The following is a 114,240-nucleotide window of genomic DNA, read 5'->3' as shown; positions in this document are numbered from 1 at the left end:
CCAGAGAAGCCCATTTCGCCGAAAGTCGATGTCACGATTTGCGTGAAGCCTAGCGTAGAATTCGAGGCCATAGCGCTCGAGTTCGGCTTCCTCGGCCTGTTGTGTAGGAGCAGAAACGGCCCAGATTGAAATCAATCCTGCCGCCGCTGCACTGGTTCCGCGGAACATGTTATCCCGCTCGATGATGCGAACACTCTTCACGCCTTGTTCACGGAGGTGCCATGCTATCGATGAGCCAATAATGCCACCTCCAACGATCACGACGTCGCTGGTATCTCCCATGGGTCACCCAATTCTTCGCGTTCTCAACGTACACGTACCTGATCCGCAACGGATTGAAGCTCTTGAAGGCAACCAGCGGGCGGAGGCCGACCGTTGCGCCCAGATGGTAAAGCATATTTTTATTTTCATATCAATAGATGGTTTTTTTCATCATATCAGTGCCGGCATGAGATGCGTATCCTATGGTGGGCGTGCCACCAGTTTCGAGGTTTAATGGTGTCCACTTGCACCCGAATGAGGAGTGCTGGCTGGGGGAGACGATCGGCAACAATCTCGGATCGTAGCGTCTGTTCACGACGGATCTCTGTCACAGCCGCGTCTTCGGCGCAGGGACATCATGGCGGCGCGCGACCGCGACAGGACAACCCAGCCCAGCCCAGTTCTCATCGATCCCCTCCAGAAGAAGCCCGGCTTGAATTTCGGCCTGCTTGCGAAGCGCAGCAAAACCGTATCCAAGGGCGCAACCTCGACGTCCACCGTCGTGCAGGGCCGAGCCTCAGCAGATGTTCGGCCAGCGCCTCGTAAAGGGCTTAAGCGTCGTGTGCTTGCGCATAGCCGAGCCAACGGTTAGCATCGCTCGTCATTCGCTGACGATCGCTTGGTTGGCACTCCGAATAGGAAAGGCCACTCGATGGCAAATACTTGAAAACCATCAGTCATACCCAGCCAAGATCATCACTCTAGCACGTCACGATCTCGTCCTCGGAGAGGCTCGGCTCAGTTACCTGCGAACTACCCTAGACTAAAAGTATGACCTGGCGGTCTGAAGCGCCAAAGGGAGGCTTCGCCGAAGGCGGTGTTGGCAGCGACCGAAGTCTTGTTAAGCCTTTCGTACCGCTATGATTCGCGAGGGTTGAGGGATCTTCAGGTATTTTTGTGCCCCTTCAGACACTCGGCGATGCACTCGCTCAACAGAGCCATTGAAGGCATAAGCCTTGCCGATCCAGGTTCCGGCCAGGGGCCTGCGGAGCTAAGTAAGAGCACCTCATGAGCAACCTCAGAGACCGCCGATTTGTCACGCGTCGTTATTGCAAGCGTATGCGCTCCTCTGTCGCGGGCAGTTTTGAGAAAGGCAACGGTCTCCTCGCTCATACCTTCATAGGAGATGCCGATTGCAAAAGCCGACGCATCCAGCCCGTGAGCCAGACCGCGAGCGATGTTCACAGTCCCGGTTGAATGCATCGGGATCCCCAGCCAGATCAGGCGATGTGATAATAACTCAGCGCAGATTGCGGAGACGCCCATACCAAAAGCTTCAACACGCGTGGCACTCTGTAGTCGCTCCGTCAGCCGCTCGATCTGGGCGTAGTCGAGAAGGCGAGCCGAAGCCGCAACCGAATGTTGGAGGGCCGCGCTCAGGTTGGCAATTTCCGGCCTTACATGCGTATCTTCAGTGGTGAGGTACTGTGTTAGTCGCCGGGCTTTATCGCGCTCAATCTCCCCGGTGAACGCCATCCTGAACTCGCGGAAGCCGGAGAAGCCAAGTGTCCGGCAAAATCGCACAATCGACGCTTCTCCGCTGTTTGCCTGACGAGCGAGTTTGGAGATGGATATATCCCCAAGAAGTTCGGGGTTTTGGGCAATGAAATGCGCGATCCTGGATTGTGAGCTGGGTCCGCTCTTGACCAGATCATATACAGCATCCCGCACCAAGGTTGATGACCTGTCCGCGTTCTTCATTGCACTGTCCGTTGGTATGTGGTGAATTCCGGATGTGCCCCATTGCATCACCGCTCTCGCATGGGCGCGGGCGTAACTCGCCGACGCCGCTGCCAATCTTCTACATCGGGCAAAGCAAGCCTTTAAGCTCCTCCAAGTTCAGCAACAATGCCTCGGGCTCAAAGGTTCGGAGATCATTCCTCAGCTGACTGGAATGGTGGCGGGCGCCCCCGAACGCGCAGTAGCGCATATTTGCATTTCGCGCGGCATTAAGGCCGATGACGCTATCCTCAATGACAAGGCACTCGCCCGTAGACACGCCCATGACTTCCGCCGCCAACAGCAGCACGGAAGGATCCGGTTTGCGGATACCGATGTCGTCGGAGGAGAAGAACCGTGAGCCTACAAGCCCCAAAAGATTAGCGGCTCTCATGCGGTGGATCAGTTCGAAACGAGATGTGTTGGATGCGACACAGAATGGAATGGTAAGCCACTGGAGCAGTTCAATCGCGCCAGGTGTCGCCGATAGGCTCGCAGAGGCGGCCAGCTGGATCTCAACCCCGACCGTTTCCATGAAGTTCTTAGGCAGGCTTACACCGAAAAAGCTTTCCAGACGCAGTTGTTGATCGTTCCGCTCAAAACCGGAGAGCGTTGCCGTGATTTCATCCGGATGCACCTGGACACCTTCCGCGGCGAGTTTTGTCGAAATCACCTCCGATGCTATGATTTCCGTCTCCGCAAGGGTGCCGTCAAAATCGAAGATGATCAGTCGAGGCCGAGGCCGATCGGAAGTCGTGATTGAGGTTGCAGCCGTCATTTCGGGTCACCGGGACGAATGACAGGCAGTTGATCAAGTCCCTCGTGACGATGGACGACGACATCCGATCCGTCCAACATGACGACATCGTATGAGGGCGCAGCGGCCACGAATATGGGCTTGCCATATTGTTCCCAGTCCAGAACGATATGCTGCGCCGTGCCACGGCTGGCAGTGAACGATATGCCCGACAAACTGCCTGCCGCAGCAACATGCCGATGACCAAAGAGCATGTGGCGGACCGATGCGTTTTTCCGAACGATGGAAAAGAACCGATCAGTCTCCTTCATGTCGCTCGTCTTAAAGCAAGGCACATGCAAGTCCGCTGGCGTATGGTGCATAGCAACCAAGACTGGCCGGCCGGCGGCACGGACAAGCTGGTCTTGTAGCCATTCAAACCGGCCACCGTTGAGACAACCGAAATGACTAATGTCGTCCTTCGTGTCGAGCAAGACGACGAGCCAGTCGTGCAGGTCGACAACCGCCTGAACGAAGCCTTCCCCGCCGAAGACCCCTCGAAATGCGCAACGGTCATCGTGGTTGCCGATCGTCAAATAGACGGGCAGCCGGACCTCCGACAAGATCTCGCGCAAGAGCACGTAAGCGGCAGGATCGCCTGTATCAGCAAGATCGCCGGTAATAAGGATGAGTTTCGCATCTGCGTGTACGCGCGAGACGTGGTCCAAGGTGTCGCGGAATCTCTGCGCCGGATCGATGCCGTAAAGCGTCTTGCCAGGGGCGACAAAATGGGGGTCTGTTATATGAATGATTTTTTGCATTGCTCCACACTTATATAGGCCCGACTCCGGGAGGAAGTGGGGCGAGAAACAGGTGTTCCGTTGGGTCACCTGATGGGGCCGTTCGTTGTGGTGACCATTTATATCAGGCCTTCCTCGGCCGAGAGAGCGACCCGTGAGCAGTGCGGAGCTCGATCTTCTCCGCCACATCCAGCTGGATCGAGCCAGTTGACCGACGGCTGGCCAATTAATGTCGCGACTTCTAAATGCGTTGGGGTCGCATAAAGGGCCTTGGGGCTGGCATATTGCAGCACCCGGCCATGCTTCATCAATGCGACGCGAGCTGACATCGTCATCGCTTTGATCATGAGTGACATAGAGCATCCTCGCATTGAGCCGCTTGTTAAGCGCCACCAGCTTCGCATCGCTACCCTCAACTTTGCATCGAGGTTCGGCGTTGGTTCGTCCATCAGGAACAAGCTTGCGCGAGCCATGGCCCGCGCCAGTGTGACACGCTGCCGTTGCCCTCCCGAACGTTGCGAAAGGCGTCTTTTCAGTAGATGATCAATATCCACGATCGCCGTAGCTTCGCGAACTTTCGATGCGATTTCGGTCATCTTGGCTCGCCGCGCGACACGAAAGGCCCTACCATCGGCAATCTCTGCACCGCGCTACGGCTCTCCATCACAAGCGGCAGCGTGATGTTTTCCTCGACCGTCATAGGCGGATACAGTCATAGCTCTGAAAAACCATTGCCGGGTTGCGCGCTCGCGGAGCCAAGTGGTTCACCAACTCGTCCGCCAATCGAAACAGTACCGCGGGCTTGCGCCTCGAAGCCGGCGAACATCCGCAATAGCGTTGATTTCCCGCACCCTCACTGGCCGTGGTGAACACGAATGCTCCTACTTGACCGTCGATAGCAATTTGTTTGAGCACCTCGGCCGAGCCGAATGCTTTCGAAACACCGTCATCAGTGAGCGTCGCTCCCATGTCGTTATCCCGCGTGTCAGACGTCGTAGATATCGAATATAGGGAGCTTTTTTTCGGATTTATGTCAAGTGGAGGAAATTGCCGTGCGGTCGCTAGAGGAGGAGATTTTTTTGTGCGGTTGAGCGGATCGGGAAGTTGCTGCTACTCTAGCGCAGTTCACCTCGAGAGAGGCGAGGCTTCTGACCCCATCATGCGGGCGCGCACCGACGGCCATCGATGCGGTGGCAAAGAACCTGACAAGCCTGTCGACCTTGTTTCGAGTTGCTCGCGGCTGGACCATTGGATTGGTTGGTCGCCGGCAAGGATGCTGTTGTGGCGCCCTCGCAAGATTTGGCAATTTGCTGACCGCCTATCTGCGCGTGGCGGGCGATCGGACCACGTCAAAGCTCCATCGCGACCTTCCAGCTCAGCGAGCCTGAGATCGGCGACCGGGTCCTCTACTCGCCAGGACGACGTCAGCGGCATCATCGCGGCCAACCGAAAACCCCGGCATGACGTCGCCGGCCAGCAGCTTGCCCTTCGACAGCAGCCCGGCATCCTCGAGCGCCTCGAAGTCCGGCAGGTCGCGCAGCGTGTCGAGACCGAACTCGAGCAGGAATTCTTTGGTCGTGACATACGTGTAAGGCGCGCCCGGCGGCCGCGCAGTTCTTCGCGGATGTCGTCGATCAAAAGATCGATGCTGCAGCTCTTGCCGACGATGCGCGCCAGCATTTCGCGGCTGACCGGTTCACTGGCGGCGAAGATTGCCGCCTCGACGCGATGCATCCATTCGCGCCAGCGCGCCTCCGGTGGCAGGTGATCCAACTCGCGATCGACCAGCATTCGCTGGACGTCTCTTTTTCTCGTGTGCGTCGTGTCGCTTCCACCATTTGTCTTCTAAAGTCCGTAGATGCGGAAGGTCGATCGCCCCGACAATTCGCGGACGGCGCCGAGTTCGACCAGCCGGTCGAACAAGCGGCGCAGCCCACGGTCGCTCAGCGAGCCCCGGCGGCCTCCAACTCATCCAGAGTCCAAGCCGGATCGGAGAAGAGTAAGGCCACCGTTGCAAGAGAAGACTCCCTCTCCTGCAGGCGCTTGAGGGTTCTGGGCAGGTCTTTGATCGGCGCTGCAAGTTTCCTCATACCCGTTCTCCGGTTGTTTGCCTGCCTTATGGACCAGGGTCTCGGCTGCGGGAGAAAGGGCGGCATCCTCGGCAAAAATGCCGAGCCCGTCCTTGGTTCGCTTGCTACGGCAACTAGCCGGCGCGAGCGCCAGCTCTGGTTTGCCCCTTCATTGATGACTATGCAGATGTCTTCCGCTTGCGCTTCGGCATCTGCGCTCTCGCTTTCAAGGACATGTCGCGCATCACCTTCGCGGACTTGAGGGCCTTGGCGGAAATCTCGGGCCGTCCGACCGCGTCAGCGGCTTCGACAAGCTGGGCTGGATGAGCTCATAGCCAACCTTCATCGCCTCGGCTTCCTGCTTCTTCGGCGTCAAGGTTGCGGCCGGGAAAAAGCACGCGAAGTTAAGTTCGCTGGCCCTGTCGCTCAATCGTTTCAGAGCGGCGGCGAATTCGTCTGTCTGCTTGGTCTGGCCGATCGATGCAATGTTCTCCTTCTCGTATCCCTTATGGATGATGCCCTTCAAGAACGGTAAATGGACACGCGGAAATTTGGGGGGCCTTACATCGCGGTGCGATTGCGTCCACTACCTGCCTCTATAGTTGCCGGACGCGGAGGTGGGAGTGTTACCCCAGTTCATTCTCTGCGTGATTGGCTACGCAGGCATTCCACCGCTGCCGTTATCGCAGCGACATCTGGCTTAACCGAGCCCCATTCGGTCCAAAAATCGCGCGTCGCGCTGTCCGGCCTGATCTTTGGAACGTCAAGCCGAATTCGGGTGGGTAACAGTACTGCGTCCCCGAGCAAAAGCGCCTCCCCCACGTCAAGCAAGGGAAGGATGCTCGTGAGGCCAGCTAACGAATCCGGCATGAGACGCTTGATCACACCTTGGTCAGTCTCATTGGTAAGCCGCAACGCAAGAAAATTGTTGCACTGACTGAGGATCGTTCGACTTACGTCCGAGGGTCGCTGGCTCACCACCAGCAGAGAGAAGCCGTACTTTCGTCCCTCCTTTGCTATGCGCTCGAAAGAACCCAGCGCCTGTCGTTGCACGGCATCGGCATCGTCGCGAACAGGAAGGTACAGATGCGCCTCGTCGCACTGGCGTGCGCGCTTTCCCACCCATCCAGAACTGGACATCATACAGGAGCCGAGCGAGCGTGCCAGTTACGACAGGTAGCACATCCGCAGGTACCTCCGAAAAGTCGATGATCTTGATTCCAGATCCATCTCCGGCACTCAGAAGCTTCAGCGCCTGTTTTGCAAGCCACTCGTAACTAGAGGCTGCTTCTGAGGGCGCGAACATGAATCCGTAGCGTCGATCATCTAATTTCGCTTCCAGACGTGAAAGGAAGCGGGTCAGCTTATCCTCCCATTCACCCTTAATAGGACCCGTCTTCCCCATTCCCTTGGTGCTGTTGTCAGCATCTAATAATCCGAATAATTCTCTTACGTTGTATGGGATAGGCGAATCCACGGTGAAAGTTTTCTTCACGCTGGCTTTGCCCTCGTTATCCAACGTTCGCCCTTTCAGATTGCGAACGTGTAGCGTGAACCGTGAAGCCTGATTTGGCGCATTCTGATCGCTGCGATCGAGTATCATCGACAACATTTCGTCGCGGTTTAGCAGCCAGTAGGGCAGAAATAGGACATCATCCCCGGGTTTCTCAAGATCGCCTGGACCAGCAATGCGGAAACGCTCGGCGAATCCGCCAGCGGCTTTGTCCGCTAAAGGTGCGTATTCCCCATGCATGTCGAATACGATTATATTTGGGAATTTGAGCTTGGCTGCGCGTTCAAGGATCAGTGCGACGGCCCAACTCTTTCCTGACCCTGTACTGCCGAGGATTGCGGCATGGCGCTGGAAAAACTTATCGCCGCTGGCAATGGCATCGGCCGAACGATCAGCAACGAAGACACCTAGCTTTAGCCTTTCGTCTTCGGAGAATCCCGCCCCCAAGATTCCCATAAACCTTTGTAGGTTTAGGCTTTCGATCACGTAGCATTCACGATCAATCTGCGGGAAGCTGTCGGCACCTCGTTTGAATGTATTGATCTTCGCCCCTTCGACAGTTCGGAATGTGCCTATAAGGACACCTTGCAGAATGTCGGTCGGCACTGCGGCGAGAAGTGCGCCAGTCTCGTCGTCACTGCCCTGCGCAGGCAGTTCCTCGCGTATGCTGCGCGTAACCCGCTCTGTCATCGCAATCAGGTACTCCCTCTCAGTCGCCCCCCGAATGGCAACGAGTTGGCCTATGCCAATGCGGGTGAGCAGGACCGAATTGGTGACGTCGACTGCAACACGGCTGGTATCGACGGAGGCGACACGCCCAATTCGGTCGCCATCGGAAAACTGCAATGCGGCTTCGGTCATGGTTCAAGCACCTCAGAAATGAAGGAGTTCAGTTCCCAAAGGGCGAGGTCCGGTACCTGCATTTCCGCCCTATCCACAAACACCGATGAACCTTGACTGCCTCCGACCACGGCGTGCTGAATCGCTACTACGTTCGGACACTCTTCAACGAGTTTCATCGCGTTCGGAGACAACCCGCGCGTCAGTAACAGCGTCGGAACACCGCTACGAATACGAGGCGTGAGGTGAGTCTCGAGGTGATCGTCGTTGAACCCGTAGCCAATGACCAGAAAACGGCTAGCGCGATCGATTGCAGAATTCGCCCTCTCTCGATGCCGATCAAAAGGGCTCTCGTAGCCATTGCGGAACTTATTCAATCCAGGAGTTATGATCAGACGTGGCGATGTCAAATCGCCAGCATAGCGCACTGGCCGACCGTCTCGATGGTACCAATCGAGACTGCCATGCGGCTTAAACACATTCACCCGCTGGCGGTATCTCCATTGAACCTGCTTTCCGCGGAGGCTCACTTCGCGACAAAAGCCGAGACGACTTTCATGTTCATTGAGGATGCCTGCAAACTGGCCGACAAACATCGTATCCACGCCAAGTCCTGCTTCTTCGGCGGCAATCTCGATCAATCGGTCGTAATTCGTGGTTATGATTGGGGTGCCGCTATCCGGCTTAAGGAGATGCGCCAACAGTCGCGTGAACCGCAGCGTTCTGGACTTTGCAAAAACCTCCTCGACGATTTTGCGCTCCCGATTTGCGATAAACTGCCCCGTCCGCGCAACGATTGCCGTTTCCAGTGCTGGAGTTGGGGCCACTTCCAATAAAGCGGCCTCCAGTCCCTTGTCAGCGATGAGTGGGCTAAGAACCGCCCATTGTTCTGCATCGAAGGGGGTGAGATCGTCTACTATTACAGCCTGAAGATGTTGCGCGATTTCGGCCATGCCTGGCAGACCCTCAGCGCAAGACAAGCCTGACCCGACGATGGTCACAAGCCCATCGCTGAAATGCCGCTGCAACAGCGACTTTAGGTCGTGCAGATCCAAGATCTCCCCCCGAGATACTTGTTAAGATTGACTTGGGCTCTACACCGCCCTCATCGATAACGAAACGCCATATCCAGCTTTTCCAAGGGTAAATTGGGCACTGTCCAATACTTTATTTCTTGAGAAATCGAACGATTTTTGCCGCGCAGTGACGCTCGGACATATCAAGGCCTGTCCTATATACGTGTGGCTGAAGCAGACCGATGGCTGCGCGTCGAAGTCGAAGCCGTCGAGTTCGCGCACGAACGGGAACTGCGCGATCTTGTTCGACATGGAGATGCGTCGCTCGTCGCGCCGTGCGATCTCGCTCGACGCCAGGAAAGCCAAGGCCTCACGCAAGGTCATCTTTGAACGGGCCGCCTCGTCCAGCAGCGTATCGAGCTGGTCGCGGATCGCCGTCAACTTCAGCCGATCCAGGATTGCGATCAGCAGGTCATGATCTAGGGTCGTCATCACTAGCCCCCTCCGACCACCGCTTCGTACTCGGCGAGTGGCCGCAGCAAGGTGGCCGGGGTGATCTGGATGCGCTCGGCGCGCACCGGCCCTTCGAAGCCGGCAACGCCGACAAAATGCATTCGGTCCACGATGCGCTGTCGTCGCCCTCGGCACAGGGCGTGGTCGGCCACTACCTGGCCGGCATAACGGACAATCACGCGGCCTGCCAGCACCACGACCTGGACGCTTTCACCGATCAGGCTCCAAGGGACCGAGTAGCTGTTCGTATCCAGGTCGATTGCAGGCCTTGCGGACTAGATCCCGCAGCTGGGCGCGGCGACACAACTGGTCGCTCGCAAGGCCGGAATGGGCGGGGATGTACCATCCGGAAGGCTGTGAACTTTATCTGCATGCCGATGCGTCGAAGGGATATTCGCTTGATGGGCTTCTCAAGGCGCTTTGCAAGGCTCCTTCACCGATCGTGCCCGCGAATTGTGACAGGGTCGCCATCGAGGATCACGTTCCTTTTGTGACTCCGGGAGAGAAGGCTGAGGCCGAGGCGAAGCTCGCGAGAAACGTTCAACGAAAAGCTACCGCGCCACGCGGTCGCGATACCACTGTCGAGTACCGGCTGCCGCTCAGCGGCAAGCGGCGCCGGCGTCCGAAAGCGGCGATGCCGGTGGACGCGCATGCCAGGATTAGGCACCCTGCTGAAGGGTGTGCTGACCGAGATGCGAGTGCGCGCGGGCGTGTACAAGCGCGTTGATGCAGTCCGAAGCGAGCTTGATGACTGGGTTCAATGCGAACACGATCGGGCGGCCATGCCCGATGCGGTGTTTTTCCACCTCTACTACGGAGAGAATTCCGCGGGAGGAACGTCAAAAGCGGGTGAACAGCACATCGAGGACCTCCGCCTCGCACAGTCCATCCTGATGCAACATTATCCGGATTGTGCGCCGTTGAGGTACCTCGTGGGAAAAATCGATCTTGCCGTCATATCGCTTGAGAAGTTGCGGTGACGATGGCGGTCGTCCGGCCAGGCACAGGCGTTCTATTCGTCGGCGTCGGCATCACTCTCGCCGGGGGCGAAAAACCCCGGCATGATGTCGCCCGCCAGAAGCTTTTCCTTCGACAGCAGCCCCGCATCCTCGAGCGCCTCGAAGTCGGGAAGGTCGCGCAAGGTTTCAAGCCCGAATTCCAGCAGGAACTGTTTCGTCGTCACATAGGTATAGGGGGCGCCGGGCGTCGGGCTTCGCGGGCCTGAGGCGATCAGGCTGAAGGAGCGCAAATTGCCGATCAGGTCGCGGCTGATCTCCTTGCCGAAGAATGACGAGAGTTCGGCGCGCGTGATCGGCTGAAAGAAGGCAATGCACATCAAGACCAGCACTTCGGATTGCGTGAGGTCGACGGCGCGTTCGTTAGAGCCTACGGCCGTACGGATGGCGTCGGCATAGGCCGGCCGCGTAAGGTGCTTCCAGCCGCTGGCGACCGCGACCAGATCGTAAGGCCGGCCCCGCAGCTCCTCGCGGATGTCGTCGATCAAAAGGTCGATGCTGCAGGTCTTGCCGACGATGCGGGTAAGCACCTCGCGGCTGACCGGTTCGCTGGCGGCGAAGATGGTTGCTTCGACGCGGTTCATCCATTCGCGCCAACGTACTTCTGGCGGCAGGTGATCCAGTTCGCGGTCGAACAGGTGATCATCTGATCGCTCCTTCGCCCTTCTCCCCCTCGCCTGCTCCATGGTCTCACAGCCCGTAGATGCGGAAGGTCGGACGGCCGGACAGCTCGCGCACGGCGCCAAGGTCGATCAGCCGGTCGAACAGGCGGCGCAGGCCGCGGTCGCTCATGCCGGCGATCTTTTCGGATGCGACGATCGCGTCGTCGGACAGCAGCTTTTCGACGACGTTGTCCGCCCCTTTCGCCCGCAGTTTTGGGACGACAGCCAGCAGGCGGTCGGCGCGGCGGCCGCGCGCGGCCGCAAGATCCATCGCCTGCAGCGCCGCCTGCGCATAAGCCGCCCAAATGCGTTGCCGGGACGCCTGCCCGGATTGCCGTTCGGCATGTGGTAACCGACGACCGCCCGCCACCGGGTGCAAGCCGGACAGGGGCAGCGCATGCGCCCACCCTAGCCGGTCGGCCAGAACAGCGTCGGCAAGCCATGGTCCAAGCTCACGCGCGGCGCGACTGTCATGACGCTCGAGCACGGCGATCGCGGCGATCGCGCCAGCGACTGCATTACCGACCGTGCCAGCTATCGCCTGGATTTCGTCACCGATTTGGCCGGCCGCCGCCTCGTCAAGCGCGCTCCCCAGATCCGCCGCGACATCGACTAACACCGCCTCGCTGACCAACGTCGCGACCGGACGCGATGCCAGCGTTCGCCAGGCAAGCAGCATACGGCCGGCGGGTCCAACGTCGTCGCCGGGACGGGTGAGCAGCAGCGCGTCGCGCAGCGCCGCCTCGTCCTCGACCCGGCCGGCGCGTTTGGCCGTTGCCGCCGCCGCCGCGAGTGCCAGGCGCCGCCGCCAGGCGCCGGCCCATCGCTCCTGCCGGTGCACCACCGCGTCGAGGGCGGTCAGCGCCGCGGCCGCGGCAAATGCAGCGTCTTCAATCGAGTCCGGACCGGCCGCCGCGGCGCGCAGCCAGGTCGGCACGGGAGTGGCCAGCGCAGCCGGGGCTGCACCGGTGACGACCACAGGTCCATGGCGAAGCAGTTTCGGGCGCAGAATCATCGTCGACAGCATGAATCATCGCGGCGCTTCTGGCAACGAAAATGGCCGAAAGCCGCCGTGCCCGTCGACAGTTAAAAACGAACGATAAACCGTAGCCTTTCGTTTTGATCTTTTTAGAGGAGATGCTCTCTCTCGTCGATCAAAACCCGGAAATGCGCGTTGGGCAAGAGCAAGCATACCGCGACGGCAACAAACACGCCGCCCCGCCTCAGAAGAGGCGGCGCTGCCGGATGATCTGACCTGGGACGCTCGACCGCAACAGCGACGCGGCGTGAGCCTCGATTCTTCCTTGCAAAACAGGAGTTGCACTCCACGATTACAAGGATGATTGGGCGCCGCTTCGCGGCCGAACTTACGGAATCGCTGGACACCGTGTCGCTGCGCGGACCGCGTCAGGTTTGGCAAGACCAGCCTAGCGCTGGAAAGAGCCGGAGAGCGTCCTTCCATCCGAATCCGACGCCGACCGCCTATCTCGAAATGTATCATTTCGACTGTCTCGACGTTGGCGCCGTCAAACCGATCCACGCCCAGTCCCCGTCAAGCCGCAACCGCTGTTTGACCGCGGCCGGGATCTCAATGGCATCATCGGGATCGGACGGTGGTGTACGGGTGATCGGCAGGACGCGGACGACGGGGCAGCCGTCCTCCTACATGGCGACCAGCGCCAGCACCAGGCATGGCCGGTCCTTGTGTCGGCTTCCTCGCGCCCCTCGCGGTGTTGCCAATGCCAGAGATACGACTGGCGGAAGACGTGACCGACCTTGATTTCAGCCGGCAGCCTTTTTTGCTGTCAGACCTTTGCCGGAGGAAGCTCGCCGATGAGATGGTCAAGGCCCGGCTCCATTTCGACGGCTTCGACAGCGGCGATTTCTTCGGCGCTGAGTTCCGCGGTCAGATCGACCCGCCGGTCGCGCTTTGACAGCCGGACAAAATCCTCGTAAGCCAGCAGCACGGTGCGAGGCCGGCCGTTATTGGTGATGATGACAGGGTCGTGAACCGCGGCATCCTGATAGGCGCCGAAGTTTTTCGAGACGGCGGCGGCGGTGACGGTGGTGGTCATCGGCTGAACTCTTTTCTTCCGGAAGATACGGCTTTTCCGGGCTTCCACAGGTATCAGCCGGCCATCGTAGTTCGCGCTTGAGCTGGGCGCAAAGCGATAAGCTGCGGGATTGGCGATCATCCTCCCGTCATCCTTGCTGTGGCGCCGTTGGCCTTGAGCGCCGCCATCAGCATCGGCCCGACCGAAAAAGTCCCCGCCTTGGCCTTATCAGTCAGCGCCCGAAGGTAGCCGCCGGCGGAATTGATGTGCTGAGCACGTTGCAGGATACAGGCGATCACCATCGCCGCAGTCTCCTGACCCATCGCATGGCAGGCTTCCTCATACGCTGACGGCGAAACACCCAGATATCCCCGCACCTGGGCGGCGGTTATCATGAGATCGCGCCAATTGCCGATCCCGTCGACGGCATAATCCGCAATTTCGGGGCAGGCCTTCAGCACCATCCCCAGCGGATAGGTTTTCGGCGCCTCTGCGGTCCTCGTCCTGGGCTCGGCCGTCGCCCCGCTTTTCTCTAAAGCAGGTTCAAATTCAAAAGTAGAGTCGGTATTTGAATCAGATTGCTGCCGCTCGTTTTGAGAGTCATTGCCGTTCGGATTCGTGGATTTCATATGAGTTTCCAGCAGCTTATCCACATCGTCATGCAATACGGCCAGATCGCCCACGATCGGCTCAAGCTCAATGATGGAGGCTCGGCGCGGAATTGCCTCCACGATGCCGCGGAAACGCTTCCACAGGCCTCCCCAGTCGCCCGGCACATCTTCGTCAACCGCCGCCTCGATCAGCTTGTGGATGTCACGGCGGTGCAAGGTAATCCGCTCCCGCATAAGCCTGAGCGCCCGGCTGTCGGCGCGAACACGCTCAGCCACCGCCTCGAACTCGTGAGCACGCGCCAGCAGTGGCGCCAGGGAGAAGCCAAACGCTTCCTGAATCTCCCCTCCCCTGCCCTTGCGGGCGTAGCGCTTACCGTTCGGGCTATCTCGACGGATGATCAGCCCGCAGTCAACAAGAGCCGCCAGGTGTCGTCTGACCGTGGGTTCGGGCATTCCATGAGCTCTAAGGGACAGCTGTGCGTTCGAGGGAAACACGATGAGGCTGTTTTCCTCACTCAGTTCGCTGTCAGGATAGAATGATAGCAACGCATTCAGGACGGCCAGAGCGCGATCGCCGATGCCGACGATGCTCTTGCCCTCGCAGAGGTTGCGATAGACCTGCCATTTGTCGACGACCCTGCCCTTGGGGATCTCACGTGACTCGTTTTGCGCTGCCAGCATGGCAAGCGACATCGGCCGCCGCCCAAAGGGCGTCGTTGCAATACCCGTCTCCATTTGTTCCTTCGCCTTCAATTGGGCAAAAGAAATCCGTCCGCCGAATCGACGCTTAAAACTCTTGACACTGATTCGCGGAAATGAGATTCTCGAATTGTCCAGAGACGAGAAGGGCTTCCGCTACGGTGACGTTCGGGGGCCTTTTTCTTTTGCGGGTTTAGTCTCCTGTTGCCTTCGACGATCTGAATGCCTCGTAAAGGCTGTCCAGGTTCTCCGAAATGTATTCGCCGAACTCGGCCGCGTCTTTCGCTTTCAGCGCCAGACTGAAGGCCTTTCCATTGTTTCTAATCGTCGCGGCGACCGATTTGTCAGCCGGTGCCCAGGTTCTGTCGTTTCGCGGAGCGAGCCCTTTCCTGATTGCCTTGTTGGATTTCGCTCCATTCAGAAAATCAAAGAGCAGGTTGAAACGCTCGTCAGAATCCGCGGCCGCGAAATCTTCGCTGGCCACATAGATCTTGGCAATTGGCGTATTCTTGGGGTTCTCGACGAGTTTCCGAAGATCCAACCACCGGTCGCGTCCAATCCCTTTGGCCGGCCCAATCGCATCAATGACGACCGCGGGGATAGCTTTCGGAATCGTCAGCATCTTAGAGAGGGTCTGGTAGTCGACCGACAGAGCAGATTGGATGGTTTCGCGGCTGAAACCAAGCCCGTCCAGTTGCTGGGCGAACAGAACACGCTCAATAAACGTAAGATTGGCGCGGGCGGAGTTTTCCTGCCCCTGTGCGACAACGTGGTCGATGTCTGCCAGCGTCTTCACCACGGCGCGGACAGGCCTCCCGAGTTGTTTGGCAACTCTCACCCGTCGGTGTCCGAAAACGGCCATGTAGCGGCCTTCGGTGCTGGGATGGGGTCTTACAAGGATTGGGGTATCCTGTCCCCTCTCCCTGACTGCCTCCAGCAGTTCGTGGTATGCTTCGTCCTGATCAAGGCTCATGCGGTCGGGCACAAATGACCTGTCGACAAGGTCGGGATCAATTTCAATAACCGTTTCGCCTTCGGCGAGTTTGGAGGCCTGCCTGGCCAGTTCATCGATCGACGATGAGATGGACCTCGCTGCTCCGAATTTGCGAAACCCGGAAGCTGGCTCTTCATCTTCTGCCGTTTCGGGCGCGGATTCCCGCATCAAATTGTCGAAAACGTTCTTTCTTACCATTTCAGCGTCCCGAAATTTGGGTCATTCAACTGATTTCATTGCAATAAAACCTGACTTAGACGGCCGTCTATTTCGTACGTCCCCAAGCCCCGTGAATCAGATCTCTGATTTCGGCGTTAACCGCTTCCATCGACTCCATGGCACGGTCGTATGTTGCCCTAATCATCCCGGATTTCTCGACCTCATAAAGCGTCTGCTTCGTTAACCCAGCATCCGAAATCGCGGTCGATTTCAACATCGGCGTCTTGAGCATTTGCGACGCGAGCATTGACTGCATGAATCCGACCATCTGGGCTTGCGGGACGTCGGTCGGTTCGTATCGAGTGATCAAATATCTGAACCAATCTAAATCTACGTCGCCGCCCGCCTGGCGAATTGTCTTCAGGATGTCGCCGAGCATCAGAAGGAACTGCGACATGGACATCAGGTCGAGCATCTGCGGATGTACAGTAATCAGGACCGAAGTCGCCGCCGACAAAGCAGTCAGCGTCAAATAGCCGAGCTGGGGCGGGCAGTCGATTACAACCACGTCGTATCGGTCATCGACCTCTCGCAATACTTTTTCGATGCGATTCCAAAACGTCTTCCCGGCAACGGAATTCTTGTCCTGCATCGCCAGTGGAGTGTCATACTCATATTCCTGCAATTCTAGCGACGCAGGGATAAGTTCCAGGCTTGGAAAGTTTGTCGGCAAGATCACGTCGGTGATGGGCTTCCGCCCGTCGTCGTAACGGATCGCCTCGTAGATCGACGGATTCTTGTCGAGTTCGGGTTGGATGCCGTACAGGGCCGATAGCGAAGCCTGTGGGTCGAGGTCGATGGCCAATACACGGTGCCCCGTTAGCGCCATATGTTGCGCAAGGTGTGCGGCCGTCGTTGTCTTTCCGCTGCCCCCCTTGAAATTAACAACGGCAACGACCTGCAGCTTCTCGTCCCTGCGGCGGTGAGGAACGTATTTCTTCACATCGGCTCGGCCGTGGCGGTCGAGCCATTGACGCAGCTCCATGATCTGCTCGGCGGAATATGTCCGGCGACCTCCGGCATGTATGGTTGGCTCGACACCCTTGCCTTCAAGGTGCAGCTTCTTGAGGTTGCTAGTCGAGACCCCGAGAAAATACGCCGCTTCCCCGAGTGAAAATTGCCGCAAGGTCTTCCTGGCGTTCGGTGGGAAGGTCTCGAAACGAAGCTGGTTCAGCTTCCTGGAAATCTCGCGGCCTTGTGCCAGAATGGTGTCGTCGAAGAGGGGTTTCGACACGGGCGCTAAAACGTTCATGCTTTCCGGAACCTCAAGTGACGGCATTTCGCCAAAATTCTTTCGAATGCCGTCATTATGTCCGATTCGTTTGTCCCGACAAGAAATTTTAAGTTAACAAAAGGTTAACGCTAACTGGCGGTAGAAGGTCATACGGAACTGGTCTATTTCAGTTTGACCCTCGGCGCGGTCCACGCGTCTGTCCCGGGCAGATGCGAAATGCGATCCAACGGTTTTCGATAAGGTTCCTCAAATCGCACCGCCTACCCGCTCGCCGCTTCACCCCGCTCGATCCCTGATGTCTTCGGCGCGATGTGCGCCAAGCCCAAAGTCGCCCGGTTTCAAAGCTGGGAGACCTTCACCGAAGATGGCGGAGGCGCATTCCTGGCATCGACGCGCTGCGCAATCCAGGCAATCCGGGATGGTTTCAGTTTGCTGTTGAGCGCAATATAGATCGAAGGATTGTCGGCGATTGCGGTCTCACGACATTCGAGACTGACAGTCGCTGGCGGATATCGGGTCTACTACAGGCAAGTTAAAAACGGCCGTAGTTTGATCGAATGCGCCTTTCCACAGTCACCGCATCATTGCGTCCTGTCCACCGGCGCTGTCCGCGTTCTCGAAGATTCCGGCCTCGTGGAAGCGACTCATTCCGGGCTATTTGAGTGGTCCAAAGGCGCGTGGACAGACGACGCGATCCATCGCCGTTGTCCGCTGGAGCAGGCTTCCGGCAGCGCTCTGAATATCGAACTGAGACGCTTCCGGTCTTGTTGACCCCTTTGGACCTAGCAGTCCGATTGTTTTCACTAAGTTTTTTTGCAATTTAGACGGCAGTCTATTAGATGCGACGTGGTGGCAAAGTTCAACGCGCCGGGCTGTGGCACGACCTTTTTCGTTGACCATTTGCGCGGCGGTCTCGGCCAGTTCGACAGCCGCCGGCGAACCGTCGATGGCGCCTGCGGCCCGTCGCTGCGCAAAAGCCCCCTTCGGGATTTCAGCGTCGCCCAGACGTCGGCCGGCATGCGGTGATGGGCGACGAACTTGACCAGGCCTCCGGTGCCGGCCAAGGCAGGGCTGCCTAAGGCGGCCTGGCACCACGCTTCGAGATAGCCGAGGTCTACGCAAGCGCCTTTTTCGATTTCTCGCCAATACCTCTTTTAACAGATGGCGCAGCGTTTCGACGCCGCCGTCGGACAAGACGCCGGCCAGAAACGCGCGGCGGTCGATCGACACCACCGAATCCAATTGCGTCGAGCGCCTCGGCGCGCCGCAGTTTTGCGTCAAATGGAGATTTCGGGAGCCGGGAGTCCATAGTGCTCGCTTAAAACACATACGGCTTGTCCGCTCAGGCAAGCAGCACGGCGGCGTCGAGGTCTCGTAATCGTCTGTGGCAAAGACTGTGCGCGTTTGATAACCTCCGAAAGCTCGCCTTTGCCCGAGCGACGCTCCGGGTGGTATCCTCTTTAGACGCAGATTGCATCTCGACCTCCCACGATTGAGCACGCGCCATAGGGGAGGGGAGGGTATTTCTTCGCTACAGCCCGGAAGCCTTGGTGAGGTTGAGCCGGAACCGGTCGCATCGATGCTGGTATTTGCGGCTCATCTTGGAGGGATGGCCAAGCTGTTTCTGAACATAGCTCGTCGACCTCGTCCGAGGAGGCCCTTCCTCCTCTACCGGCCGAGGCTGGATGGATCTGTGAGCCCGCCTGCCGGCCGCCGTTTCCATCATCACAGCAGTCATGTGTCTCACGGCTCATTCGTCGCCTGCGAGGCCATCAAACGCCTCAAGCAGCGCATCGACGATCGCCTGGCCGAGCGCCTGTGCCGTCGCGCCGATTTGGGCTTCGTTTCCGTGGCGGGCGACGGTGGCGAGTTCCTAACCCTGATCCGTCAGGATCGCATTGGTCCGATCAATCGCCCATTGAGCGAAATCGTCCCGGCTGTCGATGATCCTGGTTTCCATCAATACGCGCTCCCGCGTTTACGTTCTGTTGGGCCTACTTGGGCCAAGATCAAGGTGCGCGATGGGTACTGCGTTCGCGCTACAATACGTTTCGTATCCTTGCAACGTCAGGCCTCGCTGAGGCAAGTTCCCTGGCACCCGCGAAGCGCAATTTTTGCGGCTCAGCGGCCATCTGCAGCGCAGTGGGATCGTTTGAGCCGAACAGCGCGGCCGGGACCAGTGAGCCTGAGGCCGGGTAGACGATCAGCCGCGCGGCGCGACCCAATTGGCGCTCGGCGTCGTTGTAATAGCGCGATGCCTGTTGCACGGAGCGGTGCTGCGATTGCTGCATTGCTTCGGACAGCGGAATGCCGCAGCGGGCGGTTTCAGTGAGGTAGCCGGAGCGCAGGCCGTGGCGGAGAACGCTGCCGGGTCGAGCCCGGCCTCGGCGATGCGCCGCTTCAGGATCAAGTTGACCGCCTGAGGCGTTAGGGCGCGTTTTTCGAGATTGCCCCAGCGGTCGATGCCGCGAAAAACGGCGCTTTCGCTTATTCCGGCGCGCTCCAGCCACGCTCGCAGCACCGTTACCGGTCGGCCAACCAGCAGCACGAAAGCGTCGCTGTCGGCCTGTGTCGTCTTGGTTCGGCCGAGCCGGATCGACAAGCACGGCAGTTTGTCGCCATCGGGAGCCCTGGGATCGGCCGGCACCGGGTCTTCCTCGACCAGCTGCTCGACGCGCAGAGCAGAAATTCGCTGTGTGGCGGCGGCCGCCGGACGCGAAGGCGGTGATGAGCAGGGTGCGGTCGCGCACGTCGACGAGACGGTCACAGGCGCAGGTGTTGAGCAGGGCGGACAAAATATCGGCGGTCACGGCTTTCTTGCTCTTGCGGCCGCGCGGACGGGCGCTGGCGCGCACCGCCAGCTTTATCGCGCTGTGCAGCCCAGGGGCCGAAAAATCACCGCGCACACCGCGCCATTTGGTCAGCGTCGACCAACTTGACAGACGCCGGCGCACGGTGGCGGCCGCATGCGGTCCGTCGCCGCGCAAAAGCCCCCGGGATTTCAACGTTGCCGCAACGTCGGCGGGCATGCCATGCGCCGGATCGGTTTCGCGTTTCGCAAAATCCCACAGGTGGTGCGCGACGAATTTGATCAGCAGCGCCTCCGGCGCCGGCCAAGGGAGCGAAAAACCGGTCGCGGCCAGGCACCAGACCTCGAGGTAGCCGAGGTCGGAGGCCAGCGCCCGCAATGAATTCTCGCCGATGCCTTCGTTGGCCAGGTGCCGCAGGGTTTCAACGTCATCGTCGGTGAGCAGTTCGGCCAACTGCTCCCTGCGCTCGAACGGCAGCACTGAATCGAGCGCGTCGAGCGCTTCCGCGCGCCGGATCCTTGGGTCGGAGGTAGAGGGCTTTGGCAGGCGAAGGTCCATGACGACGGCTCAGAACAGATATTTTCTGTCTGCCCATTCGAGCAGAACGGCCGCATCGCGGTCAGGCAGGCGCACGCGCCCGGCGCGCAGTCCGTCGGCGATGGTGTGGCCGACATCCGAGATCGACCCAGTAGCCGTGGCTCATCAGAAAAAACCAGGCGAAGGGCAGGCCCATTTCGGCGTCGATCGCCTCGATGCGCTCCATCAGCCGATGCACGGACACGCTCTCGCCGGCGAGCACCCTCTCGGTGGGCATTTTCAGTGGCCGCGGGATAAAACCGATCTCGCGTTTTTGTTCGCGCACCTCGAGGTCGTGGATATCGAAGGCCCAGTGGTCAAAGATGCGGTGGCCGCAAGCGCTCGAACGCTCCCAGTCGGCAAAAAAGCGGTTCTCGCGCGGCACGAAATCCGCTGCGTCTCAGCAGCGAAATCGCGAGAAACCCAGGTCGGCTCGAAGAGATGGTCGACGCTGTTGGGACGGTGGTGGGGATCAACGACGGGGCCGGCCAGGACCTCGAACTCGCTGCCGAGCGAGAGTTGCACGAAGTCGGCGACGCCCAGCCCGGTCGGCGCAAAGGCGAAGGCGCTGGCGCCGCGCCATTCGGCGAATTTTTCTCCGCTCTCGCGATGCCGGTTCCAGAAGGCGGTGAGGTCGCCGCCGACATCGGCCAGTGCGCGCTCGACCTAGGCGCGATGGTCGCCGAGGCGGGTGCCGTCGGCAGCGACGACAGCATGAGGGTTGCGCCAAAAGGGATCGTCGATCGTCACGACGGTGAAGGCAAAACCTGAAAAGTCCCTGTGGAGGGCAGAAGCGAGTTCGGCGTCGGCCGATTGCGTGACTTATCGATAATGAACCTTTAGAAGTTGCGAATTGATTTCATGGATTGACATTCGTGAAATCGAAACGTAAATAGCACCAGGAGCACGAAGATGAGCGAGAACGTCGTCTACCTGCACGGCCAGCCGAAACCCGTTGGTCACTTTTTGCGCGTCGGAACAAGCGGTCACCGGCAGCTCGAGACCCTGCTGGGCTCGGGAAGGATGATGGTTGATAGGGTCGTCGTGGAAGCGTCAGCGGCGCTGAGGCAACATGATCTCCTGACGGCCCTCACCGACGTCGGCGGCGAACTGATCTTGGACACCAATGTCGCCGAGCTTTCGTCGATTGGCCGGTTTAGTGGAGCGGCCAAGTCGGCGCCCTGGGCAAACCCTGAGAGCGTTCTGACGCCGGATGATCTCCGGCCGAACGCGAACCGGGACGTCATCGGGCAGATAGCCCGTTTTGCGGTGAAACAGGGTTTCCATGCCGTGCAAGCACCCGCGCACATTCTTGAGGGCTCGACGGACCAGCTTTTCGCCCTGGATTGCGAGGCTACCACCGCGCTACGCCGGGCGCTCGATGCGGAAGGAGGGAAGCACATCGGCATCGACTACTCGTTGATGATCAAGAATGCCTCCCTTCGAGATCCTGCTCAGCGACGGGCTTTCATCTCCGCGCTGAAGAACGTACCGTTTGACAGTCTGTGGTTCAGGGTCTCCGGCTTTGGTGCCGATGCCACACCGATGGGACTGCGGCGGTACATTGCTGCAATGATGGACTTTTACAGACTGGACGTCCCCGTTGTCGCTGATGGGGTCGGTGGCCTTGTTGGTGTCGCTATTGCCGCTTTCGGCGCTGCCGGCGGAATTTGTCATGGCGTTGCCGAAAAGGAACGCTTCGATGCCAGCGATTGGTCGAAGCCGCCTCAGACCGGCGGCGGAGGACGCGAGAAGCGGGTTCTGATTGGTGGTTTGGATCGCCTCCTTAGCGTGAAGCAGGTCGACGCGTTGATGGCTGCACAAGGAGCCAAACCTCTGCTGAGCTGCCACGATCGGTCATGTTGTCCGAATGGCCTGAGCGACACGTTGAAGGATCCGAAGGCGCACTATCTGCGCCAGCGCGCTCGCCAGATACGAGAACTCTCAGCGGTACCCGACGGGCGACGTTCGCAGCATTTTCTTGAAACGGAGCTGGCTGCCGCAGAACGGATCGCGCGGTCGGCCGCGAAGCTCAAATTATCAGATGAAGGCTTATCCGAGTTGCTGCAACGCAGTAGCGACCGATTGGAAAAGATGCATGCGGTGCTGGAGTCCTTGAATGGCACAATTGCCGGCCAGCCAAGGGCACCCGTTCCACCGCGGCGGCAGGGGAGGGGTGCGAGCGTTGCTTCGCACCGCAGGTAACACAATATGAGCACAGCTGTAGCACGAATTCTGGACGATCTTCGGTCTCGGGGAGGCCTGCAGGGCAAGGACATCGCCAACATCGTCGATGTGTCGACCGCAACTGTGTCGCGGTGGTCGCACGGCAATGGCTCTCCAAATCTTCGAACCCAGACGGTCATTGCCGATCTGCGGTACGTTGTTGACCGACTATCTGATTTCTACACGGCGGACGAGACAAGACTTTGGCTGCATTCGCGCCATCCCCTTCTCAATAACGAGCGCGCGATTGATCTCATCAATGCGGATCGTACCCAGGAAGTCCTGGCGGTGATCGAACGCCTCGATGCCGGCGCCTACATCTGAGGCGACACGTGGAGCGGCGAGCGCGAGACCTCGAACTCCTTGACCTGCTTGATACGCATAAGGGCGTGTCATTCGAGGGAGATGTCTGGCGCATTGTCCGCGAGGAGCGCGAGCCGCTGCTTGGCTATCCAGCTGGAGCCCGTTGGGATCCGGGTTCGTTCGATGTACTTTACACGTCGCTGGAGCGGGAAGGATCGCTTGAGGAGATTCACTTTCATTTAAGCCGCCAGCCCGTCTTCCCGTCCAAAATTCGATCGGTCCTTCATCGGATCTCGGTTCGCACCCAACGGACGCTCCGGATTGCCAATCTAACCGAATTGAAGGCCCTCGGCGTAACGCCGGAAACGTATGGATCTCTCTCCTACCAGCGTACGCAAGAGATCGGGGATGCAGCCGCCTTCCTCGGGTTCGATGGCATTCTGGCGCCGAGCGCGCGATGGCCGTGTCAGAACCTCATTCTCTTTACCGAGCACTTCACGCCGGCAGATCTCAATGTCGCCAGCTCAGAGTCTGTCGATTGGGACGACTGGAGAAAGCGAAGAGACGCCGAACGACGACAACGCGGCGGCAAATCTTGATCCTAGTAAGGCAGGGGAGGGGCTTTTTCTACAGCCCCGACGCCTTGGTGAGGTTGACCCGGAACCGATCGCGCCGGCGCTGGTATCGACGGGTCATCTCGGCGCTGGTGTGGCCGAGTTGCTTCTGCACATAGCGCTCGTCGACCTCGGCCGAAGAGGCGAGGCCAGCACGCAGCGAATGGCCGGAAAACTTCTGGCCGCGTTCGCCTTCCGACAGGTCACCGCGGACGCCGGCGGCGAGCGCCGCCCGCTTGACGAGGCGGGCGACCTCCTGGTCGTTCAGCCGCTCGGCGCCGACGGCTTTGCCTTGCCCGGTGACGCGTCGAAACAACGGCCCATGCGCGATGCGGGCGAGTTTCAACCAGGTTTGCAGGGCGACCACTGGGCAGGTGGTATCCGACGAGCCGCGACCGATCTCAACCTCGCGCCAGCCGGTTTTTCCCCGCAGTGTCACCAAAACACCCTTGTCGGGGAAAATCTCGACCCAACCGCGGCCATCCTCGGTCTGGTCACGCCCGAGATCGAGGCCGACGATTTCCGAGCGCCGCAAGCCGCCAGCGAAGCCAATCAGCAGCATGGCGCGATCACGCAGGCCGCGCAGCGTGCCGCGATCGAGCGTTTCCAGCATGGCGATCAAATCCTCGGGCAGAATGGCTTCCTTCTGCAGGGGAGGGGAGGCGTGGGTGTTGCGGATACCGGCGAGCACGGTGGCGATGTGGCGGTCTTTCCTGTCCAGTGGTTGGCCACGTTGAGTATAATTCCAAGACAGCGAAGAAAGGCGGCGCTCGATCGTCGCCACCGATTTTTTGTCCCGACCAGATCCCGAGGCTTGCGCGGCGATGTAAAGGCCGACAGTCTGAGGATCGGGCGGCAACACCTCGATGTTCTGGCGGCGCGCCCAGGCGCAAAAATGCTTCCAGTCGGCGGCGTAGGCACGCCGGGTGTTGGCGGAGCTAGCCGCCTCAACGTAGTCGCGGGCGCGATCGGCGAGTTTTCCCAGATGCGCCGGCAGGCGAAACGTTGACTCCAAACCGGACGCCGGCAGCGGGGCAGGGGACTTTTCGCCGTTCTCGAGATCGTCCGCAGTTTGCCTCATGGCGAGCACGACATCGACAATATCAGGCAGGTCGTCGGCCGGCGTCTGCGCCGCGGGTTGATCGGCATCGGCCCCCGTGCTGCGGGACGATGCGGAGCCCTGCTGAGGGTGATTTTTGGGCTTGTGCTCAACGAAAACGGCCATTTCCTCTATAGAGAGCAAAACGCGCGATAAGGCAACATTATCGTTCGTTGTAGACGGCCGACAGGCGCGGCGGTTGTTCGGTATTTCGGTTGCGAGAAGCGCCGCCATGATTCATCGTGCCTGCGATGATTCTGCGTCCGAAACCCTCTCCGCGCCACTACGCCACGCATGCCGGTTCCCCTTCGACCTTGCCGATGGCAACGGTGCCGACGTGGCTGCGCCGCGCCATCCCGGATGCGCAAAGTCTTGCTGGAAAAGAAGTTGAGGACGTCGCACTCGCCGCGGGCGCCATCATCGGCGCGCTCGATGCGGTGGTCCGCCGGCAGGAGCGGTGGGCCGGCGCCTGGCGGCAGCGCCTGGCGCTTTCGGCCGCCGCGGCAACGGCAAAGCAGGCTGGCCGCGTCGAGGATGAAGCAGCACTTCGCGACGCCGTGCTGCTCACGCGACCGGGCGATATTTTGTCAGGGTCTACGACCCTCGGCCCCGCCGGGCTTTTACTGCTCGCCTGGCGTCGGTTGACATCTCGGCCTGCGGAAGAACTGCTGACGGAAAAGAACCTTGCCGCAGCGTTGGAAGAATTCGGCTACGCCCGCGACGACGAGAGCGTGAGCGACCTGACGGAAGATCTTCGGCAGCTCGCCGCCGGTGACAGAACGTTGGCAATGATGACGGGCGCCATCGCGATCGCCGAACGCTACGGCTTTGCGCGCGCCCTTCGAGCCTGGCTCACCGACGCCCTGCTGGCGCAACTGGGCTGGGCACACGCGATGCCGCTGCTAGGCGCCGATGCGGCTTTGGGCACAAGCCCCCGCCCGCGTCGATGGCAGATCCCGAGCGTGCGAAAGGTCTGCTTGCCGCGCAGGCACGCGCTGCGCTGCGCGTGATTGTTCTTTCCGCTGAGCTCGAGCGCCGCGCGGACCGGCTGCTTGCGGTCGCGCCAAAACTCCGGGCCAAGGCGGCGGACATTGTCGTCGAAAAGCTGCTGTCCAACGACGCGATCGTCGCTTCGGCACCGATCGCCGGTATGAGCGATCGCGGGCTGCGCCGCCTGTTCGACCGGCTGGTCGAGCTCGGCGCCGTGCGTGAGCTTTCCGGCCGCACCGCATTCCGCATCTACGGGCTGTAACGATTATGGTGGAGGCAACCCGCAGGCGGCCTTCCGCGCCCGCAGCAAATAGGTCAGCCGCTCAGAAGTCCGGGGCGCGGCGATGGTCCGCCATCGTACCCTCCACCTTGTAAAGCGCAGCGTCAAAATCGCGCTGCTAACTTCCTCGCTGAGCGGCCAGGAAAGCCCCGCCGTTTCCGCACGCCGCAGCGTCTTGCGCACCGTCGGGGGACACCGCAACGACAAGCTCTCAAGGCTTCCGCCCTGCCTCCCATATCAAAGAAACGGGACGGTCTGAAGGAGGCTTTGGCTAAGCGCCATGCTTCGGGCCGGCGGCGCCTGTGCGATCAGGCCGGCACCGCGCAGATGACCAATAAGATCGCGGCTGATCTCCTTGCCAAAGAAAGACGACAGTTCGGCGCGGGTGATCGGCTGGAAGTAGCCGATGCACATCAGCATGAGCACCTCTGACTGCGTGAGGTCTGCCGCGCGCTCGTTACCGCCAAATGCACTGCGGATGGCGGCATAGGCCGGCCGGGTCAGGTGTTTCCAGCCGTCGGCGACGGCGACCAGGTCATAGGGGCGACCGCGCAATTCCTCGCGGATGTCGTCGATCAGCAGCTCAATGCTGCAGCTCTTTCCCACAATGCGGCCAAGCGTTTCGCGAGTGACAGGCTCGCTGGCTGCGAAAATCGTGGCCTCGACGCGGTTCATCCACTCGCGCCAACGCGCTTCCGGCGTCAGGTAAGCCAGCTCCCGGTCAAACAACTGGTCAGCTGATCGACGGTCATCTGACCGGCTCCTCCTCGCCGGGCTGTCATCGCTGGCCTCTGCCGCCGGCCCATGACGACGCTATACTTGAGCGGCTGCTGTCGGGCCGTGCGGTCGTCCGCCGAAAGACCTAAGCGAACCGGATTTTGCGCTGATCGCCAGGGGAGCTGAAGCGCAACGGGGTGACGCTAACGCTGTTGTGGCAGGAGTATCGCGACGCCCATCCCGACGGCTACGGCTATCTGGTTTTGCGAGCACTTCGCCGCTTTCGAGCGCCGGACGAGCGCGACATTCCGCAATCGGCGGGCGCGGTGATGCAGACAGACCATGCCGAGCAGACGGTGCCGCTGATCGATCCGCCCGGCATCATATACCTGACGCAGATTTTTGTCGCGGTGCTGCGCGCCTCCAATCTGACGTTCGCCTTTGCCAGCTCCAGCCAGAGGCTGCCGGACCGATTGAGACCAAGTAGGAGCGCTCGCCTTCTTGGCGGTCACCAAGGATCGTCTTGAGGCAATCTTGGCTTTGCCTGGCCCCGATGCCGATGAGCTATCTCTCAGTATCGGGTGGACATTAAGGAACGCCATGCTAATTGGAACAGAAGTCTAATAAGGACAGGGTTAATGTGGCGACTGTTTCCCGCGAGCGATATCGGCTACTGCGGCCTTGTTAACGTTCCCTATCATGCGCATTTCACACCGGCGGTTGAGATCGCCTGGAGGTTGCATCCTGATTGCTGGGGGCGTGGATATGCGACCGAAGCCGCCGTCACTGCGCTTACCTTCGGTTTCCGAGCTGCGCTTGGGCATACCGGAATCGGTGAGCAGTGGCGTCACCGAGGCAATGGCCGAGCCCGCGACGCTTGAGCTCGGGCCACGCACTTCGCACGGCTCGAGCTGGATCATCCCGGTGCTTTAAAGCAGCTCCAGGGAGCGAACCAGCCGATAAGGACCAACCGCTCGATTCTTGATCAGTGAGATGCCCGAATTTGTGGCTTGTGAAAAGTGAGCAACTTTGTGCGCGTGAAAGTCACTTTCTGTCGTACTGTTGCCTCAGGGGCCAGAGCTCAGCGAGTTTGGCAGCCGTTGTTAAAATCGATGATCCCACATCTCCATGCCGATCTGCGGTTAGGCGCGAACTCGGACCTGCGACGCTGACCGTGCCGACCGTCTGGCCATCCGCCAATTTGATCGGGGCAGCAATCGCAACGATACCGGCCTCAGCCTCCTCGTCCGAAATCGCCCACCCTCTTTTCCGAGTCAGCTCCAATTCCTCAATGAAATCCTCTACTGAGGCCAACGATTGCCTTTCTCTTTCATTGGCACCGTCGTTGATAGCTATGCGAATAGCGTCTGTCTTACCTAGTGTCGACAGATAAGCCCTCCCGTTGGCCGTAGTCGCTAAGCGAACTCTCGCTACCATTTCGGGCTGATATTTCAAGCCGTTGCGAGCGCCTTGAACTTGTGCGATCCAAGTCAATGTCTCGCCCTGTACTACTGCCATACGAACAAGCTCGGCGCTTGCGGCGGCCAACTCTTCTAACACGGGCTGGCAGACGTCCGTGAGATGTGTGGCGCTCAGAAAGCGCTGTCCCAGAATGGCAAGTCTGAGGGTGAGCTTGTAAAAGCCCGTGACAGGCTCCTGCTCCACCCAGCCGATCTCGCACAAGACGTTGAGCATCCGGTGGGCAGCGCTTTTTTGCAGGTCCAGCTTTTCGGCGATCTCGCCGAGCCGCATTGAAGAAGCCTCATTGGCCAGCAGCTCAACGACGGCAAAACATCGCTCCACAAGAGAGTTGACAACCCGCACGCAATCTCTCCAGAATGTTATTCTAGCAGGAAAACCATTCTTCTAGGATTGGTTTGCCCATCGGTCAAGCGTTTTCGAGCGGTACCTGCGAAAACACTTTCGGTAAGAAAGCAGAGAGACGCCGACCCCCTGTTCGAGATCGAGCAGCACACCATCGACCAAGTCTATCATAGTAGCAATTGCAGCGCGGCGTTTGGGTCGATCATGGGATCCCCGTATTTGTCAACCGCCCATCCCTGGGCCGCGTCCTTTTGCAGCGCGTCGATGCAGCTCGGTCTCCTCACGGGCGACAAAAGATAGGGGAGAAATCAAAGACGACTGGATTTCCGTTACGTGGCTAGCAAGGCAAACTTACTGGTTCCGAGAACCGGACGACCTCCGCGGCCAGCAATCTCCTCAATGAAGCTTTGGCGTCAGGCGCTCGTTGCTGCTCCTCGACCGGCTAGTCTTCCTGATGTAAAGGCCCACCCTAGGTGGTGTCCGTGGCCTTCTAGGATGATTCCGCCCTGACCGGTTGCACCGGCAGCATACAGACCGGGAATGATCTCGCCGTCGTTGCCTAGTACTTGCATGGATGCATTGATTCTCAACCCACCCTCGGTGAGAACCCAGCTGCGGACCGGGCCTAAGGCTATGAATGGAGCGCGTACAAGGCCCGGGGTGCCTTCCCGCAGCTTCTGGTTATAGGCAGCAACGGCTTTTTCAAGCGCCGAACCGGGGACTCCGATCTTGGCCGCTAGCCCGCCGATTGTGTTGGCCTGATAGAAAATATCTTTCCTGTTTCGCCTATAATCCGGCAGATAGGCGTAGGCGACTCCCGGAGCAGTGGAAATGTAGTAGGGCCACTTGCTGAACTTCTCCGCCAGAGCACCATCTAGCAGGATAAATGCCTCGCGATCCTGCTGGAATGGCACGCTGAACTGGGGCCTGTCGCATTCGTCAGTGAACCGCTCGCCCGCGCGATTGATCAGGATCGCGCCACACTCGTAGAGCTTTCTCTGCGGCTCGAGGACGGTAGTGAGGAACATCATGATGAAGGGCCGGATGAGCGCTGGTGGAAGCTGCGTCATCGACCACTTCATGATGAGAGCAAGGAACCGGTTTGGCGGTAGCTTGGTCATGAGGTTGTTGCGGGGAGGTATGAAGCGCAGCTGCGGGCCGCTGACGAGATCGCCGTTGACGATCTCTCCTCCGGCCTCCAAACCCATCCGGATGGCGTCACCCGTGCTAGTGGTTACGAGAGCGTCCGCGTGGGCCACGCTTTCTCCCGCAAATTCCTGTTTCATTTCCCGATTCGCGCTAAAATCACCTCCGGCAAGGACCACCCCCCGAGTCGCGAAGTATCGATGTATGACACCTCCGTGCTCAGCCGCCACGCCGGAAATCCGACCCTTCTCCTTGATGAGACGGATAGCGCGGTGATTTAGGCGGACGTCAACTCCTAGACTGCGTGCCCTGCGATAGAGTGCATGTCCATAGGACCGCGAGTTGGGTAGCACGTTGTGCATTCTGGGCACACGATGGGGCGGTTCGGGCATTGGCCCGAAAAAGACGACGCCCATGTCGAGGAGTTTTTTGAGCGTCTGCGGAACGTTGTCGACGAAAGCACGCCGGAGCTCTGGATTGTCCCTCGCGAGCAGCGGGCCATGAAACAGTGCCATGTCTTCGAAATGAGCATCGGGGACGTCGTCGATTCCGATCGCCTTCTGCATTGGCGACGCGCTCGAAGAAAGTGATCCGATCGCCCAACTCGTCATACCTCCCGGCCGGGGGTTCTTTTCGAGGACAAGGACGCGACGGCCTAGCTCTGCCGCCTCCACCGCAGCGAAGAGCCCTGACCCTCCGCCTCCGACAACGATGACGTCAAATGTAGCGTCCGCTTGAGCCACGACATTACTCCCTTGATCGGCCGGAATCCCCGGCTCGGGAGGGAAATACAGCGCCGCTGTCATTTTCCCAGATACCCTGTTGACCCCAGCGAGAAGACCGCATAGGGTCGCTGTAGAACGACATTCCAATTAGTATATCATGTCACACAGCGCAAGCGAGCACATTCATTATCTTTCCGAAGGTCTCTTGGCCGCATACCGCGGGCAGGGCCGCCTTGTCGTCGATGACGCGGTACTGCGCGATGTAAGCCGGTCGGCCGCCTTGGAAATCCAGCGGCGCGTTATCCAAGGGCTGGCTACACCCGTTGTCGCCTGGAAGGCTGCGCTGCTCGCTGACGGCGATCTGGTGTCGGCACCGATCGTGGCAGAACGGCTGTTCACGAGCCCTTGCCATCTGCAGCAGCAGTTGTACGGACGGGGCGGCGTTGAATGCGAGATTGCGTTCCGCTTTTCCCGCGCGCCAACGGGAGGCTACAGCTTCACGCAAACTGATATTCTCGATGCGCTCGACGGAGCGTGCGCCGCGATCGAAGTGGTAGATAGCCGCTGGGGCGGCCCGTCTCCGGCTCCTCGCAATGCCATGGTCGCCGACCTCCTGGCGAATGGCGCACTCGTCTGCAGCGCGTTGAATGAGGTGTGGCAAGGCGTTTCGTTTGCGACGCAGCAGGTGAAACTGAGGATCAACGGCACTCTGGTGCACCAGAGTGTAGGAGGACATCCCGACAGCGATCTCATCGGCCTGCTCGTCAAATTTGCGGGCGACCTCCGCTCCCGGGGCGTTCCCATCGAGCCGGGCACTATCGTGACGACCGGGAGTTTCACTGGGCTGTTCACTGCCAATCCGGGCGATGTGATCTCGGCCGAGTTTGAAGGGTTCGAGCCTGTTTCCGTAACGTTTGAAACGGGCAACACATAAGGAGTGGAAGATGCTTAGCGGCAACGGGGTGGTGGCAATCTGGAATGGCATCGCGAATGAGGGAAGGCTCGATTTCTACCAGTGGCACATCCACGAGCACATGCCCGAAAGGACAGACATTCCGGGATTCCTGCGGGGCCGCCGGTATAGAGCGGCGGATACGAACACACACCCGGAATTTTTCACGCTTTATGAGGTGGAAGGGTTCGAAGTCCTGACCGGTCCCGAATACGCCAAACGCCTTAACGCGCCGACACCCTGGACACGGCGGGCCACGTCCCATTTTCTCAATACGTCGCGAGGACTGGCTCGCGTGTTGTACTCAGGAGGACCGGGTCCTGGTGGAGCCGTCGCGACTGTGCGTTTTGAACTTTCCGCCGATGCGCCGGACAACCCGGAAGAGGAATTGGCCGAGCTCCTAGCCGGCCTGACACAGGCGCCGTTTCTGACAGGAGCGCACCTCTGTAACGCCGATGGTGAGGCGACGCAGGTCAAAACAGCGGAAACCCGGAAAGAGAGCGACTACGACGCGCCCCCTGTGTGGATCATCATCTTGGAAGGGTGCAACGCGGAGGCTTTGTGGTCGCCAACGCAAACGATCCTGCAGCACCCCTACGTGAGCCGGCCCAGGGCCGGTCGCTACCAACTGGAATACACGCGGCTGAAAACCGAAATGGCGGCGGGCTGAGGTCGATCATGAAACTTTTGAGATACGGCGCCGTCGGTGCAGAACGACCTGGCGTACTTGATAACGAAGGGACCATTCGCGACCTCGGTGAGATTATTAGCGATATCGGGCCCAGCACGCTTTCCAGGCAGAGGCTGGACGAGTTGCGTTCACTGGACATCAGTTCCCTGCCTGTGGTCAGCGCGGATGTGCGCCTAGGGCCTCCCGTGGCAGATGTCCGTCATTTCATTGCGGTTGGCCTGAACTACATAGATCATGCCACGGAGACAAATACGCCTGTTCCCGAAGAACCGGTCGTCTTTTCGAAGGCTCCCTCCTCTATATCAGGGCCTTATGACGTCATACCGATGCCGCCGGGCTCGAAGATGCTGGACTGGGAAGCCGAAATTGCCGTGGTCATCGGTGAAAAAGCCTATCAGGTCGCCGAGAACGATGCGCTTTCTGTTGTCGCCGGTTACCTGCTTTGCCACGATGTCTCTGAGCGGCGTGACCAGATTCACCGTGGCGGCCAATGGATGAAAGGTAAGTCACGTCCGGGATTTGGCCCTCTTGGACCTTGGCTCGTGACGGTCGACGAAGTGGCTGATCCGCAGAATCTTGAGATCTGGCTCAAAGTTAACGGCGCAACTCGGCAGTCCGGAACCACGGCGAAAATGATATTCCCGTTTGCCCATCTGATCTCATACATCTCTCACTTTATGGCTTTGGAACCAGGCGATGTCATTACTACGGGGACGCCGCACGGCGTCGGGCTCGGCATGAAGCCTCCGCAATTCCTAAAAGAGGGTGACATTGTGGAGTTGGGCGCGAGCGGGCTGGGCACACAGCGACAGCTTGTCGTCGCATCTGGAGGTTGCATTGCGCGTGATGCTCAGGTCGATGAACCTGCGAACAAAGGATCACCCTTCTAAATCCCGGTCCTTTCGATGTCGTCAGGTTCGGGCGAGCGACGTCGATTGCCTGGCCATAGCCCTTGGCGAGCGAGCGTTTGGCCGGGGAAGTCGGAAATCCCACCAGGCGTTTCTGGGTGCCGCCACGCTTTTCAATAGCCCCGTCCAACTACGCTTCCACATCCTCCCGAGGCTGTTGGCGGGGGCCAAATGGGCTCCGCGTTCCTGATTTGCGCGAGGCTCGATCTGCCATTTCGTTCCCGAAGGAGCCAATTGATGACTGACAGCAATGAAAACATCCTTGTGCCTGTGAGATTGTCGCACACGCCCGTTCGGAGCATGTCGCAAGGCATGTTGCTCAAGGGGAGTGGAGTATATGTCACCAGCGGAATCCTGGGTCTGGATGGGGCAGGGAACTTGGTCAATGAATCATTTGAGGCCGAGGTCGAAGCACTCTTTGAGGAGCTTGGCCGCACCTTGGCCGCGGCGGGCTTGGGGTATGAGCATATTGCCAGGATCACCTATTTCATTGTCGGACTCGAACCCTCGCTTGTCGACACCCTTCGTAACGTTCGGACTCGCTACCTTAACGGCGATGCTCCCCCGGCCTCCACCCTGGTAGGCGTGGCGGCACTTCATGGCGGGCCGCGCATTGAGGTGGAAGTCATCGCGGCCGTGCCTTGAGCGGAGGCACACTCGTGAGCGTCTGGCCGTCTCGACATGAGTAGCTAAGCCCGGCAAGCTCTAGTCGGTGCGCGGCAGCGCCTATCGAGCAGACTGTGTAGCGCGCCGACGTGTGCAAATAGAGGATGCAAATGAAAAAGAAATCAGAAAAAAACCAGGAACCTCGAACGGCAGCTGAATCTTGGCCGTTTAAGATCATTTCAGCAAGTGGGGCGGCTTGGAACAGCTCATGGGTGGAGGTGCCTGATCGATATGGCCTTCCTGCCGCATGGTGCTACAGCAACAAAATTAGCTACTCGCCTGGGGAACCGGTCAACCTGTTTATCTCGTCGACTGTGCCAAAGCTCGATATAGCAATACAGAAGGACGGATTGATTCCTGTCAGGTTAACAAGCTGGACGGGCGTAAGTGTGGACTTTCAAAAGATAGCTGCTCAGTCCTACATGAACGGCTGCGGTTGGCAGGAAACCATCAGTCTTGAGCTGCCCGAGGACGTTGCCGCAGGCGCATACATAGTCGAAATGCGTGATCCCAGCCGAGAAAGCAATGAGCCGGCGTTGGGCCATCACATTTTCTTTGTTCGCTCGAACAAAGGTAGGTCGGACAAAACAGTTCTGCTCGTGGCTTCCACATGTACTTGGGCAGCTTACAACGATTGGGGCGGCGCATCTCATTACATTGGCCTCCATCCAGGTTATCCAGACGGGTTTTCACCAATCTTGTCTTCACAACGCCCTTGGGCAAGAGGTCAAGTATGGCTGCCTTCGGCCGCGCCTCGCAACGTTCCCAAAACTCGGCCGCGTAGGCCCGAGCAACCCTATTGGGGCTCGAAAGAGTGGGCATTTGCGAACGGCTACTCACGCTATTACGCCTCGGCGGGCTGGGCAACGTATGAGCGCCCATTCCTGAGATGGGCTGAGCAAGCGGGTTACGATGTGCATGTCATTGCTCAGGAGGACTTGGAACTTAAGCCAGAATATGTCGAAGCGTACCCATGTATGGCATTCGTCGGACATTGTGAATATTGGTCGGCTCCAATGCGTCGCGCCGTCGACGCATTCGTGGACCGGGGCGGCAAGGTTGCCAGGTTCGCAGGAAACTTCTTTTGGCAAATCAGGCTCCGTGAAGGAATATCCGGCCAAGTATGTTATAAATCTCAGGCGCGAGACCATGATCCGATGCGCCATGAGAACCCTGAGCTAATGACTAGCCTTTGGGAGGATCCGTTGATTGGTTATCCTGGCGCCCAAACATTCGGTGTAAATGGAACGCGAGGCATCTACGCTGCCACGTTTGGCATAGCACAACGATCCACGCGGGGTTTCAACGTATTCAGGCATAAGCATTGGTCGTTGGAGGGGACGGGTCTTGGGTATGCTGATACATTTGGCGATGAGGCAAGCATCTTCGCCTATGAGGTAGATGGCTTGGACTATACATTTGTTGATGGTCTTCCGGTGCCGACCGGAAAAGGGGGCACTCCCGAGGGACTCGAGATCGTTGCAATGAATTGGGCAAGTAATTCTGAATACGGATTGCCCGAGCATTCCTATCATCTTCAACGTGGCGATACTGAAGCTCGCTTTATCGCATCTATTTTGGACACGACTCCAGGTCCCTCCGCCGAGGCGACTGACAAATACTCTCGCGGCAGCGGCATGATGGTCTCTTTTAAGAGAGGGAGCGGCGAGGTCTTTTGCGCAGCAACGTGTGAGTGGGTAAGAGGTTTAATTGAGAGCGATTTCTATACGGACCGGATAACTCGTAATGTATTAGACCGGTTTTTGCTTTCGGACTAGAGCGGAGGCTCTCCAGAACAGTTTTCATCGAATCCGCAATTATCGAGAACCGATCGCCGAATGCCGTTGTAGAGCCGCTCACGCGGCACGTATGGCCGGTTTCTAATCGCAGCGACTATGGAGCCTGCACGCCAGCGGCAGTGTCTGCCGCCACTGATCGCCGCTTCCTCACCCCTTTTGGCATTTTGGCGGCGAAAGAGAACGAATCTGATCTGTGCCACGCCGCCTTCAAAAGGTCAGATTGACAGTAGGTAGCATAGCGATTAACAAAACATTGTTCCATTTGCAACGGGATTTCTCGTGACGCGACCCGTGGAGGAGTAAAGGCGTATGCTAATCGGCTACACCAATCGGCTTTCGGCCCGGGCTGGCGAAACCATCGAAGTAAAAGTATCCAGTGATTTTTCCAGCGACTATGCTGCCGATCTCGTTCGCATTATCTCGGCCGATCCCAATCCGGAAGGGCCCGGCATAGATGTTCGTCGAGTGCCCTCAAATTTCGAAGGTACCTACACGTCAATTGCGAAGCCGACGCGCCCGGGCTCTTACGGCATCGTTCCCCTTGGCGGCTTGGAAATCACCGCGGATGCAACGTTTTCAATCAGATTCCAACCGCGTCTTCTGCGAGAGTCGCCCCAGGTGTTGTTCTCCTTTATTCCCGAGTCGGGAGGCGCAGTTTCAATCAGCATTCATAAATGCGGTCTAAAGCTCGAGACGACAGCGGAAACCGGCGCCGTCTCCTTCGCGTTCGAAATTGGGCGCTGGTATGAGTTGCGTCTTGCGATCGCAGGGCGCCGGCTGCGTCTGGTCGCATATGCTGTCCAGACAGGATCACGATGTTTCGAGGTTGAGACGAAGACTCCCAAAGAAGAGGTATTTAAAAAACTGGTGCTGGCGGCTAGGCCACAGCATGAAGACCCGACAGCGTTCACAGCATTCTTCAACGGCCGGCTCGAAGCCCCCATGTTTTTGCGTGGAGAGCAGCTTGTCCGGCGACTCTTGGAGGGTCCTGTTGAAGAAGAGTCCATACTCGCTTCGTGGGATTTCAGCATTGACATCCCGACATCGCACATACGCGACAAAGGGCCGTCGCGGCTCGACGGAACATTGTATAATCTGCCCGCTCGAGCCGTGCGCAGCTCGCGATGGTCGGGCGATGAAATATGCTGGAGGCATGCGCCTGATCAATATGCGGCCGTCCATTTCCACGAGGACGACCTCTACGATTGCTGCTGGGAAACGGATTTCTGCTTCGATATTCCCCGCGACCTTTCAAGCGGAGTGTATGGCATCCGTTTGAGATGCGGGGACGCTGAGGACATCATTCCTTTTTTTGTCCGCCCGGCCCGAGATGCTACGGAGGCAAGGGTTGCGGTGCTTTTCTCGACATTTACCTATCTTGCGTACGCCAATCATCCCCGCGACAACTTTGATGCCAAGTATCATGAAAGGCGCAACGACTGGCGTGCTTATCCACACCATCCGGAAGAGCATCCGAATTTTGGTCGCTCACTTTACGATTGTCATCCCGACAACGCGGGGATCCAGTTCAGTTCTCTATTGCGGCCAATGCTAACCATGAGGCCCGGCTACATCGCTTACGCTGAGAGGCGGGGATCGGGATTGCGACATTTCCCAGCCGATATGCATCTCGTGGCGTGGTGTGAGGCAAAAAATATTATTTTTGATGTGGTCACGGATCATGACCTTGAAGCCGAGGGCAGCAAGGCTCTTGAAGAGTATGCCTTATTGCTCACCGTGACCCACCCCGAATACCACACGGCTCGCACACTGGACTCAGTCCAAGACTTTGTGGCCGGCGGCGGCAGCTTGGGCTACCTCGGCGCCAATGGATTCTATTGGCGGATAGCTACCAGCGAGGCATTTCCTAGCGCTATTGAAGTTCGACGCGGCCAGACCGGGGCCAGGACATGGGAGGCAGAACCAGGAGAGTACTTCCATGCCTTCGATGGCCAATACGGCGGCCTCTGGCTCAAGAACGACAGGCCTCCGCAGCAGCTCGTCGGCGTTGGCATGTCGGCTTACGGACCGTACAATGGCACCTACTATCGGCGTACCGAAGCTTCTTATGATTCGAATTTTGAGTGGCTGTTTGACGGCATAGATGACGAAATTCTCGGCGATTTTGGATTTTCCGGTGGGGGGGCGGTTGGATTCGAGTTCGACATCGTCGATTTGTCCTTGGGAACACCTCCGGAAGCTGTAGTCCTCGCGAAGTCAGAAAAGTTTACCAACGATTGCTACCTTGCCCCGGAAAAGTTAGACTTCGGGGCGCGAGTGAACATGCCTGACTGGCAGGCCTCGGAGATCAGGGCAGATCTTTGCTTGGTTCCGAAGCCGAAGGGAAATTTCGTCTTCTCTGCGAGTTCGATCCTGTTTTGCGGAAGCCTTCCAGTAAACGACTTCAAGAATAATATCTCAAAGCTGCTGGAGAATTTTGTGCGACGCTGCCTCTGAACAACGACCCAATCCGAGAACCAGCGGATACGAGCCGTTGCAAAAGCGGCATCAGATTGCCGAAATGGACCTTGTGGCGGTCTTTCTAGGTCGTTGAATTTGAGTGTTGACGTTGAGCGGCGTGAAATAGCGATCGGGCTCGGATCGGTCTTGATGCCTTGTAGTGATGCTGCGGTGGCGGCTGGCATGTCGCAGCCTAAGGGAACCAGATTGTTCCGACAGGCGGGCGGAATGCCACCAGCGGTGTTCAGATCTTCCGGCGGTATCTCTCGTTCGGGTAACCGCGAGGAGATCGCACTGCTTTGCGTTCAGGGTCTTTCGAGACGCGAGATCGGCTTGGCCGATCCGCCTCGACAACCTTCCGGGAGCTACGACGCAACGCCGCGACGCGCAGCGGTGGCCTGGAGTACCGTGCGTCGACTGCTCAAGGGCACGCTGAGCGATCGGCCCGTCGGCCCAAACCGACTAAGCTTGCGCTCAACATCACCTTGCGCACTTATGTGGAGCAACTGGCCGGCATGATCATGACCCCGAGTGGCGCTGCCGTTCCTGGTCCCGCCGTTCCGTGCCGCCGCCGGCATGGCCCGACAAAGGAGACGCGATGGACCTGGAGCCAGGAGCAAATCGCCCGACGCTGGCCGATCGACTTCTCGGACGACACGACGATGCGCATCAGCCACGAAGCCATCTACCATGCCCTCTTCGTTCAGGGTCGGGGAGTGACCTGACACTGAACTGTCATCCAGTGGCGATTAGAGCCTTGGCCGTTTCTGTTACGTCCGAAAAACCGGCAGAAGGCCATTCGGCGCCGATTTAGAATCGCGAACATCAGCTCCTGCTTGCGCAATCTTCGATCCTAGTTTCTTGCTGTATCTTGCCTGCGTTACCGGTTCCGCAAAATCTTCGCGCCTAAGACTCAACCGGCGAGCCGACGTTTTCTGAAATCTTTGATGATTTCTCTCGCCGCATTGTGTCCGGGCACTCCGGTTACCCCCCCTCCCGGATGGGAACCGGAGCCGCACATGTAAAGGTTGCGTAGAGGGCCGCGGTACTGGGCATGCCCGGCGGCCGGGCGCAACGCCCAGAGCTGGTCAAGATGAAGGGCCCCATGATAAATGTCGCCTCCCACTAGTCCGAACTCGCGTTCGAGATCCAGCGGACTCAGAACTTGGCGCCCGAGGATAATAGACTGGAAGTTTGGAGCGTAGCGAGTAACGGTGGCGATGACATGATCAGCAACTTCGTCCTTTGCCTGATCCCAAGTTTTCCCGTCGGCGAGTTGGGGATTGAAATGTTGACAGAAAAGGCTCGCGACGTGGTTGCCTGCCGGAGCAAGGCTGTTATCGCAGAGGCTCGGGATTATCATCGAGACGAGAGGATCTTGCGACCATCCGCCTCGCTTGGCATCGTCGTATGCTCTATCCATGTGGTCTAAGGACCAGCACATGTGGATGCCGCCGTTAAGAGGCGTTACGAAGTCGCCTATTCTATCGAGACCGTTGAAGCGCGGCAACTCCGACAAAGCAACATTCATTCTAAATGTGCCCGATCGGCACCGCCACCCCTCCATCTGGCGCACGAACTCGGAGTCAAGTGCCGTGCGATCTATCATTTGAAGATAAAGAAGTTTAGGACCAACGTTCGCAGCGACTGCCCTCGCGCGGATGGCGGTACCGTCCCCCAGTATAACGCCGCGGGCGACACCTTTCTCTACCATCACTTCTAGTACGGGCGAATTCACCCTAATCTCCGCACCCTTTGCTTCTGCGGAGCGAGCCATTGCCTGGGTGATGGCGCCCATGCCCCCACGAGCGTGACCCCAGACACCCTTCTTGCCGTTGGTTTCGCCGATTACGTGATGTATCAGTAGATATGCTGAACCTGGATGATATGGGCTGACCATATTGCCAACCACACAGTCCCACGCCAGATGGCCCTTAAGCGGATCACATTCGAACCACTCGTTGAGGTAGTCAGCGATGCTCATCGTCATCAGCTTCACAAAGGTTTCCTGCTGCAATGTCGAAAGCTTTCGGAAACGATTTCCCATTTTGATAAGGGACAGCAGATCGCCGAATCCACCGCCTAGATTGGGGGGTGTCTCTAGAAGGGTATCGCGGATCATATCCGCGGCGATCTCAATCTCAGCCTCAAAAGCGCGGTAACGCTCAGCATCGCGTTGGGAGAAGCGCCGAATCTCGCGCTCTATCCCAGGGGTGTCACCCGGAATTAACATTGCATCGCCATCAGGCAAGGGAAGGAAAGTCGTCCCAGTACGCTCGATGAGATCCAACCCATGGCTGGTAAGTTCCAAATCACGGATTACGTTTGGATGGAGCATTCCGGCGAGGTAGGAAAGGACGGAATTACGAAAGCCTGGATGAAACTCTTCGGTGACAGCGGCGCCGCCTACAATTCCTCTCCGCTCAAGCACGATCGTCTTCAGGCCCGCACGAGCAAGGTAACCCGCCGTCGTAAGGCCGTTGTGTCCGCCTCCGATAATTACGACGTCGTATTCAGGCCTGCTCATCCGATACCTCCCAGTGCATGCTTAAAGAACGATGTTCCATTTAGAATGGTGATTTACCACAACAGGGAATTAAGTCAATGCACGAGCGGAATCTGCAGGCGATGCGGCGGCTAAATCCCGGGCGTAGGCACGTGGATCCGAGGTGCCAAACAATGAAGCCAGGCACGTTGAAGAAGCTCGCGGTAATACATCAAATTGGCGTATCTGGGCTCTCTGCTTGCACTTGCCTGCCAGTCACGCGCCTTTGCACCACGGCAGGCATTGTGTTGGAGGATCCCGACAACCACCTGTTTTTCAACCGCTCGCACCTATGTATCGACGCCGCGCTACGCGGTCTTCGCATCGCCATAGGCGACTATCTCTCGTGCGGCGAGCATCTGCGGTCGGGGCGTCTTGTTCAGCTTCCCGGCCCGGTGCTGCTGGGACGGGACCAGTATCATTTGCTGACACCTGATACTGTGAACCTATCACGGCCGGCGCGACAAACGCGCGACTGGTTAAGGAAGGCAGCGGATAAGTGAAAGGGACAGACCGGAACAACTCTGTCAGGGTATGGTTTGCCTGCGCATCATCCCGCAAAACCGGACAAGGCTTGGCGCGGGTTTTTGTCGATCGTTTCGTCGCGGCGCAATCAGCGACGCTTTGGGGGACGCGGCATAGGGCGCAAGCCTGGACCACGCTTTCGCTCCATGCTCCGGCGCGCCTGAAAGCTCTCGACATTCATCTCGAGGTTGGCGGACGAGGCCTAAACCACGGTAAGCGTCATAGCGAGGCCGTGAGACTGCGGGGACCTACTCCCCTGAATAGAGGCCGCCATCCACTCCTATGGGATCTCTGAAGACAGCAGAGATGGCAAATGCCGGAGAGCGTGAACTCATGGCTGCCGTCTCGGCTCATGCGTCGAGAGGCACGGTTGCGGGACAGCATCCTGTCGAGTGAGTTCAATGGCGCCTGGTCTGTTGTCAGGTACATCAACGTCGGCTTGACGCGCCTGGTCTATTAGAATAGTATTCCTTATGGAATACTATTCCATATCGCTACACGTTGAATTTAGATCAAATCTCCGATTCAGGCCCCTGCCACACCTAGCAGGCCGGCAATAAAGATGAGACTCGAGCCTCTTGGATCAAGGAATGAAAATGGAAGTGCGCGCCGCCGTTGCCGTCAAGGCTGGAAAGCCGCTTGAAGTGATGACCGTGCATCTGGAGGGACCTCGGGCCGGCGAGGTGCTGGTCGAGATCAAGGCGACCGGCATCTGCCACACCGACGAATTCACGCTGTCTGGCGCCGATCCCGAAGGCCTGTTCCCGGCAATCCTCGGCCCGGCGCCGGCGTCGTGGTCGATCTCGGCAAGATCGTCACTAGCGTCAAGAAGGGCGACCACGTCATCCCGCTCTATACGCCCGAATGCCGGCAATGCCCGTCCTGCCTGTCGAGGAAAACCAATCTGTGCACGGCGATCCGCGCCACGCAGGGCCAAGGGTTGATGCCGGACGGCACCTCGCGCTTCTCGATCGGCAAGGACAAGTTGTTTCACTATATGGGCTGCTCGACCTTCTCCAACTTCACCGTGCTGCCGGAGATCGCGGTGGCCAAGGTCAATCCGGACGCGCCCTTCGACAAGATCTGCTACATCGGCTGCGGGGTGACCACCGGCATCGGCGCCGTGATCAACACCGCCAAGGTCGAGCAAGGCGCAACGGCTGTCGTCTTCGGCCTCGGCGGCATCGGCCTCAACGTCATCCAGGGGCTGAAGCTCGCCGGCGCCGACATGATCATCGGCGTCGACCTGAACAACGACAGGCAGGCCTGGGGCGAATAATTCGGCATGACGCATTTCGTCAATCCGAAGGAAATCGACGGCGACATCGTGCCTCACCTCGTCAACATGACCAAGCGCGGCGCCGACCAGATCGGCGGCGCCGACTACACATTCGACTGCACCGGCAGCACCAAGGTGATGCGCCAGGCGCTGGAAGCGTCGCATCGCGGCTGGGGCAAGTCGGTCGTCATCGGCGTCGCCGGTGCCGCCAGGAGATTTCGACGCGGCCGTTCCAACTGGTCACCGGGCGGACCTGGATGGGCACCGCCTTCGGCGGCGCGCGCGGCCGCACCGATGTGCCCAAAATCGTCGACTGGTACATGGACGGCAAGATCCAGATCGACCCGATGATCACCCACACGCTCAAGCTCGAGGACATCAACAAGGGCTTCGACCTCATGCATGAGGGCAAGTCGATCCGAAGCGTCGTCGTTTACTGAGGAAAGCCACACGCCGCCGACCAGCAGGCCTGCGACCTCTGTGGTTCACAACATGGGAGGAATGAAATGGCGGAGAAACTGCATCCTAAGATCGACAATGGCTTGCCCAGGGAAAGCGCGAGCTTTGCCGGCGGCACGCTGGTCTGCGCCTGCACCAGCAATCCGGTCAAGGTTCGGGTCAAGGGCCAGATCGCCCACAACCATGCCTGCGGCTGCACCAAATGCTGGAAGCCGGAAGGCGCGATATTCTCGGTGGTTGCCGTGGCCGGCACCGGCGATGTCACCGTTGTCGAGAATGGCGACAAGCTCAAAGTGGTCGATCCCAGCGCGCTGATCCAGCGTCATGCCTGCACCGGCTGTGGCGTCCACATGCACGGACCGGTCGAACGCGACCATGCGTTCAAGGGCCTGTCCTTCATCCATCCCGAGCGTTTCGTCGAGGACGGCTGGTCGCCACCCGGCTTCACCGCCTTCGTCTCGTCGATCATCGAATCCGGTGTCGACCCGAGCGCATGGACGGCATTCGCGGCCAGTTGAAGGGGATCGGGCTGGAACCCTATGACTGCCTCAATCCCGGCCTGATGGACTATATCGCCACCTGGACGGCGAAGAAGTCGGGCGCGTTGCCGGCCTGAAGTAAGGAATAGCCTCCGAAGCGGTGCTGCTTCAACACTACGGCTTACCTGTCGATGAATAGGTCGTCTGGAGGCTTGGGGCAGGGGAGAAAAGCACGCTTGATACGCGCCGGCGGCGTTCTCGGCAATAGGCGAAACGGTCGAGGACCGCAGAGTGAGCTGGTGGCCCAGCTTGAGAGCGTCCCGATCAACATGCTGATCCCCTGTCTCAGGCCCGCTCTCCGGCGGCTCGGCCTGAAGCCGAGCCGTGCGTGCGCGGGGAATAATCGGCAAAATGAAACCATCAAACGACAACGAGGAACGAGATGAACTACGTTGAAAAGCTAGGCGATATCGCCGCCATTGAGCCCGTGACCACGGATCTCAAAGGTTGGGTCGTTGTCGAAGGTATGCCCTCGATGAAGACCTGGGTGCAGCACAAGTCTAACGACGGCGGCATGGTCTCCGGTTACTGGGAGGCAACTCCCGGCACCTATCATGCCACCTATACAGAATATGAATTCGTCCACATCATCGAAGGCAAGCTGACGATCACGCCGGACGGCGGAGCGTCCGTCTTCCTCGGTTCGGGGGACGCTTTCGTCGTCGAGCCGGGTTTCAAAGGTCTGTGGAAGATCGAAGAAACCATCCGCAAGCATTTCTGCAGTAAGGTCTGAGGAGCAATCTCACCATATCGCAAAACTTCATGATCGACCTCGGCCTCCGCGCCGGGTGGCTGTTGCGGACGCAGAAGCGAATGGGCCGGAGGATTTGGACATTGCCATCGCGGGGGTCCCTTTTGACCAGGGTTCCTATGGCGGCACCGGTCAGCGCTTCGGGCCGGACCAGGCACGCGCCTTCTCACATACGGTGCAGCAGGTCCACGCACTCTTCTCACGGATCGTGGCGGCCGGAGCGGTGCCAATGGGCATCGGTGGTGATCATACAACCACCCTGCTGATAATGCGCGGCATGGCGCGGGCGGGTGTTATGGACCCTTCGGCCTGATCCATTTCGACGCCCACCCCGATATTTACGACGAGATCGAGGGCAGCCGCGTCGACTGTGCTGGGCTATCGAGGAGGGGTTAGCCTGAATATCTCAAGGTAAGGGGTGCATCGGCCCCAAGAATCTGAGAAACTTCTTTTGTGACAAAGAGTTACCAGATTCAGGAACGGGGTCCGATGCACACACACTGTATCTCCGACCAGCTCGAATTTGAAGGCTTCGACGGCCACAAAGTGGTCGCCGGTTTCGACGGCGGAGCGATCACCTCAGATGCCGGCGCCTTGCTTGTGCGCCACGTTGACAAAACCGTCGGCCTGTTCGGCCGGGTGGCTGCCTGCTTCATCGACCGACGCGATCCGGACTGCACGGTGCACAGCGTACAGACGCTGGTGGGACAGCGCATCGCGGCGATCGCGCTGGGATATGAGGACGTCGACGACCACGACACGCTCCGCCACGACCCCGTGCTGGCCCTTGTGTCGGAAAGCCTGACGCCGAAGCGGGAGGATTGCGCGGTGCTTGCCGGCAAGTCGACGCTCAACCGGCTGGAGCTCAGCCGGGTCGGGGAGCCGACGCGCTACCACAAGATCGGCCACGACACGCAGGCGATCGAAGCTCTGTTCGTCGACCTGTTCCTGGAAGCCCACGACACGTCGCCGGGCGAGATCGTGCTCGATCTCGACGCCACCGATGACCCACTGCACGGTCACCAGGAAGGCCGGTTCTTCCACGGCTACTACAACTGCTACTGCTACCTGCCGCTCTACATCTTCTGCGGCCGGCACCTGCTGGCGGCAAAGCTCAGGCGCTCCAACATCGACGCCAGCAAGGGAGCGGTCGAGGAGGTCGAGCGGATCGTGCGGCAGATCCGCAGGAAGTGGCGCAGAGTGCGCATTGTCCTGCGCGCCGATTCCGGCTTTGCCCGGGAAGAGCTGATGGCCTGGTGCGAGGCCAACGGCGTCGACTATGTCTTTGGCCTTGCCCGCAACGAGCGGCTGGAGAAGAAGATCGCTCCAGCCTTGCAGGAAGCTCGCCTGGCATCCAGGAAAAGCGACCAGGCCGCGCGCGTGTTCCGCGACTTCATGTGGTCGACTTTAGACAGCTGGTCACGCCGACGGCGGATCGTCGCCAAGGCCGAGTGGACGACGCAGGGCGCCAATCCGCGCTTCGTCGTGACCTCGCTCAAGCCAAAGCGTTGGGCGGCACGGGGGCTTTACGAGGATCTCTACTGTGCCCGCGGCGACATGGAGAACCGGATCAAGGAGTGCCAGCTCGACCTCTACGCCGACCGCACCAGCGCTCACACCATGCGCGCCAATCAGCTGCGGCTCTGGTTCGCCTCGTTTGCCTACGTCCTGATCTGCGCCTTGCGCCGCCTTGGCCTCGCCCACACCAGGCTCGCCAACGCCACCTGCGGCACGATCAGGCTGAAGCTGCTGAAGATCGGTGCGCAGGTCCGTGTCTCCGTGCGTCGGATCAAGGTCGCCATGGCTTCAGCCTGTCCATACGCGGACGAATTTGCCCTGGCCCACGCTCGAATATGCGCCGCGGCCCGCTGACGCCGCCGGACCTGAACCCTTCCCGCAAACAACAGAGGAAAATTGCAGAGCCCAGCACCGCCGCTCTCCGCGGCGCTGGCTGCGCTCGTCCTCAAAACCGGGATGAGCAGCGCCGACCCGCGCCAGTCAAGATGCGGCTCGAGCCTGGGCGCGGTGAGAGAAGCGGGTTAGTTGACCCCAAGCGCTACATTATGGTTGGCATCCGCGTTATGCGCGACATCGAGAGCCTGAACTGGGCCAAGGCGCAGGGAGTGAGGATGCTCACCGATGATGACTGCGCCGAGCTTGGCCGCCAGGGAGTGATTGATCGCATCAGGGCGGTGGCTGGCGAGCAGCCGACCTACATCAGCTTCGACATCGATGCCTGGATATTGCCTACGTGCAGGGCGCCCAGTCACCCGAGCCGGGGGAACTCAGTGTGTGACGTACAGGTGATCCTCCGCGGCCTGCGCGGAATAGATGCCATCGGCGCCGATGTCGTCGAGCCTTTGCCGCTGCTGGACCCGAGCGGCCGGACCGCCTCTCGACCCTTAACGTAGCGTACGAGATTCTGTGCCTGATTGCCGAGGCCCGGGCGAAGTATAAGGCCGTCGGCACCCGCCAATGGCTCGGAGGACGACATTTGCATTAAGCAGCGCGAATTCGAGGTCACCAGTCAAGCTCTTGCGCGTTTGATCCAGCTGGCCAAACGCAACGATGAAGTGAGCGAGGTCAGGAACCTTGCCCATCACGCGACATCGAGCCTGGTAGCCACGTTCATCTTCACAACTTTGGGCGTGTTCGAGAAGGACCGTGCTTTCTGCTCGGCGGTTAAGCCACCGAATATGTGATTACCCCCGCCACGTTGATGGGAATCCGAGGGGCCGGATGGCCGCACCGTGACCCGCAATTATGTAGCATCCTGGTACGGTGAACTGCAGCAGGCCATGTGGCTGGGCTAGTCGCCGATGTGTTTCGGAGAAGCCTGCTCTCCTCTACCTGATTTTCCGAACGTAGACGGCGTGGTGGCACTCGCTCACAAGACAGGATGTGGGATGACGGGCGGTGAACCGTTGAGGCTTCTGCGCCGGACACTTTGGAGCCTACGCCCGCCACGCGAATTTCAGCCCGTGATCGGCTAGGGTGCGAGGTGAACCAGGTTGGGGGCCTCCTTGAAGACGAGGGCTTGGCTAATCGCGTCCGTAGCATTCGGGCACGGGTGGACGATGCGGCGCGTAAAGCCGATCTCTCGGCGTCGGACTGATCAATGACACTCACATGGGACCTGATTGCATGCACCTCAGCTCACTCGGCCCTTCGCGTTGCGGATTCGGCTAGACTGCTCGTCGGTAGGTCCAGAGCTGTGCCGGCGGTATGTTGCGGACGACGAAGTCATAGTGGGAAACCATGTAGCGGTCGGGCATCTTGATCACCGGCGACAGAGGCCCATAGTTGATCTGAATTACGGGCCGCCCGGCAGGAATGCGGACGAGCAAATCCTCAACCAGGGCAACGCGCTGTTCCATAGAAAGTTCAACAGCGGGCCTGCACTGACGACACAATCGAACTGCTCACTTTTGCGGTCACTCAGAACCTCATCCAGCGCAAATGCGTGAAGTCCACGCCCGGGGTTGCACTGCGTATTCCGATGAAGCCGGCCATCGATTCCGATTTGAAGCCGGCCAGTCATTCCGATCAAAGACCGGCCACCATTCCGATTTGAAGGCGGCCATTTCTCGGACTGATCCTGGGTCTGTTTGATGTTTGGATCGGGTTTTGTTTCAGGTCAAGCGTGCGGTATTTCAGCCGCTATCGGCGAGCGCTGTTTTCGCATGCTTTCACTAGTGAGATCTGCGATAGGCACTGTGAACGAGGCGATCCAGTATGGCATCGGCGAGCGTTGGGTTTGCAATAATTTCCCACCTGCGATCGAGGGGGGACCTGACTGCTAACGTCGTCGAGCGGCGCCCGTAGCGATCTTCGATGATCTCGAGGAGATCGCGGCGCTGATCATCGTTGAGTTTTTCCGGTCCCCAATCATCGAGAATGAGAAGGTCGGTTTTGGCGAGAGATTTGAGGATCCGACCGTATCGCCCGTCACCCCTTGCAAGCGCGAGCGTGGCGAACAGCCGGGGGACGCGATAGTATGCGACGGAGAAATCCTCTCGGCATGCACCAGGCGGTTGTAGAAATTCCTTGAGCATTCGACCGAAACCAACTGATGCGGCCTGATACCCCGGGGCAAGATTGCCTTGGTGATGACGCTTCGGGGCCCTAATTCCTGCTTCAATTCACGCGGCGCGCCGCATGGCAAAGCGTGGTCAACCCGCGGTCAGGGATGCCGATCCTGGAGGTCGGGCGGGAACTGGCCCGGCATATGGCGTAAATCATGCGCGCTGAGTCGGATGCGGCTCTTGACTTGAGACGGGATGCCAAGCTTTTTGTTACCACGTTCGCGCCGAGCGCCAAGCTGACGCCTGTATCCGCGGGCCACATAAGTTCTCGCACCCAAGGCCGGGGCTTGGGACTGGGCCGATCTCTTTACCTCAAATTAAGATTGAAGGATGAGATCTGAAGCGCGTTCACCTACCATGACAGCGGTTGCGTTCATGCCGCCCGATACAGGGCTGGGAAGAACCGAGTTGTCGACGACCCGCAAGCCCCAAACGCCGCGCACTCGCAGATTTAGATCGACTACGCTGTCTTCGTTGGCTCCCATCTTACACGTGCCTGCGTAGTGGGCAGCTGAAGATCCCGTGCGGCGCGCGAAATCCAGAAGCTCGTCGTCTGTCTGCACATCAGCCCCGGGCCTGGTCTCGCCGGCGCTCCATTGGTTGAGTGCGGGAGAGGCAAAGACTTTTCTTGCCATACGGAGCCCCAGCACCAAACGCGTTCTGTCGCTTTCTTCATGAAGGTAGTTCGGACGCAGGATGGGCCGCTCGAGCGGATCGGAGGTCCGGGCAAGCACTGAGCCTGAACTATCGGGGCACACCAAAAAGGTCCCGATCGTCATTCCACCGAATGGCTCCAATGCCCCAGGTTCACTAGGAGAAAAGCTTACGGGGGCAAACATCAATTGAAGGTCGGGGAACTTTTCCGCCGGATCGCTTTTGCAGTACAGGCTAGCCATGCTGGCACCGAGAGTAAGCAGACCTCTGTTGCCGAAAACATACTTTAGGGTCTCGAAGGCTATGCTCCGGAAATTATTCATCTCGTTAATGGTGAGGACATTTTTGGTGCGGTGGGAGGTCCTTGCGATAAATTGATCTTTAAAATTGCGGCCGACGTTCACGGACCGCAGCCCGACGTCAATGCCGAGATCCCGCAAATGGCCGGGCTCCCCAATTCCGCTAATCTGAAGAATCTGCGGCGAGCGAAGGGCACCAGCTGAAAGCACAACCTCTCTGTTGACTTTTACCCGATAGCGCCGGCGATCCCGTATGAACTCGAAGCCGATAACCTTCCTCCCGTCTAAGATTACCCGCGACCCGACCGCATTTGTTTCCACACGCAGATTCTGCCGTTTTCTGAGCAACGGCCGGACATACGCGGATGTCGTATTGGCCCTAAAACGACCTTTCCGATTTTGCTGGAAAAGGCTCGCTCCCTCTCGAACAGGCGAGTTCATGTCAGCGACGGCACAATGGCCGGCCTGGACCGAAGCATTAACAAAGTCTCTCGCCAAGGGGTGTATCGTGCGGAACGGACCGACAGAGATTGGGCCAGAGCCGCCTCGATGCTGAGATGGCGCCCCTGCGAAAGTCTCTGCTCGGCGAAAATAGGGAAGCAAACTGTTATAATCCCAGCCTGTGCAGCCAAGCTCGTCAGCCCAGCGGTCATACTCTGCCGCTTGCCCTCGGGCGAACAAAATGCCGTTGATTGAGCTGCTGCCACCCATGCCGCGCCCTGCGGGTAAAACCATTGGCCGGTTACCGGTTTTCGCGTCACATTCGGTCTCGTACATCCAATTGAAGCGCTTGTCCTTCAGAAGGAAGAAATAGCCTGCGGGGATGTGAATGAAGGGGTGCCAGTCCTTGGGGCCCGCTTCCAGTAGCAGCACCTTGAAACGACCGTTCTCGGCCAGTCGGCTAGCAACGACGCTCCCGGCTGACCCGGCACCAACAACACAGTAGTCGGTTTCGAAATCCCATGGCTGATTTGACATTTAACAGGGCCCTCCGTGAAACGCTTGCAGCTTTAGCACCTATCAGAATGGTGTTCTAGTCAGAACGACATAATTTTCCAGTCGTGGTGACCTGTTCCGGCGCATCCCAACAGCGGAACGGATCCTTAGACACTCAGGAGGGAATGTCGAAGAATGGCGTGTTCACTCAGCCGTGGGAGCCGGTGAGTGGGAGTGGGGAATGCCCGTCTCTCTCCGAAGCGACCGTCAGGGATCGCTCGGTCTTTGAACGAGAGGAACGCAGGTGACCTTCTAAATGCCCTTGCAGGCGGGGGCGGGCGGCAAGCGATCGGGGCCGTCGTTCCTCCGGAGACCATCCGCCGATGGCGCAGAAAGCACGCGCCGATTGCGCCGCAAATCGCTGCGACGGATGATGTCTACCACTGATGCGTGAATGGTCAGAAGTGCTGGTTGTGAAGAGCGGTTGATCAGGACCGGTATGTGGAGACAAGACCGTCCAGACGCGGCGCAACAGCGAGGCCGCCGAGCGCCTGCCGACGCGCTTCTAAATAAGCAGGCCTGCCGCCAAAGCGTAGGATCCTCGACAATTACGCTCCTGGGGGCCATCGAGCCATCCGCGCAGCGGCTCAGTTGTCGGATGTGCTGCCCCGCTTGAAAGTTTCGATTGACACACGCCCGGAAATGGCTACCGTGGAACAGCGTTCCATTTGTTTAGATGTTCCAGTAGGCCCTGGCGGATGATGAAACTTTTAAGATCGACTGCAGCTCTTCCAGATTGGGTGATCGCATCACTCTGGCTCTCGATCCTCGCTGGAATTTGGTCAGCTGCCGTTCGGTTTCTGAAAATTCCGGACTACATCCTTCCGGCTCCTGAGCAAGTAATCGGGTTTATCAGCTCCAAGCCCGGTTATCTCCTGGCCAATACCGTCTCCACGCTTAAGGTCATAGCGGTCGGTTTTTTTTGCGGAGTCGCCACCGCGGTTCCGGCAGGGTTCTTACTGGGGAAAGTACGTTGGCTGGAGCGAGCGCTCTACCCGTTCGTTGCATTCTTGCAGGGCATGCCGCTGATCTCGGTCATCCCGGTTTTGATTATCTGGTTTGGATACGGCCTTGTTCCGACATCTATATTGGTTGGCTTCAGCGTTTTCTTTCCAGTCTTGGTGAATGCGATTGCGGGGATAAAAAACGTCCCCGACCGTATTTATTTCGTAACGCAAACGATGGGCGCCAATGCGCTACAGACCTTTCGATATATCGATTGGCCTACTACACTTCCTTATCTGATCAGCGCCGCTCGCATCGCATTAGCGATTGCCACCACTGTTGCGGTCGTAAGCGAGTTCCTCGCAGCAAATGACGGACTGGGATATGTGGCATTAATCGGGTCTCGGCACAGAGACACTGTGCAAGTGATCGCAGTAGTGGTGATAACGGCTCTCGTTGGCGTCCTGCTCAACACAATCAGCCTGCTTTTGGAGCGAAAAATCACGCGGAGATACCGCGACTAAGCAAAGTCGATATCAAAGTTCATCAAGGGAGGAAAATATGATGATGCACTACCTAAACGGTTTTCTGCGTATGGTTGGATCTGGGTGTCTAGCTGTAGCTCTTACGATTTCGCCGGTGGTCGCAGCGGAAAAACTTAAGCTAACACTCAACTGGACTCCAGGCAATTCGGACATTGGAATTCAGTATGCCGAGGCTCTCGGCTATTATAAGGCAGTCGGAATTGACCTTGAGATTGAGCCTGGAAAAGGCTCCGGAACGACGTCCCAGATCGTAGCAGCAGGCAGCACTGATATCGGGCTTGCCAACGGCGCATCTGCTATCTCACTTGCAGCGAAGGGAGCGCCGATCAAAATCATCGCGGCCATTTATCAGGCGCCGGATTGGGGGGTCATCTCCCTCAAGGATACGCCCATCAAAACTCCAAAGGACCTCGAGGGAAAGACAATCGCTATACCGCCAGGGGCCGCAGACATCCCTCTCTTCGAGACGATGGTTAAGGTGAATGGGGTCGACAGGTCCAAGATAAACGTTCTTTCAGCCGATGCCGCAGGTTTCATCGGGCTTCTGGCCGAGAAGAAAGTTGATGCCGTTTCCGCAGCAGCCGGCGACGTGATGATCCCGCTCGGAGCGAAGGGCGTCGAAACCAAGGCAATGTGGTACAAGGATTACGGCGCGCCTATCGTTGGGCTAAGCCTTATCGCCCGAGAGGACAGGCTCAAAAAGAATCCTGATCTTTATAAGAGGTTTGTTGATGCGACCCTCAAAGGAATGGCTGCAGTAGTAAAAAACCCAGAGGCAGCCGTCGACGCGCTCCGGGCGAGGAATTCCGATGCCCAGCCGAAATCGGATCTGATGGAGGAACTGACGATGTATCAAATCCCCAACTTGTGCGGACCTGGCGCCGCTGGTCTGGGCAAGCCGTCTGCCGACGAGTGGAAGATTACCGGCGAGGTTTTGACCCAAACGTTGGGGTCTCTGGGCGATGGCGGAATCGAAACGAAATATACTGAGGATTACCTTCCCGCTCACCTTCCTCCCTGCCCCTAACTAGGGGTGATAGCGGTGGCGCCACTCTGCGGTGGCACCACCGATCCACGGGTGCTTAAGACAACAAGCAGGATAGTCATGGCAAGTGTTTTCGCCGAGACCGCAAAACCTCTCCGACCGCGTCTAGCCAACGGGATTGAGCAAATCGTCCCTCCCGCACTGGTATTGATTGTGTTTGTGGTTGCTTGGGAATTCAGCAGTGAATGGTTTGGTATTCCAAAATACCTATTTCCTGCGCCCAGCGACTTCATGGGCAAATTCATTACCGATCGGAGCGCCATTACATACAATTTTGCGGCCACCGGGTATGTGGTGATAATCGGTTTCACTGTCGCAACGTTGATATCAGTGCCCTTGGGACTGGCGATTGCCTCCTATTCGTCACTGAGGCGCAGTTTGTTCCCACTAATCGTGTTCTTTGAAATCATACCAAAGACGATCACGGCCCCCCTCTTGATAGTGTGGTTTGGCTTCGGCTTCACGCCTCGAATCGGATTAACGACTCTCATGACGTTCTTTCCGATATTGGTTAACAGCATAGCTGGGTTCTCGTCCATGAACCCGCGCCTGCAACTAATTACGAAATCAATGGGCGCCAACCCATGGCAGACCTTTCGGTACATCCGACTTCCCGCCGCAATGCCATATATCTTTTCGGGCATGAAGATCGGAATGGTCTATGCAGTCACAGCCTGCATAACTGTTGAATTCATTGGTGCGAACGAAGGGCTCGAAGTGATGATACTGACAGCGTCGAGTTATATGGACATCGGCCTTATGTTCGCGGGCGTAATTGCGACCGCCCTGCTAGCCATGTTGTTGACTGGCATGTTGCTCGGGCTTGAGAGATTCATGATGCCCTGGAGGAGAAATCAATGAGCGCAATAGGTGGTTTCGATGAAGGAACTCTACGACGGATGAACCCTCCCATGATTCAAAGCATACGATCTCTCCCAGTGGCTCAGGTCAACAGGGGCTCTATTGTTGCGTCGGATGTCTCTAAGTCGTTTGGCCAATTTTCTGCACTGGGGCCGGTTGACATCGAAATAGGCGAAGGTGAATTTGTAAGTGTTCTTGGGCCTTCCGGGTGCGGTAAGAGCACTTTGATGTTAATGATCGCGGGCTTGCTGCAACCAACAAGGGGATCAATCAAGATAAACGGAAAATTGCTGACTAAGCCGCTGACGGACGTCGGTATTGTGTTTCAGGATCATCTTTTACTTGAATTCAGAACTGCGTTCGACAACGTCCTTCTTCAGCAAGAAATTCGCGGTCTTGACCGCAGCGGAACCGAAAAGCGGGCGCGGGAGCTATTCAAGAAACTCGGACTATCTGGTGCGGAGGCGCGCTACCCTCGGCAACTGTCGGGCGGTATGCAACAGCGCGTCTCAATTGCGCGTTCCTTGGTGCACAATCCGGCCGTCCTACTTATGGACGAACCGTTTGGAGCCCTGGACGCTATCTCGAGAACCCAGATAAGACACGATCTTGAGATACTTTGGATGGAAACGCGCAAGAGTGTGCTATTCATTACTCACTCGATCGAGGAAGCTATTGGTCTGTCGGACCGGGTCCTGGTGATGTCGAACTCGCCTGGTCGAATGGTGAAGGAAATTCGTATTGATCTGCCGCGGCCGCGGCCCGCCTACCTCGGCCAATACCCGGAATTCTCTGCGTATGCCAACGAGATCTACAAGACATTTGAGGAATTGGGAGTATACCACTTCAAATGAAGTTGCGGCGGATCGAAGATCCGGCTTTGGGTCAACCGTGTGGAAGCGAGCTGGCCCGCGCCGCTGCCGAGGGTGCGGGTCGACAGCGGACGCGCCGCTCCTGGACGGTGGACAGAAGCTGGCGATCGCGGGAGAGGTGCAGTAGCCCAGTGATCCGGTAGGCGGTCTTGAACCGCCCCGGGTTTTCCGGAGGCCGTTTCGTTTGAGTCACGCGGCTATGGCTGGTTCATCCAACATGGCGTAGTAGCGTTCCTCGGCTTCGGCCGGCGGGATGTTGCCGATGGGCTCCAGCAGCCGGCGATTGTTGAACCAGTCGACCCATTCGAGCGTGGCGAACTCGACGGTCTCGAATGAGCGCCAGGGTCCGCGTCGATGGATCACCTCGGCCTTGTAAAGACCGTTGATCGTTTCGGCGAGAGCATTGTCGTAAGAGTCGCCGACACTGCCCACCGAAGGTTCGACGCCGGCCTCCGCCAGGCGCTCGGTGTATCTGATAGAGACGTATTGGCTGCCTCTATCGCTGTGATGGATGAGCCTGCCTCCCTGCACGGGCCGCCGATCATGGAGAGCCTGTTCCAGAGCGTCCAGAACGAAGCTGGCATGCGCCGTCCGGCTCACCCGCCAGCCGACGATCCTTCGCGCATAGGTGTCGATGACAAAGGCGACATAGACGAAGCCCGTCCAGGTCGCGACGTAGGTGAAGTCGGAGACCCACAGCATGTTCGGCGCCGGGGCATGGAACTGGCGATTGACGTGACCGAGAGGGCATGGTGCCGCCTTGTCGCTCACCGTGGTGCGGATCGGCTTGCCGCGGATGATGCCTTCGAGGCCCATGGCCTTCATCAGGCGGGCAACCGTGCAGCGGGCGACATCGAAGCCCTCGCGTTGCAACTGCCGCCAGATCTTGCGAACGCCGTAGACGCGGAAGTTAGCCTCGAACACGCGTCGGACCTCATCCTTCAAAGCCTCATCCCGCTTCACCCGAGCCGACAGCCGGGAGGGATCGATGCGCTTGGCGACATGGTCGTGGTAGGTCGACGGGGCGATCGGCAGCACCTTGCAGATCGGCTCGACCCCATGCGCCTCGCGGTGATCGTCGATGAACGCGATCATGGCTTGAACCGGCGGTCGAGCTCCGCCTGGGCAAAATACGCGGAAGCCTTGCGAAGGATCTCGTTGGCCTGGCGAAGCTCGCGGTTCTCGCGTTCCAAAGCCTTGAGTTTCGTCGCCACATCCGTAGGCACACCGGCTCGCACGCCACTGTCGCGCTCGGCCTTCTTCACCCACTCATGTAGCGTCTGCGCCGTGCAGCCGATCTTGGCGGCGATCGACGAGACCGCCGCCCACCGCGAGGCATGCTCGCCTTCGTGATCCAGAACCAGCCGCACCGCACGGGCTCGGACCTCGGGAGAGAACTTGTTGGTCGTCTTGCTTGTCATGGCTCCACCTTCTCAGCAGTTGGAGCCTCCGATCAACCCGGGGCGGTTCAGTCTTGCGCGGGACATCGCGCCAGACCCAGAGTGGCCAAGATCGTCGTCGATCACCGTCATTGAGGCAAAGCCGCTTCTGCCGCTCTCGCGCGTTCGGCGTCTTGTCCCTGAGCGGCAAGCCCATCTCCTTGTAAAGACGGTAGAGTCGCTTCGGGTTGACCGCCCAGCCTTCCCAGCGCAGCAACACGTGAACACGCCGATAGAGCGCTGTTCCGGCGCCACCTTTCGCGCGTGGTCGTGAGCGACGATGCTCGGAGCCTTTGAGGGCTTCGACACATGACGATTTCAGAGCTTACGCTTAAATCCAACGATCCCGAGCCCGCGCGGCGTTTCGAGGTGTTCACGGGCTCCGGTCGACGGCGCGAATGGTTGCCGGAGGAGAAGGCGCGGATCGTGGCGGAAAGCTACGACGCTGGCGAGACTGTGAGCGCGGTGGCCCGGCGATATGCCTTGTCCCCGCAGCAGCTGTTCGCCTGGCGCCGGACCGCGCGGGTGCCGTTGGCGAATGCGCGGGCACCGGAGCCATTGTTTGTTCCAGCAGTGGTCGCCGCACCGGAGCCCGAACCGGCGGGGAAGCGCGCGAGATCGACGCGGAAGCGGAAAGCCGCCCGGGAAGCCGGCGTGATCGAGCTGGAGATTGACGGTGTCGCCATGCGGGTCGGCCGTGGCGCCGACGCCAGGACGGTGGCGGCGGTGATCCGCGCACTGAAGGCCGGGTCGTGATCGGGCCGACCGGCGCCGTGCGCGTCATGGTGGCGACCAAGCCGGTAGACTTCCGCAAGGGCGCGGAGGGACTGGCGGCGCTGGTGCGCGACACGATGGGCGCCGATCCGTTCTTATGCGTCGGACGAGATTATGTGGCGGAGCCGCGCAGACGCCCGTCAGAGCCAGCCAAATTCGGCTTGCCTCCGCCACATAATATTTAGATGCTGTTCAGCAGTTGCAGAACGGCGTCGTTCGGCCGGAAGCGCGCGCCGTGGTCGCCGGCGACGCCCGCCTTCTCGAGTCCGTTGCGCATCATCTCGACATCCGCGGCGGCATAGCGGTGGGTCGTGGCGACCTGTGCGTGCCCGAGCCAGGCTTGGATCGTCAAAAGGTCCACGCCGGACTGGAGAAGCTTCATGGCGAGGGAGTGCCGGAAGATGTGCGGCGATATGGGCTTGTCGGCCAAGGCCGGCCTGATGGTCACGGCCTCGGCGGCCGCACGCCGCACGATATGGGTCGCTCCGAAACGAGTCAGGCGCTCGTTGCGGGCGCCGACGAATATCGGTCGCGGCTCGTGATGGGCGATCCCGCGCTCGCTCAACAAGGTTGTCAGCGCTCGCGCCAGGTCCTTAGGAATGGGGACGACGCGGTCTCTGCGCCCCTTGCCGCGCAGCAGCACTTGCGGGTGCGGCCGCTCCAACTGAAGGTCGTTTGCGTTGACGCCGGTGGCTTCGGAGACCCGGGCGCCGGTCCGTGCCAAGAAGAGCAGAAAGGCTCGGTCGCGCCGACCACGGCGCGTCTGTGGATCGGGCGCCGCGATGAGGGCGTCCACTTCGGCGCTGGTGAGGTGATGCGTCACCTCGATGTGCGCCCGTTTTATGGGGATCGTCAACACGCGTTGGGCGACGCCGAAGGACGCCGGGTCGGCGGCAGCGACGTGGTGGAAGAAAGATCGGATCGCGGCCAGGCGGGCATTGCGCGTGGCGACGGAGTTGTTCCGCTTCTCTTCGAGTTCGTCGAGAAAGGCGAGAACGAGGTCTCGATCAAGGTCTTCGAGCGTCAATGCCGCCGGCTTCCTTCGTAACCGGGCGGCGGCAAAGAGGATCAGCATGCGCAAGGCGTCGCGATAGCTGGCCACGGTCGCGGGAGTCGCGTTGCGTTGCTTGGTCAGGCGCCGGCGAAAATAGGATTCAAGGAGCGGCGCCAGGAGCAGGTGTTCGCTCATGCTGCATCTCCATCGAGGAAGGCGCGTTCCGCCGCAATGGCGAGAAGATCCGCCGAGCCAGTGAGGTAGTAGGCTGTATCGCTGTAACTGGCGTGGCCGAGATAGGTGGCGAGCAACGGGAGCAGCGCCTGAACGTCTGCGCGCTGTTGGTGCCAGAGGCTGAGGCGGGTCACGGCGAACCGGTGCCTGAGATCGTGCGGCCTTAACGGCTTGCCGCCATCAAGGCCGGCGAGCTTACGGACCTCAGCAAAGCCGTTTTGCAGGCCAGTCGCCGAGAGGCGGTTGCCCCGGAAACTGAGGAAGAAGGCCTGATCCTTGGGCATGGGAAAAGCGGCATCGCGCTCACGGGCATAGCAACCAAGGGCAGCCTGGGTTGTCGTGTGAACTGGAACGAGACGATCCTTGCGGAACTTCGTCTTCCGAATGAGGAGGACCCCGTTGGCCAGATCGACGTCGGAACGATCAAGCCGGACCACTTCGCCCGATCGCAGCCCCGAGCTCGCCAACAATCCGATCAGCGTCGCCATGGTCCGGCCCTTGAGAGGAACCTCCGGCGAAATGCGATGGCATGCGTCGATGAGCGACGCCAACTCAGCCTCGCTGAGAATACGCGGAGGCGGAATCGCTCTGGATCTGGGGAAAGCTCTGCGCTCCAAGGCCTCGGTTCGGACGTCATAGACGGCGAGATATTCGTAAAACCGGCGGAGCACGCCGTGGCGAGTGGCGCGGCTGTTGGCGGCGCCGCCGAATGACAAGGCGAAATCCAGCGCCATCGCTCGAGTGGCGGGGGCATCGAGCTGAGCGCGCTCAACGTAGCGGACGAAAGCCCGCAACGTGCCAGCTTGCTTGCTGAAGGCGTAGCCGAGGGAGTGGCGCAGCTCGATGTAACGCTCGGCCTTCTCGCCGAGGAAACGGACGAAGGCGGTCATGCGACGCCTCCCGGAAAAGGGAGTGCGACCTCGGCGAGCTGCGAGGCCGCGACCTTTACGTACAGCGCCGTTGTGTTGATGCTCCGGTGCCCGAGAAGATCGGCGACCTCGTTGATCGGCCTTCGCTGCCTGACGAGTTGGGTGGCAAGGCTGTGGCGCAGGAGATGCGCACCTGCGACCCGCCCGAGTTCGACCCCGCCATGCCGCAACCGCTTCCGTACGATCCTCGAAACAGGCGACGCGCACTTGAACGGTCCCACGGGCGGCGTGAAGGACAGGAACAGATACGGACTATCCACCTTCGGTCGAGCGCGCAGGATGTAGTCGGCGAGCGCGGCGCCGGTCTCCTCGAGGAGCGGTGCCACCCGATCACGCTTGCCCTTGGTGCGCCGGACAAAAACCTCGCCAGCACGCCAGTCGATATCCTGCAGCCGAATGGCGCGGAGCTCGCCGTTGCGAATGCCCGTGGTGGCGAGTAGCAACAGGACGGCTCGATCGCGGATGTCGACTGGCGTTGTTGCGCCGATCGCATCGATTGCGCGCCGAACGTCATCCCATGCAAGGCGCGGCGGCAAATGCGCCAAACGCCAATGGGGCGTCCTTGGGACGACGCGGGCGAGATCCTGGTCAATGTGGCCAGCCCAACATAAAAACCGAAGAAATGTTCGGATGTGAGAAATCGCCGCCGTGCGGGTGCCGGAGGTCGCCGATAGCGACAGCCGATACTCGATAGCAGCGAGGACATGCTCAGCCGTCAACGCCTCGAGGTCTTGGCCGGGATGGTGATGGCGGAACCAATCCAGAAAGCGGCGGCCGCCCAAAAGAACGCCTTCGCGGGTCTTCGGCTCAAGTCCCCGCACCTTGCGCAGATAGTCCGAAAAGGAGGCCAGAAGCGGAGCATCTGGATCATCCTCTACACTTGGAACGGAAACAATGAACCGCTCAGGAGCCACTCGCCGTGCGTGTCCCAGCGCCGATCCTGCCCCAATGCGCGGAGTATCCGTAGTAAACGTGCATAAATAGCTATCGATGACATCTTGATGGATCGGCATCGGACCACTGCGCGGCCCGGCAAACTGGCTAAAGCGCGCAATGCGGCTCAGGTAAATCTTGGCGGACGCTCGCTTGTAACCAAGCGTGAAAAAATGCTTCGCGATGCGATCCATCTCGCCACCGAGCGCACCGCTACGCAGGCGCTTGAGCACCCCACGATACGAAAAATAGAAGTCGAGCATCCTGCCCCTCCAGCATTGCGGCGCAGGGGGATCCCGCGTCCGTTAGAGAGGCATGAAATATTATGTGGCGGAGGATTCCAGGCTTGGCAGGCTTGGCGGGCATCTGCGCAGCTCCGCAACATAATCTCCCCCGACACATAAGAACGGTTATGTGGCGCGCCACATAACCGTTCTCCGGCGCGATCTACGTCTTCAGGGCCAAGCGCGCCGACCGGGTCAAGCTCGTCTACTTCGACGGCACCGGCGTGTGCCTGCTGGCGAAGCGCCTGGAGGACGGGAAGTTCTGCTGGCCTGCGATCACCGATGGCGTGGTGAGGCTGACGGCGGCACAGCTGCAGGCGCTCCTGGAAGGGTTGGATTGGCGGCGTGTGCATGACGCCCGCGAGACGCGCGCCCCGGTCGCGGCAAGTTAATTCCACGGATCGCCAAGACGCTGGCAAAGCATTGGAATGCATGATTGAATCGGCTTCGTGAGCAACCCGGCCGAGCCCCTGACCAACGATCCGATCGCGCTTCAGGCGATGCTCGCGGCAGAGCGCGCCGAGAACGAGCGGCTGCGCCAGATCATCAAGGAGCTACAGCGTCACCGCTTCGGCCGCAGGGCAGAGAGCCTGCCGGTCGACCAGCTGCTACTGGGCCTGGAAGAGGCAGAGCAGGTTGAAGCCGAGGGCTTCGCGGCGGAGGACACCGCCGATCCCGCCAAGCGCGAGGCTCGCGCCAGGAAGCGGCGCGCCAACCGTGGGTCACTGCCCGCGCACCTGCCGCGTATCGAGCAGGTCATCGACATCCCCGACAAGGTCTGCCCATGCTGCAAGGGAATGCTGCACGTCATGGGCGAGGATCGTTCCGAGCGCCTCGACATCGTGCCGGCCCAGTTCCGCGTGATCGTCATGCGCCGGCCGAAGTATGCCTGCCGGAGCTGCGAGGAGGTCGTGGTGCAGGCGCCCGCAGCGGCGCGCCTCGTCGAGGGCGGCATTCCGACCGAAGCGACCGTCGCCCATGTTCTGGTCAGCAAATATGCCGATCACCTTCCGCTCTACCGCCAGTCCCAGATCTATGCCCGCCAGGGTGTGAACGTCGACCGCTCGACGCTCGCCGACTGGGTCGGCAAGGCGGCCTTCCTGCTCCGGCCGGTGCATGAGCGCCTGTTCGAACAGCTGAAGGCCTCATCGAAGCTCTTCGCCGATGAGACCACGGCGCCGGTGCTCGATCCTGGCCGGGGCCGGACCAAGACGGGCCAGTTGTTCGCCTATGCCCGCGACGACCGACCTTGGGGCGGGGTCGATCCGCCCGGCGTCGCCTACCTTTATGCCCCCGATCGAAAGGCCGAGCAGCTGCTGCGGCACCTTCGGGGCTTCGTCGGGATCCTGCAAGTCGACGGCTACGCCGGATACCGGGCGCTGGCCGAGCGCAACGCCGTGAGCCTGGCCTTCTGTTGGGCGCATGTCCGTCGCCGCTTCTATGAACTGGCGCAGTCCGGATCCGCGCCGATCGCAACCGAGGCTCTCCAGCGCATCGCCGAACTCTACAAGATCGAGAGCGAACTGCGAGGTCGCCCAGTTGAGGAGCGCCGCGCCGCTCGCCAGCAGAGGAGCCGACCCATCATCGACGCTCTGGACCCGTGGCTGCGCGAAAAGCTCGCCTTGGTCAGCCAGAAGACAAAACTCGCCGAAGCGATCCGCTACACGCTCGCGCGCTGGGCTGGACTTGGTCGCTTCCTCGACGACGGCCGCGTCGAGATCGACTCCAACGTCGTCGAACGCGCGATCAGACCGATCGCCCTCAATCGCGAAAACGCGCTCTTCGCCGGTTCCGACGGCGGTGGAGAGCACTGGGCGACCATCGCCTCGTTGATCGAAAGCGCCTTATGCCGCGCGCGGCATAAGGCAGAGCGTTTTTAGCTTGGCGTCGCGCAGAAAGGCGGGTGGCGAGAGCGCACTGAGGCCGATCGCGACGGTGAGCTAAAAACGTGTTGGACTAAGCCGCCGGCACGGGTGGCCGCTATGGGCGTTCAATCGAGGCGGTGCCCATGAACAGGCGTCGTGTGGTTTGGGGATGCCGTCGCGGAGGCCGCGATTGCAAGGGGTCGCGTGCGCCGAAGCGGCACGGATATGGGTTGCGGCAAAGTAAGGACCGGCGTCGCGCCCTGCCGACAGAGGCAGCCGGGGGTGACGGCGCGCAGCTTCGCGGGACCGGCTCGGTTGTCGGGCCGAACGGCTCGCGCGATGCGGTGACGGCGAAAGCGGAGCGGTTCTTTCATGATGTATCCCAGTATGGCGGGGGTCCAGTGGCGCCGTCGAAGATTTCGACGATGATCATCTGGCCTTGACGACAGGCCGGGCATTGCCTGAGGCAATGACCGGTGAGATCCTCGTAGCGGTCGCGGTAGTCCCTTTCGGATGAGCCATCCGACGGCTCGGGAACCGGCATGCCGAGCAGGTCGCGGCAATGGGCGAGCTTTTGCGCGCGGTAGCGATTGCCGAGAAAGCCGTAGTAGCGGATGCGATGGAAGCCCTCGGGCAGGACGTGCAACAAGAAGCGGCGAATGAACTCGTCGGCCGCAACGGTCATGACCTTTTGCCGATTGCCGTGCCGGTAGTCCTTCCAGCGGAAACGAACGGCGTTGTCCTCGATGTCGATGAGACGGTTGTTGGAGATGGCAACGCGGTGCGTATAGCGCCCGACATAGTCGAGCACCTGGGCAGGTCCGGCGAAGGGCGGCTTGGCAAAGACGACCCACTCAGCCTTTCGTAGCGGCGCCAAATAACGCCGGAAGGCGTCGCGCTCGCTCAGGTGCTGCAGGCCAGAGAAAAACTGCAACTGGCCGGCGTCGAAGGCTTTCTTCAGATGTTCCAGGAACAATCGTCGGAACAGGCGCGAGAGCACCCGGACGGGCAAGAAGAAGCCGGGCTTGCAGGCGATCCACCGACGACCGTCGGCAGACAGGCCGCCGCCGGCGACGACGCAATGCAGATGCGGATGATGAAGCAGGTTCTGGCCCCAGGTGTGCAGCACGGCGAAGAAGCCGATCTCGGCACCCAGGTGCTTGGGGTCGGCAGCAATGGTGCGCAGGGTCTCGGCGGCGGCACGGAAGAGCAGGCCGTAGACGAGCGCCTTGTTCTGATAGGCGATGGCGGCAATGTCGCCGGGCAGCGTGAAGACGACGTGAAAGTATTGCGTGTCGAGGAGCTCGGCGCGACGATCCTCCAGCCATTGCGCGCGGGCGAGCGACTGGCACTTCGGGCAATGGCGATCGCGGCAGCTGTTGAACGCAATGCGGCTATGGCCGCAGTGATCGCACGCTTCGACGTGCCCGCCGAGCGCGGCGGTCCGGCACAGTTTGATCGCCGTCATGACGCGGCGCTGGGCGGTCGACAGCGACGCGTCATGCTGCTCGCGATAGGCTTCGCCGTAGTAGCGGAAGATATCCGCCACTTCCGGCCCCGAGCGGGCCATCGGCGCGAGCTCAGAAGTATTGAGGCTTGGCGGGTGGCGGCAGGATGGGCGCCGGACGCGGTAAGAGCTCGAAGGGGCTCGACGTGGCGCAGACCTTGTTGGTGGCGATCCGCAGGTAATGGGCGGTGGTCGCGAGGCTGCGGTGACCGAGCAAGAGTTGAATGGTGCGCACGTCGGCGCCGGCCTCCAACAGATGGACAGCGAAGGCGTGCCGCAAACTGTGCGGCGTGACCGGTTTGGACAAGCCGGAGCGGTCGCGCGCTTTCGCGCAGGCTTGTCCCACCGCATCCCTGGTGATCGGCTGGTCGGCACGATCGCCGGGGAAGAGCCACGCCTTTGGCCGGCGCACCTTCCAATAGTTGCGCAGGATCTCCAGCAGCTTGGGCGACAGCATCACGTAGCGGTCCTTCTGGCCTTTGCCCTGCTCGACGCGGATGACCATTCTCTGGCTGTCGATGCCCGTGGGCTTCAGCTGAACCGCTTCCGAGATGCGCAAGCCGGCGGCATAGCACGTGGTCAGGATGGCATGGTGTTTAACGTCGAGGATGCAACCGAGGAACCGCTGAACTTCCTCGGCACTGAGGATGATCGGCAGCTTCTGTGGTTTCTTGGGAAGCGGCAGGACCTCTTCAGGCGCCCAGTCCCTTTCGAGCGTCACCTTGTAGAGAAAGCGCAGCGCCGCAATGGCGGTGTGGATCGAACCAGACGCCAGCTTCTTCTCGTTGGTCAGATAGACCTGATAGGTCCGAATGTCCTCGCGCCCGAGCAAGTCCGGCGACTTGCTAAAATAGCGGGCGAACAGCGACACCTGTTGCAGATACGACAGCTGGGTGTTGAGCGCGAAGTTGCGCACCTGCATGTCCTCGCTCATGCGCTGGCGAAGTTGGGTCATGACAAGCTCCTTTGTCCGATGGAGGGGGCTGCAAGCAGCCACCCCATGCTGACGCAGTCGGAGCTTGTTGTGGACACATGACCAGCGCGACAGACGACGCGATCAGATCACGCTGTCGGCACTCACCCTCCTTGCCGCTCCGCTTTCGCGGAGCGGGTTAGTCCAAGCAGGTTTATGCCGACCGCCAAACTATGCCGAGCGCCTCTTCCGATCATGGCGGTATGAAGCGCTTTGCCCGCCATTTCGACCGAGAGCCGGTCGTTGACACTCGGCATAGTTCTCATGCTCAAAGGGCGTTCAGGAATTCAAGAAGTCGGTCGTTTGGCCGAAATCGTTCGGCCTTTGCGCGTTCGTATGGCTTCAGCTTGCCAAGTGCGGATTCCTTCAGCTCAAGATGTGCGTGAAGATAGGTCAGCGTCGTTTCCATCGCCTCATGGCCCAGCCATAGGGCGATGACCGAACAATCGACGCCCGCCTGCAGCAGCTCCATGGCAGCGCTGTGCCTCAAAACATGAGGCGACACCCGCTTCGAGCGTAGGATGACGCAGTGTTTCAGATATGCGTCGTTCGAGGAGCCGGCCCATAGCGCTCAGATTCAACGCGTGCTCGCGATCCCGAGCAAGCGATGCGACAAGCGACAACTTCAGTTTCTCACCAGGCCCGAGATTGAAGCGATCCTGGCCTGTCCGGATCGCAGCACATGGCTGGGACGGCGTGATCACACTCTGCTGTTGCTGGCCGCGCAAACAGGCCTGCGGGTCTCGGAGATCATCGATCTCAACCGGGACTCGGTCATGCTGGGGCACGGTGCCCACGTGCGATGCGTTGGCAAGGGCCGCAAGGAGCGAAGTACGCCGCTCACCAAGGTTGCACAGCAAGCCCTTCGGGGCTGGCTCAACGAGCCCAGGAAACGGGGCCGCCTCGATGTCGCATGAGCCGATCTGTGAACCACCGCTCGATCAGCACGGCCAGATCCTTCGAGGCGCTCATGAGCGAACCTCCCACCGCTCATCCAGCAGTCGCGCAGCAAGGGTCATTAGCTCCGGCGCGGCGGATAGATACCAGTAGGTGTCGCGAACATTGGCATGGCCGAGAAAGGTCGAGAGGACCGGCAGTTCCCGCTCGACATCTTCGCCCGCACGATACCAGTTGGTCAGGACCTGGACGGCGAAACGGTGACGAAGATCGTGAACCCGCGGACCATTGCGCTGCCCCCGCTGCCGCAGACCGATCTGTCGCGACAGCTGCCAGAACACCCGGTGCACGTATTGGTGCAGCAATCTGCCGCCCTGCTCGGCGACAAAGAAATAGGGGCTACGAGGCGCGACGAGATGCGCGTCGCGTCGCGCGGCGTAGTCCGACAGCACGGCGACCGTCGTGGCATGGAGCGGGACCAGCCGCGACTTGCCGAACTTCGTCTCCCGAATGGTGAGGACACCTTGGTCGAGATCGACGTCGTTTCGGCGCAGGTCCAGCGCTTCGGAATGGCGCAGCCCGGCGACCGCTATCAATCCGAACAGGCAATGATATGTCCAGGGACGGAGGGCGTTGGCCGGCGGCAGCGCCAGTGCCGCCGCCAGAAGCGCCGTGATCTCAGCATCGGTATAGATGTAGGGCTTTGCCCGCCGCGCCGGCGGCACAGCGTCTTGAGGTGGCACTTCCGTCATGGGGTCGAAATGAGCGAGGTGCTGAGCGAAGCAGCGCACATCGGTCAGGCGGATGGACCAACTCGGTTGTCGGCCGATCAACGTCACCCACTTCATTGCCAGCGCCGTGGTGATGGTCTCGGCGCCGCGAGCCTCCATGAAGGTGACGAAATCCGACAACCGTCGAGCGGGCCCGTGGTACTTGTATCCCAACCCCTGGCGCATGCCCACATAGCGCTCGAGCGCTGTTCGAAGACGGCTCATTGGGCACCTCCCGGCCACGGTAGGCTCAGTTCGCGCAGCTTCTCGATGTCGAGCTTGGCATAGATCCTCGTGCTGTCGATGCTCCGGTGACGAAGCAACTGGCCGATCTCAGCAAAGCTGGCCCCCGACCGCAGCAGGTCGGTCGCAAGGCTGTGGCGGAAGAGGTGCGCGCCGTGGTGCGCATAGCCGTGAATACCTGCCCGCTCGAGGGCCTCCTTCGCGATCGAGGTGGCGGTCGCACGGAAGATCGCGGTTCTGCTTCATTGCCTCTGGGTCGACGGCACAAGCTTTGAGTGGGGTAGCGAAAAGATGGCATAGCAGATCCGAACTCGACCTAATTCGCGGGCCCGTTTCCGGAGCTCGTGATGTCCCCGCCGGGACGGTGGTTGCGGCGACCTCGGTCAAACGGCTGACAGCAGTTCATCTGCATCTCGTTGGAAACGTTGAGGCGCCCGACCCGAACATCATCATGAGGCACTCGACCTCGGAAAGGACCATGACCCCGGCGATGGCAATGCGAGATCCGGATTGACAACTACCCGCAATTAAAGGGCCGTTTGACACCGTCGTCGGAGATGATCATCAGCAGCCGGCCGATTGCTCAGGACACGAAGCGCTTCTTTGTCCTTGGCCTTAGAATCTCCAACGCTCCCTTCAGCATTGCTTCAGCATCGATTTCGCTAGCAACTTTCCACTTCTTCAGCCTGCGGTCCGTCCTCAGGGCTCTGCAGCAGCCGGGCGTCCGACATCTCCCCACCGCCGTAGGGGCCGCGCCAGTTTGGGGAAGTCGTCTGAGAGGCCTCGTGTTTGCGGCACAGCCCCGCCCTCAAGAAATCCCGCCTGTCGCTCCTTCAATACCCCGATGATCCTTGATCAGTTGCTTCATCTCCGTCCATCCGGGCTCCCGATGCCGCTCAAACTTATAGCAGTTGCAGTGGCAACAGCTGATCTGCCATTGACAGAAGCCGCCCAATCACTTAATAGAACATTGTTCCATAAAGAATACTGTGATCAAAAGCCTCGACGAGGCGCACGTGGGGTCAGGCTAATGGCGATCTGGGCAGGCGTATTCCCAGCAGTAACCACGAAGCTGAATGAACAAGGCGAGCTCGACCTTTCGGCAACGCAGAGCAGCATAGAGAGACTTGTCCAGAGTGGCGTCTCCGGTCTCATTGTTCTTCCGATGTTAGGAGAGAACGCGTCTCTCACGCTCGACGAAAAGGAGACCGTCATTCGCGCTGCCAAGGAAGTAGTGGGCGGGCGTGTGCCGCTCCTTGCCGGCCTTGCCGAAGTTGCCTCCGAGTCGGCTGTGAGTACCGCGCGAAAGTTCCAGGCCTTCGGTGCGGAAGGACTGATGGCGTTCCCAAGCATTGCCTACAAATCAGACGCTCGCGAGACCGTTGCATGGTACAGACGCCTTGCCGACGGCTGCGATCTTCCAATTATGATTTACAACAATCCAATCGCTTACGGGGTTGATGTGACCCCGGAGATCCTGCGGACACTTGAGGACGTCGATCAGATCGTTTGTATCAAAGAGGAATCCGGGGACATTCGCCGTGTGACGGATCTGTACAATGCCTTCGGCGATCGCTTCGCAGTGTTTTGCGGCGTGGACGATCTGATACTCGAGAGCCTCGCCTTGGGCGTCACTGGGTGGGTTTCCGGTATGACCAACGCATGGCCCGAGGAATGCGTTCGAATATTCGAGCTAGGGCGCGCTGAAAAGTTTTCGGAGACTCGGGAGCTGTACCGCATTATGACACCTGCGTTCCACTTGGATACCAGCGTAAAGCTGGTGCAGTACATAAAACTGGCGGAGCACCTCGTTTACGGGGCGCCCGAATGGACACGCGCGCCACGGTTGCCTTTGGTCGCAGAAGAGCGTGCGCGGGTGGTGTCCGTCATCCAGCAGACGATGGCCTCGCTGTCTGAGCGTCGTCGGGCGGCCTGAACGGCAGCAGTGAGAATTTTGGGCCGTTCCGGGGCCAAAGGCTATCGGTGATATTCCGGCCGGTACTTGTCAACACTCTGGTGCGATCTCGATTCACAATCAGGCAGGATCAACGATGCAAAGCGATGTTCAACAAGCCCAGCTCAGTTCGGTACTAGTACTGCGCGCAAGCGATAATGTTGCCATCGCTCGACGTGCACTGATTCCGGGGCAGATGGTGGATGGCGATATTGTCGCGAAGAGCGCTATCCCTGCGGGGCACAAGATCTCGATCAGAATGATCAGGTTAGGCGAACCGGTCCTGCGCTACGGTCAGATCATCGGATATGCGACGAAGGACATAGAGCCTGGACTGCATGTTCATCTCCACAATATGGCGCTCGGCGAGTTCGAAAAAGATTACGCCTTCGGCGCTGCGGCTCACCAGACTGATTTTGTCAAGACCCCGGCTACATTCCTGGGGATCCGTCGCGCGGATGGGCGAGCCGCGACCCGAAACTATGTGGGAGTGCTTAGCAGCGTGAACTGCAGCAGCCATGTTGCAAACACCGTGGCCGAGGTCTTTAAGAGAAATCCATTCACAGGCGCGGACCCGCTCGCTGAATTCCCGAACGTGGATGGTGTAGTGGCGCTCACTCATAAGACAGGGTGCGGCATGACGGGAGGCGAGCCATTGAACGTGCTGCGCCGCACGTTGGGTGGCTATGCTCGGCACGTTAATTTCAGTCATGTCATCGTTCTAGGGCTGGGCTGCGAGGTTAATCAGATCGGCGGTCTGCTCGAGGACCAGCGGCTGGCAGGCCGGGTTCGCAGCATGGACATTCAGACCATGGGCGGTGCCCGGAAGACCACTGAAGCCGCGGTCGAATTTGTCCGGAATGTGCTCCAGGAATCTAACCAGGTCGCCCGGCAGCCTATTCCTGCGAGCGAACTGATCGTGGGACTCCAATGTGGTGGATCAGACGGTTTGTCGGGTGTGACGGCGAACCCGGCTTTGGGAGCGGCGAGCGACATTCTGGTGCGGCACGGCGGCACAGTAATTCTATCCGAAACTCCAGAAACCTTTGGCGCCGAGCATCTGCTTACGCGCCGGGCCTTGTCGCGCGAAGTGGGTGAGAAGCTGATCGCTCTCATGGACTGGTGGGATGCTTACTTCAAGCGCGAAGGCGCGGTCATGAACGACAATCGCTCCCCCGGGAACATGGCTGGTGGCATCAGTACTATTGTTGAGAAGTCACTCGGAGCGATGTCCAAAGGTGGCACAACAAACCTGGTCGACGTCGTGAAATATGGCGAAAACGTCAAGGGCCCAGGTCTGGTGTTCATGGACACCCCTGGCTACGACCCCGTTTCGGCGACCGGCCAGGTGGCAGGCGGCGCAAATCTCATCTGCTTTACCACCGGACGGGGCAGTGTGTTTGGCTGCAAGCCGACACCGTCTATCAAACTAGCGTCGAACACGCCCATGTACGAACGTATGAAGGACGACATGGACGTCAACTGCGGCGAGATTCTCAGCGGGGGTGAAACCGTGGAGGAATGCGGCAAGCGAATCTTCGATCTGATCCTGCGCGTGGCTTCAGGGGAACGCACGAAGAGCGAACAGTTCGATTTTGGTGCAGACGAATTTGCTCCTTGGGTTCTCGGGGCCACAGTGTAGTTCAAGAGGCTAGAAAGATGAAGGTCGTATATTCCGAGAACCACCGCAGTCACAATCCGCAAACGTTCATTCATCGTGGCAAGTTGGTCCAAAGCCCCGAGCGGCCGGAGCGTGCTGATATGTTGCTCTCGTCGGCGACCGCCGCCGGCCACGAGGCGCTCGAGGCGCAACATAGGGATGGCCATGCTCTGGCGCGGGTTCACACTGCGCGCTACCTCGATTTTCTTGAAAATGGCATCGAGGAATGGCTGGCGCTGCCTAATGCCGGCGCGGAAATCGTCCCCAACACGCACCCCAATCGCTTTGCCTCACACTATGCCAGCCATATCGTTGCGCGCGCCGGTTTTCATCAGGCCGACACGGCGTGCCCGATTAGTCGCGGGACCTGGGCAGCGGCTCGATCGAGTGTCGATGTGGCCCTCAACGTCGGTGATCTCATTAGGCAGGGTGAGCGTCGTGCCTATGGGCTTTGCCGCCCTCCAGGTCACCACGCCTGCACGGAGATGGCCTGGGGATTTTGCTATCTCAACAATGTGGCTGTGCTAGCCGAGTCCCTGAGGGGCTCGGGCGCGCAGCGGGTCGCAATTATCGACATCGATATTCATCATGGAAATGGCATCCAGCAAATCTTCTACGACCGCCCCGACGTTCTGACGGTATCCGTCCATGCCGATCCTGATGGGTTTCCCATGTTCTTCAGCGGCTATGCAGACGAAACTGGTTCGGGCGCGGGGGAAGGCTTCAATCTCAATCTTCCGTTGAAACCCGGCAGCGATGATGCCGCGTTCGTGGATGCAATCGCCGTGGGCATGCGAAGAGTTGCAGACTTCGGACCGGACGTGCTGATTATTGCGCTTGGGCTCGATGCCTATCGTGGCGACCCACTCAGCGTGTTTGACGTCAGCACGGATGGCTTTCGAAAAGCTGCCAGCACCATCAACCGCTTCAGCGGGCCTGTCGCCATGCTGCAAGAAGGCGGCTATCCCTGCGCAGAACTTGGCAACAACCTTGTGGCATTTCTTGGCGCTGTAGAGGAATGATTTTGAAATCACCCCTACGGTTTCGGCAAAACTACTGGGCAATGTGAATTCTGATGTAAGTCGTGCGGCCGTCATCGAGATGCGCACGACTGGAACGGCGTGGCGCTTGCAGCGCAAGGGAAAGCAACGATGGAACTGCGAACAGAACGCCTGCTGCTACGCAAATGGAGAGATGACGACGTCGAACTGATTGCTCGACTCGTTCAAGATCCGAAGGCCGGACAGTACCTTGGAAGATTCGTCGATCGGGCCGCGATTGATGCGTGGATAAAATCCGAACGTGAGCACTTCGAAAGATACGGTTATGGCCTTTTTGCTATGGAGCGTCTGGAAGCCCCCGGGTTCATCGGCTTTTGCGGGCTGGTCAATGTAAGCTATCAAGCCCCTTTTACACCGGCGGTTGAAATGTATTGGAGGGTAGCTTCAGATCAGTGGGGACAAGGATATGCAAGCGAAGCCGCCGCTGCCGTAGTCGCTTTCGGTTTCGAAAAGGCAAAGCTGAACCAAGTCGTGGCCATTGCTGCGGTCGAGAACACTGCCTCTCGCCGGGTTATGGAGCGCATAGGCATGTCCCACAATCCAAAGGACGACTTTGATCATCCGCTCAAGGGAGTAGATGATCCCTTGAGACGCCAAGTACTTTACAGGCTTACTTATGACCATTGGCATCGAAAAAGATAGTTTGAGCTTAATTGCCGTCCCTTCGGAAAATTTTTGAGCTAAAGTCCATTATGAAGTTGTTCGAATATAGTCCTCAACTGGATTGGGGTTGATCAAAGATCGGCGAGAAGAGCGATCTCACTACGGTTCCGACGTTCTAAAACGTTTGATGTAAACACGTGGTGACGTCAACGATTTTTAGCGGAGTTGTGATCTACCGCAGGATTAGCAACACGTCATGCAGCGAAAAAATTCGCATCCGACTTGCTCGACGGCTCTAGCCCCTCTTCGAAGCCCGCCGTTTCGTGCGATCTGCACCGCGACACAAATTTCAAGCCTCGGGTGGCTGGTGCAAACCACAGCCATTAGCTGGCTGATGGCCACGATCTCGCCCTCCGATCTGATGGTCGCGCTCGTCCAGGCATCGTCCACACTGCCGGCGTTCTTCCTATCGATCCTCGCGGGCGCGATCGCCGACAGTTACAGCCGACGCGGAGTGATGCTGGCCGGCCACTGCCTGTTGGCATTGGCCTCAGCAACGCTGGCGATTTCGGTTGGGCTGGGTTTTGTGAGCCCATGGCTGATCCTGGGGCTTGGTTTTTTGGCCGGATGCGGCTTTGCCCTGAATGATCCGGCTTGGCACGCGTCTGTCGGCGATCTCTTGGAAAAGCGCGATATTCCCGCCGCAGTGACGCTGATGTCGGTCGGATACAACATCGTGCGCAGCACCAGCCCCGCCCTCGGCGGCGTCATTGTCGCTTTCTTCGGACCTCTTGCCGCTTTCGCTGTGGCGGCCGTGAGCGATCTGGTTCCGATTGCCGCCATAACCCGCTCCAAATGGCGCGTCCGCTCCTCGTCGCTCCCGCGCGAGCGAATAATTACGGCGATTCATGACGGAGTGCGCTTCACGGCGATGTCCTCCGAGATCAAAGCGGCAATCGCGCGCGGAACTTTGTTCGGGCTGGCGAGCATTTCCATCCTCGCGCTGCTGCCTCTCGTAGTCCGCGATCACCTGGAAGGAGGCCCCATCACTTATGGCATTCTCTTGGCCGCCTTTGGCATGGGTGCGTTCGCAGCCGGCTTCGGCAGCGGCAACCTGAGACGCATCGTGTCTCAGGACCGGCTTATTGCGTTGGCCGCTGTCGCCTGCGCCGTGTGTTGTCTGTCGCTTGCTCTGACCTCCTCGCTTCCCATTGCCGCTATCGCGCTGGTCCTCGGCGGCGCGGGCTGGCTCCTCACCTGGACCGGCACCGACGTGTGTATCCAGTTGGAAAGCCCGAGGTGGGTCGTCGGCCGGACACTGTCAATCTACTATGCCCTGGCTCAAGGCGGGATGGCCGCGGGCAGCTGGATCTGGGGCAGTGTTGCCGAAAGTCACTCCCTTACCCTGGCCTTGGAGGGTGCTGCAGCGGCTCTGTTGGTTGTTGCCGCCGCCGGGACCGTCCTGCCGATACGGCCATGGGAAGAATCCGATCAGGAGATCTCGGAATTCATGGCACCGTCCCTTGCGCTCGAGCTGAAGCCCCGAAGCGGACCTATCATCATCAAACTCGACTACGCCATAGCCGAGCAGGATGTGGACGCCTTTCTCGACTGCATGCGCGAGAGGCGCCGCGTTCAAAGCCGGGCGGGGGCGCGAAACTGGACGCTTCAGCGCAATTTGCAAACCCCCCAACCTTTGGACTGAGACGTTCCGGACGCCGACGTGGACAGATTATCTTCGTATGCATCACCGCCTCACCGCCGCGGACAAAGAACTGGGTGAGCGGTTGTTCGCACTGCACGACGGCGACCAATCTCCCCACACTACACTTACGATCGAGCGGCCGACGACCGCGCCTCGCAGAGCAGAACAGCGAGGGCCCTTGATGTCACGTCGCTAGCGAGAAGCCTTGTTTGCTTCAACGTCATGTTCCGAACTTCAACAAAGGTAACCCAGCTATGGCGAGGCCTGTACACCGTTGACAAGTATTCGCCAAGAGACCGTTTGCCAGTCAGCGGCTCGTCCCGCGCGCTCGCAGCCGGCATCGGTCAACAAGGCCTCGCGCCACACTGCGGTTGCTTCCAGGCGCATTGGAAGTCGTGAGCGGCAGGCAAAAGGCCATGCAGTCGGCGCTGTCCGGTCGCGATGCGACAACCGCAACCTTGGCGCCGCTCGCCCTGCCGCACGAGCCATCCCAGGCTGGATATCTGTGTAGATATCCAGATCCGAACGAAACACCTGGTTCCGAAGCGGGGCAAGCATCGTTGGAACGGACGGATGAGGAATTTCGTGCTGCATACGTTTTTTGAGACCGGTAACTTCTCCGGGGTTACGCGGCGCACAGTAGGGGCGGTTTGGGCTTGAATAGTGAGGGCACGCGCGGCTCTGGTGCTCGAAATCGTGCCCGCAGTCGGTCGCGAAGCTCACTATTCATCTCGGCTGTCCGAACCTGCATCAGCATGTGAGCACCGTGTAGAGACCAGCGCATCTGCTGCCTCTTGGCCATGCGTTTGGCGATCACAGAATTGACCGCCGACTCGGCAAGGGTCGTGGCCACGCGAAGTCCGGCTTGGTAGCGCTTTCCGTAATTCACGATCGCACTGCGGTTCGAACGGACGTAGGTGAGGAGCTGAGACCCGAGGCTGTGGAGCCGATGGTCGGAAGTATTTCAGGAAGACGAGACTGGATCGGATCACGTGATCAGCGATCTTCTGCATGGGCTGGATCTTCATGGCGATGTGGAACCAGTCGATGATGTGGGTCGTCGGTTTCGGCATGGCGCGCGGAAGCCGCTTCAGGATTTCGGCGCCGTCCGAGATCACAGTGACATCCCCAAAGCCGCAATACCCCTCTTCCCGAAGAGCGTGGAGCGCTCCATCGCGTATCGCAGGTTGGTCAGTGTTGGCGGTGACAAAGTAGCGGCCACCGACTTCCCCCCGACCTCCGCGACCGCATCTGGCCACGACGAGTTCGAAGTTTCGCGCTGAATTGGGATCGGCACTGCGAACGTGCGCCGTATCGATGCTGATGACGAACTCTTTGCGTCGATCACCAGGAAGCTGCATCTCAAGCTGATGTCGTTCCTCCATCTTCATTCTCGGGCGCCAGGTTTCCTCAGTGATCTGGTCGTCGAGCCGCTCGCCGACTTTGATGGTCCGCTTTCGCACGGTCGCGTGCGTCTTGGTCGGTTCGATGGGCAGGAATTCGGCGAGCACGCTGGCGGCCTGCCGGTACGGCATCATGCTTCCCAGTCGCGCCGTCAGTTCCATCAGCTCGGACGTTACCCGATCCGGACAGATTTCCTTCAGCGGCGCGAACGCGGCTACCATTCCTTGGGTGACATCCCTGGCACAGCATCCATCGTGCATTGCGAACCTCACAGTGCCAAAGACCGTTCGAATTCGGCGCATCGTGTAGTCCTTGACCGGCCGAAACATGTGGCAATCGGGGCAGACCCGGCGAAAAAGGGCATAGGTCTCCGCCTCGTGGTTCACGACCGCGCTCTGCAGGGCCGTCACGATTTTCTGGCCGTCGTCGATCGACAGGCCGATATCACCGTCGAGCAAGCATTCGTCGCTCTTCTCAATCCGAACTTCTTGCCGACAGACATCGCCAAGCGCGTTTTTCCTCGCGATCGAGATCGTCCACTCCATCACGTCACTTTCCCCGCAACAAAAGCGATGCTGACGGACCCGCGGGTGCTAACAATTCGTGGCCGACCCCGGAGAAGTTACCGGCCTCCTTGCGCTCGGTCCGGGCAGGATTTCTATTTTGGAATTGTGACTGGTCATAATGGGCACATTACCTCGCACACTTAACAAGTGGGAGATCGTGTCCGGAGATTTATGAGGCCATTACAGCGACAACAACCGCCCGTGCGATGCGATTTGAACTGAAACAACTCTGGTTGGGAATTACACAGTAAATGACTAGCCAGAAATAGCGGTGATTACGGGTATGGCGCAGCCTTTCGGGATCACTTTGTTCCCGAAAGGCTGGCAAAACTCCTTGTTTACGCGTTCACACCCACACTGACTGTCAATCTGCAAAAACGCGGGGAGCGACAAAGTTGAGCACAGCCTGCGCAGCCAGGCGCTCCGTCACGCCGGTCGGGTCGAACTTAGGCGCAACCTCCACAATGTCGAAGGCGACAGCGGGGGCCTCTTTCAGCAACTCCACCGCCTCGAGCAACTCCATCGGGGTGATGCCTCCGAAGGCGATCGCCCCATTACCCGGTGCCATGGTGGGATCCACAACGTCGATATCAATGGTGATGTAAATGCCATCGGTGCCCTTGCTGGCAGCTTCGATGGCCCGGGTTATCGACTCCTTGATGCCCCGGCGGGCCACTTCCAAGGCCGTGATAAAGGTAGCGCCGTTGCTGTTGGCCCAGTCGATGTTCTCCTTTACGGCATAGCCCCGAGGGCCCACCCAAACCATGTTCTCCGGCCGAATTTCGGCCATCTCCGAAATACGCCGGGCCATGGTGCCGTTGTTGTACTTGCCCATGAGCGTGTTGTCGCGCTCAAGGTCGAAGTGGGCATCGAGCTGGAGGTAGCCTAGGCGGGGCTTCTTTCCCCTCTCGCCCAATGCTTCGGCCACACCGCGAAAGGCAGGATACGTAATGTAGTGATCTCCGCCTAGGATCACTGGGAAGGCGCTTTTCCGGACAATTTCGGCCACGCCGTCGGAAATCGACCGAGAGGTTTTCTGAATGTCCGTCGGGTACAGGTTCAAGTCACCCAAGTCCAGCAGCCGAGCCTTGTAGGTAGTCTTGATGATCAAACCAGTGTCTAGGTTAATCAGATCGTCTGTTGGCGCGTCATTCTCGAACCAAGTGGAGAGAACCGAGGATGTCTGGCGAATAGCCGCTGGCCCGAACCGGGTTCCCTGCCGCGACAGACCGGTAATATCCCACGGCACGCCTACCACTGCCACATCTCCAGGTTTTAAATCAATAAAATCCCCTTGGGGCGCCCGGAAAATCGTGTTGAACCCAGCGTAAGGAAGTAAGACATCGCGTTTATACAACTTTAATCCCCTAAGGTTGTTTGAACCACATTTACTAGTTTTGCTGTTGATATAGTCTCGTCGTCGCCCAGTGAGGCAACATTGGCTTTCGGACGGCTTCTGGTCGTCGAAGGTATTGACACCTTCGCTGATCAGCCGCCAAACACCTACATAGTGCTTGGAATGCCCAAGCAACTGGAACGCTATTCTATGTGCGCTTACCGCAGTGTCAATGGCAACTTCTACGAGTGGTTTGCATATCTGGCTCGTCCCTACATTGCTTGGCCTGCTTCGCGCTTCAAGTTTGCCCTTCCTGAATCAACCTCGACCAACTCGCCAACTCTGCCCCATCATCGTGTCCTCCAGGCGCGTCCCTGGGGAGCATGGAGGAATTGTGGGGCGGGCTAGAACGGAATATGTCGCCGCCATTGAATCTCTACGGAATTGGCGAGCGTGAAGAGGGCAAAAACGGGCAGTGACGAAACCTGCCGGAGAGGCGGCAGCGTCGGAGGTTGAGATTTCCATCCTGCAATTCCGCATCTGGCTGAAGGACGTTAACCCGATGATGTGGCGTACGGTTCAGGTTCCCTCGACGATGACGCTACGCGAGTTTCATGGCGTCCTTCAGGTCGCGATGGGATGGGAAGGCATACACCTTTACCAGTTCGTCATTCACACGGTGCGGTACGGGCGCCCGCTCTCCAGCTATCACACTTGGCAATCTGCAACTGCGTGACGGCAGCCGGTTCCCGTACGAGTACGACTTCAACATCCCCTGGGAGCACGAGGTCCGGCTAGAGGAGCGCCGGCCTGTCAAACACGGCGCTCACTTCCGGCGTGTACGGGCGGCGACGGCAACTGTCCGCCTGAGGATTGTGGTGGACCGGAAGCCTGCGCTCGGGCCTGACCTCCATGAGGATCTCGCCACAGCATTGGAATTCATCACGGAAATCGGCCACACCCGGTCCCTTGCGGTCCTCGATGATTCGGACCGCGCTGGGAATTGCAGGAATTGCTCTTTCGGATCAAAGGCCGAGCTACTCTGCTGGGCCAGTCGTTCGAGCGGCGGAAAGTGAATGATCGCCTGCGGCAGAGCGAACATCTGATCCTCATGCACCAGCAGATGTGACGAGCCTGGCGACCTGATCTTTCGAAAGAAGATTGGCCGCCAGGAGGGCGGCATCATCACCGCGAATGTTGATGCTCGAAAGCAATGCCTGGGACGGCATTTGCGGCCTGCCTTAATCGAGGTCATGCCGGTTTACCAGACGCTTTTCGGATTGCTAACTGACGGTCTTTATCAGCCTTTCCGGCAGGCCGCAGAGGAGAAACGGGCGTCATGGGCGCAATCAGTTCTCCACTCCGGTCATTCTGGAAAACTCATTGCGAGGACATGAGATGCGGGCGCGGCTGGTTCTGGAGATTATGGTTGACGATGGGGAGACGATCGCAACCGAAACCGTCGCCGATCTGGTGAAGGTGACGAAGGGCGCCGGGGATCTCGGTCTGTCGTTGTCGGAGGCGAATGGGGAGCATAAAAAAGTTGGGGGTCTCGTCGGCTCTGCGTTAGCCTGAGGGCCATGTCCGGTGTTGCAAATTCCGAAGTGTATCAACTCCAAGTGAGCTTGCGACGAATCTCGCCGATGATATCGCGCCGGCTGCTCGTTCCGGAAGAAATGACACTCTACGCGCTGCACCGAACAATCCAGATCGCCTTGGGCTGGGAGGACTGTCATCTGCATGCTTTCAAGCTGCACGGCCGGCATTATGGTACGACTTGGACCGGCGAACGCTCAGCCACGACGCGGCGGGCCGCGAGGTGACACTCGCCGATCTCCAACTGCGCGTGCGCCAGAGAATCCTCTACGAGTCTACGAGTATGATTTCGGCGATCTGTGGGAACACGAGATCCGGGTTGAGGCCAAGCATGAGCGGGAGGGCGGCAAGGTCTATCCGGTCTGCATCGCTGGCGCGCGTGCCGGCCCGCCCGAAGGTATTGGTGGCCCACCAGGCTATGCGGCGCTCCTCGGTCGGCTCCGCTTCGGCGACATCGATCGGCTACTTCGTGGGGAAGATGAGGAGTTCGAGGACGATGATCCGCTGCGCACCTTCGAACCCGAGCGCTTCAGCCGGCGTGAGGTGAATGCGGCTCTGAAACGCGAACTGTCGGGGCTCACCAAGGGCTGACTGCAAAGATTGGGATCGATGGCGGCTATGTGCGCAGTTGGACCGACAGACCGACGAATTTCGAGGTGATTGTCGGCAAGTCTGTGCCCGAGGACGGGCCGGTGCGGCGATTTGGCTTTGTGGCCGGGCACGACGAAAAGCCGAAGCGCCGCTTACACGAGCTTTTGGTCGGTCAAGGCGTCGCGATGAACCAGGAAGTGACCTTCATGTCGGATGGCGCCTGCAATCTGGGAGACCTTCAATATTACATGCGCCCCAATGAGGAGCATGTTCTCGACTATTTCCCCATCACCATGCGCATTACAGCGCTCCAGCAGATGGCCCGCGGCCTGCCACCGCCGCTCAGCGCCGCAGCGCCTGCGGCTGTCGCGACCCTCGAAAGCATGAGGCACTATCTGTGGCACGGCAACGTCGGCTGAGCGCTTGAGCTGATTGAGGCTTTCAGCGATGGCTTCGATCTGATCCGCGACCCACCACCAGAGGTACGCAAGCTGCGGCGATATCTGGAGGAGTTCAGCCGCTACATCAGCAACAACGCCGATCTCATTCCGAATTACGCCGAGCGGCACCGCTATGGCGAGGTGGTTTCGACCGCCTTCGTCGAGTCTACTGTCAACCAGGTGATTGCGAAGCGTTTCGCCAAGAAGCAGCAGATGCATTGGACGCCGCGCGGCGTTCACCTTCTCATGCAACTGCGAACCCGCGTCCTCGACGGACACGCTCGACAGCGACTTCCAACGCTGGTGTCAAGAACGGCGACCACCACCGAACGAGGCGAAAATGGCCGCGTGATGCCCCAACTTTTTTATGCTCCCCTTCTTGTCAAACAAGCGTTCCTTGCGAAGATCGACGAACGTCTCGCGTTCGAGCTTGTCAAGCCGTGCCGAGAGGTCACCAGCTTTGTGTGTGATCGGCGAGTTTCCGCATACTCGCCATCTGCGCGGAGGCGTCGTACGGATGAACCGTTAGATACACCCATTGCAGTGCCGCGGCCGATGGGACGCTGAAATGGTCGCCCGGAACGAGCTCGATTAGACGACCTGAAGGGCCGATTTGCCACGAGCTCTTGTCTCGTGTCGGGTTTTTGCATATATGTGTGTCGGGTGTTTGCAGAAAGAAGTTGACCATGCACCAGCCGAAGACATTGAAACAGAAAATCCAGAGCCGCGTCACAAGAACGAAAAAGACCGATGTCTTTCTTCCGCGAGATTTCGCTGATCTCAGTGGTGAGGACCAGGTTCTACGCGCGCTCAGGTCCTTGGTCCATGATGGGGCTTTGATGAAGCTGGGTTACGGTGTCTACGCCCGCGCGATGCGATCGCGCATATCGGGCCGGCTCATGGTCTCCAGTTCCAACGGCTTCCACAGCGCGGCACTTCAGGCACTTAACAAGCTTGGTGTGCCTTGGGAGCAGAGTGAAAGCACAAAAGCCTACAATGAAGGCCGTTCCACTCAGATCCCAGTGAACCCGACAGTGAAAGTCAAAGCGCGGTTCAGCCGACGGTTAACCGATGGCCGCGTGGAGCTTCGGGTTGAACGATAGGCCGGACCAGAAAACTCTTCTGGAGGTGCAGGAATTCTTTCGCCTTCCTTCGCCGGCTCTGGTCGAGAAGGACTGGTTTGTCGTTCGGGCCTTGGCTGCCATACACGATGTGCAGGTAGATGGACTGAGTATGGCGTTCGGTGGGGGAACAGCGCTTGGGCGCGCCTATCGGCTGCTCGAACGGATGTCCGAGGACATAGACCTGCGCGTCGTAAGCGAAAAGGCCAATTCGCGCGGCGCGCTCAAGCGTCTACGGGGCGAGGTGAACGATAGGCTCGAAGCGGCTGGGTTCGCGGTAGGGGGCCACTACTCGGTCAAGCAGAACGACCGATACGTCCGGTACGATCTGCCCTATGAGCCCATCGCCAGGGGAGAGGGTGTTTTGCGCCCGGAGATCAAGATCGAAATCTCCGCGTTTCCTATTTGCACTGCACCTGAAAAGCGTTCGGTCTCATCCTTTGTCGCTGAAGCCAATCGCGCTGCTGCCGAGGCCACAGATGTCGCGTGCGTACGACTGGTCGAAACTGCAGCGGACAAGTTCGTTGCGCTTGGGCGTCGAGCCGGTTTGGCTTTGTCAGGGCTGGGAAACTTCGACTACACCCTTGTTCGTCACGTCTACGACTTGTCACGCATGGACGGACACTATGATGCGGATGAGGCGGCCGCGATCGCTTTACAAACGATGAAGGCTGAAGCGGAAGGCCGTGCTGACGACTATCCTGCATACAAGGCAGACCCAAAGGCTGAAACGCTCCGTACGTTCGAGCTCTTGTCGAAAGACGCAAAGTTCGCCGAGGGCTATGCGAAGCTGCTCGGTGATATGGTTTATGGCGAAAAACCTGAATTCGCATCAGCTTTCGAGAAGGTACATAGGTTCGCCGAACGGATACGCCACGCACAGTTTTTCAACGGGCGTTGGTTTTCCAGGGGTGTCATTTCACCAGAGTCATGCACACAGCGCGCGGAATTTCTCCGGGCGCGTCAAATGTCCAAGCTGCTGGCAGCCTGAGGACCAGCCTTGACTAAGGGGCTGGCGCGGAATCGACCGGGAAGAACCCATAGCGGCCAACGCCTTCGATCTTCGTGAATTTGACCGCTTGTTCTGAGGCCTGAACATCCAATGGGGGATCGGTGTTCTCAATAATAAGCACCTGCCTGTCGTCTTCCAGCTTCGCAAGGAACTCGAAAAAATGTGAATTCAGGTCGGTGCCGCTTAGATCGTCGCCATCCCCTTCCGGGCCCCGGTAAGAAAGCAACGGCGAGTCAAGGACGACGAAACCGGGATGCGGGGTGTCGGATTGCCTGCAATACTGGAGAAGGCTGATCGTAAACGCTGCCTGCGTGATGGCGCGCAAGCCTTTGCCGAACGAAGTGCGGTTTTTGCCGTTGATGACAAGGTCGCGCGTCTTGGCATCGAAGTGAACGCGGTCGATCTCGGGGAAATGCCAGGCTTTCAGTATGGAGAGAACGATCGTCGCAAATACGGCGTCGGCGGCGGGGTGATGAGAAGAAGCTCGACATCGTCATGTCGGTCGGGGTCGACGGGGCGACGGTAACTGAGGTTGCGCAGCGGCTCGATGTGACGCGGCAGCAGATTTACACCCGGCGGGCTGAACTGAGGAGGAAGGGTCTCCTGTTGCCGTCGGCGGGTCCTGTGTTCCTTCCCGTCGACATGTCCGGCATGTCCATCATGGTCGAACTGCAATTATGCCGCGGGCGGGACCTTCGCTTTGACAAAGACATCGATACCGTCATTCTGACGCGGCTGATCCGTTCGGTTGAGGCAGCATGATCGGACCGGGAACTGGCGTTCGGGTCTACCTTGCCTGCGGCGTAACGATGCGCAAAGGGATCGAGCGCTTGGCTGCACTGACGCAGGGTACGCCAGAAGCCGAGGTAGGAGCTGTCTTCGCCTTTCGGGCAAACGTGGCGACCGTTTGAAGCTTCTTTATTTTGATGGCCAGGGGTTTTGTCTTTATTGCAAGACCTTGCAGAAAGGCCGCTTTGCGTGGCCATCAGCGGCCGATGGGACGGCTCGACTGACGTCAGCGCAAATGGCGATGTTGTGGGAAGGGATTGACTGGCGACGCCCAACTACAGCCGAGAATCTTCCCGACGATCCTGCCTTGCTGAAGGCGATGATCGCCGCCTTGCGGGCAGAAAATGCGAGGATGTCGGGGACGTTGCAAGTGCATGATCAGTTGATCCTGAGCTTGCGGCTGCGCATTGCCAGGGCGGGCGCTGCTCCGCCGGGCGCGGTCTACTACTTTGCCCCGAACTGGAAAGAAGATCACGTCCACCGCCACCTGTATGCGAGTGGCATCCTTCAGGCCGATGGTTACAAGGGCTACGACAAGCTTTATGAGCCTGGAGCGGATGGCAGTGTGCGCTTTCGAGAGGCGGCCTGGCGACGCGACTTCCATGATATCTGGACTTCGAACAAATCCGGATCGCGCTCGAGGCTCTCGACCGCGTATCGGTGCGCTTTTCGACATCGAGCGCGACATTGCAGTCAGCCTGCCAATGTCCGCCTTGCCGCCCGTCAAAGGCACAGTCAAGCAAAGGTCGAGGCATTCCGCGTCTGGATCGAAGCGCACCTCACCCGCATTCCGGCAAGAGCGATCTGGCGAAAGCCTTCCGGTATGGCCTGAGCCGCTGGCCCTCATTCTGCCTCTTCCTTGTAAACGGCCGCGTCGCCATGGACAACAAATGCCGCCGAACGAGCCCTGCGGAAGAATTGGGTGGCCGATGCCCGGCGCCGAAACGCTCGCACGCATCGACCCGCAGGCCTACCTGGCCGATGTGCTCGACCGTATCCATGATCACGCAATCAGTGGGTTTTCCGAGTCTTGAGCGGTTCTATGTAGAACCGCGTTCCAAAGAAACATTCATTTCATATGCGACGCGTGTCGGAGTGTACGGCACTTTCGAAATGCGGCGAGAACAAACCTAAACGTTGCCAAGCGGGAGGACAGAATGAATAGAATGCCAGTCAATCGTCGTGCGGCCTTGAAGACACTCCTGGCCGGATCTGCGGCACCTTTTGTCATCCGGTCGGCGGCATTCGCCGCCTCGTGTGATGGCGTGGTACGCGTTGGGGCAATCGCCGCTCCCGACACGCTGAACCCCTTCGCCACATGGGGTTCGTACTGGCCGACTGGGTATACCTATGACTTTCTGGTTGGGGTAGATGCCCAGCGTCATCCCGATCGGAAGGGGTTTGCCAAGGAGTGGACTGTTGCCGACGACCAGCTTACGTGGACCTTCAAGATCTGGCCGGGCATGAAATGGTCCGACAGCCAGCCCGCCACGGCCAGGGACGCTGCGTTCACCTACAATTATCTAAAGGGTTCCATAGGCCAGCCCGACGAACTGAACGTCGGCTGGAACAACACAGGCGGTCTGGAGAACATAGCGTCCATCACGGCCCTCGACGACGAGACGCTGCAGATCGTGACCAAGGCCCCCACCCGATGGCCAGTCGACAATTGGATAATGATGGTTCCTGAGCACGTTTGGAAGGACATCAGTTACGCTCAGGCGCGCAGCACCTTCCACAACAATGCGCCGCTCGTCGGTACCGGACCGATGATCGTTGCCGAGTTCCAGCAGGGTCAGTTCGCCCGTCTCACCCCGAACAAATATTTCCGTACGGGGCAGCCGGCGACGGCAGAGATGATTTTCAACGTCTTCAATACTGCCGATCCGATCGCCCAGGGCCTGAAGAGCGGCAGCCTCAACTATGGCTTGAGCTTAACTGCCGCTCAGTGGGCTGATCTCTCGAAGGATCCCGACATTGTCGTCGGCCAGTCGCGCGTCGAGCAGACGGATTTTCTCGCCTTCAACACGGCCTCCGGCAAAGGCGCAGGCAGCACCAAGGCCCTGCAGGACGCGGCGTTTCGGGACGCGATCGGTTACGCGATCGATCAGAACGCTCTCGTCGAGCGCGCTTATCGCGGTCATGCCGATCCCGGCGTCGGGCTGATCCCGCCGGTGGCCGCCGACTATTACTCCGACCTGAGTGACATCCGACGCCATTTCGATCTTGCCGAAGCGGGCAGGAAGCTTGATGCGGCCGGTTATCGAGAAAGCAATGGCGTTCGGCAGGATAAGGAGGGAAAGAGCTTCCAGCTCGAGTTGATCACTTCTGGAAATGAGTCAGGCAACCTGCCAATCCCGCTTGCAGCCGTGCAGTTGATCGCGGCCTGGCTTGGACAAATCGGTATTCCGGTTTCAGTGACGCAGCTCGACTCCGGCGCACTCGGGGCCCGGGTGGGCTCACCCGCAAAGGGCGGCGGCGGCTGGGACCTGTATGTCGGGTCGCGCTGGCTATCGCCATTTCCTTCCCTTCTGCTAACCCTGGGCAGCGCGAAGAGCGCCCGGGACACTTCCTATTGGGCCAGTGACAAGTTCGACGAACTGCTATCTCAAATTGAGCGCACGGTCGATCTCAAGAAGAGCCAGGAATTGGTCGATCAGGCGGTGCGTCTGATCTACACAGAGGCACCCTACCTCATGCTGGCTTACCCATTCGTGCTTGAGGCCCGTCGTCGGAACGATTGCTTCGTAGGGTGGGGCCCGGATGATGAAATGGTGTCGATGAGTTCCTACTTCCCGTTCGATCGGCTGAAGCCGGTCTGAGGGCGGGTTCCTTGCTTCGATCGGAACGAAAAGTAAGAGACATCCAATGAACCGACGCATCGGACGCATTCTCCTTAGGGCGTTGGTGACGCTTCTGATGGTGATGTCGCTCAACTTCCTCCTGTTCAGAGTAATCCCGGGCGACCCCGCCCAGCTTCTGCTGGCCGGGGCGCGTTCGAGCGTGACCGAGCAGCAGATCGATGGGCTGCGCAGGGAGTGGGGGCTCGATAAGCCGCTGCCGGAGCAGGCAGTTGACTACGTGTGGTCAACGCTCCATGGGAACCTGGGCTACAGCTTCCAGTTCAGGGGCGAGCAGGTTGCCGACCTGCTCCTGGCGCGGCTGCCGGCCACCCTGGCCCTGGTCGGGGTGGCGCAACTCTTCGCGATCGTCTCCGGCGTCATGCTCGGCCTCTATGCCGGCTGGCGACGTGGCGGGGCCATCGACAACGTGACCACGGGAACCTCCCTGGCGCTCTATTCCACGCCGGTGTTCTGGCTCGGCATGCTCATGGTGCTGCTGTTCAGCACGACCCTGGGCTGGTTTCCCGGCTACGGAGCCTATTCGCCGACGGGTGGGTCAGGGGGTGCACTGAGCTGGCTCGCCGACCGTCTCCGGCATCTCGTGCTGCCGGCCGCAACGCTCGCACTGGGGTTGGGCGGGCAATATGTCCTGGTCGCCCGGGCCGCGATGAGCGACGTCGTGACCGAAGACTACATGGTCACCGCCCGAGCCAAGGGACTGACTGGCCGCCAGATGCTGATGCGTCACGCCTTCCGCAATGCCATGTTGCCGGTCGTGACCCTGATCACGCTCAACCTCGGCTATGTCGTGGCGGGAGCCATCACGGTCGAAGCCGTATTCAACTGGCCGGGGATCGGTGGGCTGACGGTAGAGGCGCTCAACGCAAGGGACTATCCCGTCCTGCAGGGCATCTTCCTCTTGCTCGGCGCGTCGATCGTGATCGCCAACACCGTGGCCGATCTGACCTACGGCCTTCTTGACCCTCGTGTGAGACAATGAGCGAAACTGCGACAAACCTCGCCGCGCCTGTCCGGCTGCGTGCGACCCGAGCCTTCCTGCGCAAGTTCACCGGTTATGTCGGCGCGCGGATCGGCCTCTCGATCCTTGCCTTCGTTGTCGTGCTAGCGGCGGTCCCACGCCTCCTTGTCGGTCCGCTGCAGACGGCGGTCAATGCAACCGGGGACTTCCTCGCACCGCCCAATGCCCAGAATATCCTTGGGACCGACGAGGTCGGGCGTGATGTGCTCAATCTCGTCGTCCATGGCGCCCGGGTCTCGCTGACGATCGCGCTGGTGGCGACCCTGATCAGCCTCATCGTCGGCACAGCGATCGGCATGATGTCGGGGTACTATCGGGGCCGGATCGACGTCTGGCTGATGCGCCTGACGGATTTCTTCTTCATCGTCCCCACCTTCGTGCTGGCGTTGATCATCACGCCGGTGTTTCTCGAGGTTTTCGGGCGTGGGGGAACGATCCTCGGCTTCCGGCCTTCGCTCTGCGTGGTCATCCTGGTCATCGGCCTGACGAGTTGGGGGTTTGTCGCGCGCATCGTGCGAAGCCAAACGCTGACGCTGCGGGAACGTCAGTTCGTCGATCGGGCCCGCGTGGTCGGCAGCAGCGACCTCGGTATCATGATGCGGCATATCCTTCCCAACCTCGTGCCCCAGATCGCTGCCAATGGCGCCCTGGTCGTCGCCGGCGCGATTTATACCGAGACGGCGCTCTCGTTTCTCGGGCTGGGCGATCCCCTGCAGCCGTCCTGGGGCACAATGCTCTATCTGGCGCAGCGCGCCGGAGCCGCAAGCGTCGGCGCCTGGTGGTATCTCGGGGCGCCGGGCGTCTGCGTGCTCGCGGTCTCGCTTGGGTTCGTCCTGGTCGGCAATGCGCTCGACGACAGCTTCAATCCACGTCGGCGGGTGATCCCATGACAGACCACGCTCAAAAGGGCAGCGCGCCGCTTCTGTCGCTCGACGGACTGTCTGTCAACTATAGGCTGAACGGCACGTCATTGCCCGCGATCAGCGACGTGAGCTTCGAGCTCAAGCCCGGCGAGGCCGTGGCGCTGGTCGGGGAATCCGGCAGTGGCAAGACCACGACGGCCATGGCAATCGCCGGCCTGCTGCCGCCCAATGCCGCAGTCAGCGCGGGTACGGTTCGCTATAAAGGAGAGCAGCTTCCGATCGACGACGATGTGGCGATGCGGCCCCACCGCTGGGGCGAGACCTCGGTTATCTTCCAGGGGGCGATGAATGCGCTCAACCCGGTGCACCGGGTCGTTCACCAGATTGCCGAGCCCTGCATGTTAAAGCTCGGCCTGTCGCGCGACAAGGCGAGAGCGAAGGCAATAAAACTGCTCGATCTCGTCGGTATCCCGGCCGATCGAGGCACGGCCTATCCGCACGAGCTCTCAGGTGGCATGCGCCAGAGGGTGATGATCGCCATGGCGCTCGCCTGCGACCCGTCGATCGTCATCGGCGACGAGCCGACGACAGCGCTCGATGTCATCACCCAGGCGCAGATCCTCAAGCTGCTGGGAGAGCTGCGGGCGCGGCTCAACCTCAGTCTCGTCCTGATCACCCACGACCTCTCGGTGGTGGCCGAGGCCTGCGATCGGGTGATGATCATGTATGCCGGTCGCATCGTGGAGGAGGGCCGCGTGGCCGATATCTTCGCCGCACCCCGGCATCCCTATACCCGGCTGCTGATCGCGTCGATCCCGGATCCGGCGAGCGGCAACCGGGCGGTCCAATCAATCCCGGGCGATCCCCCCAATCTTCAGACCCGCGCGTCGGGCTGTGCCTTCCACCCCCGATGTCCCTCCGCCATGGATATCTGCGCGGCTGCAATCCCCGACTTCGAGAGGACCGAGCGGGGATGCGTGGCCTGTCACCTGCACTCCCATGTGCAGCCTTTAGAGAAGGTCTCGGCCCATGCGCGACGGTACTGAAGTCCTGCGTCTCGAGGACCTTCAAGTCCATTACCCGATACAGGGCGGTGTGTTCGACCGCCTGCTGGGGCGGCAGAGCGGCGGGGTGCGCGCGGTCGACGGGATCGACCTCACTGTCGGCCGTGGAGAGATCGTCGCTGTCGTCGGAGAGTCTGGCTCCGGCAAGACCACGCTCGGCCGTGTTGTCACCAAGCTGGTGCAGCCGACCGGCGGAAGGCTGCTGTTCGAGGGCAGTGACATGACCTCGGCGCAAGGCTTCAAGGCGCTGCGCCCGTATCGGCGTCGGGTGCAGATGATCTTCCAGGACGCCTATCAGGCGCTCAACCCGCGGCACACCGTGTTCGACGTCGTGGCCGAGCCGCTGCGCTCGCTCAAGCTGGTGGAGAACAGCCATCAGCTCACCGAGCGGGTGAGCGAGGCCCTAGCAGCTGCCGGGCTCAATCCTCCGGCCGAGTTCTTTGCTCGCTTTCCGCACGAGCTTTCGGGCGGACAGCGCCAGAGGGTCGTGATTGCCGGAGCGCTGGCGGTGAAGCCCGAGCTCATCGTCGCTGACGAGCCAGTGTCGATGCTCGATGTATCGATCCGCGCGCAGATCCTCCAGGTCCTCACGGAACTCCGCGCGCAGCGGAACCTGGCGCTTCTCTTCATCACCCACGACCTGCCGGTCGCCTGGCTGATCGCCGACCGAATCGCGGTCATGTATCTTGGACGGTTGGTCGAGATCGGTACGGCCGATGAGATCACGCTGAACCCGCGCCATCCCTATACAATCGCGCTGCGCGACGCCACGCCGAAGGTCCGCCCGGATGCCCACCGCCGTGAGTTGCCGGCCCTTCAGGGCGAGGTGCCGAGCGCTGCCCACATCCCGAAAGGCTGCCGCTTCCATCCCCGCTGCCCGCTCGCCTTCCATCGCTGCCGGCAAGAGGAACCGCCTGCCGTCGAGGTAGGACCAAAGCATATGGCTGCCTGCTGGCGCGTTGAGTGAGGGTTCCAGCAATGTGAATTGCATTCACGCATGACAAGGCCTGTCATGTGCGATGAGCAGACGAGAACGCTATGAGGAAAGTGGTGAGCAAAAAAGTGAGCGCCGAACTCCCCGAACAGATGCCATCTAATTTTGTTCCTAGGCGACAGGGTCTCGATGGGGTGAAGACTTTGTACTATGAGACTGTATTCCAGGACCCCGCCTATCTAGAAGTATTTACATATACAGACCGAATGTCATACCGGCCTGGCGAGACGGTGCGATTCCACACCAGCACCACCGCAGAGCGTTTCGATATTAGTATCGTTCGCGATGGTATCAGGCCGCAGAAACTTGCTCACCTAGAAGGCATAAGTGGGAAATCAGTGGGTCTCCGCGATCGATTTTACGAGCGGGGTTGCGACTGGCCTGAGAGCCAGACATGGCGAGTTCCCGATGATGCACCAGCAGGATTCTATATTGTCACGAGTGTGGCAAGCAAAGGCGACGTGCATCGAGAGCAGGAGCATGGTTTCTTTGTTTTGCCCCGCAAAGATCAGCAGCAAGAAATTCTTCTGGTCGCGGCTACAGGTACGTGGAGAGCTTACAACGATTGGGGCGGCTACAGTCACTACTATGGTCATAATTTAACTGACGGTTGGCAATTTGCACCCAAGGTTACTCTGCATCGCCCTTGGGCGAGGGGCTTCCTCTGGCTGCCACCGGGCGCGCCGCGGCGAGCCGCGAAACAACCGACGGCCATCGGATCGCCACCCCGCTATCTTCAGGATGAGTTCGCGTTTTCACGAGGCTTCAGCAAGTTTTGCGGCAGCGCTGGCTGGGCGAGTTATGAGCGACCCTTCCTGTGCTGGGCAGAGGCTCAAGGGCTTGGCGTCGATGTCGTTTCTCAGGCTGATATGATCGAAGACCCGGGTCTCTTATCTGCATACAAATGTGTCGTGTTTGTCGGCCATGATGAATACTGGACTTGGGAGATGCGTGAAGCAATCGAGCAGTATATAGAGAGCGGCGGAAATGTGGCGCGCTTCGCCGGCAACTTCCATTTTCAAATTCGCTTGGAAGACGGCGGAATCACCCAAGTATGCTACAAGGATAGGGTATCCGAGAAAGATCCGCTCGCGGGCACCAAGGATGAAGGTCGCGTGGCGACCGATTGGTCCGATCCGCGGATTGGCTGGCCTGGGGAGCAAACCTTTGGTCTTAGTTCGGAATACGGTTGTTTTGCGGGCGTCGGTGGAAATGTAGCCCGTGGATCCGGAGGATTCACTATTTACGACGCTAACCACTGGGCGTTTGAGGGACTTTACTTGGGGTACGGGGATGTCATCGGCGCCGAGGCGCAAATCTTTGGTTATGAGGTCGATGGATTAGATTACGAGATGATTGACGGCATTCCACGCCCGAGCGCCCGCATGAAGACACCATACGGTCTAAGGATTTTGGCGATGGGACTCGCCTCTAACGTAGAGCAGGCCTACGGCCGCAAGGGTGAGAGCCTCAAATGGGGTGACGAAGACTTGGGGGGGTTTGCGCTCCGACGCTACGGTGTCGCAACGGAGGGAGCCCGGGCAGCAGCCGCTCGGGGGTCTGGAATGATTGTCGCATTCCAGAAGGGGCTCGGCTCTGTGTTCCACGCTGGCAGCTGCGAGTGGGTAGCGGGACTTCAGCAAAACGACCCGGCTACCTCTCATGTTACGCGCAATGTATTGGATCGATTTACACGATAATCGAATCAGAGACGGTCAGCAGCTCGGTGCTTCACGCATACCGCCATGACGCGAGCAAGCAACGACCTTGCGCAGGCTCAGGCTGCTCTTGATCCTTGAGCCTACTTGCGCGTGGGCGCGTTCGTTGCGGATGATGTCACACGTTTGAAGGTAAGCATCGCTAAAGGGTAATCTGAGCAAGTGCAGCCTGTGAGACCCGGCGATTCCCTCGCTTAATCCAAGATTGGGTTTCCCTTTCCCAATACCAAGCAGAAAGGTGGTAGCATGGAACCAAAGAAACTCGTCGGCGCAAAAAAATAGCGTCCCGATTGAGTTTATTTCGGGGGTGGGCTTCGAGTGCCTCCAGTGCCTCTGCCTCAGAAAACCGCAGGCCCGTGAATACGAAGCAGATTGACAACCATCAATGCGGCGATCGCGCACAATTAAGGACTGACCCCGCGTCTACCGTATACGCGACCTCCGACTTCGCTTCGGCTAGCGGCTTGCCCATGTCCGCAGTGAGGATTGCTGCAAGATCGTCCGTATGGTCGACGATCACCGACAGAGGACGTCGCTGCGCTCGCGCGCGGTCAGTGCGGCCTACTCCCAGGATGTTCGTGAGCGCCGTGACCTGCCACCGAATTTTCATCCAGCCGCAATTAGAGCCTCGGCGGGTTTTGATCCGATACCATTCTTTGGACCGCCGGAAGGTGGAGTTTTCCGGCTGTTTCACGATGGCGGGCTGACGGCGCCATCGGGATTGATCAACGAGATCGGAACCTTGTGCCCGATTGCGCCATGGGGGCGCACCTCGTTGTAGTATCTGCGCCAATCCTCCAACTTTTCGGCCGCGTCGGCAAGCGTCAGGAACCAGTGGGCGTTCAAACATTCCGCCCTGAAGCGGCCGTTGAAGGCTTCGATGTAAGCGTTGTCCGTTGGCTTTCCCGGTCGCGAGAAGTCGAGCGTGACGCCCCTGGTGTAGGCCCACAGACATCCTGGAAAAGCGCGAGATACCCGCTGCGGTAACGCTGATGTCGGTGGGGTACAACGTTGTTCGGAGCATAGGACCGGCGCTGGGCGGTTGTGATTTTGGCGTTGCTGGGACCGCTGTCGGCTTTCGTCTTCGCGGCGCTGAGCGACCTGGTCCCGTTGAGCGCAGTACTCCGCTCCAAATGGCAAGTTCGCTCTTCGCCTCTTGCGCGCGAGCGGATGACGACGGCCATTCACGATGGCATGCGCTTCACGGCGATTTCCTCGGAGATCAGAGTGGCGATTGTGCGTGCAACCCTGTTCGGGCTGTCAACATCGAGGAATTTCTGCGCTGCATGCGCGAAAGGCGCCGCGTTCAGAGCCGTGCCGGTGCGCGGGACTGGACCCTCCAGCGCGACCTTCAGAAGCCGACACTTTGGATCGAGACATTCCGCACGCCGACGTGGACGGACTATCTTCGTCTGAACCATCGGCTGACGGTCACTGACAGGGAGGTAAGCGAGCGCCTTGCCGCTCTGCAGGTGGGTGGTTGTCCTCCGCGTCTGGCACTCTCGATCGAGCGGTCGACAAGACCTGCCCCGGGCCTACGGAGGCGTGCCAGGCTGGGTCATTCAAGGCAAAGCCGCACCCGGCCAGGAAACTAAGTCCCAGGATCAGCCATGGACTGACAAAGCCCAGCCCCACAGAGAGCGCCAGCGCCGCGGATGCCGTCGCAATCAGGCAATGGCCGGCAAGCATCACCCCGCGGCGGCTGAAGCTGTCTGCAATTGCTCCAGCAACAATCGACAAGAAGAAGGCCGGCAGCGTCGATGCCGCCTGTACGAGCGCAACCATCAGATCGGAGGCTGAAATCGTGGCCATGAGCCAGCTTATGGCAACGCTTTGCACGAGCCAGCCAAGGCTGGATATCTGCGTGGCTGTCCAGATCGAACGAAAGACCGGGTTTCGAAGAGGGATATCGCGCTCGCGACAAAGCCGATGTCGCAGCCACTGATGCGCGATGTGTGCCGGTTGGCGTCAGTTGGTCTGGGTCGCGCAGCCCGACGGGGTTCGGTCTGCCCTGCGACTGTTGGCCCTGGACGGTGCTACCGCGCCGATGGCTGCGTTGTCAAACTGCCGCGGTGCTGGCAGGGCCTCTAGCATCGGTTGGATGATTTCAGGCAAGCAACGATCACACGAAACGGGGGAACAGCGAAAGTGCAATGCCTGGGGATGACCCCCGGACATCATTTGGCATCTCGGCGAAACCGATCGCATTGCCACGTATCGGCAGCGCTCGCCTCCACGACCGTCCGAGATGGAGCCGATTATGGATACGTTAGACTCGAATGGTCAGTTATATGAAATGCCCCGTCCCGGTTGCAGACGAGCGTACGACGAGGACGGAGTGAATTTTAAATGTGAGATAAATGCCTTGATGGTGCTAGGGAAATTCTAAGTTCATAACAGATATTACGCGATCTTAAACATCAAAGATCAGTATTTCTTAGTAATACAAGGTATGAATTGTGCCTCTCAAGTCTGTTCACTGTCATATAAAGGCAACAAACTCAAAAGTCTTAGTTCGACAGATCTATGCTCCTTACGATCACCACATTATTTGATGAAATGGGACGGGATACCGTGAACTCTTCTGAAACGCCGGGGGGGGGCCGGCGTCTCAAACCAGACCATATCGGCCTTCGCTCGCCTCCCCAATCGGCGCACTCACTTGTGCGGCATGCAACAGACTCCCTCGGATTCCATCAGTACCGCGCCACCCTTCAACGCGCTCAGTGCGCCAACCCATGCTTCCTAATAAGTGCGGCTCGCATCCACGGAGGTCAAAGAACGCGAGTCGGCCAGTTCGACTTTAACGTCCTGCTGCAAAGGGCTTGCTGCACGGTTTGTTGATAGTGCCGTTTGATCCTGACATCGCTTGCGGGGAACTCAGCTTCGTTGCTGGGGTAGTTCAGCACAAATCCAGTGTGTGGTCCTCAGCCGCCGAGCAATGGCCATCACGCTCACCTACGATTTTGGCTCCGCTGCCATGCCTAGTCTGACACCGAATAAACGGCCGTCTAACAGGCGTCACACCGTGTTTGCCAAACGGCATCGTTGTCATGCAATCCCAAAAGGTCGTAACTCTACATTCTGAGCTTCGCCTCTGAGCCTCTTCAGGTTCGTGGCTGGCGGTCGTTTCGAAGATGGTCGAAACGCATCTCAGTGTGCCGTCGATGCCCTTTGAAGGATCTGCATGCGAAATAAGGCTCTGTACCGGAACATTCAGCGGCTGCTGCCAACCTTCGAAGCAGCCGCGCGCCGTGAGAGCTTCACACTGGGTGGCGAAGAGGTTGGCTTGTCGCAAAGTGCGGTAAGCAAGCAGATGTCGGAGCTTGAGAGCCGGCTTGGGCACCCGCTGTTTGTCCGTGCTCACAAACAAATATCGTTGACTCCGGCAGGGGATCGCCTTTTCAAGGCGTATTCGCTTGCTGCCTCCCAGCTTATCGACGCTCTCGAAGACTTGATCCAGGAACATTCCAGACAGCAGATCGTCTTGTCCACCTCGACGGCCAACGGGGCATTTATGCTCCTTCCGCGACTGGCGGAGCTGCGCGAATGTTTCCCGGGGCGGGAGATTTTTCTGGTCACGTGGGACCCGCAGGGTATCGAGCCAACAGGTCAGTTTGACTTGGCGCTCACCTTCGGAAAACCCGATTTTCCCGGGCTGGAGACCCGACCGCTATTCGCCGATATCCTCACTCCGGTGTGCTCGCCAGAGTTCTTGGAAAAGAACGGCCCGTTGCGGCAGGTAAGCGACCTGTTGAAGTGTGAGCTGCTGTATATGCAGGCCCAGCATCCGTCGTGGATCGGCTGGCGGCAATGGTTACGCGAGTTTTCTCTTGATCTCCCGAAGATCCATCAGCCCATGGGCTTCAATAATTACTACAACACGATTCAAGCCTGCTTGGCGGGCCAAGGCGTCGCTTTGGGCTGGCTCCGTCAGCTCGGCAATATGCTGGAATCGCGACGCTTGGTCACCCCACTGCCTGAATATATGCAAACCGAAGACCAATATCAGTTAGCCTGGCCTTCTGATCGGACACCAGGATTTCCAATTCAGCCATTCGAGGAGTGGCTGGCACGGCAGTACGGTGGTGCCATTCCGGGGTTTCCCCTTCCCGCCACGAAACCGAAAGTTTAAGCTGGCTTCTCTATTCGGCGGCTTGAGGTCAAGCACTTTCGAGCTTTCCGCTTCGCCGGCATGATGTCTTTCGCGGGTCTTGCTTCTCTTCGGGATCGGCGCCTTGGCCCTCCCAGTATGGGGAATCCGCAGAACGAGGTGGAACAATCTTGGACGCGTCCTGATGTACAATCGGCACCGCCAGCATAGCGAACTCACCTCATCCATCGTCCCGCGAAGGACGTTTTTCCACCGGCAAGTGGAACTTTGTTGTCTCCTTCTTAACGGCCCAGTTCAGACGGCGACCGGTGTGCTTTCCTTGGTCCAGCGGAACCGTGTGCCATCGCTCCACATGCGATGCATGATCACCGCTAGTCTACGGGCGAGCGCAACGATGGCCCGCTGCCGACCACGCCGCTTGGCGACGTTCATCGCCCAGGCCTTCAGCCAGGACCACTTCGTCACGCGCGTCAGTAGGACCTGCGCGGCTTCGTAGAGCAGCGTTCGCATCATATCGTCACCGCATAACGAGATCCGGCCGACCCGGCGGCTTTCGCCCGACTCATGGAGCACAGGTGTCAGACCCAAAACCGGTCCGACCGCTTTCGAATTGTGGAAGCGGGCAGGAATGTCGGTGGTGATGGTATAGGCCAGAGCCACGACCGGGCCTACACTTGGTGTCGTCATCAGTCGGCGGCAAACCTCATCATCCCGGACGATCGCCAGAAGCTTGCGGTGAAGGGTGGCAAAGTGCTGGCGCAGCTTGCCGCGAGCGTCGAGAAGCGGTTCGACAATTTCGGCCAGATCAGGCATGCCTTCAACCAGTTCGTGGATGCGTTGCTCGAATTTGACCGTACCGACGATGCCGACCTTGAGCCCGAAGTTGCGCAGCAGCCCGCGGATGTCGTTCTCGATGGCAATCGCCTTTTCCTGCAGCAGCTTGCGCGCCGTCAGCAACGCCCGACGCTTCTGGTTCGTCAGGGTCTTAACATGCACCGGGCGGAACAGGTTGACCCGCATCATCTGTGCGATGCCGCGCGCGTCATTGCGGTCGGTCTTGTTCACCTGCGCCTTCAGGAATGCCTTGGTGTGACGCGTCTCAATGCAGATCAACGGCAGGCCGGCTTTGGCAAGGCCCTCGAACAGCCATTGCGATAAGGGCCCGGCTTCAAGACCGATCCGCTCAAAGTTCTAGGCAGGATCCTTGAGCACCCGCGCAAGATCCTCCGGATGGCTGGGAACTTTCATCTCGCGGCAAACCGTGCCTGTTTCGTCGACGATACACACCGCCGTCTCTTTCACCGAGACGTCCAATCCTGCATGATGTTTCATGCTGCGCTTCCTTTCCTGATGGTTGTGGCTATTTCGGACAGACCACGTTCTCCCATCAGCTCGAAGCGCAGCACCTCCATGCCGCTCCGCCAAGATGGGGCGCAAGCCGAATACCCCATCTTGGCCATCTTCGTGTGTCCGCCTTCGCTGACGGCGGAGTGTCGCGTTACCTACCTCCCCAGCTCCTTCAATCCTCGGCGCTTGCATTCCTTGAGGGAATGCAAGCGGGCGCCGGAATTCATTTGAACAACACGAGCGGCGGCAATATTCCTCAATGGGTTGAGGTCGCCTGCGGTCGCATCAGGAAGGTACTAAAGTTGCGCAACATTTTCACATTCGGTCACCGCCCTGCCCAGCGCAACTGGACCGTGGCAGATTTGCGCGCCAACAAGGGCAAGCAGCAATTGACGGAGGTGACGGCGATGAATGGCGAGCAGGCTGCTCGTGCCGCCGCCGCCGGCATCGACACGATTATTACGCGCGTTCAGATGATGAAGGAAGTGCGCGAGGCTGCGCCCAATACGTTCGTCACGGCCGCGCTGATGCTGATCGATCACCCGACCGAGAGTGATGTGCTGAATGGGGCTATGCGGGCGATGGACGAGGGCGCGGACGCCCTTTACACGACCCGGAGTCTGGACACGATCAAGATGCTGGCCGATCTTGACTTCCCGGTGATGGGCCATGTGGGGCTTGTCCCGCCATATAGCACATGGATCGGCGGGTTGCGGGCCTACGGTACGACCGCAGACGAAGCCCTAAAGCTCGCCGACAGGTTCCGCGCTATGGAAAGAGCCGGAGCGTTTGCTGTCGAAGTCGAGCTGGTTCCCCAGCAAGTCCTGGAAGAACTTAACAAGCAGACCAACCTGATCACGTTCTCGATCGGCTCGGGATCTGGCGGAGACGTCACTTTCCTGTTTTCGGAAGATATCTGCGGTGAGACCGAAAACGCACCACGCCACGCTTACGCGTACGGAAACGTTCGGCGTTTGCAGGAACAGATTGAGCGCGAACGTCGAGAGGCTCTCACAGCGTTTCAGGCGGGCGTGCGCGACGGCTCATTCCCCTACAAAGACGTGTCCATCTCCATGAAGCCCCATGAGCTTGAAGCATTCCGCGCTCGGCTTGGAGAAAGTGGTGTCGGCACGGAACGCAAAGGATAGTGATATGGCACATGATGCGACGAAGCCTGAGGTCACCCTGCCTGCCAAGTCGACCTGGAACTTTCAGCCTGATCTCCCACTGCAAGACCGCTCGGTGTTCAATCTGAAGCGCGGACCTGCCGAAGGGTTAAGGCTCATTTGGAATTCCTGGCTGCCGATTTCTGACCGTCTCATCGTCGTGGGTGTGTCGATCCTGACCTGGTTTTATCTGTCGCCTTCCCTGCAGACGGCACGTACCTTCGCCTTCGATTGGATTGCAGGAGTTTATGTTCGTAATCTTATACTGATCACCCTCGTTGCAGGCGGTATGCATCTCTACCTTTATACGTTCAAAATGCAGGGTGATCGCCTCCGATACGACGCGCGCCCGTTTCACAAGAAGAATGCGTTGTTCACCTTCAGCAGTCAGTTTCTCGACAACGTGTTCTGGTCGGTTGCCAGCGGCGTGACGGTTTGGACGGCTTATGAAGTCCTGGGGCTCTGGGCCTACGCAAACGGCTATATGCCTCTGCTGGACGCAGCCGCCCATCCGGTCCTGTTTGTGCTGTGGTTCATTTTTCTGCCATTCTACGGTGTCTTTCACTTCTACTGGATCCATCGGCTGTTGCACTCGAAACTGGTCTACAACCGCGTCCATTCCCTTCATCATCGGAACGTCAACGTTGGTCCGTGGTCAGGCATGTCGATGCATCCGATCGAGCATGTTGCGTACTTAAGTTCTGTGTTTATCCACTTGCTGCTCGCCTCACACCCGATCCATTTCATTTTTCATCTTCAGCAAAAGGTGCTTTTAGCGGTCAGCTCCCATGCCGGATACGAGTCGGTCACCCTAGGTGAGGATCGTGATACCGGGCTCAGGGTGGGCGACTTCTTTCACCAGCTGCACCACCGCTACTTCGAGTGCAATTACGGCGAACCTGAAGTGCCTTGTGACAAGTGGTTCGGCACCTTTCACGACGGTTCGGAAGAGGCCACCGCGCAGACGCGCATACGCACGAAAGAGATGCGCAGGAAGTAGAGCGCCCGCGCGGATTTAGGCAACCGCGAGGGTAAGGCGAGACAGATGCCGCCCCTGCGGGTTTCGCCAGATGCATCCGTCGCATCGGCCCGAAGGAGGGCAAATGGTCAAAATCACCTATGTCGAATTCAATGGCCAAGCGCATGTGGTGGACGTGCCAGCAGGCGCGACGGTCATGGAGGGCGCCCGGGACAACGATATTCCCGGTATCGAGGCCGATTGCGGCGGTGGCTGCTCCTGTGCGACCTGTCACGCTTATATCGACCTCAGTTGGGTGGCGAAGCTTCCTGCCAAGCAACCGATGGAAGAGGACATGTTGGATTTCGCCTATGCCCCGGACCCAGCTCGCTCACGGCTGACTTGTCAGATCAAAGTCAACGGGGCGCTTGATGGCCTGGTCCTGCAGTTGCCGGAACGACAGGCCTGAACGAGCCGGAAAGTACGGCTCGCTACTCACAGCCCAAGGACAATAACATGCCTGGCATTGTCATCATTGGTGCAGGGCAGGCTGGAGCATCGCTCGCAGCGGAAGCGCGTAAACTCGGCTATCCGGGTCTCATAACGCTGATCGGTGACGAGCCCGTCACGCCCTATCAACGCCCGCCATTGTCGAAAGGCTATCTGCTCGGCCATGTTGGAGTGGATAGGATGGCGCTTCGTGCGGCGTCCTTCTGGGGGGATCATGGCATAAAGCTAGCGGTCGGTAGAGCTGTTACCGCAATTGATCGGGCAAACGCCACAGTGCGGGCTGGAGGTGACAGTTTCCACTATGACCATCTCGCGATGGCGACCGGTTCGACAGCGAGGCAATTGCCTGAGGCCCAGGGCGGCTTGCTACAGGGGGTCTATACTGTCCGAAATATCGCGGATGTCGATGTCATGGCGACGGAGTTCCGTCCCGGCCGGAAACTCCTGATAATCGGAGGGGGATATATCGGCCTCGAGGCCGCGGCGGTTGGGGCCAAGCTTGGACTCAACGTCACCCTGGTCGAGATGGCGCCCCGGATCCTGCAGCGTGTCGCGGCCCCCGAAACGTCCAACTTCTTTCGCGAGCTCCATCTGTCCAATGGCGTCGCCATTCGGGAAAATACCCGACTCGATCGCCTCGTAGGTTCGGGCCGCGTTTCCGGTGCCATCTTGGCTGACGGCACAGAGCTAGAGACTGATTTTGTGATTGTGGGCATTGGCATCATGCCGAGAACACAGCTTGCGCAGGAAGCGGACCTCGCAATAGAGAACGGCATCCGAACCGACGCTTACGGCCGTACCTCCGACCAAAACATCTGGGCAGTGGGAGAATGCGCATCTTTCCCGCATGGAGGCGGCCGCATCCGCCTTGAAAGCGTGGGACACGCGATCCATCACGGCGAGGTTGTGGCTAAAAACATTCTCGGGGCGACACAGGCTTATGAAGCGAAACCCTGGTTTTGGTCCGATCAATATGACGTCAAGCTCCAGATTGCGGGCTTGAACGCGGGCTACGACCGCGTTGTAGAGCGTGCGGTTGAAGCGGGATCGCGGTCGATTTGGTATTACCGCGGGCAGCAGCTTTTGGCTGTCGACGCGATCAATGACGCGCGGGCCTACATGGTCGGGAAAAGGATCCTCGAGTCCCGACAAACGATAGACCCGGAATACGTTGTCGATGTAACGACAGACGTTAAGGCATTGCTTTCACGGGCTTCCAGCCTCTGAAGACGCTGCTGCGGAATGATGCCGCGCACCTCGAGCCGGTAAATTTTTGCGAGCTTGGCAGCTCAAGCTTCGGGGTCCGCGCTGCCGTCCTTATCACCTCAACTGACACATGAGTATTTTGCAGTTTCAATGCCCCGCTCGTTGCGCTCCAATGATGGGGTACTGGGGTTCCGAGCATGCTGAGCACCAAATTGGCAGTGTCGGATCTTGGCGGTGAACCATAACAGAAGGGAGAACGTGGATGCGCTTGAATGGCAGGATGGGGCTACAGAAGGCCCTCGTAGTTGTGATGTTTAGTGCGGCAGCTGTGACGGGGGCTGTCGCAGACGATTTGCCCGGTAAAGGAGTTACCGTCCAACCTGCCGATCAGAACTATGTCAATGAATGGTTTCAAGGGGATCTGGTGAGCCTCGGGCTCAAGGACCTCGGATATGACGTGAAGGACTCGGCTTCCATGCAGATGCAGGCGGCGTTCGTCTCGGTTGCCAACGGCGATGCGACCTACTACCCCGCTTTTTGGAACCCTCTTCATAAGTCCTTCTTTGAACAGGCCGGAGGCGAAGCGAAGCTGCAGCCCGTGGGCACCCTGGTGACCAACTCCATTCAGGGCTACCTGATTGACAAGAAGACGGCTGATGCCAACAACATCAAGACGATTAACCAGCTCAAAGACCCGGCTATCGCCAAGCTGTTTGATATCGACGGCGACGGGAAGGCCGACCTCTATGGCTGCGACCCCGGCTGGGGCTGCGAACGCGTCATTGAACACCAGCTGGATGCTTACGGCCTGCGAGACACAGTGCATCACCTGCAGGGCAGCTATGAAACGATCATTGCCGATGCGATCGAGCGCATCAAGGCAGGCAAGCCTACGCTATATTATGCGTGGACGCCGAATTGGCTGAGCGCTGTCCTGCGGCCCGGTCAGGAAGTGGCATGGCTGACGGTGACGTCAACGGCGCTGCCAGACGACCAGGTTGGTGCCGTCACTGAGGTGCCTGGCATTGGAAATACCGGGTTTCCCGTAAACACCCAGCACGTGATCGCTAACACGGATTTCCTGAAGAAAAATCCGGCCGCACGCAAGTGGTTCGAACTGGTGGCAGTCCCGATCGAGGACATTAATGCCGAGAATCTGCTCGAGCACGAAGGTCAGACCTCGGCCGCCCAGGTTCTTGCTCACGCCGAGGATTGGAAGGCCAAACACAAGACGCAGTGGGACGCGTGGATTGCGGAAGCCAAGGCCGCTAAATAATTAGCGACCGCTCTTAGGATTTTGCCTATTGCCTGAACGTCTGCCGGCGGGATTCTATGAATTCTGCCGGCATTAGGTTTAGGCTCGGCCTGATCCATCAGCGAACGATTGAATGAAGGACAAGATGGACTGGATTGAACAGATTGTCGCTGAAACGGACCTGGCAGACACCCATGAACACCTCGTAGAGGAGTCACGACGGACGAAGGGGTCGAGCGGCTGGCTTTTCCCTTGCGATGATTGGGCCCTGCTTTTCAGAGAATATATGCAAGATGACCTCCACTGCGCGGGGATGAGCACTGCGGACGAATTGCGTTTTTACGATCCTGAGACGCCATCGATTGACAAGTTCAAGCTCGTACACCCGTTCTGGGAGCGTATCAAACACACGGGCTACGCCCAGGCGTTCTCCCACACATTGCGCAACCTGTACGGAATCGAGTCGTTTTCGCTGAAGCACGTGGATGAGCTTGCCAGCAAATACCATGACCTCAAAAAGCCTGGTTACTATGAGCATGTGCTGAAGAATGTCAGCAGGTTAACCGACTGCCATGTCAATTCGCTTGAGCGGATTTTCATGGAGAGCGAGTCACCAGAGCTTCTGAAGCAGGATATTAGCATCCTGGAGCTCAGCCGGTGTAGCGCCGCCGACCTTCGCAAGGTTGAGAGCGAGACCGGTCTGACCATAAAAACTTTTGAGGATTGGCTTGCCGCGATCGACCACTTCTTCGAGCGCTACGGAAAGCAGGCCGTAGCGGTCAAATACCAGGGGGCCTATTCGCGGCGGTTGAATTTCGAACATGTTTCGAAACGCTCTGCCGCTGATTTCTTCAAAGCCCACCATGCCGAGCGGCCATTTATCGGGCCCCATGGGGAAAAGGTTCTACAGGATTACCTCTTCCACTATTGCGTCAAAAAAGCTGGTGAATACGGTCTCCCCGTGAAGCTGCATACCGGCTACTTTGCCACCAGGGACTCCATGCCGCTTGCACGGGTAAAGGAGAACGCCGCAGACCTTTGCAGCCTTCTGCAGGACTACCCCGAGGTCCGTTTTGTCCTGATGCACATTGGCTATCCCTACCAGGACGAAATCCTTGCTCTGTGCAAACAGTATAGCAATGCCTATGTGGATTTGTGCTGGGCCTGGATTGTCAATCCGGTGGCGAGCGTGCGCTTCCTAACGGAGTTCTTGGTTGCCGTCCCGGCAAACAAGGTGCTGACCTTTGGAGGCGACTATATCATGGTGGAAAATGTCGTTGGCCACAGCGTTATCGCGCGCCAGGGCATCGCTGAGACGCTCTCGAACCTAGTCCAGCGAAACTGGGTTGACCATTCGGATATTCCCGAGCTGGCCGCACGCCTGATGAATGGAAATGCTCGGGAATTGTTTGGCAGTGCGGTGCATGAGAAAGCCGTAGCGTTGAGAAGCGACCCTTAATGCTTCGCTGATCTGATAGACCTTCACCCCTTAATGCCGAGGAGCAGATCCTTGCGGGAAATCGTTCCTATGGGCGTTTTATCGTCGAGTACGGTGATGTCCCCGTCGTGCTCGGTTGCCATTCCGATAAGGGTGCCAATAGTCGCATCGGCGCTAGCGGTAGCATGACTGTGAACGGGCAGTGCCGCGGAGCCGTTGATCGGTTTCATGATCTTTCGAGCTGTCACCAGGTCTAGCCTGGATATTCCTTTTACGAAGTCAGCTACATATTCATCAGTCGGTTCGGTTACGATTTCTTCAGGTGTGCCGACCTGGACGAATCGACCGTCTTTCATAATTGCAATGCGGTCGCCAAGCCGGATCGCTTCGTCGAGGTCGTGCGTGATGAAGATGGTGGTCTTTTTGACGAGCCTCGAGAGTTCCATGAATTGCGCCTGTAGCTGGCGCCGGATCAGCGGATCCAGCGCGGAAAACGGCTCATCCATAAGCAGGATCTCAGGGTCGGCCGCCATGGCCCGGGCGAGTCCCACGCGTTGCTTCATGCCCCCAGAAAGTTCTTCTGGATAGCGATGGGCCCATTCCTCGAGGCCGACGAGCTTGAGCTTCTCCCGCGCCCTGGCAGTCCGTTCTGAGCGCTTCGTGCCGCGCAGCTCCAGGCTCAGCGCGACGTTGTCCTCCACGTTTCTGTGAGGTAGCAAGGCCATATTCTGGAATACCATCCCTACGCTCTCGGAGCGAAGCGCCCGGAGGTCTCTTGTGTTCAACGCGTTAATGTTGCGGCCTGCTACGACAATCTCGCCAGCTGTCGGCTCGACCAACCGGTTGATGTGCCGGACGAGGGTCGACTTTCCGGAGCCCGAAAGCCCCATGATGCAAAAGATTTTGCCTTGATCCACAGAAAACGAGACGTCGGCGACAGCAGTTACGCAGCCGAACTTTCTCAGGATGTCGGACTTTGAAAAGCCTTCTTCCTGAATCGCCCGATAGGCTGCAGGAGCGCGGTCCCCGAAAATCTTCCATACGCCGGAGCACTGGATCACAGGCTTATTCATCAATCACCAAATCTATCGGCTGGCACGGTTCGAATGTCCGGACGCGAGTACCAGACATCTTGTTGATTTCGCGCAAGTTCCGCCTGTTCCCGAGTGTGTGTAGCCGCGCCGTTCTGCCGGTGGCACGGTGGTGCATTTTCACGACGGTCTTCAATTCGTACCCTTGGCGCGAGCATCCAGCTGAAAGGGCTTTGCCCTTTCGACCGAGCCCTGAACTGGCGACGATTTGAATAGCGCGAAGATGCGTTTCAACGCCGCAACAGGTCCGTGGTCCCAGATCTCACCAGGCCGTCGGCGGGGCTTAGCCAGCGCCTGCGTGAGCCTGTCGAGCACAATCGCAAGGGCTACAATGCCAAGACCACCGGTGGTGGCCAACCCGACATCAAGCCGGCCAATGCCCCGCAACACCATTTGGCCGAGCCCCCCGACGGCGATCATCGACGCGACGACGACCATCGACAAAGACATCATGAGTGTCTGATTGACACCCGCCATGATTGTTGGGAGCGCCAGCGGCAGTTGTGCCTTCAGGAGCAACTGGCGATCGTTGGCGCCAAAGGCCCTCATGGCCTCGATCACTTCTTCTGGAACCTGCACGATTCCCAGATAAGTTAGCCTGATCACGGGGGCGACTGCGAAAATGACCGTTACGATCACACCTGGCACGTTGCCGATGCCGAATAGCATGACGATCGGCACGAGGTACACGAATGCCGGGATGGTCTGCATTCCGTCCAGTACTGGCCGAAGAACGGCATAGAGCCACCCAAAACGGGTGGCCAGGATTCCTACCGGTATGCCTATGGCCAACGCAAAAATCAGGGCTGTCAGGACGATCGAGAGGGTAATCATGGATTCTACCCAAACGCCGATGAAGCCGATGAAGAGAAGGATCGCACCTAAAACGGCGGCCAGGCGCCAACTCGCCAGCTGCCAGGCCACCAGGACAATCACGGCGACCACCACCAATGCTGGCGCGGACGTCATGAAAGACACCACCGACTGAAGAACCGCGTCGAAAGGGGCCTTCACCAGCTGGAAGAACGGACGGTAATTGTCGACCAGCCAGCGCAACGCCTCACTGACCCAGTGCGCCACCGGCAGGGTGCCGCATGCAAACGGATTTAACACACTACATCCGCTCATCGTTGTTCCCCATTGTATCTGTGTATTTGTGAGCCGGTTTACCTGCAGGCTAGCATGGCGAGCCGAGCCGACGCCTCGTAAAAAAGTAGCCTGCCAAGTGACATTATTTCACGGAGGCTTGATACAAACCCTTTGAAGTCAGGACTTTGCTAGGATTGGCAAACGACAGCCAGGCCCAGTTCGGCGCATGAACGCAGGCGATTTCTCTAACATTAGTATCAAGTGTGGATAGGCGCCAACTAACCTGCTTCCGAACAGAGGCCTCGCGGCAAGGGGCCAAAGAGGGAGGAGCCATCGCACCACCGATTCTAAAAGGCGTTGAAAGTGCGCTCTGCGCCGTCGGCCACGAGCAGTTAGGGCAACGCAACCGCAAGAATATGGGCGAGGACACTGCTGGCCCATTGCGCTACTTGCAGGCTGCTCGAAGCAGACGGTTCACGTTTCCACGCACGGTCGTCTATCCCCGACTTACCGATAAGCCGGGTTAGCACGGGTGATTTGAGCCATAGTCTCGAAAAAAAGTAGCCTGCCGAGTGATTTTATTTCGGATGTTGCATGGTCTGACCTTGCTTATAAGCACTAGCCTACAGCCGAACTGGAGCCATGCTCATGTCGTTCAAAGGCATCATTCCGCCCGTTACCACGCCCTTTCACCCGGACGGTTCGATCGACCGCGACGGCTTCTGCATCATGGTCGAGCATCTCGTTTCTGCGGGTGTTCACGGCATCATCGTGGGAGGCACCACTGGGGAATATTACGCTCAGTCGCGAGACGAGCGCGTCAGTCTGCTGAAACTGGCAAGGTCGCTGGTCAAAGGCAACATCCCCCTTATCGCTGGGGTAGGAGCCATCCGGACCGAAGATTGCATTGAATACGCCCTGATTGCTCGTGACCTCAAATATGACGGCGTCCTGATCGGCTCCCCGTATTACGCGGTCCCAACGCAGCTCGAGCTCGCCAACCACGCCTTGGCCATCGACAAGGCGGCTGACCTCCCTATCATGCTGTACAACTATCCCGGTCGAACCGGCACGATGATGGATTTCGAGTTCCTCGACCGCGTGGGCCGCAGCTCCAATTTCCGTGCGATCAAAGAGTCGAGCGGCAGCATCAACCAGCTTCACGCGTTGGCGCGCGATTATCCCCATATCGACCTGTTATGTGGCATGGACGATCAGGCTCTGGAATTCTTTGCCTGGGGAGCCAAAGGGTGGGTTTGTGGTGCAGGTAACTGCCTGCCAGCTGAACACCTCGCCCTGTACAACGCTTGTGTGATCGAGAAGGACTTTACGAAGGGACGGCAGATCATGTCGGCCCTTCTGCCTTTGATGCGGTTCCTCGAGCAAGGTGGCAAATTCGTCCAGAGTATCAAATATGGCTGCGAGCTTGCCGGTCTGCCTGCAGGCCCTGTCCGCCGCCCGATGCGCGGCCTCGACGACGAGCAGAAACGCGAACTCGAAACCGTAATCCGCACGCTCAAGGCAGTCATTGCCTCAATCGTCGGCAAATCCCAGAAGAAGGTTCCTGAGAATGTCATCGCTCTTAACGCGTGAGGAATACCAAAGCCTCGCAGACAGCTTGCCGCTGCCGACTAATGCGTTGATCGATGGGAAGTCGCGCGCAGCCCTGTCCGGCGAAACTTTTGAGACCACGAACCCCGCGACCGGCCAGGTCATCGCCAAGATCGCGTCGTGCAGTAAGGCAGATGTTGATTTGGCAGTCGAAAAGGCTAGGTCGGCTTTCGAGGCCGGTGTTTGGTCACGCGCGCATCCAACAGAGCGCAAGCGCGTGTTGCGTAAGCTTGTCAAACTCATCGAGCGCAACGCCCATGAGCTGGCTGTGCTCGAGAGCATGGAGAGCGGGAAGCCTATCTACGATGTTGAGACGATCGACATCCCCGAGGCCCTGCATTGCCTGGAATGGCATGCAGAAGCCACGGACAAACTCTACGGCCAAACGTCGCCGTCCGGCGATGACGTAGTCTCGGTCATCATCAGGCAGCCTTTGGGCGTGGTGGCCTGCGTGCTCCCCTGGAACTTTCCGATCCTGATGCTCGCATGGAAGATTGGCCCGGCTCTGTCGACCGGCAATTCCGTGATCGTCAAACCGGCGGAACAAACCAATATGTCGACCTTGCGCATCGCCGAGCTGGCGCTCGAGGCCGGAATTCCACCGGGCGTGTTCCAGGTGCTTACAGGCCCTGGTGAACTAACCGGCCACGCCCTGGGCATGCATCCGGACATCGACATGGTCGCCTTTACGGGCTCGACCGATGTCGGACGGAAATTTCTTGAGTATTCGGCCCGGTCGAATTTGAAGCGCATTGTGCTGGAGTGCGGCGGCAAAAATCCCTGTATTGTGCTGGAGGACGCCGAAAACCTCGACGTGGTCGCGCAACACGTGACGCAGGCCGTGTTCTGGAACATGGGGGAGAATTGCTCCTCGAATTCACGTCTCATCGTCCATGAGCAGATCAAGGACAGGCTTGTCGAAGCCATCGTTCATAAGTTGCGTGAATGGCCCCTGGGCGACCCGCTAGACCCTGGTAACCGTCTGGGCGCCATCGTGTCCAAAGAACAGTTCGACAGCATCATGGGGTACATCAAGAAAGGCCGGTCTGAAGGCGCTAAAGTCGTTACCGGCGGCAACGCGCACAAAAGCGGCAAGGGCTACTTCATTGAGCCAACCATCTTCGACAATGTCACTCCTTCGATGACGATAGCGCGCGAGGAGATATTTGGTCCCGTACTTTCGGTGATCACAGTGGCGAACGCCGACGAGGCCGTCCGGGTTGCTAACGATACTCCGTATGGTCTTGCCGCTTCAGTGTTCTCAGCCAACCTCGGTAAGGCCCATCGTATCGCTCGGGACATCCGGGCGGGTACGGTGACCATCAACTGCTATGGGGAAGGGGATGTGTCGACGCCTTTTGGCGGCTTCAAGCTTTCCGGATTCGGCGGCAGGGATAAGTCGCTGCACGCCCACGACCAGTATACAGAACTCAAGACCATTTGGGCGGACATCTCCGACCCCAAGGTCTCTCGCGCCGTCGAATAGCCGATCGCATGAGCTTGCATCAGGCTGTCCGCACGCCGACGGACACGTCCGTGTCCGGCTGGTATGGTTTACTACCGCCTCCCAAGGCGCCGGAGGTGCTGCGCGGCCGGCATAAGGCTGACTGGATTATCGTCGGCGCCGGTTTTGCCGGGTTGGCGGCCGCGCGGCGCCTGTCCCAGTTGGTACCTGATGATCGTATTGTCGTGATCGATGCCCAGCGTGTCGGATGGGGGGCTGCAGGCCGCAATTCCGGGTTCATGATCGACCTCCCGCACGAACTCGGAGGTGAGAATTACGGTAGCAGCCAGGCTCACGATAAACAGCGCATCCGCATGAATCGTGCGGCAATCGAGTTTTCCGGCTCGGCGGCCGAGGAATATGGCCTTCAGTCCCATTTTGTTCGCTCGGGAAAAATCCACGGTGCCGCGACCTCTCATGGCATCCGTGCCCTTCACGAATTCGAAGGGCATCTGACGGGCCTTTCAGAGCCCTTTGAGCAGCTCGACGCAGCCGAGATGAAGCGCATCACAGGGACCGACTTTTTCCTCGGCGGAACTTTCACACCAGGGACCGTGATGGCGCAGCCCGCAGGATTCATCCGGGGCCTCGCCTCGGGGTTGTCCGAGCGGGTTGAGATCTTCGAGAACTCGCCCGTCACAACGTTGCGTCCGGGCAAGGAACACAAGGTGCAGACCTTGGAAGGGGAGGTGGTTGCGCCTCGGCTTATCCTGGCTGTCAATGGTCACCTCGAAAGCTTCGGCTTTTTCAAGCGCCGTCTGTTGCATGTCTTCACCTATGCCAGCATGACACGTCAACTCAGCGAAAACGAACAGGCTACCCTCGGCGGTGAGCAGCATTGGGCTCTCATTCCCGGCGATCCGATGGGATCCACACTCCGTCGCATCGGGGACCGCATCGTCGTCCGCAACACCTTTACCTACAATCCCGCCATGACGACTAACGACAGGCAGATCCAAAAAATCGGACGCGCGCATGACCGGTCGTTCAAGGCACGCTTTCCCATGCTTGGAGACGTTGCCATGGATTATCGGTGGGGTGGCCATCTATGCTTGTCTCTCAATTCGGCACCGGCTTTCGGGGAAATCGAGGATCGCGTCTACGTGGCGGGATGCTGCAACGGGTTAGGGACGGTGCAAGGGACTCTCTACGGCATGCTGACGGCGGAGCTGGCCGTCGGAACCGGCCACCCAATGGTCGCGGATGCTCTCGAAGAGCCATCACCGAGCAAGCTCTATTCGGGTCCCGTAATGGCAGTTGGGGCGCCCGCGCGCCTATGGCTGATGCAGAAGCGAGCTGGACGGGAGCTTTAGCTCAAACAGCGCGTTCCTTGGCAGAGATCGTACGCAGCCATTCCCGGAACACTTCGGCGGCAGGGGACAGGGTACGGTTGTCGTACCACGTTAGATAATATCCTCCTGGAGCTGTTACTTCCAGGTCCGTGATTTTCACGAGCTTGCCATCCTCGACGAGGTTCCGCACCAGCCGATGCCAGCCAACGGCAATCCCCTGATCGGCCTGTACTGCCTGGAGTGCGACAAAAAACTTCCCGAATCGCCGGCCACGCAGCGGTCCATGAGGAATCCCCGCGCGACGCATGACCTCATCCCAGCCGGCCCAATCTGGGTCAACCCAGTCGACATGCAACAGCGGCAGGTCCGGCAATGATGAAGCGACGGCGTCGCGATGCACCTGTGCGAAGCCGGGGCCGCAAACCGGATAGATCATGTCATCGAACAGCATTTCGGCATTTTCGTCAGGCCATGAGCCAAAGCCATACCGGATCCGCAATTCGACTTCGGCCCGCCGATAGTCTCGGGCGTTATCGGAGATGAGGTGGTCGACGGTGATCTCGCCGTGCTGGTTCCAGAAATCGGGCATACGCGGAATCAGCCACATCGTGGCGAAGGCGTCAGTGCAGGCGACCGTGACATTTTTGGAGCGGTCACCTCGCTTGACAGTTCGAACGACATCCGACGCTCTCGAAAAGCTGCTGGCGAGGACGCCGTAAAGGTCTTCGCCCGCACTTGTCAGCATGACACCGCTCGCGAGGCGCACGAATAGCGGCACGCCCAGTTCATCCTCGATGCTCTTGATCTGGCGACTGACAGCTCCCGGCGTAACGTTGAGCTCTGCAGCCGCAAGCTTGAACGAAAGGTGCCGCGCGGAGGCTTCGAACACAGCCAGCGCTGTGAGGGACGGCAGATCGTAATAGCGTCTCACCATGGCGTAACTCCAGCCAGACTGCCGTCACGGCCCAAGCGCTGTTTAGTCAACACGGGCGTGAGACTTTTGCATTAGGTCAATTCGTGCCGGTTCGGCAATAGTCCGCTATCGAGTGCCCCGTCGCTCGCTTTCCGTTCCTTTGGAGGCCGTCATGACTGTTCAACCGCAAGCTTCTCGAAGAGGGGGACGAGATGCGCGGCGGACCATCCGGACTGCGCCGAAAATCGACATGTTGCCGACGTTGAAACGCGGCCTGCCGGTAGTCGAGCCGATGGACGCCGAGCAGGTCGAGCGGATCCACGAGGCCTCGATCGCGATCCTTGAAGAGGTCGGTGTCGTGTTCCGCGACCCGATCGCTCTTGAAGACTGGAAGCGGGTGGGGGCCGACGTTCGCGGAGAGCGTGTCCACCTCGATCGCGACCTGGTCATGAACCTGATCAAGACGATCCCGTCCAAGATTGAGTATTCCGCCCGCAACCCCGCCAAGAACGTGGAACTGGGTGGGCCGAAGTCGATATTCGTGCCGATGACTGGCGCACCTTACATGCGCGACCTCGACGACGTCAGGCGCGGCCCCACCATAGCCGATCTGGGCACGTTTCATAAGCTCGCCCATATGTCACCCGCCCTCCATTCCTCGGCTCACCATATCGTTGAGCCAATGGACGTTGTCGTGGCACACCGGCATCTGCACATCACATATTCGTCGATGAAGTATTCCGACAAGATGTTCATGGGCATGACCACTTCCCCCAAAAATGCCGAGGACGTCCTCGACATGTGCGAGATCTTGTTTGGGAAAGGTTTTCTGGAAACGCATGCGGTCGCGACCGGTAACTGTAACGGCAACTCCCCCCTCGTATGGGACCAGGTGATGTTGGGCGCAATGAGGGCTTTCTGCAGAAGAAACCAGCCGGTCTTGTGCTCCCCTTTCGTTCTCGGGGGTGCCAATACACCTGCCTCAACGGCGGCTTCCGTTGCCCAGCTCAACGCCGAGGCGCTTTCAGCACTCGCCTATACACAAGTGATCCGCAAAGGATGCCCTGCGATCTACGGCCACTACTTGGCGACTGTGTCGATGCAGTCGGGTGCGCCCATGGCGGGAACGCCAGAAATTTCACTGATGAATTTCATGATAGGTCAGATGGCACGACGTTACAACGTGCCGTGGCGCACCTCCAACCTCCTTGGCGGCGCCAAAGTTTTCGACGCGCAGGCTGGCTACGAAAGCGCTATGACCATGATGGCCGTGCTGATGTCGGGCGCGAACTATATCTGGCATTCCGCCGGCTGGAATGAAGCAGGCATGCACTGCTCGATTGCCAAGTTCGTGGTGGATGCCGAGGTCTGCGCTATGGGCTACCGCATGGCCGAAGGGGTAAAGTGGGACGACTTCGACGAAGCCCTGTCGGCAATTCGCGATGTCGGGCCGGGCGGGCACTACTTAGGCCACCCTCACACCCAAGCTAACTTCGAGAAGGCTTTCTTCATCCCAAAACTGTTCGATAACAATTCAGTCGAGCAATGGTATGCCGATGGATCTAAGGACATCAAGCAGAGGGCTCTCGAGTTTGCCCGTCATCTCCTTGATGAATACGAGGAACCTAAGCTCGACCAGGCGATCGATGAGGAGTTGCGTGCTTACATTGACCGCCGATCGATGGAAATTCCTGCGGTTGATGCCCTTAACGAAGATCACTGAGGCTTGGCGATGCGTATCGAGAGAATTAATGTTTACAGCAAGTTGCTGCCCGTTAAAGAGGGTGGCGTTTACCGCATGGCGAGTGCCGATGTTCAATCGCTCGATAGCACGCTTGTAGAAATTGTCACAAACGAGGGTCTTACGGGCTGGGGCGAAACTTGCCCAATCGGCCCGGTCTATCAGCCCCATCATACCCTGGGTGCCCGTGCGGCGATTGGTGAAATTGCGCCGGGTCTCATCGGTGAAGAGATCGCTTCAATTCGGCTACTCGCCAAGAGCATGGACGAACGACTCAACGGCCACGGTTATGCAAAGGCAGCGTTTGACATTGGTTTTCTGGACCTGCTTGGCCAACGCCTTGGCGTGCCTGTGTCGACTTTATTGGGTGGAGCTCTGACCGATCGGGTTCAAAGCTACTATTCACTGATAGTCGGTGCGCCCGACGAAACAGCAAGGATAGCGGCGGACAAAGTCAAAGCCGGTTATCCACGACTGCAGGTGAAAATCGGCGGACGAAATCTGGAGCAAGACGTTGCAACGATACACAAGGTCTGGGAGGCCGTCGGCTTCCAGGCTCGACTGGTTGTTGACGGAAACCGTGGTCTGACCGCCGCTTACGCGATAAACCTCGACCGCCTGTGCGCCTCGATTCCCTTTGCTTTGGAGCAGCCCTGCAACACCATGGATGAAGTCGCCACTCTTAAAGGCAGGCTCGTGCACCCGGTATATCTTGATGAGAGCACTGAAGATCAGAACGCAGTGCTGAGAGCGATTTCATCCGGGATCGCCGATGGCTTTGGCTTCAAGGTAACTCGCCTAGGTGGTCTGACAAAGATGACCACCATTCGTGACCTGTGCGAGATCCGCTCATTGCCTCACAGCTGTGATGACGCTTGGGGAGGGGACATCATCGCGGCCGCCTGCACTCATTTAGCTTCAACAGTCGAGCCACGCCGTTTTGAAGGGGCATGGATCGCGCAGGAGTATATCGATGGCCACTATGACGAGGCCAACCCAATCATGATCATTCAAGGGCATATTCCAGTCCCACAGGGGCCTGGCCTTGGCGTGAAGCCTGAACGCGGGACATTCGGTGATCCGATTGCCGTCTACGGGTCATAATGAACGCTCCAGCCAATATACAGCCTAAGGGGGCCGTTCAGACCGGGGAAACGCTGCCGATCCGGCCGCTCAACTTCGCTATTATCGTAATGCCGGGATTCTCGCACTTGGCTCTCCACGCCTATATTGAGCCATTCCGGATCGCCAATACCTTCTCGCCTGTACCGCTATTTCGTTGGCAGCTCGCCAGCCTAGGCAACCGGTCTGTGGTTGGTGCAAACGGGCTCGCCATAACCGTCGACACCACGACGGAAGATCTCGGTGCCGGTAGCGGCAATGACGTAAGATTTGACCATCTTGTTATCGTCGCGGGCGAGCCGATTGAAAAACAACTTACACCGTCTCTCAGTACATTTCTTCGCTCCGTCGCACGGCGGGGCATCGCCATCTCGGCGATCGGTACTGCTTCGTGGTTGCTTGCGCAATCTGGCCTTTTGGGGGAAACCCGGTGCACGATTCACTGGTCACGGCTCGCGGCCTTTTCCGAAGTGTTCCACCGACCGCGTATTCGCGATACTCTGTTTGTCAAGGACGGGCAATTCTCGACTTGTGCTGGCGAATTGGCCGCATTCGACCTAGCAGTCGACCTGATCGGAAGCCATGCCGGTGTGGTTATTGCCCAGGAAGTCTGCCGCCATGCCACTGTTGAAGGTCAGCGGTCCGGAACCAACCGTCAGACTGGCCCCTCAGGGCTTGCATTCGCGGGCGCCAGCGAGAAGCTTGTCGCCGCCATGCAAGTTATGGAAGAAAACGTCGAGACACCGTTATCAATGGACGAGGTAGCAGCCGTCGTTGGCATTTCGCGGCGTCAATTAGAACGGCTTTTTACGACACACCTGGGGCTTCCACCCGTTCGACATTATCTGAAGATCCGGGTTGATCGCGCCAAGCGACTTGTTCAAGGCACCCGGATGCCCCTGATAGAGGTCGCCGTTGCGTGTGGCTTCGTGTCCGCTTCACACTTCTCAAAGTGTTTTAGGGTTGTCCATGGCGTTACCCCTCAACAGTGCAGGCTGGCTGTGCCTGCATGGGTCGGCCCGGGCCTGGGTAGCTGCTAAAATATGGTCCAAGGGGCTGCCATGTTAGCTTTGCAGTCGCTCCCCAGCTATTTTGGGCTTCCGGCAGTTCCAGGCTTCCCGGCGATCGCCCAAATGAGTTTCGAGCTGGCCGTGCGGGCCGAAGAAAATGCGCACGCGCCTTCGGCGCAAGCTAGGAGAGGCGTAGCAGATGAGCACATCGCATTTCCCTGGCAGGCAAAACGGCGATCGTCACGGGCGCTGGTAGAGGGTTAGGAAAAGCAATTGGATTGGGTCTGGCATCGTGCGGAGCCGATGTCGTCCTTGCTTCACGCACCTTGGCCGAGTTGGCGGCCGTTGCCGATGAGTGTCGGTCCTTTGGTGTCCGTGCCGAGCCGCTGGTGACGGATATAACGGCAAGTGACCAATGCGATAAGCTAGTCCAATTCTGTGTCAGCCGCTTTGGTAAGCTTGATATTGCAGTGTGTAATGCGAGAATAGGAATTCACAACGGGGTTTGTTAGTCCACGTCCCAAACCGGG

90 protein-coding genes, 28 pseudogenes and 1 other annotated feature (1 of these 119 only partly in view) are annotated in these 114,240 nt (G+C 59.1%); of the genes and pseudogenes, 68 read left to right on the top strand and 50 right to left on the bottom strand.

The window, feature by feature from the left end:
• From NKJ08_RS04455 to NKJ08_RS04400, 12 genes and pseudogenes are all read right to left on the bottom strand, one after another.
• Positions 1 to 282, bottom strand: partial view of an NAD(P)/FAD-dependent oxidoreductase gene (locus NKJ08_RS04455; protein ID WP_352781445.1) — the beginning only. Its footprint begins 981 nt before the window's first position; 282 of the gene's 1,263 nt are visible here — the first part of the coding sequence; the start codon lies at positions 280 to 282; its stop codon lies off the left edge, out of view.
• Between the two features lie 864 nt (positions 283 to 1,146).
• Positions 1,147 to 1,962, bottom strand: a complete 816-nt coding sequence (locus NKJ08_RS04450; RefSeq protein ID WP_352781444.1) for a MurR/RpiR family transcriptional regulator — start codon at positions 1,960 to 1,962, stop codon at positions 1,147 to 1,149.
• Positions 1,963 to 2,062: 100 nt separating this feature from the next.
• Positions 2,063 to 2,758 (bottom strand): HAD family hydrolase, encoded by a 696-nt coding sequence (locus NKJ08_RS04445; protein ID WP_352781443.1) that lies wholly within the window; start codon positions 2,756 to 2,758, stop codon positions 2,063 to 2,065.
• A complete protein-coding gene (locus NKJ08_RS04440) occupies positions 2,755 to 3,537 on the bottom strand; it encodes a metallophosphoesterase (protein ID WP_352781442.1) in 783 nt (260 codons plus the stop codon). Before NKJ08_RS04440 ends, NKJ08_RS04445 begins: the two co-directional genes overlap by 4 nt.
• A gap of 98 nt (positions 3,538 to 3,635) precedes the next feature.
• Positions 3,636 to 4,112, bottom strand: coding sequence for an ATP-binding cassette domain-containing protein (locus tag NKJ08_RS04435; protein WP_352781441.1), 477 nt, complete (start codon positions 4,110 to 4,112; stop codon positions 3,636 to 3,638).
• 100 nt (positions 4,113 to 4,212) lie between these two features.
• Positions 4,213 to 4,485 carry a hypothetical protein gene (locus NKJ08_RS38965; RefSeq protein WP_502906315.1) on the bottom strand — a complete coding sequence of 91 codons (273 nt, stop codon included), beginning with the start codon at positions 4,483 to 4,485 and terminating at the stop codon, positions 4,213 to 4,215.
• 406 nt (positions 4,486 to 4,891) lie between these two features.
• A pseudogene (locus NKJ08_RS04425) lies at positions 4,892 to 5,307 on the bottom strand (SMC-Scp complex subunit ScpB).
• 54 nt (positions 5,308 to 5,361) lie between these two features.
• Positions 5,362 to 5,463 (bottom strand): annotated as a pseudogene (locus NKJ08_RS04420) (DUF1403 family protein); the annotation flags it as partial.
• A gap of 1,020 nt (positions 5,464 to 6,483) precedes the next feature.
• On the bottom strand, positions 6,484 to 7,959 hold the full coding sequence (locus NKJ08_RS04415) for an ATP-binding protein (protein WP_352781440.1): 1,476 nt from the start codon (positions 7,957 to 7,959) through the stop codon (positions 6,484 to 6,486).
• A complete protein-coding gene (locus NKJ08_RS04410) occupies positions 7,956 to 8,993 on the bottom strand; it encodes an SIR2 family protein (protein ID WP_352781439.1) in 1,038 nt (345 codons plus the stop codon). Before NKJ08_RS04410 ends, NKJ08_RS04415 begins: the two co-directional genes overlap by 4 nt.
• A gap of 198 nt (positions 8,994 to 9,191) precedes the next feature.
• Positions 9,192 to 9,446 (bottom strand): annotated as a pseudogene (locus tag NKJ08_RS04405) (ATP-binding protein); the annotation flags it as partial.
• A 2-nt stretch (positions 9,447 to 9,448) separates the two neighbouring features.
• A pseudogene (locus tag NKJ08_RS04400) lies at positions 9,449 to 9,758 on the bottom strand (Mu transposase domain-containing protein); the annotation flags it as partial.
• 359 nt (positions 9,759 to 10,117) lie between these two features.
• On the opposite strand from NKJ08_RS04400, the gene NKJ08_RS04395 reads away from it, so the two are divergent.
• Positions 10,118 to 10,447: a DUF5623 domain-containing protein gene (locus tag NKJ08_RS04395; protein WP_352781438.1), complete on the top strand. Its 330-nt coding sequence runs from the start codon at positions 10,118 to 10,120 to the stop codon at positions 10,445 to 10,447.
• Positions 10,448 to 10,479: 32 nt separating this feature from the next.
• Here the strand turns inward: NKJ08_RS04395 and scpB (NKJ08_RS04390) are convergent, their stop codons facing one another.
• The 7 genes and pseudogenes from scpB (NKJ08_RS04390) to repA form a co-directional block, all read right to left on the bottom strand.
• On the bottom strand, positions 10,480 to 11,169 hold the full coding sequence (gene scpB, locus NKJ08_RS04390) for an SMC-Scp complex subunit ScpB (protein WP_352781437.1): 690 nt from the start codon (positions 11,167 to 11,169) through the stop codon (positions 10,480 to 10,482).
• 4 nt (positions 11,170 to 11,173) lie between these two features.
• The gene (locus NKJ08_RS04385) at positions 11,174 to 12,172 is read right to left on the bottom strand and encodes a DUF1403 family protein (RefSeq protein WP_352781436.1); all 999 of its coding nucleotides are present in this window, start codon (positions 12,170 to 12,172) and stop codon (positions 11,174 to 11,176) included.
• A gap of 497 nt (positions 12,173 to 12,669) precedes the next feature.
• Positions 12,670 to 12,938 (bottom strand): annotated as a pseudogene (locus NKJ08_RS04380) (plasmid maintenance toxin (PemK-like)); the annotation flags it as partial.
• Between the two features lie 12 nt (positions 12,939 to 12,950).
• A complete protein-coding gene (locus NKJ08_RS04375; RefSeq protein WP_352781435.1) occupies positions 12,951 to 13,220 on the bottom strand; it encodes a type II toxin-antitoxin system Phd/YefM family antitoxin in 270 nt (89 codons plus the stop codon).
• Between the two features lie 116 nt (positions 13,221 to 13,336).
• Positions 13,337 to 14,545 carry a plasmid replication protein RepC gene (gene repC, locus NKJ08_RS04370; protein ID WP_352781434.1) on the bottom strand — a complete coding sequence of 403 codons (1,209 nt, stop codon included), beginning with the start codon at positions 14,543 to 14,545 and terminating at the stop codon, positions 13,337 to 13,339.
• A 157-nt stretch (positions 14,546 to 14,702) separates the two neighbouring features.
• Positions 14,703 to 15,701: a plasmid partitioning protein RepB gene (gene repB, locus NKJ08_RS04365; protein ID WP_352781433.1), complete on the bottom strand. Its 999-nt coding sequence runs from the start codon at positions 15,699 to 15,701 to the stop codon at positions 14,703 to 14,705.
• Positions 15,702 to 15,768: 67 nt separating this feature from the next.
• Positions 15,769 to 16,974 carry a plasmid partitioning protein RepA gene (gene repA / locus NKJ08_RS04360; protein WP_352781500.1) on the bottom strand — a complete coding sequence of 402 codons (1,206 nt, stop codon included), beginning with the start codon at positions 16,972 to 16,974 and terminating at the stop codon, positions 15,769 to 15,771.
• Between the two features lie 831 nt (positions 16,975 to 17,805).
• Here repA and NKJ08_RS04355 point away from each other — a divergent pair.
• On the top strand, positions 17,806 to 17,982 hold the full coding sequence (locus NKJ08_RS04355; RefSeq protein WP_352781432.1) for a hypothetical protein: 177 nt from the start codon (positions 17,806 to 17,808) through the stop codon (positions 17,980 to 17,982).
• Between the two features lie 505 nt (positions 17,983 to 18,487).
• On the opposite strand, the pseudogene NKJ08_RS38960 reads toward NKJ08_RS04355, so the two are convergent.
• From NKJ08_RS38960 to NKJ08_RS04345, 3 genes and pseudogenes are all read right to left on the bottom strand, one after another.
• Positions 18,488 to 18,626, bottom strand: a pseudogene (locus NKJ08_RS38960) (integrase); the annotation flags it as partial.
• Between the two features lie 528 nt (positions 18,627 to 19,154).
• Positions 19,155 to 20,324: pseudogene (locus NKJ08_RS04350) on the bottom strand (tyrosine-type recombinase/integrase); the annotation flags it as partial.
• A 61-nt stretch (positions 20,325 to 20,385) separates the two neighbouring features.
• A complete protein-coding gene (locus NKJ08_RS04345) occupies positions 20,386 to 20,727 on the bottom strand; it encodes a hypothetical protein (protein ID WP_352781431.1) in 342 nt (113 codons plus the stop codon).
• Positions 20,728 to 20,783: 56 nt separating this feature from the next.
• Between NKJ08_RS04345 and NKJ08_RS04340 the strand changes: the two genes are divergently transcribed.
• The 4 genes from NKJ08_RS04340 (at position 20,784) to NKJ08_RS04325 (ending at position 23,470) form a co-directional block, all read left to right on the top strand.
• A complete protein-coding gene (locus tag NKJ08_RS04340; RefSeq protein ID WP_352781430.1) occupies positions 20,784 to 21,113 on the top strand; it encodes a hypothetical protein in 330 nt (109 codons plus the stop codon).
• Between the two features lie 141 nt (positions 21,114 to 21,254).
• Positions 21,255 to 22,547, top strand: a complete 1,293-nt coding sequence (locus tag NKJ08_RS04335; protein WP_352781429.1) for a hypothetical protein — start codon at positions 21,255 to 21,257, stop codon at positions 22,545 to 22,547.
• Between the two features lie 6 nt (positions 22,548 to 22,553).
• Positions 22,554 to 22,892, top strand: coding sequence for an antitoxin Xre/MbcA/ParS toxin-binding domain-containing protein (locus NKJ08_RS04330; protein WP_038655373.1), 339 nt, complete (start codon positions 22,554 to 22,556; stop codon positions 22,890 to 22,892).
• An 8-nt stretch (positions 22,893 to 22,900) separates the two neighbouring features.
• Positions 22,901 to 23,470 carry an RES family NAD+ phosphorylase gene (locus NKJ08_RS04325; protein ID WP_352492100.1) on the top strand — a complete coding sequence of 190 codons (570 nt, stop codon included), beginning with the start codon at positions 22,901 to 22,903 and terminating at the stop codon, positions 23,468 to 23,470.
• A gap of 28 nt (positions 23,471 to 23,498) precedes the next feature.
• Here NKJ08_RS04325 and NKJ08_RS04320 read toward each other — a convergent pair whose 3' ends face one another.
• Complete coding sequence (locus tag NKJ08_RS04320) at positions 23,499 to 24,710, bottom strand: site-specific integrase (protein WP_352781428.1); 1,212 nt, start codon at positions 24,708 to 24,710, stop codon at positions 23,499 to 23,501.
• 125 nt (positions 24,711 to 24,835) lie between these two features.
• Here NKJ08_RS04320 and NKJ08_RS04315 point away from each other — a divergent pair.
• Positions 24,836 to 25,836 (top strand): annotated as a pseudogene (locus NKJ08_RS04315) (DUF1403 family protein).
• A gap of 258 nt (positions 25,837 to 26,094) precedes the next feature.
• On the opposite strand, the pseudogene scpB (NKJ08_RS04310) reads toward NKJ08_RS04315, so the two are convergent.
• Positions 26,095 to 26,529, bottom strand: a pseudogene (gene scpB, locus NKJ08_RS04310) (SMC-Scp complex subunit ScpB); the annotation flags it as partial.
• Positions 26,530 to 26,750: 221 nt separating this feature from the next.
• On the opposite strand from scpB (NKJ08_RS04310), the pseudogene NKJ08_RS04305 reads away from it, so the two are divergent.
• Together NKJ08_RS04305 and NKJ08_RS04300 are read left to right on the top strand one after the other, a co-directional pair.
• Positions 26,751 to 27,047 (top strand): annotated as a pseudogene (locus NKJ08_RS04305) (IS21 family transposase); the annotation flags it as partial.
• Between the two features lie 105 nt (positions 27,048 to 27,152).
• Complete coding sequence (locus NKJ08_RS04300; RefSeq protein WP_502906312.1) at positions 27,153 to 27,452, top strand: GNAT family N-acetyltransferase; 300 nt, start codon at positions 27,153 to 27,155, stop codon at positions 27,450 to 27,452.
• Positions 27,453 to 27,615: 163 nt separating this feature from the next.
• Here the strand turns inward: NKJ08_RS04300 and NKJ08_RS04295 are convergent, their stop codons facing one another.
• Both NKJ08_RS04295 and NKJ08_RS04290 read right to left on the bottom strand, forming a co-directional pair.
• A complete protein-coding gene (locus tag NKJ08_RS04295) occupies positions 27,616 to 28,395 on the bottom strand; it encodes an IclR family transcriptional regulator (RefSeq protein ID WP_352781426.1) in 780 nt (259 codons plus the stop codon).
• Between the two features lie 413 nt (positions 28,396 to 28,808).
• The gene (locus tag NKJ08_RS04290; RefSeq protein WP_352781425.1) at positions 28,809 to 30,347 is read right to left on the bottom strand and encodes an FAD-dependent oxidoreductase; all 1,539 of its coding nucleotides are present in this window, start codon (positions 30,345 to 30,347) and stop codon (positions 28,809 to 28,811) included.
• Positions 30,348 to 30,471: 124 nt separating this feature from the next.
• Between NKJ08_RS04290 and NKJ08_RS04285 the strand changes: the two genes are divergently transcribed.
• The 7 genes and pseudogenes from NKJ08_RS04285 to NKJ08_RS04255 all read left to right on the top strand — a co-directional run.
• A complete protein-coding gene (locus NKJ08_RS04285; RefSeq protein ID WP_352781424.1) occupies positions 30,472 to 31,200 on the top strand; it encodes a 2-keto-4-pentenoate hydratase in 729 nt (242 codons plus the stop codon).
• A 10-nt stretch (positions 31,201 to 31,210) separates the two neighbouring features.
• On the top strand, positions 31,211 to 31,888 hold the full coding sequence (locus NKJ08_RS04280) for a hypothetical protein (protein WP_352781423.1): 678 nt from the start codon (positions 31,211 to 31,213) through the stop codon (positions 31,886 to 31,888).
• Between the two features lie 8 nt (positions 31,889 to 31,896).
• Entirely contained in the window at positions 31,897 to 32,799 is a 903-nt protein-coding gene (locus NKJ08_RS04275) for a fumarylacetoacetate hydrolase family protein (protein WP_352781422.1), read from the top strand.
• Positions 32,800 to 33,054: 255 nt separating this feature from the next.
• Entirely contained in the window at positions 33,055 to 33,462 is a 408-nt protein-coding gene (locus NKJ08_RS04270) for a RidA family protein (RefSeq protein WP_352781421.1), read from the top strand.
• Positions 33,463 to 33,593: 131 nt separating this feature from the next.
• Positions 33,594 to 35,261, top strand: a complete 1,668-nt coding sequence (locus NKJ08_RS04265) for a N,N-dimethylformamidase beta subunit family domain-containing protein (protein WP_352781420.1) — start codon at positions 33,594 to 33,596, stop codon at positions 35,259 to 35,261.
• A 330-nt stretch (positions 35,262 to 35,591) separates the two neighbouring features.
• Positions 35,592 to 37,739: a N,N-dimethylformamidase beta subunit family domain-containing protein gene (locus tag NKJ08_RS04260; RefSeq protein WP_352781419.1), complete on the top strand. Its 2,148-nt coding sequence runs from the start codon at positions 35,592 to 35,594 to the stop codon at positions 37,737 to 37,739.
• A 168-nt stretch (positions 37,740 to 37,907) separates the two neighbouring features.
• A pseudogene (locus tag NKJ08_RS04255) lies at positions 37,908 to 38,458 on the top strand (transposase); the annotation flags it as partial.
• Between the two features lie 197 nt (positions 38,459 to 38,655).
• On the opposite strand, the gene NKJ08_RS04250 reads toward NKJ08_RS04255, so the two are convergent.
• Positions 38,656 to 40,269, bottom strand: coding sequence for a phytoene desaturase family protein (locus NKJ08_RS04250; protein ID WP_352781418.1), 1,614 nt, complete (start codon positions 40,267 to 40,269; stop codon positions 38,656 to 38,658).
• A gap of 152 nt (positions 40,270 to 40,421) precedes the next feature.
• Here NKJ08_RS04250 and NKJ08_RS04245 point away from each other — a divergent pair, with 152 nt between their 5' ends.
• The 8 genes and pseudogenes from NKJ08_RS04245 to NKJ08_RS38955 form a co-directional block, all read left to right on the top strand.
• Positions 40,422 to 40,790, top strand: coding sequence for a LysR substrate-binding domain-containing protein (locus tag NKJ08_RS04245; RefSeq protein ID WP_352781417.1), 369 nt, complete (start codon positions 40,422 to 40,424; stop codon positions 40,788 to 40,790).
• 618 nt (positions 40,791 to 41,408) lie between these two features.
• Positions 41,409 to 42,531 (top strand): annotated as a pseudogene (locus tag NKJ08_RS04240) (S-(hydroxymethyl)glutathione dehydrogenase/class III alcohol dehydrogenase).
• 66 nt (positions 42,532 to 42,597) lie between these two features.
• Positions 42,598 to 43,166, top strand: a pseudogene (gene gfa / locus NKJ08_RS04235) (S-(hydroxymethyl)glutathione synthase).
• A 305-nt stretch (positions 43,167 to 43,471) separates the two neighbouring features.
• The gene (locus tag NKJ08_RS04230) at positions 43,472 to 43,822 is read left to right on the top strand and encodes a cupin domain-containing protein (RefSeq protein WP_352781416.1); all 351 of its coding nucleotides are present in this window, start codon (positions 43,472 to 43,474) and stop codon (positions 43,820 to 43,822) included.
• Between the two features lie 94 nt (positions 43,823 to 43,916).
• Positions 43,917 to 44,153 carry an arginase family protein gene (locus tag NKJ08_RS04225; RefSeq protein WP_352781415.1) on the top strand — a complete coding sequence of 79 codons (237 nt, stop codon included), beginning with the start codon at positions 43,917 to 43,919 and terminating at the stop codon, positions 44,151 to 44,153.
• Positions 44,154 to 44,329: 176 nt separating this feature from the next.
• Positions 44,330 to 45,712: an IS1380 family transposase gene (locus NKJ08_RS04220; RefSeq protein ID WP_352781414.1), complete on the top strand. Its 1,383-nt coding sequence runs from the start codon at positions 44,330 to 44,332 to the stop codon at positions 45,710 to 45,712.
• The gene (locus tag NKJ08_RS04215) at positions 45,694 to 46,251 is read left to right on the top strand and encodes an arginase family protein (RefSeq protein WP_352781413.1); all 558 of its coding nucleotides are present in this window, start codon (positions 45,694 to 45,696) and stop codon (positions 46,249 to 46,251) included. Before NKJ08_RS04220 ends, NKJ08_RS04215 begins: the two co-directional genes overlap by 19 nt.
• A gap of 197 nt (positions 46,252 to 46,448) precedes the next feature.
• A pseudogene (locus NKJ08_RS38955) lies at positions 46,449 to 46,931 on the top strand (UxaA family hydrolase); the annotation flags it as partial.
• Between the two features lie 94 nt (positions 46,932 to 47,025).
• Here the strand turns inward: NKJ08_RS38955 and NKJ08_RS04205 are convergent.
• The 3 genes and pseudogenes from NKJ08_RS04205 to NKJ08_RS04190 form a co-directional block, all read right to left on the bottom strand.
• A pseudogene (locus tag NKJ08_RS04205) lies at positions 47,026 to 47,300 on the bottom strand (class I SAM-dependent methyltransferase); the annotation flags it as partial.
• 177 nt (positions 47,301 to 47,477) lie between these two features.
• A pseudogene (locus tag NKJ08_RS04200) lies at positions 47,478 to 47,865 on the bottom strand (ATP-binding protein); the annotation flags it as partial.
• Between the two features lie 377 nt (positions 47,866 to 48,242).
• Positions 48,243 to 49,856, bottom strand: a complete 1,614-nt coding sequence (locus NKJ08_RS04190; protein WP_352781411.1) for a GMC family oxidoreductase — start codon at positions 49,854 to 49,856, stop codon at positions 48,243 to 48,245.
• Positions 49,857 to 50,572: 716 nt separating this feature from the next.
• On the opposite strand from NKJ08_RS04190, the gene NKJ08_RS04185 reads away from it, so the two are divergent.
• The 4 genes from NKJ08_RS04185 to NKJ08_RS04170 all read left to right on the top strand — a co-directional run bounded on the left by NKJ08_RS04185 (position 50,573) and on the right by NKJ08_RS04170 (position 54,124).
• The gene (locus NKJ08_RS04185) at positions 50,573 to 51,343 is read left to right on the top strand and encodes an ABC transporter permease (RefSeq protein WP_352781410.1); all 771 of its coding nucleotides are present in this window, start codon (positions 50,573 to 50,575) and stop codon (positions 51,341 to 51,343) included.
• A 37-nt stretch (positions 51,344 to 51,380) separates the two neighbouring features.
• Complete coding sequence (locus NKJ08_RS04180; protein WP_352781409.1) at positions 51,381 to 52,391, top strand: ABC transporter substrate-binding protein; 1,011 nt, start codon at positions 51,381 to 51,383, stop codon at positions 52,389 to 52,391.
• 78 nt (positions 52,392 to 52,469) lie between these two features.
• Positions 52,470 to 53,270, top strand: coding sequence for an ABC transporter permease (locus NKJ08_RS04175; RefSeq protein ID WP_352781408.1), 801 nt, complete (start codon positions 52,470 to 52,472; stop codon positions 53,268 to 53,270).
• A complete protein-coding gene (locus NKJ08_RS04170) occupies positions 53,267 to 54,124 on the top strand; it encodes an ABC transporter ATP-binding protein (RefSeq protein WP_352781407.1) in 858 nt (285 codons plus the stop codon). The genes NKJ08_RS04175 and NKJ08_RS04170 overlap by 4 nt, the downstream gene beginning before the upstream one ends.
• Positions 54,125 to 54,331: 207 nt before the next feature.
• On the opposite strand, the gene NKJ08_RS04165 is transcribed toward NKJ08_RS04170, so the two are convergent.
• Both NKJ08_RS04165 and NKJ08_RS04160 read right to left on the bottom strand, forming a co-directional pair.
• A protein-coding gene (locus tag NKJ08_RS04165) for an IS3 family transposase (RefSeq protein ID WP_352781406.1) occupies positions 54,332 to 55,563 on the bottom strand; the annotation gives its coding sequence in 2 pieces (ribosomal slippage) (positions 54,332 to 55,272 and positions 55,272 to 55,563; 1,233 coding nt in all).
• Positions 55,163 to 55,279, bottom strand: a sequence feature (AL1L pseudoknot). Its footprint overlaps the gene before it by 117 nt.
• Positions 55,564 to 55,714: 151 nt before the next feature.
• Positions 55,715 to 55,816: pseudogene (locus NKJ08_RS04160) on the bottom strand (IS3 family transposase); the annotation flags it as partial.
• A gap of 74 nt (positions 55,817 to 55,890) precedes the next feature.
• Here NKJ08_RS04160 and tnpA point away from each other — a divergent pair.
• Positions 55,891 to 56,337 carry an IS66-like element accessory protein TnpA gene (tnpA, locus tag NKJ08_RS04155; RefSeq protein WP_352691749.1) on the top strand — a complete coding sequence of 149 codons (447 nt, stop codon included), beginning with the start codon at positions 55,891 to 55,893 and terminating at the stop codon, positions 56,335 to 56,337.
• A 26-nt stretch (positions 56,338 to 56,363) separates the two neighbouring features.
• Positions 56,364 to 56,450, top strand: a pseudogene (gene tnpB / locus NKJ08_RS38950) (IS66 family insertion sequence element accessory protein TnpB); the annotation flags it as partial.
• An 86-nt stretch (positions 56,451 to 56,536) separates the two neighbouring features.
• Here the strand turns inward: tnpB (NKJ08_RS38950) and NKJ08_RS04145 are convergent.
• The 3 genes from NKJ08_RS04145 to NKJ08_RS04135 are packed head-to-tail and all read right to left on the bottom strand — an operon-like array spanning position 56,537 to position 59,708.
• Positions 56,537 to 57,544, bottom strand: coding sequence for a tyrosine-type recombinase/integrase (locus tag NKJ08_RS04145; RefSeq protein WP_352781404.1), 1,008 nt, complete (start codon positions 57,542 to 57,544; stop codon positions 56,537 to 56,539).
• Complete coding sequence (locus NKJ08_RS04140) at positions 57,541 to 58,473, bottom strand: tyrosine-type recombinase/integrase (protein ID WP_352781403.1); 933 nt, start codon at positions 58,471 to 58,473, stop codon at positions 57,541 to 57,543. The genes NKJ08_RS04145 and NKJ08_RS04140 overlap by 4 nt, the downstream gene beginning before the upstream one ends.
• Positions 58,470 to 59,708, bottom strand: a complete 1,239-nt coding sequence (locus NKJ08_RS04135; protein WP_352781402.1) for a site-specific integrase — start codon at positions 59,706 to 59,708, stop codon at positions 58,470 to 58,472. The genes NKJ08_RS04140 and NKJ08_RS04135 overlap by 4 nt, the downstream gene beginning before the upstream one ends.
• A gap of 179 nt (positions 59,709 to 59,887) precedes the next feature.
• On the opposite strand from NKJ08_RS04135, the pseudogene tnpB (NKJ08_RS04130) reads away from it, so the two are divergent.
• Positions 59,888 to 60,121, top strand: a pseudogene (tnpB, locus tag NKJ08_RS04130) (IS66 family insertion sequence element accessory protein TnpB); the annotation flags it as partial.
• Positions 60,122 to 60,229: 108 nt separating this feature from the next.
• A pseudogene (gene tnpC, locus NKJ08_RS04125) lies at positions 60,230 to 61,570 on the top strand (IS66 family transposase); the annotation flags it as partial.
• Positions 61,571 to 61,964: 394 nt separating this feature from the next.
• Here the strand turns inward: tnpC and NKJ08_RS04120 are convergent.
• The 3 genes and pseudogenes from NKJ08_RS04120 to NKJ08_RS04110 form a co-directional block, all read right to left on the bottom strand.
• Positions 61,965 to 63,164 (bottom strand): IS91 family transposase, encoded by a 1,200-nt coding sequence (locus NKJ08_RS04120; protein WP_352781401.1) that lies wholly within the window; start codon positions 63,162 to 63,164, stop codon positions 61,965 to 61,967.
• Between the two features lie 10 nt (positions 63,165 to 63,174).
• Positions 63,175 to 64,056 (bottom strand): tyrosine-type recombinase/integrase, encoded by an 882-nt coding sequence (locus NKJ08_RS04115; RefSeq protein ID WP_352781400.1) that lies wholly within the window; start codon positions 64,054 to 64,056, stop codon positions 63,175 to 63,177.
• A 286-nt stretch (positions 64,057 to 64,342) separates the two neighbouring features.
• Positions 64,343 to 64,609 (bottom strand): annotated as a pseudogene (locus tag NKJ08_RS04110) (tyrosine-type recombinase/integrase); the annotation flags it as partial.
• Here NKJ08_RS04110 and NKJ08_RS04105 point away from each other — a divergent pair.
• Positions 64,608 to 64,973, top strand: a pseudogene (locus tag NKJ08_RS04105) (tyrosine-type recombinase/integrase); the annotation flags it as partial. The pseudogenes NKJ08_RS04110 and NKJ08_RS04105 sit on opposite strands and share 2 nt — an antisense overlap.
• A 69-nt stretch (positions 64,974 to 65,042) precedes the next feature.
• Here NKJ08_RS04105 and NKJ08_RS04100 read toward each other — a convergent pair.
• Together NKJ08_RS04100 and NKJ08_RS04095 are read right to left on the bottom strand one after the other, a co-directional pair.
• On the bottom strand, positions 65,043 to 65,966 hold the full coding sequence (locus NKJ08_RS04100) for a tyrosine-type recombinase/integrase (protein WP_352781399.1): 924 nt from the start codon (positions 65,964 to 65,966) through the stop codon (positions 65,043 to 65,045).
• On the bottom strand, positions 65,963 to 66,160 hold the full coding sequence (locus NKJ08_RS04095) for a tyrosine-type recombinase/integrase (RefSeq protein WP_352781499.1): 198 nt from the start codon (positions 66,158 to 66,160) through the stop codon (positions 65,963 to 65,965). Before NKJ08_RS04095 ends, NKJ08_RS04100 begins: the two co-directional genes overlap by 4 nt.
• Positions 66,161 to 67,014: 854 nt before the next feature.
• On the opposite strand from NKJ08_RS04095, the gene NKJ08_RS04090 reads away from it, so the two are divergent.
• From NKJ08_RS04090 to NKJ08_RS04070, 5 genes and pseudogenes are all read left to right on the top strand, one after another.
• The gene (locus NKJ08_RS04090) at positions 67,015 to 67,920 is read left to right on the top strand and encodes a dihydrodipicolinate synthase family protein (RefSeq protein ID WP_352781398.1); all 906 of its coding nucleotides are present in this window, start codon (positions 67,015 to 67,017) and stop codon (positions 67,918 to 67,920) included.
• A 115-nt stretch (positions 67,921 to 68,035) separates the two neighbouring features.
• On the top strand, positions 68,036 to 69,580 hold the full coding sequence (locus tag NKJ08_RS04085) for a UxaA family hydrolase (RefSeq protein ID WP_352781397.1): 1,545 nt from the start codon (positions 68,036 to 68,038) through the stop codon (positions 69,578 to 69,580).
• Positions 69,581 to 69,597: 17 nt separating this feature from the next.
• Positions 69,598 to 70,620, top strand: a complete 1,023-nt coding sequence (locus NKJ08_RS04080; RefSeq protein WP_352781396.1) for a histone deacetylase family protein — start codon at positions 69,598 to 69,600, stop codon at positions 70,618 to 70,620.
• A gap of 129 nt (positions 70,621 to 70,749) precedes the next feature.
• Complete coding sequence (locus tag NKJ08_RS04075; protein WP_352781395.1) at positions 70,750 to 71,301, top strand: GNAT family N-acetyltransferase; 552 nt, start codon at positions 70,750 to 70,752, stop codon at positions 71,299 to 71,301.
• 217 nt (positions 71,302 to 71,518) lie between these two features.
• Positions 71,519 to 73,163 (top strand): annotated as a pseudogene (locus NKJ08_RS04070) (MFS transporter).
• Positions 73,164 to 73,592: 429 nt separating this feature from the next.
• Here NKJ08_RS04070 and NKJ08_RS04065 read toward each other — a convergent pair.
• A pseudogene (locus NKJ08_RS04065) lies at positions 73,593 to 74,916 on the bottom strand (ISKra4-like element ISMet1 family transposase).
• Between the two features lie 385 nt (positions 74,917 to 75,301).
• Positions 75,302 to 76,294: an agmatinase family protein gene (locus NKJ08_RS04060; RefSeq protein WP_352781393.1), complete on the bottom strand. Its 993-nt coding sequence runs from the start codon at positions 76,292 to 76,294 to the stop codon at positions 75,302 to 75,304.
• A gap of 454 nt (positions 76,295 to 76,748) precedes the next feature.
• Here NKJ08_RS04060 and NKJ08_RS38945 point away from each other — a divergent pair, with 454 nt between their 5' ends.
• From NKJ08_RS38945 to NKJ08_RS04040, 4 genes are all read left to right on the top strand, one after another.
• Positions 76,749 to 77,009, top strand: coding sequence for a plasmid pRiA4b ORF-3 family protein (locus NKJ08_RS38945; RefSeq protein WP_502906308.1), 261 nt, complete (start codon positions 76,749 to 76,751; stop codon positions 77,007 to 77,009).
• Between the two features lie 662 nt (positions 77,010 to 77,671).
• Positions 77,672 to 77,848, top strand: coding sequence for a hypothetical protein (locus NKJ08_RS04050; RefSeq protein ID WP_352781392.1), 177 nt, complete (start codon positions 77,672 to 77,674; stop codon positions 77,846 to 77,848).
• Between the two features lie 5 nt (positions 77,849 to 77,853).
• The gene (locus NKJ08_RS04045; RefSeq protein WP_352781391.1) at positions 77,854 to 78,096 is read left to right on the top strand and encodes a plasmid pRiA4b ORF-3 family protein; all 243 of its coding nucleotides are present in this window, start codon (positions 77,854 to 77,856) and stop codon (positions 78,094 to 78,096) included.
• Positions 78,014 to 78,460: an IS1096 element passenger TnpR family protein gene (locus NKJ08_RS04040; protein ID WP_352781390.1), complete on the top strand. Its 447-nt coding sequence runs from the start codon at positions 78,014 to 78,016 to the stop codon at positions 78,458 to 78,460. Before NKJ08_RS04045 ends, NKJ08_RS04040 begins: the two co-directional genes overlap by 83 nt.
• A gap of 152 nt (positions 78,461 to 78,612) precedes the next feature.
• On the opposite strand, the gene NKJ08_RS04035 is transcribed toward NKJ08_RS04040, so the two are convergent.
• Positions 78,613 to 79,179: a hypothetical protein gene (locus tag NKJ08_RS04035; protein ID WP_352781389.1), complete on the bottom strand. Its 567-nt coding sequence runs from the start codon at positions 79,177 to 79,179 to the stop codon at positions 78,613 to 78,615.
• A gap of 407 nt (positions 79,180 to 79,586) precedes the next feature.
• Between NKJ08_RS04035 and NKJ08_RS04030 the strand changes: the two genes are divergently transcribed.
• Together NKJ08_RS04030 and NKJ08_RS04025 are read left to right on the top strand one after the other, a co-directional pair.
• Complete coding sequence (locus NKJ08_RS04030; RefSeq protein ID WP_352781388.1) at positions 79,587 to 80,003, top strand: DUF6088 family protein; 417 nt, start codon at positions 79,587 to 79,589, stop codon at positions 80,001 to 80,003.
• Positions 79,993 to 81,012 (top strand): nucleotidyl transferase AbiEii/AbiGii toxin family protein, encoded by a 1,020-nt coding sequence (locus tag NKJ08_RS04025; protein ID WP_352781387.1) that lies wholly within the window; start codon positions 79,993 to 79,995, stop codon positions 81,010 to 81,012. The genes NKJ08_RS04030 and NKJ08_RS04025 overlap by 11 nt, the downstream gene beginning before the upstream one ends.
• Positions 81,013 to 81,025: 13 nt before the next feature.
• Here the strand turns inward: NKJ08_RS04025 and NKJ08_RS04020 are convergent, their stop codons facing one another.
• On the bottom strand, positions 81,026 to 81,358 hold the full coding sequence (locus tag NKJ08_RS04020) for a hypothetical protein (RefSeq protein WP_352781386.1): 333 nt from the start codon (positions 81,356 to 81,358) through the stop codon (positions 81,026 to 81,028).
• 170 nt (positions 81,359 to 81,528) lie between these two features.
• Between NKJ08_RS04020 and NKJ08_RS04015 the strand changes: the two genes are divergently transcribed.
• From NKJ08_RS04015 to NKJ08_RS03980, 8 genes are all read left to right on the top strand, one after another.
• Positions 81,529 to 81,795, top strand: coding sequence for an IS66 family insertion sequence element accessory protein TnpB (locus NKJ08_RS04015; protein ID WP_352781385.1), 267 nt, complete (start codon positions 81,529 to 81,531; stop codon positions 81,793 to 81,795).
• A gap of 145 nt (positions 81,796 to 81,940) precedes the next feature.
• The gene (tnpB, locus tag NKJ08_RS04010; protein WP_352781384.1) at positions 81,941 to 82,654 is read left to right on the top strand and encodes an IS66 family insertion sequence element accessory protein TnpB; all 714 of its coding nucleotides are present in this window, start codon (positions 81,941 to 81,943) and stop codon (positions 82,652 to 82,654) included.
• 325 nt (positions 82,655 to 82,979) lie between these two features.
• Positions 82,980 to 84,644, top strand: a complete 1,665-nt coding sequence (locus NKJ08_RS04005; RefSeq protein WP_352781383.1) for an ABC transporter substrate-binding protein — start codon at positions 82,980 to 82,982, stop codon at positions 84,642 to 84,644.
• Positions 84,645 to 84,690: 46 nt separating this feature from the next.
• Positions 84,691 to 85,665 (top strand): ABC transporter permease, encoded by a 975-nt coding sequence (locus NKJ08_RS04000; protein ID WP_352781382.1) that lies wholly within the window; start codon positions 84,691 to 84,693, stop codon positions 85,663 to 85,665.
• A complete protein-coding gene (locus tag NKJ08_RS03995; RefSeq protein WP_352781381.1) occupies positions 85,662 to 86,594 on the top strand; it encodes an ABC transporter permease in 933 nt (310 codons plus the stop codon). Before NKJ08_RS04000 ends, NKJ08_RS03995 begins: the two co-directional genes overlap by 4 nt.
• The gene (locus NKJ08_RS03990) at positions 86,591 to 87,613 is read left to right on the top strand and encodes an ABC transporter ATP-binding protein (protein WP_352781380.1); all 1,023 of its coding nucleotides are present in this window, start codon (positions 86,591 to 86,593) and stop codon (positions 87,611 to 87,613) included. The genes NKJ08_RS03995 and NKJ08_RS03990 overlap by 4 nt, the downstream gene beginning before the upstream one ends.
• A complete protein-coding gene (locus NKJ08_RS03985) occupies positions 87,597 to 88,598 on the top strand; it encodes an ABC transporter ATP-binding protein (protein ID WP_352781379.1) in 1,002 nt (333 codons plus the stop codon). Before NKJ08_RS03990 ends, NKJ08_RS03985 begins: the two co-directional genes overlap by 17 nt.
• An 83-nt stretch (positions 88,599 to 88,681) precedes the next feature.
• Positions 88,682 to 90,325: a N,N-dimethylformamidase beta subunit family domain-containing protein gene (locus NKJ08_RS03980; RefSeq protein WP_352781378.1), complete on the top strand. Its 1,644-nt coding sequence runs from the start codon at positions 88,682 to 88,684 to the stop codon at positions 90,323 to 90,325.
• 708 nt (positions 90,326 to 91,033) lie between these two features.
• Here NKJ08_RS03980 and NKJ08_RS03975 read toward each other — a convergent pair.
• Positions 91,034 to 91,294 (bottom strand): annotated as a pseudogene (locus NKJ08_RS03975) (integrase core domain-containing protein); the annotation flags it as partial.
• Between NKJ08_RS03975 and NKJ08_RS38940 the strand changes: the two are divergent.
• Both NKJ08_RS38940 and NKJ08_RS38935 read left to right on the top strand, forming a co-directional pair.
• Positions 91,294 to 91,609 (top strand): annotated as a pseudogene (locus NKJ08_RS38940) (MFS transporter); the annotation flags it as partial. The pseudogenes NKJ08_RS03975 and NKJ08_RS38940 sit on opposite strands and share 1 nt — an antisense overlap.
• 20 nt (positions 91,610 to 91,629) lie before the next feature.
• On the top strand, positions 91,630 to 91,938 hold the full coding sequence (locus NKJ08_RS38935) for an MFS transporter (protein ID WP_502906306.1): 309 nt from the start codon (positions 91,630 to 91,632) through the stop codon (positions 91,936 to 91,938).
• Here the strand turns inward: NKJ08_RS38935 and NKJ08_RS03965 are convergent.
• A pseudogene (locus NKJ08_RS03965) lies at positions 91,877 to 92,281 on the bottom strand (MFS transporter); the annotation flags it as partial. The gene NKJ08_RS38935 and the pseudogene NKJ08_RS03965 sit on opposite strands and share 62 nt — an antisense overlap.
• A 1,249-nt stretch (positions 92,282 to 93,530) precedes the next feature.
• Between NKJ08_RS03965 and NKJ08_RS03960 the strand changes: the two are divergent.
• Positions 93,531 to 94,478, top strand: coding sequence for a LysR substrate-binding domain-containing protein (locus tag NKJ08_RS03960; RefSeq protein ID WP_352781377.1), 948 nt, complete (start codon positions 93,531 to 93,533; stop codon positions 94,476 to 94,478).
• A 273-nt stretch (positions 94,479 to 94,751) separates the two neighbouring features.
• Here NKJ08_RS03960 and NKJ08_RS03955 read toward each other — a convergent pair.
• A pseudogene (locus tag NKJ08_RS03955) lies at positions 94,752 to 95,789 on the bottom strand (IS110 family RNA-guided transposase).
• A gap of 242 nt (positions 95,790 to 96,031) precedes the next feature.
• On the opposite strand from NKJ08_RS03955, the gene NKJ08_RS03950 reads away from it, so the two are divergent.
• The 6 genes from NKJ08_RS03950 to NKJ08_RS03925 all read left to right on the top strand — a co-directional run bounded on the left by NKJ08_RS03950 (position 96,032) and on the right by NKJ08_RS03925 (position 102,358).
• A complete protein-coding gene (locus NKJ08_RS03950) occupies positions 96,032 to 96,952 on the top strand; it encodes a 3-methyl-2-oxobutanoate hydroxymethyltransferase (RefSeq protein WP_352781376.1) in 921 nt (306 codons plus the stop codon).
• 4 nt (positions 96,953 to 96,956) lie between these two features.
• Positions 96,957 to 97,970 carry a sterol desaturase family protein gene (locus tag NKJ08_RS03945; RefSeq protein WP_352781375.1) on the top strand — a complete coding sequence of 338 codons (1,014 nt, stop codon included), beginning with the start codon at positions 96,957 to 96,959 and terminating at the stop codon, positions 97,968 to 97,970.
• A 103-nt stretch (positions 97,971 to 98,073) separates the two neighbouring features.
• The gene (locus NKJ08_RS03940) at positions 98,074 to 98,397 is read left to right on the top strand and encodes a 2Fe-2S iron-sulfur cluster-binding protein (RefSeq protein ID WP_352781374.1); all 324 of its coding nucleotides are present in this window, start codon (positions 98,074 to 98,076) and stop codon (positions 98,395 to 98,397) included.
• A gap of 47 nt (positions 98,398 to 98,444) precedes the next feature.
• Entirely contained in the window at positions 98,445 to 99,665 is a 1,221-nt protein-coding gene (locus NKJ08_RS03935; RefSeq protein ID WP_352781373.1) for an NAD(P)/FAD-dependent oxidoreductase, read from the top strand.
• Positions 99,666 to 99,906: 241 nt separating this feature from the next.
• Positions 99,907 to 100,920: a glycine betaine/L-proline ABC transporter substrate-binding protein ProX gene (gene proX / locus NKJ08_RS03930; RefSeq protein ID WP_352781372.1), complete on the top strand. Its 1,014-nt coding sequence runs from the start codon at positions 99,907 to 99,909 to the stop codon at positions 100,918 to 100,920.
• Positions 100,921 to 101,032: 112 nt separating this feature from the next.
• The gene (locus NKJ08_RS03925; protein ID WP_352781371.1) at positions 101,033 to 102,358 is read left to right on the top strand and encodes an amidohydrolase family protein; all 1,326 of its coding nucleotides are present in this window, start codon (positions 101,033 to 101,035) and stop codon (positions 102,356 to 102,358) included.
• Between the two features lie 23 nt (positions 102,359 to 102,381).
• Here the strand turns inward: NKJ08_RS03925 and NKJ08_RS03920 are convergent, their stop codons facing one another.
• Entirely contained in the window at positions 102,382 to 103,410 is a 1,029-nt protein-coding gene (locus NKJ08_RS03920) for a quaternary amine ABC transporter ATP-binding protein (RefSeq protein ID WP_352781370.1), read from the bottom strand.
• Positions 103,411 to 103,560: 150 nt separating this feature from the next.
• Positions 103,561 to 104,541: an ABC transporter permease gene (locus tag NKJ08_RS03915; RefSeq protein WP_352781369.1), complete on the bottom strand. Its 981-nt coding sequence runs from the start codon at positions 104,539 to 104,541 to the stop codon at positions 103,561 to 103,563.
• A 624-nt stretch (positions 104,542 to 105,165) separates the two neighbouring features.
• On the opposite strand from NKJ08_RS03915, the gene NKJ08_RS03910 reads away from it, so the two are divergent.
• Genes NKJ08_RS03910 through NKJ08_RS03900 form a run of 3 tightly spaced genes read left to right on the top strand, consistent with a single transcriptional unit; the run spans position 105,166 to position 108,945 of the window.
• Positions 105,166 to 106,110, top strand: coding sequence for a dihydrodipicolinate synthase family protein (locus NKJ08_RS03910; RefSeq protein ID WP_352781368.1), 945 nt, complete (start codon positions 105,166 to 105,168; stop codon positions 106,108 to 106,110).
• Positions 106,088 to 107,614 carry an aldehyde dehydrogenase gene (locus tag NKJ08_RS03905; RefSeq protein WP_352781367.1) on the top strand — a complete coding sequence of 509 codons (1,527 nt, stop codon included), beginning with the start codon at positions 106,088 to 106,090 and terminating at the stop codon, positions 107,612 to 107,614. Before NKJ08_RS03910 ends, NKJ08_RS03905 begins: the two co-directional genes overlap by 23 nt.
• Before the next feature lie 8 nt (positions 107,615 to 107,622).
• Positions 107,623 to 108,945 (top strand): NAD(P)/FAD-dependent oxidoreductase, encoded by a 1,323-nt coding sequence (locus NKJ08_RS03900; RefSeq protein ID WP_352781366.1) that lies wholly within the window; start codon positions 107,623 to 107,625, stop codon positions 108,943 to 108,945.
• Between the two features lies 1 nt (position 108,946).
• Here the strand turns inward: NKJ08_RS03900 and NKJ08_RS03895 are convergent, their stop codons facing one another.
• The gene (locus tag NKJ08_RS03895) at positions 108,947 to 109,858 is read right to left on the bottom strand and encodes a LysR substrate-binding domain-containing protein (RefSeq protein WP_352781365.1); all 912 of its coding nucleotides are present in this window, start codon (positions 109,856 to 109,858) and stop codon (positions 108,947 to 108,949) included.
• Positions 109,859 to 110,009: 151 nt separating this feature from the next.
• Here NKJ08_RS03895 and NKJ08_RS03890 point away from each other — a divergent pair, with 151 nt between their 5' ends.
• The 4 genes from NKJ08_RS03890 to NKJ08_RS03875 all read left to right on the top strand — a co-directional run bounded on the left by NKJ08_RS03890 (position 110,010) and on the right by NKJ08_RS03875 (position 114,222).
• A complete protein-coding gene (locus NKJ08_RS03890) occupies positions 110,010 to 111,560 on the top strand; it encodes a trimethylamine methyltransferase family protein (RefSeq protein WP_352781364.1) in 1,551 nt (516 codons plus the stop codon).
• 9 nt (positions 111,561 to 111,569) lie between these two features.
• Positions 111,570 to 112,682, top strand: coding sequence for a mandelate racemase/muconate lactonizing enzyme family protein (locus NKJ08_RS03885; RefSeq protein WP_352781363.1), 1,113 nt, complete (start codon positions 111,570 to 111,572; stop codon positions 112,680 to 112,682).
• Entirely contained in the window at positions 112,682 to 113,740 is a 1,059-nt protein-coding gene (locus NKJ08_RS03880; protein ID WP_352781361.1) for a GlxA family transcriptional regulator, read from the top strand. Before NKJ08_RS03885 ends, NKJ08_RS03880 begins: the two co-directional genes overlap by 1 nt.
• Before the next feature lie 182 nt (positions 113,741 to 113,922).
• Positions 113,923 to 114,222, top strand: a complete 300-nt coding sequence (locus NKJ08_RS03875; protein ID WP_352781498.1) for an SDR family NAD(P)-dependent oxidoreductase — start codon at positions 113,923 to 113,925, stop codon at positions 114,220 to 114,222.
• The last annotated feature ends 18 nt before the right edge of the window (positions 114,223 to 114,240 follow it).

The sequence above is a fragment of the Mesorhizobium sp. M0244 genome (assembly GCF_040321795.1).
GTDB lineage: Bacteria > Pseudomonadota > Alphaproteobacteria > Rhizobiales > Rhizobiaceae > Mesorhizobium.
This window is presented reverse-complemented; position numbering and strand designations above follow the sequence as displayed.

Excerpts from the sequence above, each read along its gene's own strand:
- NKJ08_RS04450 (WP_352781444.1), bottom strand. The coding sequence starts at position 1,962 with ATGAAGAACGCGGACAGGTCATCAACCTTGGTGCGGGATGCTGTATAT.
- NKJ08_RS04445 (WP_352781443.1), bottom strand. The coding sequence starts at position 2,758 with ATGACGGCTGCAACCTCAATCACGACTTCCGATCGGCCTCGGCCTCGA.
- NKJ08_RS04440 (WP_352781442.1), bottom strand. The coding sequence starts at position 3,537 with ATGCAAAAAATCATTCATATAACAGACCCCCATTTTGTCGCCCCTGGC.
- NKJ08_RS04435 (WP_352781441.1), bottom strand. The coding sequence starts at position 4,112 with ATGACCGAAATCGCATCGAAAGTTCGCGAAGCTACGGCGATCGTGGAT.
- NKJ08_RS38965 (WP_502906315.1), bottom strand. The coding sequence starts at position 4,485 with ATGGGAGCGACGCTCACTGATGACGGTGTTTCGAAAGCATTCGGCTCG.
- NKJ08_RS04415 (WP_352781440.1), bottom strand. The coding sequence starts at position 7,959 with ATGACCGAAGCCGCATTGCAGTTTTCCGATGGCGACCGAATTGGGCGT.
- NKJ08_RS04395 (WP_352781438.1), top strand. The coding sequence starts at position 10,118 with ATGCCAGGATTAGGCACCCTGCTGAAGGGTGTGCTGACCGAGATGCGA.
- scpB (WP_352781437.1), bottom strand. The coding sequence starts at position 11,169 with ATGGAGCAGGCGAGGGGGAGAAGGGCGAAGGAGCGATCAGATGATCAC.
- NKJ08_RS04385 (WP_352781436.1), bottom strand. The coding sequence starts at position 12,172 with ATGCTGTCGACGATGATTCTGCGCCCGAAACTGCTTCGCCATGGACCT.
- NKJ08_RS04375 (WP_352781435.1), bottom strand. The coding sequence starts at position 13,220 with ATGACCACCACCGTCACCGCCGCCGCCGTCTCGAAAAACTTCGGCGCC.
- repC (WP_352781434.1), bottom strand. The coding sequence starts at position 14,545 with ATGGAGACGGGTATTGCAACGACGCCCTTTGGGCGGCGGCCGATGTCG.
- repB (WP_352781433.1), bottom strand. The coding sequence starts at position 15,701 with ATGGTAAGAAAGAACGTTTTCGACAATTTGATGCGGGAATCCGCGCCC.
- repA (WP_352781500.1), bottom strand. The coding sequence starts at position 16,974 with ATGAACGTTTTAGCGCCCGTGTCGAAACCCCTCTTCGACGACACCATT.
- NKJ08_RS04340 (WP_352781430.1), top strand. The coding sequence starts at position 20,784 with ATGGTCGACGCTGTTGGGACGGTGGTGGGGATCAACGACGGGGCCGGC.
- NKJ08_RS04335 (WP_352781429.1), top strand. The coding sequence starts at position 21,255 with ATGAGCGAGAACGTCGTCTACCTGCACGGCCAGCCGAAACCCGTTGGT.
- NKJ08_RS04330 (WP_038655373.1), top strand. The coding sequence starts at position 22,554 with ATGAGCACAGCTGTAGCACGAATTCTGGACGATCTTCGGTCTCGGGGA.
- NKJ08_RS04320 (WP_352781428.1), bottom strand. The coding sequence starts at position 24,710 with ATGGCCGTTTTCGTTGAGCACAAGCCCAAAAATCACCCTCAGCAGGGC.
- NKJ08_RS04290 (WP_352781425.1), bottom strand. The coding sequence starts at position 30,347 with ATGACAGCGGCGCTGTATTTCCCTCCCGAGCCGGGGATTCCGGCCGAT.
- NKJ08_RS04280 (WP_352781423.1), top strand. The coding sequence starts at position 31,211 with ATGCTTAGCGGCAACGGGGTGGTGGCAATCTGGAATGGCATCGCGAAT.
- NKJ08_RS04275 (WP_352781422.1), top strand. The coding sequence starts at position 31,897 with ATGAAACTTTTGAGATACGGCGCCGTCGGTGCAGAACGACCTGGCGTA.
- NKJ08_RS04270 (WP_352781421.1), top strand. The coding sequence starts at position 33,055 with ATGACTGACAGCAATGAAAACATCCTTGTGCCTGTGAGATTGTCGCAC.
- NKJ08_RS04265 (WP_352781420.1), top strand. The coding sequence starts at position 33,594 with ATGAAAAAGAAATCAGAAAAAAACCAGGAACCTCGAACGGCAGCTGAA.
- NKJ08_RS04260 (WP_352781419.1), top strand. The coding sequence starts at position 35,592 with ATGCTAATCGGCTACACCAATCGGCTTTCGGCCCGGGCTGGCGAAACC.
- NKJ08_RS04250 (WP_352781418.1), bottom strand. The coding sequence starts at position 40,269 with ATGAGCAGGCCTGAATACGACGTCGTAATTATCGGAGGCGGACACAAC.
- NKJ08_RS04245 (WP_352781417.1), top strand. The coding sequence starts at position 40,422 with ATGAAGCCAGGCACGTTGAAGAAGCTCGCGGTAATACATCAAATTGGC.
- NKJ08_RS04230 (WP_352781416.1), top strand. The coding sequence starts at position 43,472 with ATGAACTACGTTGAAAAGCTAGGCGATATCGCCGCCATTGAGCCCGTG.
- NKJ08_RS04220 (WP_352781414.1), top strand. The coding sequence starts at position 44,330 with ATGCACACACACTGTATCTCCGACCAGCTCGAATTTGAAGGCTTCGAC.
- NKJ08_RS04215 (WP_352781413.1), top strand. The coding sequence starts at position 45,694 with ATGCGCCGCGGCCCGCTGACGCCGCCGGACCTGAACCCTTCCCGCAAA.
- NKJ08_RS04190 (WP_352781411.1), bottom strand. The coding sequence starts at position 49,856 with ATGTCAAATCAGCCATGGGATTTCGAAACCGACTACTGTGTTGTTGGT.
- NKJ08_RS04185 (WP_352781410.1), top strand. The coding sequence starts at position 50,573 with ATGATGAAACTTTTAAGATCGACTGCAGCTCTTCCAGATTGGGTGATC.
- NKJ08_RS04180 (WP_352781409.1), top strand. The coding sequence starts at position 51,381 with ATGATGATGCACTACCTAAACGGTTTTCTGCGTATGGTTGGATCTGGG.
- NKJ08_RS04175 (WP_352781408.1), top strand. The coding sequence starts at position 52,470 with ATGGCAAGTGTTTTCGCCGAGACCGCAAAACCTCTCCGACCGCGTCTA.
- NKJ08_RS04170 (WP_352781407.1), top strand. The coding sequence starts at position 53,267 with ATGAGCGCAATAGGTGGTTTCGATGAAGGAACTCTACGACGGATGAAC.
- tnpA (WP_352691749.1), top strand. The coding sequence starts at position 55,891 with ATGACGATTTCAGAGCTTACGCTTAAATCCAACGATCCCGAGCCCGCG.
- NKJ08_RS04145 (WP_352781404.1), bottom strand. The coding sequence starts at position 57,544 with ATGAGCGAACACCTGCTCCTGGCGCCGCTCCTTGAATCCTATTTTCGC.
- NKJ08_RS04140 (WP_352781403.1), bottom strand. The coding sequence starts at position 58,473 with ATGACCGCCTTCGTCCGTTTCCTCGGCGAGAAGGCCGAGCGTTACATC.
- NKJ08_RS04135 (WP_352781402.1), bottom strand. The coding sequence starts at position 59,708 with ATGCTCGACTTCTATTTTTCGTATCGTGGGGTGCTCAAGCGCCTGCGT.
- NKJ08_RS04120 (WP_352781401.1), bottom strand. The coding sequence starts at position 63,164 with ATGGCCCGCTCGGGGCCGGAAGTGGCGGATATCTTCCGCTACTACGGC.
- NKJ08_RS04115 (WP_352781400.1), bottom strand. The coding sequence starts at position 64,056 with ATGACCCAACTTCGCCAGCGCATGAGCGAGGACATGCAGGTGCGCAAC.
- NKJ08_RS04100 (WP_352781399.1), bottom strand. The coding sequence starts at position 65,966 with ATGAGCCGTCTTCGAACAGCGCTCGAGCGCTATGTGGGCATGCGCCAG.
- NKJ08_RS04090 (WP_352781398.1), top strand. The coding sequence starts at position 67,015 with ATGGCGATCTGGGCAGGCGTATTCCCAGCAGTAACCACGAAGCTGAAT.
- NKJ08_RS04085 (WP_352781397.1), top strand. The coding sequence starts at position 68,036 with ATGCAAAGCGATGTTCAACAAGCCCAGCTCAGTTCGGTACTAGTACTG.
- NKJ08_RS04080 (WP_352781396.1), top strand. The coding sequence starts at position 69,598 with ATGAAGGTCGTATATTCCGAGAACCACCGCAGTCACAATCCGCAAACG.
- NKJ08_RS04075 (WP_352781395.1), top strand. The coding sequence starts at position 70,750 with ATGGAACTGCGAACAGAACGCCTGCTGCTACGCAAATGGAGAGATGAC.
- NKJ08_RS04050 (WP_352781392.1), top strand. The coding sequence starts at position 77,672 with ATGCGGGCGCGGCTGGTTCTGGAGATTATGGTTGACGATGGGGAGACG.
- NKJ08_RS04045 (WP_352781391.1), top strand. The coding sequence starts at position 77,854 with ATGTCCGGTGTTGCAAATTCCGAAGTGTATCAACTCCAAGTGAGCTTG.
- NKJ08_RS04040 (WP_352781390.1), top strand. The coding sequence starts at position 78,014 with ATGCTTTCAAGCTGCACGGCCGGCATTATGGTACGACTTGGACCGGCG.
- NKJ08_RS04030 (WP_352781388.1), top strand. The coding sequence starts at position 79,587 with ATGCACCAGCCGAAGACATTGAAACAGAAAATCCAGAGCCGCGTCACA.
- NKJ08_RS04015 (WP_352781385.1), top strand. The coding sequence starts at position 81,529 with ATGTCGGTCGGGGTCGACGGGGCGACGGTAACTGAGGTTGCGCAGCGG.
- NKJ08_RS04005 (WP_352781383.1), top strand. The coding sequence starts at position 82,980 with ATGAATAGAATGCCAGTCAATCGTCGTGCGGCCTTGAAGACACTCCTG.
- NKJ08_RS04000 (WP_352781382.1), top strand. The coding sequence starts at position 84,691 with ATGAACCGACGCATCGGACGCATTCTCCTTAGGGCGTTGGTGACGCTT.
- NKJ08_RS03995 (WP_352781381.1), top strand. The coding sequence starts at position 85,662 with ATGAGCGAAACTGCGACAAACCTCGCCGCGCCTGTCCGGCTGCGTGCG.
- NKJ08_RS03990 (WP_352781380.1), top strand. The coding sequence starts at position 86,591 with ATGACAGACCACGCTCAAAAGGGCAGCGCGCCGCTTCTGTCGCTCGAC.
- NKJ08_RS03985 (WP_352781379.1), top strand. The coding sequence starts at position 87,597 with ATGCGCGACGGTACTGAAGTCCTGCGTCTCGAGGACCTTCAAGTCCAT.
- NKJ08_RS38935 (WP_502906306.1), top strand. The coding sequence starts at position 91,630 with ATGCGCGAAAGGCGCCGCGTTCAGAGCCGTGCCGGTGCGCGGGACTGG.
- NKJ08_RS03960 (WP_352781377.1), top strand. The coding sequence starts at position 93,531 with ATGCGAAATAAGGCTCTGTACCGGAACATTCAGCGGCTGCTGCCAACC.
- NKJ08_RS03945 (WP_352781375.1), top strand. The coding sequence starts at position 96,957 with ATGGCACATGATGCGACGAAGCCTGAGGTCACCCTGCCTGCCAAGTCG.
- NKJ08_RS03940 (WP_352781374.1), top strand. The coding sequence starts at position 98,074 with ATGGTCAAAATCACCTATGTCGAATTCAATGGCCAAGCGCATGTGGTG.
- NKJ08_RS03935 (WP_352781373.1), top strand. The coding sequence starts at position 98,445 with ATGCCTGGCATTGTCATCATTGGTGCAGGGCAGGCTGGAGCATCGCTC.
- proX (WP_352781372.1), top strand. The coding sequence starts at position 99,907 with ATGCGCTTGAATGGCAGGATGGGGCTACAGAAGGCCCTCGTAGTTGTG.
- NKJ08_RS03925 (WP_352781371.1), top strand. The coding sequence starts at position 101,033 with ATGAAGGACAAGATGGACTGGATTGAACAGATTGTCGCTGAAACGGAC.
- NKJ08_RS03920 (WP_352781370.1), bottom strand. The coding sequence starts at position 103,410 with ATGAATAAGCCTGTGATCCAGTGCTCCGGCGTATGGAAGATTTTCGGG.
- NKJ08_RS03910 (WP_352781368.1), top strand. The coding sequence starts at position 105,166 with ATGTCGTTCAAAGGCATCATTCCGCCCGTTACCACGCCCTTTCACCCG.
- NKJ08_RS03905 (WP_352781367.1), top strand. The coding sequence starts at position 106,088 with ATGTCATCGCTCTTAACGCGTGAGGAATACCAAAGCCTCGCAGACAGC.
- NKJ08_RS03900 (WP_352781366.1), top strand. The coding sequence starts at position 107,623 with ATGAGCTTGCATCAGGCTGTCCGCACGCCGACGGACACGTCCGTGTCC.
- NKJ08_RS03895 (WP_352781365.1), bottom strand. The coding sequence starts at position 109,858 with ATGGTGAGACGCTATTACGATCTGCCGTCCCTCACAGCGCTGGCTGTG.
- NKJ08_RS03890 (WP_352781364.1), top strand. The coding sequence starts at position 110,010 with ATGACTGTTCAACCGCAAGCTTCTCGAAGAGGGGGACGAGATGCGCGG.
- NKJ08_RS03885 (WP_352781363.1), top strand. The coding sequence starts at position 111,570 with ATGCGTATCGAGAGAATTAATGTTTACAGCAAGTTGCTGCCCGTTAAA.
- NKJ08_RS03880 (WP_352781361.1), top strand. The coding sequence starts at position 112,682 with ATGAACGCTCCAGCCAATATACAGCCTAAGGGGGCCGTTCAGACCGGG.